At 57.3% G+C, this 115,343-nt stretch carries 96 protein-coding genes, 3 tRNA genes, 4 pseudogenes and 2 riboswitches (2 of these 105 cut by a window edge); of the genes and pseudogenes, 41 read left to right on the forward strand and 62 right to left on the reverse strand.

Going from position 1 to position 115,343, the window contains the following annotated elements:
* On the forward strand, positions 1-234 hold the 3' portion of the coding sequence (locus tag G6L01_RS15600) for a cyclic nucleotide-binding domain-containing protein (RefSeq protein WP_070166325.1). The gene continues 222 nt to the left of window position 1, outside the view; the window shows 234 of its 456 coding nt (coding positions 223-456); its start codon lies off the left edge, out of view; the stop codon is at positions 232-234.
* A 400-nt stretch (positions 235-634) separates the two neighbouring features.
* Here the strand turns inward: G6L01_RS15600 and G6L01_RS15605 are convergent, their stop codons facing one another.
* The 8 genes from G6L01_RS15605 to tesB all read right to left on the reverse strand — a co-directional run bounded on the left by G6L01_RS15605 (position 635) and on the right by tesB (position 11,795).
* On the reverse strand, positions 635-1,543 hold the full coding sequence (locus tag G6L01_RS15605; protein ID WP_070166324.1) for a HEPN domain-containing protein: 909 nt from the start codon (positions 1,541-1,543) through the stop codon (positions 635-637).
* Between the two features lie 28 nt (positions 1,544-1,571).
* Positions 1,572-2,375: an exodeoxyribonuclease III gene (locus G6L01_RS15610; RefSeq protein ID WP_070166323.1), complete on the reverse strand. Its 804-nt coding sequence runs from the start codon at positions 2,373-2,375 to the stop codon at positions 1,572-1,574.
* A gap of 214 nt (positions 2,376-2,589) precedes the next feature.
* On the reverse strand, positions 2,590-4,875 hold the full coding sequence (locus G6L01_RS15615) for a glycoside hydrolase family 3 protein (RefSeq protein ID WP_070166322.1): 2,286 nt from the start codon (positions 4,873-4,875) through the stop codon (positions 2,590-2,592).
* A gap of 374 nt (positions 4,876-5,249) precedes the next feature.
* Positions 5,250-5,912 (reverse strand): outer membrane lipoprotein carrier protein LolA, encoded by a 663-nt coding sequence (locus G6L01_RS15620; protein ID WP_070166321.1) that lies wholly within the window; start codon positions 5,910-5,912, stop codon positions 5,250-5,252.
* A 120-nt stretch (positions 5,913-6,032) separates the two neighbouring features.
* Complete coding sequence (locus G6L01_RS15625; protein ID WP_070166320.1) at positions 6,033-8,660, reverse strand: DNA translocase FtsK; 2,628 nt, start codon at positions 8,658-8,660, stop codon at positions 6,033-6,035.
* A 294-nt stretch (positions 8,661-8,954) separates the two neighbouring features.
* Positions 8,955-10,313 carry an ammonium transporter gene (locus tag G6L01_RS15630; protein WP_070166319.1) on the reverse strand — a complete coding sequence of 453 codons (1,359 nt, stop codon included), beginning with the start codon at positions 10,311-10,313 and terminating at the stop codon, positions 8,955-8,957.
* A 28-nt stretch (positions 10,314-10,341) separates the two neighbouring features.
* Complete coding sequence (locus tag G6L01_RS15635; RefSeq protein WP_015917480.1) at positions 10,342-10,692, reverse strand: P-II family nitrogen regulator; 351 nt, start codon at positions 10,690-10,692, stop codon at positions 10,342-10,344.
* A 218-nt stretch (positions 10,693-10,910) separates the two neighbouring features.
* Positions 10,911-11,795, reverse strand: coding sequence for an acyl-CoA thioesterase II (tesB, locus tag G6L01_RS15640; protein WP_070166318.1), 885 nt, complete (start codon positions 11,793-11,795; stop codon positions 10,911-10,913).
* 86 nt (positions 11,796-11,881) lie between these two features.
* Between tesB and G6L01_RS15645 the strand changes: the two genes are divergently transcribed.
* Complete coding sequence (locus G6L01_RS15645) at positions 11,882-13,096, forward strand: ubiquinone biosynthesis hydroxylase (RefSeq protein WP_070166347.1); 1,215 nt, start codon at positions 11,882-11,884, stop codon at positions 13,094-13,096.
* A 49-nt stretch (positions 13,097-13,145) separates the two neighbouring features.
* Here the strand turns inward: G6L01_RS15645 and G6L01_RS15650 are convergent, their stop codons facing one another.
* The 4 genes from G6L01_RS15650 to G6L01_RS15665 form a co-directional block, all read right to left on the reverse strand.
* Complete coding sequence (locus tag G6L01_RS15650; RefSeq protein WP_015917483.1) at positions 13,146-13,334, reverse strand: Trm112 family protein; 189 nt, start codon at positions 13,332-13,334, stop codon at positions 13,146-13,148.
* Positions 13,335-13,367: 33 nt separating this feature from the next.
* Positions 13,368-14,042 carry an LON peptidase substrate-binding domain-containing protein gene (locus G6L01_RS15655; protein ID WP_070166317.1) on the reverse strand — a complete coding sequence of 225 codons (675 nt, stop codon included), beginning with the start codon at positions 14,040-14,042 and terminating at the stop codon, positions 13,368-13,370.
* Positions 14,043-14,219: 177 nt separating this feature from the next.
* The gene (gene trxA, locus G6L01_RS15660; protein WP_070166346.1) at positions 14,220-15,218 is read right to left on the reverse strand and encodes a thioredoxin; all 999 of its coding nucleotides are present in this window, start codon (positions 15,216-15,218) and stop codon (positions 14,220-14,222) included.
* Between the two features lie 197 nt (positions 15,219-15,415).
* Complete coding sequence (locus tag G6L01_RS15665; RefSeq protein WP_081344146.1) at positions 15,416-15,925, reverse strand: prolyl-tRNA synthetase associated domain-containing protein; 510 nt, start codon at positions 15,923-15,925, stop codon at positions 15,416-15,418.
* A 306-nt stretch (positions 15,926-16,231) separates the two neighbouring features.
* Here G6L01_RS15665 and G6L01_RS15670 point away from each other — a divergent pair.
* Positions 16,232-16,306: transfer RNA gene (locus G6L01_RS15670), tRNA-Gly, on the forward strand.
* A gap of 192 nt (positions 16,307-16,498) precedes the next feature.
* Here G6L01_RS15670 and G6L01_RS15675 read toward each other — a convergent pair.
* From G6L01_RS15675 to G6L01_RS15700, 6 genes are all read right to left on the reverse strand, one after another.
* On the reverse strand, positions 16,499-17,779 hold the full coding sequence (locus tag G6L01_RS15675) for an MFS transporter (protein WP_071206139.1): 1,281 nt from the start codon (positions 17,777-17,779) through the stop codon (positions 16,499-16,501).
* A 154-nt stretch (positions 17,780-17,933) separates the two neighbouring features.
* On the reverse strand, positions 17,934-18,944 hold the full coding sequence (locus G6L01_RS15680; protein WP_070166343.1) for an aldose epimerase family protein: 1,011 nt from the start codon (positions 18,942-18,944) through the stop codon (positions 17,934-17,936).
* A 177-nt stretch (positions 18,945-19,121) separates the two neighbouring features.
* Complete coding sequence (locus G6L01_RS15685; protein ID WP_070166316.1) at positions 19,122-20,309, reverse strand: vWA domain-containing protein; 1,188 nt, start codon at positions 20,307-20,309, stop codon at positions 19,122-19,124.
* 6 nt (positions 20,310-20,315) lie between these two features.
* Entirely contained in the window at positions 20,316-20,768 is a 453-nt protein-coding gene (locus tag G6L01_RS15690; RefSeq protein ID WP_070166315.1) for a GNAT family N-acetyltransferase, read from the reverse strand.
* A complete protein-coding gene (metA, locus tag G6L01_RS15695; protein WP_070166314.1) occupies positions 20,765-21,694 on the reverse strand; it encodes a homoserine O-acetyltransferase MetA in 930 nt (309 codons plus the stop codon). The genes G6L01_RS15690 and metA overlap by 4 nt, the downstream gene beginning before the upstream one ends.
* A 69-nt stretch (positions 21,695-21,763) precedes the next feature.
* Positions 21,764-21,841: riboswitch (SAM riboswitch) on the reverse strand.
* Between the two features lie 60 nt (positions 21,842-21,901).
* Positions 21,902-22,768 carry an AAA family ATPase gene (locus G6L01_RS15700; RefSeq protein ID WP_174089278.1) on the reverse strand — a complete coding sequence of 289 codons (867 nt, stop codon included), beginning with the start codon at positions 22,766-22,768 and terminating at the stop codon, positions 21,902-21,904.
* A 481-nt stretch (positions 22,769-23,249) separates the two neighbouring features.
* On the opposite strand from G6L01_RS15700, the gene G6L01_RS15705 reads away from it, so the two are divergent.
* From G6L01_RS15705 to G6L01_RS15720, 4 genes are all read left to right on the forward strand, one after another.
* Positions 23,250-23,519 carry a hypothetical protein gene (locus tag G6L01_RS15705; protein WP_015917493.1) on the forward strand — a complete coding sequence of 90 codons (270 nt, stop codon included), beginning with the start codon at positions 23,250-23,252 and terminating at the stop codon, positions 23,517-23,519.
* A 35-nt stretch (positions 23,520-23,554) separates the two neighbouring features.
* Positions 23,555-23,803, forward strand: a complete 249-nt coding sequence (rpsU, locus tag G6L01_RS15710; protein ID WP_015917494.1) for a 30S ribosomal protein S21 — start codon at positions 23,555-23,557, stop codon at positions 23,801-23,803.
* 185 nt (positions 23,804-23,988) lie between these two features.
* A complete protein-coding gene (locus G6L01_RS15715; protein ID WP_070166342.1) occupies positions 23,989-24,642 on the forward strand; it encodes a thiamine diphosphokinase in 654 nt (217 codons plus the stop codon).
* Between the two features lie 3 nt (positions 24,643-24,645).
* Positions 24,646-26,475: an ABC-F family ATP-binding cassette domain-containing protein gene (locus G6L01_RS15720; RefSeq protein ID WP_070166312.1), complete on the forward strand. Its 1,830-nt coding sequence runs from the start codon at positions 24,646-24,648 to the stop codon at positions 26,473-26,475.
* 269 nt (positions 26,476-26,744) lie between these two features.
* Here the strand turns inward: G6L01_RS15720 and G6L01_RS15725 are convergent, their stop codons facing one another.
* From G6L01_RS15725 to G6L01_RS15735, 3 genes are all read right to left on the reverse strand, one after another.
* Positions 26,745-27,032, reverse strand: a complete 288-nt coding sequence (locus G6L01_RS15725) for a hypothetical protein (RefSeq protein ID WP_060718743.1) — start codon at positions 27,030-27,032, stop codon at positions 26,745-26,747.
* 422 nt (positions 27,033-27,454) lie between these two features.
* Positions 27,455-29,227 (reverse strand): ABC transporter ATP-binding protein/permease, encoded by a 1,773-nt coding sequence (locus G6L01_RS15730; RefSeq protein ID WP_081344145.1) that lies wholly within the window; start codon positions 29,225-29,227, stop codon positions 27,455-27,457.
* 160 nt (positions 29,228-29,387) lie between these two features.
* A complete protein-coding gene (locus G6L01_RS15735; protein ID WP_071203091.1) occupies positions 29,388-30,128 on the reverse strand; it encodes a hypothetical protein in 741 nt (246 codons plus the stop codon).
* A 246-nt stretch (positions 30,129-30,374) separates the two neighbouring features.
* Positions 30,375-30,483, forward strand: a riboswitch (TPP riboswitch).
* 69 nt (positions 30,484-30,552) lie between these two features.
* On the opposite strand from G6L01_RS15735, the gene thiB reads away from it, so the two are divergent.
* The 4 genes from thiB to G6L01_RS15755 all read left to right on the forward strand — a co-directional run bounded on the left by thiB (position 30,553) and on the right by G6L01_RS15755 (position 35,824).
* Positions 30,553-31,563, forward strand: a complete 1,011-nt coding sequence (thiB, locus tag G6L01_RS15740) for a thiamine ABC transporter substrate binding subunit (RefSeq protein ID WP_070166340.1) — start codon at positions 30,553-30,555, stop codon at positions 31,561-31,563.
* Positions 31,564-31,622: 59 nt separating this feature from the next.
* The gene (gene thiP, locus G6L01_RS15745) at positions 31,623-33,302 is read left to right on the forward strand and encodes a thiamine/thiamine pyrophosphate ABC transporter permease ThiP (protein WP_234902130.1); all 1,680 of its coding nucleotides are present in this window, start codon (positions 31,623-31,625) and stop codon (positions 33,300-33,302) included.
* A complete protein-coding gene (locus G6L01_RS15750) occupies positions 33,299-34,048 on the forward strand; it encodes a thiamine ABC transporter ATP-binding protein (protein ID WP_070166310.1) in 750 nt (249 codons plus the stop codon). Before thiP ends, G6L01_RS15750 begins: the two co-directional genes overlap by 4 nt.
* A 294-nt stretch (positions 34,049-34,342) precedes the next feature.
* Positions 34,343-35,824 (forward strand): M48 family metalloprotease, encoded by a 1,482-nt coding sequence (locus G6L01_RS15755; protein WP_081344150.1) that lies wholly within the window; start codon positions 34,343-34,345, stop codon positions 35,822-35,824.
* 135 nt (positions 35,825-35,959) lie between these two features.
* On the opposite strand, the gene G6L01_RS15760 is transcribed toward G6L01_RS15755, so the two are convergent.
* Positions 35,960-36,817, reverse strand: coding sequence for an RNA polymerase factor sigma-32 (locus tag G6L01_RS15760; RefSeq protein ID WP_015917504.1), 858 nt, complete (start codon positions 36,815-36,817; stop codon positions 35,960-35,962).
* 485 nt (positions 36,818-37,302) lie between these two features.
* Here G6L01_RS15760 and htpG point away from each other — a divergent pair, with 485 nt between their 5' ends.
* The gene (htpG, locus tag G6L01_RS15765) at positions 37,303-39,234 is read left to right on the forward strand and encodes a molecular chaperone HtpG (protein WP_070166309.1); all 1,932 of its coding nucleotides are present in this window, start codon (positions 37,303-37,305) and stop codon (positions 39,232-39,234) included.
* 192 nt (positions 39,235-39,426) lie between these two features.
* On the opposite strand, the gene bfr is transcribed toward htpG, so the two are convergent.
* The 8 genes from bfr to obgE all read right to left on the reverse strand — a co-directional run bounded on the left by bfr (position 39,427) and on the right by obgE (position 45,993).
* Complete coding sequence (gene bfr / locus G6L01_RS15770) at positions 39,427-39,912, reverse strand: bacterioferritin (protein ID WP_060718748.1); 486 nt, start codon at positions 39,910-39,912, stop codon at positions 39,427-39,429.
* 302 nt (positions 39,913-40,214) lie between these two features.
* Positions 40,215-40,526 carry a (2Fe-2S)-binding protein gene (locus tag G6L01_RS15775; protein ID WP_060718749.1) on the reverse strand — a complete coding sequence of 104 codons (312 nt, stop codon included), beginning with the start codon at positions 40,524-40,526 and terminating at the stop codon, positions 40,215-40,217.
* Between the two features lie 138 nt (positions 40,527-40,664).
* On the reverse strand, positions 40,665-41,147 hold the full coding sequence (gene rlmH / locus G6L01_RS15780) for a 23S rRNA (pseudouridine(1915)-N(3))-methyltransferase RlmH (protein ID WP_070166308.1): 483 nt from the start codon (positions 41,145-41,147) through the stop codon (positions 40,665-40,667).
* A 163-nt stretch (positions 41,148-41,310) separates the two neighbouring features.
* Entirely contained in the window at positions 41,311-41,775 is a 465-nt protein-coding gene (rsfS, locus tag G6L01_RS15785; RefSeq protein WP_060718751.1) for a ribosome silencing factor, read from the reverse strand.
* Positions 41,776-41,810: 35 nt separating this feature from the next.
* On the reverse strand, positions 41,811-42,467 hold the full coding sequence (locus G6L01_RS15790) for a nicotinate-nucleotide adenylyltransferase (protein ID WP_070166307.1): 657 nt from the start codon (positions 42,465-42,467) through the stop codon (positions 41,811-41,813).
* Positions 42,442-43,725, reverse strand: coding sequence for a glutamate-5-semialdehyde dehydrogenase (locus G6L01_RS15795; RefSeq protein WP_070166306.1), 1,284 nt, complete (start codon positions 43,723-43,725; stop codon positions 42,442-42,444). Before G6L01_RS15795 ends, G6L01_RS15790 begins: the two co-directional genes overlap by 26 nt.
* A complete protein-coding gene (gene proB / locus G6L01_RS15800) occupies positions 43,718-44,896 on the reverse strand; it encodes a glutamate 5-kinase (RefSeq protein WP_070166305.1) in 1,179 nt (392 codons plus the stop codon). The genes G6L01_RS15795 and proB overlap by 8 nt, the downstream gene beginning before the upstream one ends.
* Positions 44,893-45,993 (reverse strand): GTPase ObgE, encoded by a 1,101-nt coding sequence (obgE, locus tag G6L01_RS15805; RefSeq protein ID WP_070166304.1) that lies wholly within the window; start codon positions 45,991-45,993, stop codon positions 44,893-44,895. Before obgE ends, proB begins: the two co-directional genes overlap by 4 nt.
* Positions 45,994-46,080: 87 nt before the next feature.
* Here obgE and G6L01_RS15810 point away from each other — a divergent pair, with 87 nt between their 5' ends.
* The gene (locus G6L01_RS15810) at positions 46,081-46,941 is read left to right on the forward strand and encodes an endonuclease/exonuclease/phosphatase family protein (protein WP_070166303.1); all 861 of its coding nucleotides are present in this window, start codon (positions 46,081-46,083) and stop codon (positions 46,939-46,941) included.
* Positions 46,942-46,977: 36 nt separating this feature from the next.
* On the opposite strand, the gene G6L01_RS15815 is transcribed toward G6L01_RS15810, so the two are convergent.
* From G6L01_RS15815 to rplU, 4 genes are all read right to left on the reverse strand, one after another.
* Positions 46,978-47,565, reverse strand: a complete 588-nt coding sequence (locus tag G6L01_RS15815; protein ID WP_070166302.1) for a GNAT family N-acetyltransferase — start codon at positions 47,563-47,565, stop codon at positions 46,978-46,980.
* Entirely contained in the window at positions 47,565-48,197 is a 633-nt protein-coding gene (locus G6L01_RS15820; RefSeq protein WP_060718758.1) for a GNAT family N-acetyltransferase, read from the reverse strand. The genes G6L01_RS15815 and G6L01_RS15820 overlap by 1 nt, the downstream gene beginning before the upstream one ends.
* A 126-nt stretch (positions 48,198-48,323) precedes the next feature.
* Positions 48,324-48,596, reverse strand: a complete 273-nt coding sequence (rpmA, locus tag G6L01_RS15825; RefSeq protein ID WP_015917517.1) for a 50S ribosomal protein L27 — start codon at positions 48,594-48,596, stop codon at positions 48,324-48,326.
* 38 nt (positions 48,597-48,634) lie between these two features.
* The gene (gene rplU, locus G6L01_RS15830; protein WP_015917518.1) at positions 48,635-48,949 is read right to left on the reverse strand and encodes a 50S ribosomal protein L21; all 315 of its coding nucleotides are present in this window, start codon (positions 48,947-48,949) and stop codon (positions 48,635-48,637) included.
* Positions 48,950-49,379: 430 nt separating this feature from the next.
* On the opposite strand from rplU, the gene G6L01_RS15835 reads away from it, so the two are divergent.
* A tRNA-Ser gene (locus tag G6L01_RS15835) sits at positions 49,380-49,469 on the forward strand.
* Positions 49,470-49,839: 370 nt separating this feature from the next.
* On the opposite strand, the gene G6L01_RS15840 is transcribed toward G6L01_RS15835, so the two are convergent.
* A complete protein-coding gene (locus G6L01_RS15840; RefSeq protein WP_139190185.1) occupies positions 49,840-50,298 on the reverse strand; it encodes a hypothetical protein in 459 nt (152 codons plus the stop codon).
* 612 nt (positions 50,299-50,910) lie between these two features.
* On the opposite strand from G6L01_RS15840, the gene G6L01_RS15845 reads away from it, so the two are divergent.
* From G6L01_RS15845 to G6L01_RS15855, 3 genes are read left to right on the forward strand one after another with little or no spacing between them, the layout of a single operon-like run.
* On the forward strand, positions 50,911-52,590 hold the full coding sequence (locus G6L01_RS15845; RefSeq protein WP_081344144.1) for a DUF6119 family protein: 1,680 nt from the start codon (positions 50,911-50,913) through the stop codon (positions 52,588-52,590).
* Positions 52,583-53,299, forward strand: coding sequence for an HNH endonuclease (locus G6L01_RS15850; RefSeq protein WP_070166300.1), 717 nt, complete (start codon positions 52,583-52,585; stop codon positions 53,297-53,299). The genes G6L01_RS15845 and G6L01_RS15850 overlap by 8 nt, the downstream gene beginning before the upstream one ends.
* A 60-nt stretch (positions 53,300-53,359) precedes the next feature.
* Positions 53,360-54,352, forward strand: a complete 993-nt coding sequence (locus G6L01_RS15855) for a site-specific integrase (protein WP_070166299.1) — start codon at positions 53,360-53,362, stop codon at positions 54,350-54,352.
* Between the two features lie 800 nt (positions 54,353-55,152).
* Here the strand turns inward: G6L01_RS15855 and G6L01_RS15860 are convergent.
* Positions 55,153-56,247 carry a hypothetical protein gene (locus G6L01_RS15860; RefSeq protein ID WP_070166298.1) on the reverse strand — a complete coding sequence of 365 codons (1,095 nt, stop codon included), beginning with the start codon at positions 56,245-56,247 and terminating at the stop codon, positions 55,153-55,155.
* Between the two features lie 786 nt (positions 56,248-57,033).
* On the opposite strand from G6L01_RS15860, the gene G6L01_RS15865 reads away from it, so the two are divergent.
* A complete protein-coding gene (locus G6L01_RS15865; protein ID WP_070166297.1) occupies positions 57,034-57,567 on the forward strand; it encodes a hypothetical protein in 534 nt (177 codons plus the stop codon).
* A 107-nt stretch (positions 57,568-57,674) separates the two neighbouring features.
* On the opposite strand, the gene G6L01_RS15870 is transcribed toward G6L01_RS15865, so the two are convergent.
* Positions 57,675-57,935 (reverse strand): hypothetical protein, encoded by a 261-nt coding sequence (locus tag G6L01_RS15870; RefSeq protein ID WP_070166296.1) that lies wholly within the window; start codon positions 57,933-57,935, stop codon positions 57,675-57,677.
* A 203-nt stretch (positions 57,936-58,138) separates the two neighbouring features.
* Here G6L01_RS15870 and G6L01_RS15875 point away from each other — a divergent pair, with 203 nt between their 5' ends.
* The 4 genes from G6L01_RS15875 (at position 58,139) to G6L01_RS15890 (ending at position 64,042) form a co-directional block, all read left to right on the forward strand.
* Positions 58,139-58,717 carry a recombinase family protein gene (locus G6L01_RS15875; RefSeq protein WP_070166295.1) on the forward strand — a complete coding sequence of 193 codons (579 nt, stop codon included), beginning with the start codon at positions 58,139-58,141 and terminating at the stop codon, positions 58,715-58,717.
* 649 nt (positions 58,718-59,366) lie between these two features.
* The gene (locus tag G6L01_RS15880; RefSeq protein WP_070166294.1) at positions 59,367-62,510 is read left to right on the forward strand and encodes an SIR2 family NAD-dependent protein deacylase; all 3,144 of its coding nucleotides are present in this window, start codon (positions 59,367-59,369) and stop codon (positions 62,508-62,510) included.
* Between the two features lie 399 nt (positions 62,511-62,909).
* Complete coding sequence (locus tag G6L01_RS15885; RefSeq protein WP_070166292.1) at positions 62,910-63,851, forward strand: DUF4357 domain-containing protein; 942 nt, start codon at positions 62,910-62,912, stop codon at positions 63,849-63,851.
* Positions 63,852-63,952: 101 nt separating this feature from the next.
* A tRNA-Ser gene (locus tag G6L01_RS15890) sits at positions 63,953-64,042 on the forward strand.
* 110 nt (positions 64,043-64,152) lie between these two features.
* Here G6L01_RS15890 and rtcR read toward each other — a convergent pair.
* Positions 64,153-65,760 carry an RNA repair transcriptional activator RtcR gene (gene rtcR, locus G6L01_RS15895; RefSeq protein WP_070166291.1) on the reverse strand — a complete coding sequence of 536 codons (1,608 nt, stop codon included), beginning with the start codon at positions 65,758-65,760 and terminating at the stop codon, positions 64,153-64,155.
* 210 nt (positions 65,761-65,970) lie between these two features.
* On the opposite strand from rtcR, the gene G6L01_RS15900 reads away from it, so the two are divergent.
* Together G6L01_RS15900 and G6L01_RS15905 are read left to right on the forward strand one after the other, a co-directional pair.
* The gene (locus G6L01_RS15900) at positions 65,971-67,524 is read left to right on the forward strand and encodes an RNA-binding protein (RefSeq protein ID WP_070166290.1); all 1,554 of its coding nucleotides are present in this window, start codon (positions 65,971-65,973) and stop codon (positions 67,522-67,524) included.
* 752 nt (positions 67,525-68,276) lie between these two features.
* Positions 68,277-69,695 (forward strand): RtcB family protein, encoded by a 1,419-nt coding sequence (locus tag G6L01_RS15905; RefSeq protein WP_070166289.1) that lies wholly within the window; start codon positions 68,277-68,279, stop codon positions 69,693-69,695.
* Positions 69,696-69,748: 53 nt separating this feature from the next.
* Here the strand turns inward: G6L01_RS15905 and G6L01_RS15910 are convergent, their stop codons facing one another.
* Together G6L01_RS15910 and G6L01_RS15915 are read right to left on the reverse strand one after the other, a co-directional pair.
* Positions 69,749-70,438 carry a cobaltochelatase CobT-related protein gene (locus G6L01_RS15910; protein WP_070166288.1) on the reverse strand — a complete coding sequence of 230 codons (690 nt, stop codon included), beginning with the start codon at positions 70,436-70,438 and terminating at the stop codon, positions 69,749-69,751.
* Positions 70,439-70,498: 60 nt separating this feature from the next.
* Entirely contained in the window at positions 70,499-70,672 is a 174-nt protein-coding gene (locus tag G6L01_RS15915; RefSeq protein ID WP_156584320.1) for a hypothetical protein, read from the reverse strand.
* A gap of 406 nt (positions 70,673-71,078) precedes the next feature.
* On the opposite strand from G6L01_RS15915, the gene G6L01_RS15920 reads away from it, so the two are divergent.
* From G6L01_RS15920 to G6L01_RS15930, 3 genes and pseudogenes are all read left to right on the forward strand, one after another.
* Positions 71,079-71,441, forward strand: coding sequence for a hypothetical protein (locus tag G6L01_RS15920; protein WP_070166287.1), 363 nt, complete (start codon positions 71,079-71,081; stop codon positions 71,439-71,441).
* A gap of 471 nt (positions 71,442-71,912) precedes the next feature.
* Positions 71,913-73,103, forward strand: a complete 1,191-nt coding sequence (gene fdhA, locus G6L01_RS15925) for a formaldehyde dehydrogenase, glutathione-independent (protein WP_070166286.1) — start codon at positions 71,913-71,915, stop codon at positions 73,101-73,103.
* 216 nt (positions 73,104-73,319) lie between these two features.
* A pseudogene (locus tag G6L01_RS15930) lies at positions 73,320-73,712 on the forward strand (site-specific integrase); the annotation flags it as partial.
* A 366-nt stretch (positions 73,713-74,078) separates the two neighbouring features.
* Here the strand turns inward: G6L01_RS15930 and G6L01_RS15935 are convergent.
* Positions 74,079-75,377, reverse strand: coding sequence for a capsule biosynthesis protein (locus tag G6L01_RS15935; RefSeq protein WP_070166285.1), 1,299 nt, complete (start codon positions 75,375-75,377; stop codon positions 74,079-74,081).
* Positions 75,378-75,512: 135 nt separating this feature from the next.
* Here G6L01_RS15935 and G6L01_RS15940 point away from each other — a divergent pair, with 135 nt between their 5' ends.
* Positions 75,513-76,865, forward strand: coding sequence for a capsule biosynthesis protein (locus G6L01_RS15940; RefSeq protein WP_070166284.1), 1,353 nt, complete (start codon positions 75,513-75,515; stop codon positions 76,863-76,865).
* Between the two features lie 76 nt (positions 76,866-76,941).
* Here the strand turns inward: G6L01_RS15940 and purH are convergent, their stop codons facing one another.
* The 4 genes and pseudogenes from purH to G6L01_RS15960 all read right to left on the reverse strand — a co-directional run.
* Positions 76,942-78,558 carry a bifunctional phosphoribosylaminoimidazolecarboxamide formyltransferase/IMP cyclohydrolase gene (purH, locus tag G6L01_RS15945; protein ID WP_070166283.1) on the reverse strand — a complete coding sequence of 539 codons (1,617 nt, stop codon included), beginning with the start codon at positions 78,556-78,558 and terminating at the stop codon, positions 76,942-76,944.
* 152 nt (positions 78,559-78,710) lie between these two features.
* Positions 78,711-80,387 carry a heparinase II/III family protein gene (locus tag G6L01_RS15950; protein ID WP_071206107.1) on the reverse strand — a complete coding sequence of 559 codons (1,677 nt, stop codon included), beginning with the start codon at positions 80,385-80,387 and terminating at the stop codon, positions 78,711-78,713.
* 114 nt (positions 80,388-80,501) lie between these two features.
* Complete coding sequence (locus G6L01_RS15955) at positions 80,502-82,001, reverse strand: RsmB/NOP family class I SAM-dependent RNA methyltransferase (protein WP_070166281.1); 1,500 nt, start codon at positions 81,999-82,001, stop codon at positions 80,502-80,504.
* Positions 81,992-82,555 (reverse strand): annotated as a pseudogene (locus G6L01_RS15960) (M48 family metalloprotease); the annotation flags it as partial. The pseudogene G6L01_RS15960 and the gene G6L01_RS15955, both read right to left, overlap by 10 nt.
* A 74-nt stretch (positions 82,556-82,629) precedes the next feature.
* Here G6L01_RS15960 and G6L01_RS15965 point away from each other — a divergent pair.
* Positions 82,630-83,393 (forward strand): IS5-like element IS869 family transposase gene (locus G6L01_RS15965; protein ID WP_139190091.1). Its coding sequence is split into 2 segments (ribosomal slippage): positions 82,630-82,945 and positions 82,945-83,393, totalling 765 coding nucleotides; the frame shifts between segments, so codons are not numbered across the junction.
* 7 nt (positions 83,394-83,400) lie between these two features.
* Here the strand turns inward: G6L01_RS15965 and G6L01_RS15970 are convergent.
* Positions 83,401-83,871: pseudogene (locus G6L01_RS15970) on the reverse strand (M48 family metalloprotease); the annotation flags it as partial.
* A gap of 109 nt (positions 83,872-83,980) precedes the next feature.
* Between G6L01_RS15970 and G6L01_RS15975 the strand changes: the two are divergent.
* The 6 genes from G6L01_RS15975 to G6L01_RS16000 all read left to right on the forward strand — a co-directional run bounded on the left by G6L01_RS15975 (position 83,981) and on the right by G6L01_RS16000 (position 89,744).
* On the forward strand, positions 83,981-84,211 hold the full coding sequence (locus tag G6L01_RS15975; RefSeq protein WP_070166264.1) for a DUF1674 domain-containing protein: 231 nt from the start codon (positions 83,981-83,983) through the stop codon (positions 84,209-84,211).
* A gap of 184 nt (positions 84,212-84,395) precedes the next feature.
* On the forward strand, positions 84,396-84,623 hold the full coding sequence (locus G6L01_RS15980) for a hypothetical protein (RefSeq protein ID WP_070166263.1): 228 nt from the start codon (positions 84,396-84,398) through the stop codon (positions 84,621-84,623).
* Positions 84,624-84,984: 361 nt separating this feature from the next.
* Positions 84,985-86,382, forward strand: coding sequence for a murein hydrolase activator EnvC family protein (locus G6L01_RS15985; RefSeq protein ID WP_156584661.1), 1,398 nt, complete (start codon positions 84,985-84,987; stop codon positions 86,380-86,382).
* Complete coding sequence (locus tag G6L01_RS15990) at positions 86,372-87,706, forward strand: S41 family peptidase (protein WP_070166261.1); 1,335 nt, start codon at positions 86,372-86,374, stop codon at positions 87,704-87,706. The genes G6L01_RS15985 and G6L01_RS15990 overlap by 11 nt, the downstream gene beginning before the upstream one ends.
* Before the next feature lie 272 nt (positions 87,707-87,978).
* Positions 87,979-89,169 carry a divergent polysaccharide deacetylase family protein gene (locus tag G6L01_RS15995; RefSeq protein WP_420359875.1) on the forward strand — a complete coding sequence of 397 codons (1,191 nt, stop codon included), beginning with the start codon at positions 87,979-87,981 and terminating at the stop codon, positions 89,167-89,169.
* A 47-nt stretch (positions 89,170-89,216) separates the two neighbouring features.
* Complete coding sequence (locus tag G6L01_RS16000; protein ID WP_070166280.1) at positions 89,217-89,744, forward strand: RNA pyrophosphohydrolase; 528 nt, start codon at positions 89,217-89,219, stop codon at positions 89,742-89,744.
* Between the two features lie 6 nt (positions 89,745-89,750).
* Here the strand turns inward: G6L01_RS16000 and G6L01_RS16005 are convergent, their stop codons facing one another.
* Complete coding sequence (locus G6L01_RS16005) at positions 89,751-90,509, reverse strand: ParA family protein (RefSeq protein WP_070166279.1); 759 nt, start codon at positions 90,507-90,509, stop codon at positions 89,751-89,753.
* A gap of 279 nt (positions 90,510-90,788) precedes the next feature.
* Here G6L01_RS16005 and G6L01_RS16010 point away from each other — a divergent pair, with 279 nt between their 5' ends.
* The 4 genes from G6L01_RS16010 (at position 90,789) to G6L01_RS16025 (ending at position 93,383) form a co-directional block, all read left to right on the forward strand.
* Positions 90,789-91,115 (forward strand): PadR family transcriptional regulator, encoded by a 327-nt coding sequence (locus G6L01_RS16010; RefSeq protein WP_060718769.1) that lies wholly within the window; start codon positions 90,789-90,791, stop codon positions 91,113-91,115.
* The gene (locus tag G6L01_RS16015; RefSeq protein ID WP_070166259.1) at positions 91,112-91,684 is read left to right on the forward strand and encodes a DUF1700 domain-containing protein; all 573 of its coding nucleotides are present in this window, start codon (positions 91,112-91,114) and stop codon (positions 91,682-91,684) included. Before G6L01_RS16010 ends, G6L01_RS16015 begins: the two co-directional genes overlap by 4 nt.
* 33 nt (positions 91,685-91,717) lie before the next feature.
* On the forward strand, positions 91,718-92,425 hold the full coding sequence (locus G6L01_RS16020) for a GIN domain-containing protein (protein ID WP_070166258.1): 708 nt from the start codon (positions 91,718-91,720) through the stop codon (positions 92,423-92,425).
* Between the two features lie 454 nt (positions 92,426-92,879).
* The gene (locus G6L01_RS16025) at positions 92,880-93,383 is read left to right on the forward strand and encodes a hypothetical protein (protein WP_174096413.1); all 504 of its coding nucleotides are present in this window, start codon (positions 92,880-92,882) and stop codon (positions 93,381-93,383) included.
* A 103-nt stretch (positions 93,384-93,486) separates the two neighbouring features.
* Here the strand turns inward: G6L01_RS16025 and G6L01_RS16030 are convergent, their stop codons facing one another.
* The 14 genes and pseudogenes from G6L01_RS16030 to putA form a co-directional block, all read right to left on the reverse strand.
* Positions 93,487-94,581, reverse strand: a complete 1,095-nt coding sequence (locus tag G6L01_RS16030; protein WP_070166256.1) for a protein-glutamate methylesterase/protein-glutamine glutaminase — start codon at positions 94,579-94,581, stop codon at positions 93,487-93,489.
* A gap of 7 nt (positions 94,582-94,588) precedes the next feature.
* Positions 94,589-95,470, reverse strand: coding sequence for a CheR family methyltransferase (locus G6L01_RS16035; protein ID WP_420359874.1), 882 nt, complete (start codon positions 95,468-95,470; stop codon positions 94,589-94,591).
* Entirely contained in the window at positions 95,467-95,961 is a 495-nt protein-coding gene (locus G6L01_RS16040; RefSeq protein WP_070166254.1) for a chemotaxis protein CheW, read from the reverse strand. The genes G6L01_RS16035 and G6L01_RS16040 overlap by 4 nt, the downstream gene beginning before the upstream one ends.
* 1 nt (position 95,962) lies before the next feature.
* A complete protein-coding gene (locus tag G6L01_RS16045) occupies positions 95,963-98,008 on the reverse strand; it encodes a HAMP domain-containing methyl-accepting chemotaxis protein (RefSeq protein ID WP_070166253.1) in 2,046 nt (681 codons plus the stop codon).
* Between the two features lie 141 nt (positions 98,009-98,149).
* Positions 98,150-99,976: a methyl-accepting chemotaxis protein gene (locus G6L01_RS16050; RefSeq protein ID WP_070166252.1), complete on the reverse strand. Its 1,827-nt coding sequence runs from the start codon at positions 99,974-99,976 to the stop codon at positions 98,150-98,152.
* 288 nt (positions 99,977-100,264) lie between these two features.
* A pseudogene (locus tag G6L01_RS16055) lies at positions 100,265-101,990 on the reverse strand (methyl-accepting chemotaxis protein); the annotation flags it as partial.
* Positions 101,991-102,143: 153 nt separating this feature from the next.
* Positions 102,144-103,838 (reverse strand): methyl-accepting chemotaxis protein, encoded by a 1,695-nt coding sequence (locus G6L01_RS16060; RefSeq protein WP_070166250.1) that lies wholly within the window; start codon positions 103,836-103,838, stop codon positions 102,144-102,146.
* 8 nt (positions 103,839-103,846) lie between these two features.
* Positions 103,847-104,374 carry a chemotaxis protein CheW gene (locus G6L01_RS16065; protein WP_015917542.1) on the reverse strand — a complete coding sequence of 176 codons (528 nt, stop codon included), beginning with the start codon at positions 104,372-104,374 and terminating at the stop codon, positions 103,847-103,849.
* Entirely contained in the window at positions 104,371-106,428 is a 2,058-nt protein-coding gene (locus tag G6L01_RS16070) for a chemotaxis protein CheA (protein WP_070166249.1), read from the reverse strand. The genes G6L01_RS16065 and G6L01_RS16070 overlap by 4 nt, the downstream gene beginning before the upstream one ends.
* Complete coding sequence (locus tag G6L01_RS16075) at positions 106,425-106,793, reverse strand: response regulator (protein WP_015917544.1); 369 nt, start codon at positions 106,791-106,793, stop codon at positions 106,425-106,427. The genes G6L01_RS16070 and G6L01_RS16075 overlap by 4 nt, the downstream gene beginning before the upstream one ends.
* Before the next feature lie 4 nt (positions 106,794-106,797).
* Positions 106,798-107,124, reverse strand: coding sequence for an STAS domain-containing protein (locus G6L01_RS16080; protein ID WP_081344139.1), 327 nt, complete (start codon positions 107,122-107,124; stop codon positions 106,798-106,800).
* Positions 107,121-108,269, reverse strand: a complete 1,149-nt coding sequence (locus tag G6L01_RS16085) for an HD-GYP domain-containing protein (protein ID WP_070166277.1) — start codon at positions 108,267-108,269, stop codon at positions 107,121-107,123. Before G6L01_RS16085 ends, G6L01_RS16080 begins: the two co-directional genes overlap by 4 nt.
* Positions 108,270-108,699: 430 nt before the next feature.
* Complete coding sequence (locus G6L01_RS16090; RefSeq protein ID WP_070166248.1) at positions 108,700-109,920, reverse strand: TIGR03862 family flavoprotein; 1,221 nt, start codon at positions 109,918-109,920, stop codon at positions 108,700-108,702.
* Positions 109,921-109,987: 67 nt separating this feature from the next.
* Positions 109,988-113,695 (reverse strand): trifunctional transcriptional regulator/proline dehydrogenase/L-glutamate gamma-semialdehyde dehydrogenase, encoded by a 3,708-nt coding sequence (putA, locus tag G6L01_RS16095; protein WP_070166247.1) that lies wholly within the window; start codon positions 113,693-113,695, stop codon positions 109,988-109,990.
* Positions 113,696-113,828: 133 nt separating this feature from the next.
* On the opposite strand from putA, the gene G6L01_RS16100 reads away from it, so the two are divergent.
* Positions 113,829-114,299 (forward strand): Lrp/AsnC family transcriptional regulator, encoded by a 471-nt coding sequence (locus tag G6L01_RS16100; RefSeq protein ID WP_070166276.1) that lies wholly within the window; start codon positions 113,829-113,831, stop codon positions 114,297-114,299.
* 28 nt (positions 114,300-114,327) lie between these two features.
* Here G6L01_RS16100 and G6L01_RS16105 read toward each other — a convergent pair whose 3' ends face one another.
* The gene (locus G6L01_RS16105; RefSeq protein ID WP_085946601.1) at positions 114,328-114,492 is read right to left on the reverse strand and encodes a hypothetical protein; all 165 of its coding nucleotides are present in this window, start codon (positions 114,490-114,492) and stop codon (positions 114,328-114,330) included.
* Positions 114,493-114,789: 297 nt separating this feature from the next.
* Between G6L01_RS16105 and G6L01_RS16110 the strand changes: the two genes are divergently transcribed.
* A protein-coding gene (locus G6L01_RS16110; protein ID WP_070166246.1) for an IMPACT family protein crosses the window boundary here: on the forward strand, positions 114,790-115,343 show its 5' portion. 46 nt of this gene lie beyond the right edge of the window; the window shows 554 of its 600 coding nt (coding positions 1-554); the start codon lies at positions 114,790-114,792; the stop codon falls past the right edge of the window.

The following is a 115,343-nucleotide window of genomic DNA, read 5'->3' on the forward strand; positions in this document are numbered from 1 at the left end:
GCCGTTGCCGGTCCCGGCACCATGCTGTCGGAACTGGCACTGGCCACTATGGTGGAGCGCAAATACACCGCCATCGCCCTGGAGGATTCCGAAGTGCTGCGCATTCCCCGCCCGCTGTTCCACCGGCTGCTGGAGGAATATCCGCAGCTCGGCTTGGTCATGCAGGAGCGCATCCGGCAAAATCTCATGGCACTGGCGACCGGTGCAAAGGGGATGGAAGAGCGTTTTCGGTAATACGCGACGGCTCACCATGTCGCATTCTCTGGTGGGGCAGCAGGACTGCATCATCGTTTTACCGTGAGGTTCACCCCCCTCTGCCTTGCCAGGCTTGGCCCTTCGCATGGCTCCGGGCGTTCGTCAGTACAATCGATCCACTGGATCGATTGTTCGGCTACGCCGACCCTTCCTCACCCCACCTCAAGGGGGGAGATCGAACCGGAGTTGGCCGTTCGCTTCAAGCCATCTGAACAAACCGTCGGAAATCGCCAATGTTTCCGAAGAATGAGCGGCCACGTCTATCCGATCTCCCTCCTTGAGGGGGAGATGTCCGGCAGGACAGAGGGGGTAAACGTCATATCGAAGCGACAATATTTATGTACTGTCGCCAATCAATAACAGCGGTTTACTGACACTGCTATAGATCGTGGTTCTCCAGCCACTCCTTGCAGACCAGTTCGACAGCGCCCTGCAACTGTTTGATATGCTCCACCAGCCACGCCAATTCCTCGGCGGTAATCTCATATTTTGATGAATAACGGGCTTCGACATAGGCGCGGTGCAGGCGATCGAAACAACGGCGGGCAAGGCGGTTTTTCCTCGGCCACGCATCAATCAGACGGGTATCCAAATTTTCGGCCAGCGGTCGCAATTTTCGCAAATTGTGCAGCCGGGGGCTATAGAGCGTCAGCACCAGCAGAACGCAGTGGTAAAGCCGTTCAACCGTTTGATGAAGCTGGAAGGCGGCTTCATTAAAATTACCACGCTCAATCAAAAATCCGGCTGCGGCCTGAAAGGCCTCGGCACTCGAAAACCAATCCTCAAAATAAGTCTTCGCCTGCGCCTGCCTCTCCTCTGGAGCCAGCGGCTGGGCCGTAGCGAGCGGAAAGCCCGGCGCTTCATAAAGCGGGATGCCGTCACGGGCGATATCGATGAAGAAAGGCAGGCCACGAGCCAGTCGATTGTTCATATCATCAAGGGAGTGAACAATGAAATTGACAGGGGTTTTCAAGCGCTTGGTGGCGATTTCCTCCCGTATCAGATAGTCCTGCGCACCGCGCCAGAACTCATCCTCATCGGCAAAAACCTCGGTATTGACCACCACCAGCAGGTCATAATCGGAATAATAGCCGCTGGCATGATCCTCGACCCAATCGCCACGCGCATAGGAGCCGAACAGGATCAGCTTGAGGATACGACCGCCCTTGTTTTTATCGGACAGCCTGCCCTTTTGCGCGGCCTCAAATTCATCGAAGAGAATGCGGACCACCCGCTGCAGCTCGCGCTGCTTGCGGGCGGGCAGATGATTGAGCCGGTCCTGATCCATCCACCCCTCCGTTGCACTCAAATTGACATCAAAGCGCGAACTGCGCTGTCACCGGTACGTGGTCGGACGGCTTTTCCCAGCCACGCGCTTCGCGCAAGATCTCGATGGTTTTCAGCGACGGCAACAGATCCGGCGATGACCAGATATGGTCGAGACGGCGGCCCTTGTCGGCGCTGTCCCAGTCCTTGGCCCGGTAACTCCACCATGTATAGAGTTTTTGCGATGGATCGACCAGTTCCCGCATCAGGTCTACCCAGCCACCCCGGTCGATCACGTCAAGCAGGCCTGCGGTTTCCACCGGGGTATGGGACACGATCTTCAGCAGCTGCTTGTGCGACCAGACATCATGCTCCAGCGGCGCGATATTCAGGTCGCCGACCAGGATAGCGGAGGTATTCGGCTCGGCACTGGCCGACAGCACCTTCATTTCCTCGACGAAATCCAGCTTATGGCCGAATTTTGGATTGATCTCCCGGTTGGGCTCATCACCGCCCGCTGGCACATAGAAATTATGCAGGCGAATACGCCGCCCGTTCCACTCGAAAATCGCCGAAATATGGCGGCTGTCACCGACGCCGCAGAAATCTTGCCGGTGATCTTCGGTCAACGGAAATTTCGAGACGGTGGCAACGCCATGATAACCCTTCTGGCCATGCAGAATGGCATAGGGATAACCCAGCGCCTGAAACGCCTCCAACGGAAACTCATGGTTCTGGCATTTGATTTCCTGAAGGCAGAGAATATCCGGCCGGCGCAGTTTGAGAAAATGCTCGACGATGGGCATACGCAGCCGCACCGAATTGATATTCCAGGTGGTCAGGGAAAAAGTCATGCCGGGTTCCTTCAGCGCCGGACCTTGCCCGGCATCGCCGTCTTCCGTCTACAGCATCGAACCGGAAAATGGAAAGGCTTGAAATTGACGATCTCGGAATACATTCGCAAGATGCGGCATCTTTGCAGGCTCGATCAAAGCATGACGCTGCCGGAAAAACCAAGACACTCTTGACCGAGACTCGGGCAGAAACCAAGCCTCGGTCAGCGATGGGTCAATCCGTCAAACCAAACCCAAACGGATACAATTCGCCACCCTCCAGCGCTGATCCGTCTGGCCTGGTGGTTTCCTTGAAGCCGGGCATATCGGATCGATTGTAGGTGACGGCGTCCTTCGTTCTTGGCAAAGCAAACGGCATCTTGCCCTGCGGCTTGACCTTGCCGGAGACCAGATCCATCATCGCAACATCCGTGACACCGAAGGTCGCCGTGATTGCGCCGGCATTTTTCAGTCCGCTGGCCTCGTCCAACACATAGGGCGCCCGAAAATAGATGCTTAGAACCACTTTCTTCGGGTCACCAATCTCGGCCATCACCGCCTTGATGTCCGCGAGGGACGGAGACATGCTGCGAGAGGTCTGGTTGGCCATGCCGGTGAAGCTGATGTCATCGACCTCCCACGGCAAGGCACCGCCAAAGATCAGCGCCGGTGTATCGGAGCACGTCGCATTGATTGCCGGATAGAGACGGCAAGGGTCCTGGCTTCCCCATGTCTCCCCCGCACCGGGCAATCCCGCGGGAATTCTATGGGCCGGATTATTGCCGCTGGCGTCACTTTTGCTGTCATAGGCTGCACCGCTATCCTTGACCAGAACCCGGATGACCGCATAGTCAGCACCCGCAGCGCTTGGCCGGGTCTGGCCCTTGCTGGCATCATAATTTCCGTCGGTCACCTTATAACCAAACGTCTCGACATCCGCCTTGCCCATGCCCATCGTATAGACCTTGGCACCAGCCTTTAACGGCAAAAGCTTTCGGCCATCGGCCCCTGTCTGGTTTTGCAACAGGACAATCGACTTCCTCTGGATGTCCAACCCCTTGGCACGGCTGTCCTGCGCGCCAATCACGGTATTGGCCTTGCCCGCGTCGATATAGGGATTTTCAAACAGACCGAGCTGGAACTGTTCTTGCAGCAAGCGTCTAACCGCCTCATCAACACGGGCTTCACTCACCAGGCCCGAATCAACCAGATCAGTGATCGTCTTGTTGGTGTGGAACCCAGAGAGAATATCAGTGCCGCCGTTGATGGCTGTCGCCACACGTTCCGGTATCGTCTTGCCTTCCAGCCCCCAGGCCCTGGTATCGACAATACCCGTATCGGAATTGACATAGCCCTTGAAACCGAGCTTTCCACGCAGGAGATCGGTGACGATCTGCTTGTTGAACGCAAAACCAATCTGGTCGTAGGTCACGCCCTCGTAGGTCAGGTTGATCGGCACACCGTAATACGGCATGATCGACGACACCCCGCTCTCGATTGCCGCCCTGAACGGCTTCAGGTGGTACGCGAATTTATCGTCCGGATAGATCTGGTTCTTTCCGAAGGAATAGTGCGGGTCCAGGCCCAGTTCCTGCGGGCCGCCGCCCGGGAAATGTTTCAGGGTCATTGCCACCGCAGTCTTTGGATTGACCGGCCCACCTTGCAGGCCATTGACCAGCGTCTTTACGACATTCGCGGTCAAATCGGCGTTTTCGCTGAAGGTTTCATGAACCCGATACCAACGCGGTTCAGTGGCCAGATCGGCCATGTAACCATATAGGCCGCGAAGGCCGACGGCATTGTATTCCGCTCCCATCACCTCGGCAAAGGTTTTGATATCAGCCATGTCGCCAGTCGTTGGGGCCTTACCGGTCTTCCGCGATTCCTCGCCCAATGCGGCGGCGGCCAGACCGGCTTCCTTCGGGAACTGCGTGAAAGCACCAGAGCCTGCCGAAATGCCGAAGCGTGGATCGGCTTCAACGTGATTGCGCGCATTGTCCTTGAACACGGCCGGAATGCCCAGGCGGCTGCCCTCTTCCATCTCCTGGATGATATTCGAGAAAGCGGCCAGTTGCTGCGGTGTAACAACGTAGCCACCGCGACTATTGGCTGGCGGACCATCGCAGGATTCTGCCTTTGCAGCGGCAACGGAGCGCAGGATGAAGCGCGTCATCTTCTGGCTGACAATATAGTCCACGGCCTTCGCATCAATTGCGCCGCCGCAGCCAGCATTTAGCGTGTCGATCATCAACATGCCGGCTTTTTCCTGCCGGGTCATCTGTGACAAGAGGTCGGCTGCCCGCTGCTCGGCACGCAAGCGCCAGTCCTCGTAAGGATCAAGCCTGCCATTGGCATTCAGATCCTTGAACTGTTTCCCTTCAATGGTGATGATGCTCTTCGCACGCGCACTCAGTGCCGGTTGACTGCTTGTGGCCATGGTCTTGCCATATGCGCCAAACGCAACCGTGACGCCAGCCACAGCGCATAGCGCCAATATGGGCGCACGCGTTCTATTGTTCATGGGGGCCTCCTCCAAAGCCAAATTCTTTACGTCACGCGCAATATTCCGATCCGGAGGTTTGCAATGAATTGTCATCCGGACATGGACGGAAAATCCTCGGAAATTCCACTCGATTCTGATCGCACTCCTCCCAGGCGCGATTAGAAAAAAGCCACGGCAGTAAAGCATCTTGCGCATGATGAACAGCAAGATGCGCAAATGTGATCCGTTATATGATAACCGTAGCGTTCAAAAAATCGAAACGCAACTCTATATCTATCTCTGAAATGCGCGAGAGCCTGTCAGGTTCAGATTGAACCAGACGGTCTCACGCTTCTCTTGTTTTCGTTGGTCTTTTCGGGAAAATCGAGTTCCAGTTTATCCAAAGGCAACATCTAACCGCGATTGCGGATATCGTCATAGGGAACTTCGAAGACTTTTTCATCGAAATTGACGCCCTGCTGGACGTTAAAGATCATCACCGACGTGTCCTTGCCCTGCGCATCGGTCACCGTCCACTGCCGCAGCTCGAAGGTCTTCGGGTCGAACATCAGGGTAATCGTCTGGTCGCCAAAAATCGACTTATCGCCCAGCACGATGGTGGTCAGATCCTGCTCTTCCTTGACCTGCCGCACCATCTGATGGCCGAGATCGATGCGGTCGGACAGAAGCAGGCTCAGCGGCGTTTTCGACAGCGGATAGACATCCCAGGTCTTCATTTTCAGGTTGCCGATTGCCACGTTGCGGCCATCGGAAATCACCCGCATCGGCGACGGCTGCTCATAGTTGAAGCGCAGCTTGCCGGGCCGTTCGATATAGAATTTTCCGGCTGTCTGTTCACCGCGTGGGCCAAACTGCACGAACTCGCCCATCATGGTTTTCACCGAGGCAAAATGATCGGCGATCCTCTGGGCGGCGCTGGCCTGGGCCTGAGCATATGCGGGTGAGACTGTGGCGCCCGTGGCCGCAACAGCGATCCCCGCAGCCGCCAAGCCGATAAATCCCCGGCGGCCAATCATCCCTGTCATGCCTGCCGGGGCAAACGTCTTCTTCTGCATTCTTTTCTCCTTTTGCCCCTGATTCCTATAGCGCAAACCGGGCGCCATGGTGACAAACACCGGATCGTGAACGCCGAAACGCCTTTCAGCGCCTGGACGTTCCACACCAGCCTGTCGCCATCACCGCTCGATGTCAGCTTCCGTCGGAACGAGGATTTCGCGTTTGCCCGCGTGGTTGGCCGGTCCGATAATGCCTTCCTGCTCCATGCGCTCAATCAGCGATGCGGCGCGGTTATAGCCGATGCCCAGCCGACGTTGAACGTAAGAGGTTGAGGCTTTCCCATCCCGAAGCACGACGGCGACGGCCTGGTCGTAAGGATCATCCGATTCGGCCAGATTGCCGGTTCCTGCCGGTCCGCCGCCTTCATCGTCGTCCTCATCAATGGTGACCGCATCAAGATAATCCGGCGCGCCCTGGGTTTTCAGATAGGCAACGATGTCCTCCACCTCATTATCCGAGACGAAAGGTCCGTGAACACGCTGGATGCGTCCGCCGCCAGCCATGTAGAGCATATCGCCCATACCCAGCAGCTGTTCGGCGCCCTGCTCTCCCAGAATAGTACGGCTGTCGATCTTCGAGGTGACCTGGAAGGAAATCCGGGTCGGGAAGTTTGCCTTGATCGTGCCGGTGATCACGTCCACGGATGGACGCTGCGTTGCCATGATGACGTGGATACCCGCCGCGCGCGCCATCTGCGCCAGGCGCTGCACCGCGCCTTCGATATCCTTGCCCGCCACCATCATCAAGTCGGCCATCTCGTCGATGATAACAACGATATAGGGCATGGGCTGCAAGTCGAAGGTCTCGGTCTCGTACATGGCCTCGCCGGTCTGCCGGTCAAAGCCGGTCTGCACGGTGCGGGTCAGCACTTCGCCCTTTTCAATGGCCTGCTCGACGCGGCTGTTGAAGCCGTCGATATTGCGCACGCCGATCTTCGACATCTTCTTGTAGCGCTCTTCCATCTCGCGCACCGTCCACTTCAAGGCGACGACGGCCTTTTTCGGATCGGTAACGACAGGCGAGAGCAGATGCGGAATGCCGTCATAGATCGACAGTTCCAGCATTTTCGGATCGATCATGATCAACCGGCATTTTTCCGGCGGCAACCGGTAAACCAGCGACAGGATCATGGTGTTGATCGCCACCGACTTGCCCGACCCGGTCGTACCGGCCACCAGCAGATGCGGCATCTTGGCGAGGTCGGCAATCACAGGTTCACCGCCAATGGTCTTGCCCAGCGCCATCGGCAGCTTGGCTGTCGAACCGTTGAAGTCGCGGCTACCGATCATTTCCCGCAGATAGACCGTTTCGCGGGTTCTGTTCGGCAATTCGATGCCAATGGCGTTGCGGCCAGGCACGACGGCGACACGGGCGGCAATGGCGCTCATCGAGCGGGCAATATCATCGGCAAGGCCGATAACGCGGGATGATTTGATCCCTGGCGCTGGTTCCAGCTCGTAAAGTGTGACGACCGGGCCAGGACGCACTTCGATAATGTCGCCCTTGACGCCGAAATCCTCAAGCACGCCTTCCAGCGTCCGGGCATTGTGTTCAAGCTGGTCAGCCGACAGGCTGGCATCCTTGGCGACCGCACGTGGTTCGGCCAGAAGCTGAACCGAGGGCAGTTGAAAACCGCGCGCACCTCTTGGACCAGCAACCGGAGCAGGGCGAGGACGCTCAGCAGGAGCCGCCGCGCGGCGTGCAGAAGGCTTTGCAGCCCGGTCTTCGTCTTCATCGTCGAATAGGATGTCATCAGCCGAGCGACCACGGGTGCGCAGGTCGAAAGGTGGCTCGTCATGCACGTCGTCCGGCGACACCGGCGGCGGCGCGATACGGCGGCGGCCCGCACTCCGCTCACCCGGTTCAAAGGACGGATCGGCGCGGTGGTCCGGGCGTCCAGCCTGAACCGGCATGACCTCATCATCGTTGAAATCATAGGGCTGGTCGAAATTAGACCGCTCGCGCCTTTGTGGCTTCAGACCGGCGAGACGCCGCATCCGAGCCTGACCGGTATACCAGACATGGGCGAGCGCACCGGCAGCCAGCGCGAAAGGCCCGGTACGGTCATCATCGTCTTCATCCTCATCGACGATAGGCACGGCCTTGCTCTTGCGGGACCCCGCCTGTGAGCTTGCGCGGGCAGCCAGAATTTCCGCTTCGAAATCATCCTCTTCATTGCCGATGATACCAGCGGCAAACAACATCAGCCACAGCATCGGGGCGATGAAGATCACGCCCAGCACCATGGCAAAGGTTCCGGTCGGATAGGCTCCGACAAACAGTGCGGGAAAGCGCAGGATCATGTCGCCGATCACTCCGCCGATCCCGTTGGGAATGGGCCAGGTGCCGGGCGGCGGAAAACAGCCGAACACGGCAGCGCCCGCAACCGCCCCGGTGCCCCAGGCGGCAAGCCGACGAGGCAGGCGGGTGATCTTGCGACCGGAAATCAGCGAAAGCGACCAGGCCAGCACAGGCAACAGCGCCGCGACCGAGGCAAGCCCGAAAAACTGCATGGAAAGATCAGCGAACACAGCGCCGGGATAACCGAGAATATTGGTGGGCGCCCTACTGGTCGCATAGGAAAAACTGGGATCGGCAACATTCCAGGTGGCCAGCGCGGCGATGGCTGCCACCAACCCAAGGAACAGGGCAAATCCAAGCAGAGCCAGGAATTGCCGCATGATGAAACCCATCACGATCATCCGAGGCGACCGCTCTTCCAATATTGCCAGCGTGCTTCTGCTCATAGGTGTTCGCCTGCCAGTGCAATTTCAACAAAACTTGGAAACCGGATGCGCCGGGCAGGACCCGAACCGGCTTGCGAAAGGTGAGATTACCAGAACACGGGTTAACGCTCCTTTAACCATGGATAACCCATCCGGTCGAAAGCCCGCCTTGCCAACCTGGCGCAACCAGCCTTTTGCTGTGATTGTATATAGAGCGCGATTGTCCAGAATCAAAAAACCCGGGCACGAGGCCCGGGTTGGTTTTCTGGTAACGAAGCACCTTGATCGGCCCCCCTGATTGGGGAGCGACAGAGATCAGGAGTGATAGGCCGCTTCACCGTGAGAGGCGAGGTCGAGACCTTCGCGCTCGGCTTCAACCGGAACACGCAGACCAACGATGACATCGACGATCTTGTAGAGGATCAAGGAACCGATACCGGTCCACAGGACGGTGATAACCACGGCCTGAAGCTGGACCATGACCTGGCCACCCATCGTCTGTTCGCCGACATAGCCGACGCCACCCAGCGAAGCGCTGGCGAAAATGCCGGTGGAAATAGCGCCGAACATGCCGCCAATGCCATGCACGCCGAACACGTCAGCCGTATCGTCATAGCCGAACTTGTTCTTCACGACAGAGACGAAGAAGTAGCAGAGCGGCGAAACGATCACGCCCATGACGATCGCGCCCATCGGGCCGACGATACCAGCGGCAGGCGTGATGGCAACGAGGCCAGCAATCATGCCGGAGGCAGCGCCCAGCATCGAAGCCTTGCCGCGGGTGAAGGATTCAACCACACACCATGACAGGATGGCCGCAGCCGTAGCAATGAAGGTGTTGACGGTGGCGAGCATCGCACCGCCGGAGGCTTCGAGGTTGGAGCCGGCATTGAAGCCGAACCAGCCGACCCAGAGCATGGCGGCACCGACATAGGTGAGCGTCATGGAATGCGGGGCCATCATGTCCTTGCCATAACCGGTACGCTTGCCGACCAGGATCGCACCAACAAGACCGGCAACGCCAGCATTGATGTGAACGACTGTGCCGCCAGCGAAATCAAGGGCGCCGAGACCGAAGAGATAGCCCTTGGCATCCCAGACCATATGGGCGACCGGGAAATAGACGAAGGTGACCCAAAGCAGGCAGAACAGGATCGCAGCCGAGAACTTGATGCGTTCCGCAAAGGCACCGATGATCAGAGCAGGCGTGATCGCTGCGAAGGTCATCTGGAACAGCATGAAGATATATTCAGGAATGACGACGCCCTTGCTGAAGGTAGCAGCCGTTGTCGTGGTGTCGACGCCAGCCAGGAACATCTTGGCAAAGCCGCCGAAGAACGGGCTTTCGCCGCCGCCGAAGGCGAAGGAATAGCCATAGATGACCCAGACGATCATCACCATCGCGGCGATGACGGTGCACTGCATCAGCACGGACAGCATGTTCTTGGCGCGCACCAGGCCGCCATAGAACAAGCCGAGACCCGGAACCGCCATGAACAGAACCAGGATGGTGGACAGGAACATGAAGGCGGTATCGCCCTTATCGGGAACAGGAGCAGCTGCCGCCGCAACGGCTGGCGCTGCATCCTGCGCAAAGGCGATCGCTGGCGCCATCAAGGCCGCCGATGCAGCCCCGAGGCGCATAGCTTGAGATTTGAATGTGGAAAACGACATCTATATGAACTCCCCTTGACGGCCGGTCTTACAAGGCTTCGGTATTGGTTTCACCGGTGCGGATACGCACCGCCTGATCGATCCCGTAGACGAAAATCTTTCCATCGCCGATCTGACCGGTCTTGGCAGCAGAGGCGATCGCTTCTACCGCCTTGTCGGCAACATCCGTCGCCACGGCGACCTCGATCTTCAGCTTGGGCAGGAAGCTCACGGCATATTCCGTGCCGCGATAGATTTCCGTGTGCCCCTTCTGCCGCCCATATCCTTTGACCTCCGTGACGGTCAGGCCTTGGATACCGACAGCCGTCAGTGCTTCGCGCACTTCATCCAGCTTGAACGGCTTGATAATGGCCATCACAATCTTCATCTGGTTTCCCATCCTCTGGTTTATCCTCGGCGAAAAACGCCGTCTCTCCTCGACGCCGACCTACGACAGGGGGCAGCGACTATCATCCTACATTCAAACCGTGTGCCAAGTTTCAGACGCAAGATAAGATATTGAAATACAAGGATTATAATGGAGGGCGCCAAAAAAAAGGCACAGAAACAGACGAAAACACGGCTTTTTTTGTGCAAATTCAAAAAACAGCACAAAATTTAATCATTTGCCTTTTTCCGAATCAAGCCCTCCTGGGCAACGGAAACAACCAACTGGCCCGTCCGCGTATAAATTGAGCCTCTGGTCATTCCCCGGCCACCCGACGCGCTGGGGCTGTCCTGGGAATAGAGCAGCCAGTCATCGAGCTTGTCGGGCTGGTGAAACCACATCGCATGGTCAAGGCTGGCAGCCTGGATGCGCTGGTCGAAAACCGAAGCGCCGTGGGCATAGAGCGCGACATCCAGGAGCGTCATGTCGGAGAGATAGGCCAGCACGGCTGCCTGCAAACGGCGGTCGTCCGGCACCGCACCGGTCATGCGCACCCAGATATCGGCCTTTGGTTCCAGCTTGTCCTTTGTCAGATAATGCAGGAAGGAGGTGGGGCGAAATTCCACCGGCCGCTCTCTTGCCCAATAGGCCCGGATATGGGCGGGGGCTTGCGACAGAAACATTTCGCGAAATTCCCGTTCGCCCATCAACCCTTCCGGTGGCGTCACATTGGGCATGACGAGCTGGTGGGAAAAGCCTTCTTCTTCTTGTTGAAAAGAGGCCGACATCGAAAATATCATCTGGCCGTGCTGGATGGCAACGACCCGACGGGTCGAAAAGCTGGCGCCGTCACGGGTGCGCTCGACCTGATAAAGAATTGGCACCGCCGGATCGCCGGGACGCAGGAAATAGGCGTGCAAGGAGTGAACATAACGCTCGCCATCGACACAGCGCTGGGCTGCCATCAACGCCTGGGCGATGACCTGGCCGCCGAATACCCTTTGCCACCCGACCTGCGGGCTGGTGCCTCGGAACAAATTGACTTCCAATGCCTCCAGGTTCAGCGTTTCGATCAGTTTTTCCATCGGTGTGGCGGAATTTTCTGTCTGCGGCATTTTGGAAAAGCTCCGGCGGTAGGAAGTCGGGTCCAAGTGATCTATATAAGACCAGAAGCACGATACAAGCTGTAAGGGAGTAGATGATGGCGGATCTGGTTGTAGTCGGAGGCGGATATGTCGGTCTCTCGGCGGCGCTCGCCGTCAAGCGCGCCGCGCCGCATCTGGATGTGACGGTAATCGAAGCAGCCCCCGAAGGCCAGTGGCGCAAGGACCCCCGGGCCTCGGCGGTGATTGCGGCAGCCACCAAAATGCTGGAGGTTTTCGGCGTCTGGAGCACGATCGAGCCGCAATCCCAGCCGATCAACCGGATGATCGTCACCGATTCGCGCACCAGCGATCCGGTCCGGCCCGTCTACCTGACCTTTGACGGCGAAGTCGAGGAGGGCAAGCCCTTCGCCTATATGGTTCCCAATGTTGCCATGGTCGGCGCGCTTCTCGACGCTGCCGGTGAGGCGGGAATTTCCATCCGCCATGGCGTGAAAGCCTCAGGCTTTTCCGTGAACGGCCATAAGGCCGAAGTAGCACTTTCGGACGGCACAACCCTCAGCTGCCGCCTGGTTGTCGCCTGTGACGGCGTGCGCTCACGCGTCAGGGACATGGCGGGGATCAAGACCGTCACCTGGGCCTATGGCCAGTCCGGGATTGTCACAACGGTCGAGCATGAGCGTCCACATCAAGGCGTGGCAGAGGAGCATTTCCTGCCCGCTGGCCCGTTTGCCATCCTGCCCTTGACCGGCAATCGCTCGTCGCTGGTCTGGACCGAGCGCAGCGAGGATGCGGACCGTCTGGTGGCCGAGGACGACCTGATGTTCGAAACCGAACTGGAGCGCCGTTTCGGCCACAAACTCGGCGCTATCCGCGCCACCGGCGACCGCCGTGCTTTTCCATTGGGACTGACGCTTGCCCGCTCTTTCATCGGGCCACGGCTGGCGCTTGCAGGGGATGCCGCCCATGGTATTCATCCGATTTCCGGCCAGGGCCTCAATCTTGGCTTCAAGGATGTGGCGGCGCTGGCGGAAACAATCGTTGATGCCGATCGGCTCGGCCTCGATATCGGCGACATCACGGTTCTGGAACGCTACCAGACCTGGCGCCGCTTCGACACATTCCGCATGGGCGTTACCACCGACGTGCTGAACCGGCTGTTTTCCAACGATATTACGCCGGTTAGAATCGCCCGGGATTTCGGGCTGGGCCTGGTGGAACGGCTGCCAAAACTGAAACGCTATTTTATTTCCGAGGCGGCAGGAACAGCGGTGAAGGGCAGTCCGAAACTTCTGACCGGTCAGGCGATCTGACACAGACTGTGACTGGCGACTGGCCGGGCCAGACCTCCAGACAGCGCCTTCAATCTTCGATCTTGCGGGCTTCCGAGACCAGCATGATCGGAATGCCATCGCGGATGGGATAGGCAAGCCTTGCCTTTTCCGAGACCAGCTCGTTGTTTTCCCGGTTAAGGGTCAAGCGGCCATTGGTCAGCGGGCAGACCAGCAATTCCAGCATTTTCGGATCGACACCGTTCATCCGCTGATCCATGGCTGCACTCCCTCATTCTCTGTCCATTCACCGTTATTGTAAAACCGGCTCCACGTCGCCGAAACCGCGTGCCAGATAAATTTCAGTAATAGCAATCAGCGTTTCCGTGCGGCTATGCAGATCGGTAGCCTCCAGCAAGGCCTGTTTTTCAGCAGGTGTGAAAGGCGACATCATCGACAAAGAATTGACCAGGGTCAGATTGCTGGCGCGCTGGACGCTTTCCCAATCCGCCTCCAGCTTGTTGGCATCGAGATAGGCCCGGAACACCGCGAGCAACCGCTCCCGATCCACGCTGTTTTCCTGGCCTTCAGCCGCGAGATCGGCCATGAAGGGCGAAATTCGCACCGTGCGGAATGGATGAGTGGTTTTCAGCTCGTCACTCATCCGGAAACGGCAGATGCCGCCCAGCGACAGAATATAGCGGCCATCGCCCGTCTCGGCGAAAGAGGTGATCCGACCGATACATCCCATGCTGCACAGGGCCGGAATGCCGGTGGCGATCTCATAGGGCTCGGTCAATGCCGGCTGAATCATGCCAATCAGCCGATTGCTGCGCAATGCGGCATCAAACATTTCCAGATAGCGCGGCTCGAATATATTCAGTGGCAATTGACCACCGGGCAGCAGAAGAGCTCCTGCCAGCGGAAAAACCGGCAATGTTTCCGGAAAATCAGCCGCCGTCAGATATCGCGCATTGCCGACCTGCATTCCACCCTCCTGAAAGAGCACCGAGCCAATGCCCTGCCGCTCTTTAATTCCTTATAATGTGGCATGCGCCCGGCAAATCTCAAGGTGCGCCTGCCACAGAACACAACTTCTGCCCGCCTGAGCATATAGGGATCAGCCCTTGACCAGGGCTCGTCCCATTCTCTGCCTTCGAGCCCGTTACGAAAACAGGATCGAAGACAGCTTACGTCGAGCCTGAATAGTGGCTGGGTCCTTCGGACCCCAGACCTCGAAAAATTCAACCAGTTGGCGGCGAGCGCCATCGTCGTCGAAGGTCCGGTCTTTTTTCATGATCAACAGCAGATGATCAGCTGCGTCCTCGCGCTTGCCCTCGACATTGCGGATCTTGGCGAGCTTCAGCCGCGCCTCGTGATCGTCAGGGTTAAGCGACAGCTGCTGCTCCAGCGCTACCGGATCACCCAGTTTGCGGGCCTCTTCGATTTGCTCCAGCTTTTTGGCCACGGCCTGGATTTCTGCGGCCTTGGCCAATTCTTCAGGCAAGCCATCGACAATCTGGCGCACCCGTTCATGCTGGTTGAGGGCCAGCATGCATTCGGCAATGCCGGCAACCGCCTTGGCATTTTCCGGATCGGCCTGCATGACCGCCGCATAGAGCTGGGCCGCACCGTCGAAATCGCCGCCATCATAAAGACCCTTGGCCTCTTCCAGCACAGCTTCGATTTCCGCCGCCTGATCGGCACCGCCGTCCGGGCCACCGAGCTTGTCGATGAACTGCTTGACCTGACTTTCCGGCAGCGCACCCATGAACCCATCGGCAGGACGGCCATCGACAAAGGCGACGACGGCAGGAATGGACTGGATACCTAGCTGACCGGCAATAGCCGGATGGTCGTCGATATTCATCTTGACCAGCTTGACCTTGCCCTTGGCCTCATTGACCGCCTTTTCAATGATCGGCGTCAACTGACGGCAAGGGCCGCACCAGGGCGCCCAGAAATCCACCAGGACCGGCTGGCGGCGGGACTCTTCAAGCACATCCTTGGCAAAGCCCTGGGTGGTCGTATCCTTGATCAGACCACCTACGGGCGCTGCTCCTGCAGACGCCGGTGCTGCCGCAGCAGGCGTCGTGCCGAATTGCGCATTCGCCGTCATCTGCCCGCCATAAGAGCCGCCGTAAGGGTTACCAGAATTGCTCATCACCATCTCCCGCCTGTTCCTGACAGCCCGGGCGCTTTGCAAACGCATTCCAGGTGCCGCCTTATTTCCACCGTCCGCAAGTTCCGTTTCATACCGCAACAGAGATCGAGCACGATATCTCAGCCCTTGTCCCGGCCACATGATCTTTGCAGGGTTCCTTGAATTTCAATGAACCGTGCAAGCGTTTAAATCGTGCCTCACGCCGTGACTTTCAAGACGAGTGCCTCATGTCCCGTCGCAGCCATAAAGCGCAACAGGTCATCACGCCCGATCGAGGTTGTAGCGTCATTCGACAGCGGATGGCAATTGATGATGTCATGCTGCATCAGGTCCGCGTCCAGAACGAATGTCACCTTGTTGCCTGTATCGTTAATTGCGCCGAACGCCGTCACCGAGCCGGGGACGACACCCAGATACTCCATCAGCTTTTCCGGCTTGCCAAACGATACCTTGCTGGCCGCACCAATCAGCGTATGGACGGTCTTCAGATCGACAATAGCGTTTTCCTCGACCACCAGCAGGAAGAACTGATCCTTCTTGTCCTTGACGAACAGGTTCTTGGTATGGCCGCCAGGGATCTCATCGCGTAGGGACACCGATTCGGCCACGGTAAAGACTGGCGGATGTGACACTGTCCGGTGCTCGATGCCGAGGCTATCGAGAAAGGCAAACAGGTCTGCGGGCGATTTCGGCACAATCTCTGTCATGTTGGTCCTGCTTCAGAAGATAGTCTCGGCGGCACCCCGCGGTTAAACGATATCAAGCGATCTCCTTCAACTGTTTTATGCGCCAATCGTCTATTCAAAAAGTCCGTGACCACCCCTCATTTCCAGCCCTTACGAAACGTTCAAAATTCTCATTGCCACAGAATAACTTAAGCTTCGATTGGAAAAAATCTTGGAGCCGCCGTCATTTCCCTGTTGCAATCGAAAAGCAGTTGGGCCATATACCGCCCGTCGCCGCAACACAGCGACCCACGGTTCAGCTTACTACCCCGGACCGATGGACAATGAGCGGGTGTAGCTCAGGGGTAGAGCACAACCTTGCCAAGGTTGGGGTCGAGGGTTCGAATCCCTTCGCCCGCTCCAATTTTTCAAAGATAAATTCAGCTGTACGATTTCCCGAAAGGGAGGCAGCGCTTTTCCGTATTCGGTTTCGCAGTTTGGACTGCAAAACTGACAACGTTAAAACCCTTCCCTGATAAGCTATCAAAACTTGCCTTTTGGAAAAGCGGCGTGGCCAAACGCGATCCGAATGGCGACACCGGAATGCGAAGTGCGTCAGGACGCCCGTATCGGCTTATGTCCCATTACCCTGCCAATAATGATGACCAGCACGCCAGCAATGGCGAGGCAAGCCGCCAGGAAGAACATCGGAGCAATCGTGCTGCCTGTCTGGTCGCGGATCAGTGGCACGACATTCTGGGCCACGAAACCACCGAGATTGCCGACCGAGTTGATGGCCGCCAGACCGGCTGCGGCACCGGCCCCTTTCAGGAAGCGCGATGGCAGGCTCCAGAACACAGGCTGGCCTGCGAAGATCCCCGCGGCGGCAAGGCATAGAAACGCAAATTGCAGCACCTGGTCTGTCAGTATAGCCGACATCACAAGACTGACGGCACCGACAAAGGCCGGGATGACGATATAGGGCGTCTTGTTTTCCGTCCGGTCAGCCGCCGATGGCACAACATAGAGCGCAATGGCAACAGCAACCCAAGGGATGATGTTGATCAGACCATTCACCGTATTGGACACGCCAAACCCCTTGACGATGGTCGGCAGCCAATAGCTCAAACCATAGGCGGCCAGCGGAAAGCCGACATAGCAGAGCGACATCAGCAGCACGCGCGGATTGATCAGCGCCTTGAAGCCATTGTCGGCATTGCTATCCATTCCGGTATTTTCGGCATCGAGCCGTGCCTGAAGCCAGGCTTTTTCAGCATCCGTCAGAAAATTTGCCTTGGCTGGCGTATCGGCAAGATAGAACCAGGTGACGATACCGGCCAGAACCGCGGGAATACCGGTCGCCAGAAACACCCACTCCCAACCCTGATAGCCGAGAAAGCCGTCGAGATCGAGCAATACACCACCCAGGGGCGCGCCAATGGCATTGGCAAGGGCGCTGAAAATCATGAACAGCCCGACCATCCGGCCCCGATAGTCTCTTGGAAACCACAGGGTCAGCAGATAGAGCACGCCCGGAAAGAACCCCGCCTCGCAGACGCCCAGCAGAAAGCGCAGGATGTAGAACATCATCGCGTTCTGAGTATAGGCAAGCGCAATGGTTACAGCGCCCCAGGACACTAAAATGCGGGCAAACCACCGGCTGGCGCCGAACCGTTCGAGAAAGAGATTGCTTGGCACTTCAAATAGAAAATAGCCGATGAAAAACAGTGAGGCCCCTAGCCCATAGGCATATTCACTGAGGCCCAGCGCATCGACCATTTGCAATTTGGCGTAACTGACATTCTGCCGATCAATATAGGCAATCAGGTAGAGAAGCCCCAGAAACGGCATCAGCCGCCAGGTGATTTTTGAAATCAGTGCTTTTTCGGAAACCAATGCTTTTTCAGAAGCAAAGTCTTTTTCAGAATCCAAGTCATGTCCTCCCACAACCGTCCCCTCCCCGCCGCTTCTGCGGGGGACGGGTGATATAAACATGATTACGCCTTGATTGTTCCAAGCACAACTTTAGATAAATGCACTCAGAAGAGGATCAACTCACTGAAAACACGTAGTCTGTTTCCTGCCGCAGGGTTTCACCGGGCCGCAGGACAGCACTTGAGAAACCGGCCTGGTTGATGGCATCCGGCCAGATCTGGGTTTCCAGACAGAAACCGGCATAAGCACCGTAGCGACGGCCCTCAAGACCGGAAACCGGAATATTGAGATAGACCCCCGCGTAGAATTGAACGCCGGGTTCGGTGGTGCGCACTTCCATGGAAACGCCGGATTTCAGGCTGCGGGCCATGGCGACGCTGCGCTTGGCCACCCGTGTCTGCGACAGACAGAAATTGTTGTCGAAGGGGACCTGAACACCGTCTTCTGTGCGACGCATGACGCCCATCTGCCGGAAATCAAACGGCGTGCCGATTACCGGGCGCTGCTCTCCGGTCGGAATCAGACGCTCATCGACAGGCAGATAGTGGTCGGCGGCAATCATCAACTCATGATCCAGCATGTCAGGCGAATCATCCAGGTTGAAATAGGAATGCTGGCAGAGATTGGCGAGTGTCGGCGCGTCCGTGGTCGTCTCATAGACCACCGCCAGCACACCGTCATCCTGGAGGTGATAGGTCGCCCGGATATGGGCATTGCCGGGATAACCCGCCCGGCCCGCCGGATCGGTGATCTCAAGCACCAGCCGGTCACGGTCCAGATCGGCAATCGTCCAATTGCGCCTGCCGATACCGTCGCTGCCGCCATGTAGATGGGTAAGGCCGCGCTCGTTGCATTCCAGCTGATAGTCTTCACCGTCAAGGGTGAAACGTCCGTTTGCAATGCGATTGGCCAACCGCCCGGGCGTCGCCCCGAAATAGGGAGAGTGGATGGCATAGTCTTCGAAATGCTCGAAACCCAGCACCAGTGGCGCCACATGGCCTTCCATCCTGAGATCCTGGATCACCGCACCCCAGGTGAGCACTTTGGCCTTCAGGCCACCGCCATGCAGCGTGACCTGCTCTACCGTTTCACCCTTGGTGGTCGTGCCAAATTCCAGACGCTGCATATGCTTCCTCACCCTTGCATCGACGGTGCCTGCCATGGGCGGGCGCGTCATCGTTTCTGCTGTGTCACATAGGTTTATTGCATAATTCCTCAAACCGAAATCGTTTACAGATAAAATATCCAGCAACCATAAGGCGTTACAGCAAACATCAGCGCACCATAGACGATGCGGACTGGGTTAGCGCGACAGTTCTCGTGCCGCATCCTCCAACCCGCCAAGCGTCAGGGGATGCATGCGCCCGCCCATGAGACGGGAAATCAAACCGATAGAATGGGTATAGTCCCAATGCTCCTGCTGCATCGGGTTCAGCCACAGACATTTGCGAAAATGCGCCGTGATGCGTGAAAGCCAGAGGGCACCGGGCTCGCCATTCCAATGCTCCACCGATCCGCCGATCATGGTGATCTCATAGGGGCTCATCGCCGCATCGCCGACGAAAATCACCCGGTAATCCGGCCCATAGGTACGGATAATCTCTTCCGTCGGGATGAGATCGGTCCGGCGGCGGCGATTGTCTTTCCAAACCCGCTCATAAAGGCAGTTGTGGAAATAGAAATGCTCCATATGCCGAAATTCCGACCGGGCTGCCGAAAACAACTCCTCCACGCCTTTGACGTGATCGTCCATGGAGCCGCCGATATCGAAGAACATCAGCAGCTTGACGGCATTGCGCCGTTCCGCCTGGGTCTTGATGTCAAGATAGCCATGCTCTGCCGTCGCACGGATCGTGCCACCCAAATCAAATTCGTCCAACGCGCCTTGCCGCACGAACCGCCGCAACCGGCGCAGGGCAACTTTGATATTGCGGGTGCCAAGCGCGACGGAATCGTCGAGATTGCGAAACTCTCGCTGGTCCCACACCTTGACGGCGCGCCGGTGGCGCGAGCCGTCCTGGCCGATCCTCACCCCTTCCGGATTGTAACCATAGGCCCCAAAGGGCGACGTACCCGCCGTGCCGATCCATTTCGAGCCGCCCTGATGGCGCGCCTTCTGCTCGGCCAGCCGCTGTTTCAGCGTTTCGATCAGCCTGTCGAAACCACCCATGGACTCGATCAGCGTCTTGTCTTCCTCGGACAGGTGTTTTTCGGTCAGCTTGCGCAGCCATTCCTCCGGCAGAGCGGTCTCAGACACACCCGCCTGCGGCCCACCAGTCGCTTCCAAACCCTTGAAACATTCGGCAAAGACCAGATCGAAACGGTCGATATGCCGCTCATCCTTGATCAGCGTCGTGCGCGCCAGATAGTAGAAAGCCTCAATGTCGAAATCGACAAGGCCGCGCCCCATGCCTTCCAGCAAGGCCAGATATTCCCCGAGGGAGACCGGGACTTTCTGTTGTTTGAGCTTGAGGAAGAAGGGCAGGAACATCGGCGCTCAGAGCGGTTGCTGATAGATGATGAAGGGTGTCTTGTCCGCCACCTGATCATAAAGGTGCCGGGCCGTGCTGTTAAACTCCTGGGTCATCCAATAGACCTTGCCCGCGCCTGCTTCCACCGCCGCAGCATTGACCGCTTTAATCAGCGCCCGACCGACGCCGAGCCCACGCATTTCAGGATCGACATAGAGATCCTGAAGATAGCAGACATCGGCAATATACCAGCAGGACCGATGAAAGACATAATGGCTAAGGCCCACGGCTTTACCCTCAGCCACAGCCAGAAACCCGCGAAATTCGCCAGCCCCCTGCCCCGTCAGCCGGGCAAAAGTTGTGGCATAGACATCTTCGGGCAGTTCCGTTTCATAAAAGGCGAGATAGGCGCGCCATAGTCGGCGCCAGTCTGCCTCGTCATCATCAGTCAAGGGACGGACCAGAAGATCGCCCGTCATTTGCCGCGACCCTTACCGATATCGTTCAAATCATAGCTGGTGGTCTGATACATCTCGTTGATCCAGTTTCCAAACAGCAGATGCGCGTGGCTGCGCCAGCGGTTAAGCGGCGTCAGTGTATCATCGTTGTGGGGAAAGTAATCATACGGCAGACGGATCGGGATGCCAGCACTGACGTCACGGAAATATTCATCCGCCAGCGAGGTGGAATCATATTCGACATGATTGAACATGTAGAGCCGGTTTCCCTTGTTCTCCTGCACCAGGCAGACGCCCATTTCATCGGATTCCATCAGGATGTTCAGGTCCGGCACTTTTTCGATATCGGCGCGACGTACCTCGGTCCAGCGTGAGACCGGCACCTGGAAATCATCCGAGAACCCGTTGAGATAGATGGACGAGGGTGCCAGATTGCGATGGCGGAACACGCCGAAGGCCTTTTCCTTCAGCGCCTGTTTCGGCACCTTGTGGAAGTGATAGATCGCCGCCATCGCCCCCCAGCAGACATTCATTGTCGTGTGGACATTGGTTTGCGTCCAGTCGAGAATCTGCTGCATCTCGCTCCAATAGGTGACGTCTTCAAAAGGCAGCGTTTCCACCGGCGCACCGGTAATGATCAGTCCGTCGAACTTGCGGTGCTTCACCTCTTCCCAGGTCTGGTAGAAGGACAGGAGATGCTCTTCGGGCGTGTTCTTGGCCTTATGCCCGCCGATCCGCACCAGGGTCAGTTCCACCTGCAATGGCGATGCGCCGATCAGCCGGGCAAACTGCACCTCGGTCTTGATCTTGTTGGGCATGAGATTGAGCAGGGCGATCTGCAACGGGCGAATATCCTGACGGATCGCTGCGGTTTCCGTCATCACCCGCACGCCCTCATGAACGAGGGCGTCGAAGGCGGGAAGCGTATCGGGAATCTTGATCGGCATCGGCTTTAAACTTTCCTGTCACGGCACGGTACGGCAGCTTTGCTATCGCCATCGGCCTTGGAAAGTCTTGGATAACTTGCCTCGGCCCTTTAGCAATTTATTTTACGTGGCTGCAAGCCGGCCGGCCAAATCACCACGAGACAGGCGCTTATTTACGCCTTCACCCGTTACGAATCAATGAAAACATCAGCTGCACCGCAGCAAGGATCAGCGTCCGTCCCGCGCTCCATCCCGGCGGGCCATGAAGGCAAGCCGCTCGAACAGATGCACGTCCTGCTCATTCTTCAAAAGCGCGCCATGCAGTTTCGGCAGGGCATTGGCAGCATCGTTGCGCAGATCGGCGGGATCGACCTCATCGGCCACCAGCAGGCGGATCCAGTCCAGGGCTTCCGAGGTCGACGGACGTTTTTTCAGGCCCGGCGTTTCGCGGATTTCGTAAAACCGGGTCAAGGCCGCCTGGAGCAGCCGCTGCTTGATGCCGGGATAGTGAACCTCGACGATCCGCGCCAGCGTCTCGGCATCTGGAAAGCGGATATAATGGAAGAAACACCAACGCAGGAAGGCATCTGGCAGCTCTTTCTCATTGTTGGAGGTGATGATGACGATCGGGCGCACCTGCGCCTTCACCCGCTCGCCGGTCTCATAAACGTGAAACTCCATTCGATCCAGTTCCTGCAACAGATCGTTGGGAAACTCGATATCGGCCTTGTCGATCTCATCGATCAGCAACACGGTTTTCCGGCCTGCGGCAAAGGCTTCCCAGAGCTTGCCACGCCTTATATAATTGCCGATATCGCTGACGCGCGGATCGCCCAGCTGGCTATCGCGCAGGCGCGACACAGCATCATATTCGTAAAGACCCTGCTGCGCCTTGGTGGTGGATTTGATCGTCCATTCGATCATGTCGAGACCAAGAGCCGCGGCAACCTGGCGGGCCAACTCGGTCTTGCCGGTGCCTGGCTCCCCCTTGACCAGCAGCGGCCGTTCCAGCGCAATGGCCGCATTGACGGCCACCGTCAGGTCCTTGTCGGCGATATAATCCGCGCTTCCGGTGAATTGCCCGGCAAATGGCATGATCTCTCCAATTCATCGTGAATTTCGGTGAAAGTAATCAGCCGCACAGCCAGCGACAAGCCAGTGCAGGCCAATCTCTTCACAAATAAAGCTTGTATTTTGTTTGAAATCTGCCAGTTTGGCCCCCACATCCTGCTCGACCATTCAGGATGGGGTCACCTTTTCCGGCAGGAAAGCGCTTTGGCCCCGAATGGGCATGAGTTAAACTTTCCTCTGCCTGACTGAGCTGCAAGACCGGACGTTCCGGTTTTTGTCTGTGCCGCTGAACCGGGTGCGGTTCGATGGCAGGATTGGGCAGGGACTATTCGTTTTTGCAGCGGCACGTGAGCGCCGATATCGGCGCACAGCGCTGCAAAAATCCGCACCGCGCCGTTCGCACTGTTGTCCGCATCTTTTCGCCCCGGCGAAACCAAAGCGGTTCCCCGGCGCATTTTCGTTTCGGCATTTGATCCGCGAGCAGTAGTCCTGCAAGGAGACCGGCATGACGGCGCATTTATACAAGACAGGCGACATGGTCGTGCTGAAAGACGGTCCCGTCAGGCTTTCCCGGTCGGTCGGCGTGTGCAAGGTGCTTGCCACCCTGCCGGAATCCCAAGGCGCACGCCGGTATCGGGTTCGCTTCGAAAGCGAAACGTTCGATCGGTCGATTGCCGAGGACGAGATCGATGTCAGCCGTTCGCCACGGTCAGGCACGGCCTCAAAAACACAAAAGGCCGGCGGGGCCTGGGCAACGCCAGTCAATTCGAAATAACCAGATTATCATCCTCAACCATCAAAGGAGAGACAGTGCAGGTACTCGTCAGGGATAACAATGTTGAGCAGGCATTGCGCGTGCTGAAGAAGAAAATGCAGCGCGAAGGCCTGTTTCGTGAAATGAAGGCCCGTTCGGCCTATGAAAAGCCGTCGGAAAAGAAGACCCGCGAAAAGGCCGAGGCCGTGCGCCGCACCCGCAAGCTGGCCCGCAAGAAGCTTCAGCGCGAGGGCCTTCTGCCTGCGCCGAAGAAAAAAGTTTTTGCACCACGCGCCCAAGGGTAAGGGCCGAAGGGCAAGGGACACATCGCCCTTGGCCATAAAATCGAGACCGGGCAAATCCGTGCAGGTCTCGAATCCTTTGTTCCAGGCAATTATGCCTCGGGCAATCGGACTGGAAAATGCCGCAGGCGTTCCGTTGATCACGGAACGCCTTTTGCATTTGGCCTCAGATGCGTTATGGCATGGCCATGACGGAAAGCACCTTCACCATTCTGCTCGGCGGTCCCCTCGCCATCACGCCCCGGTTGCTCGGCACTGTTGCAGGAACCCGCGCCATTGCCGCCGATGGCGGCATGCGCCATGCCGAACCGCTGGGACTGACACCTGAGCTTTGGGTGGGTGATTTCGACAGTTCCGACGATCTGCCCGCAGACCGGTTTCCGAATATCCCGCGCCTGCCCTATCCGGCCCGCAAGAACCTCACGGATGGTGAAATCGCTATTGACGAAGCCCGCAAGCGTGGTGCGAGCTCCCTTCTGCTGGCGGGCGCGCTCGGAGGAGAACGATCCGACCATGCGCTGATGCATCTGCTGCTGGCCGTGGCGCTGGCGGTCCAGGGACTTGATCTGCATCTTACATCCGGTGAGGAAGAGGCGTGGCCGCTTCTGCCGGGCAAAACCGTGACCCTGGACCTGCCGCCGGGTTCGTTGTTTTCCATTCTCGGCTTTTCCGCGCTGGCAGGCCTCACCATCGACGGTGCGCGCTATCCATTACAGGGCTTCGATCTACCATTCGGATCGTCCCGCACCATTTCCAATGTGGCCGAAGGTCCGGTAACGCTGTCGCTTGGCAGCGGCGACGCCGTGATCCTTGCCCGCCCTTATGACATGACCGGAGCGTGACCCTTGGCACCGCCAATCCTGAAACTTGACAATATTTTCCTGTCCTTCGGCGGCGCACCGCTGCTCAACGGCGCTGGCCTGCAAGTAGAACCGGGCGACCGCATCTGCCTTGTCGGCCGCAACGGGTCGGGCAAGTCCACCCTGATGAAGATCGCCGCCGGTCTGGTCGAGGCCCAATCGGGTGAAGTGTTCCGCCACCCCTCGGCCACCATCCGCTATCTCGAACAGGCCCCGGATTTCGGCAGCCACGCCACCGTGCAGGCCTATGCCGAGGCAGGGCTTGGCCCCGGCGACGACCCCTACCGGGTCACGTATCTGCTGGAACATCTGGGCCTGAGCGGCCAGGAAGATCCGAAAAGCCTGTCGGGCGGTGAAGCGCGCCGCGCAGCCCTCGCCCGCGTGCTTGCCCCGGAACCCGACATCCTGATGCTGGACGAGCCGACCAACCATCTCGACCTGCCGACCATCGAATGGCTGGAAGAAGAGTTGCGCAAGACCCGCAGCGCTCTTGTCCTCATCTCCCATGACCGTCGCTTCCTGGAGAAATGCTCGACCGCCACCGTCTGGCTGGATCGCGGCCTGTCGCGCCGTCTGGCGCGCGGCTTTGGACATTTCGAGGAATGGCGCGACAAGGTGCTGGAAGAAGAAGAGATCGAACAGCACAAGCTGGGCAAAGCCATCGAGCGCGAAGAACATTGGCTGCGTTACGGCGTGACGGCACGGCGCAAGCGCAATATGCGCCGGCTTGGCAACCTCCAGAACCTGCGCGCCGAATATCGCGGCCACAAAGGTCCGCAGGGAACAATCCTTGCCAGCGCCACCGAAGGCAAGGAAAGCGGCAAGCTGGTGATCGAGGCTGACAAGATCACCAAGGCCTATGGCGAACGGACGATTATCGCACCGTTTTCAATCCGCGTGCATCGCGGCGACTGTATCGGCCTGGTCGGCCCGAATGGCGCTGGCAAAACCACGCTGCTGAAAATGCTGACCGGCCAATTGGCACCTGACGAAGGCACGATCAAGCTCGGCACCAATCTGGAAATTGCCACGCTTGACCAAAAGCGCGAGGACCTGAACCCTGATGACACGCTGGCCAATTACCTGACCGACGGACGCGGCGAAAACCTGCTGGTCAATGGCGAGCAGAAACATGTGACCGGCTATATGAAGGAATTCCTGTTTCAGCCGGAACAGGCCCGCACCCCGATCCGCAACCTATCCGGCGGCGAGCGGGCCAGGCTGATGCTGGCCCGGATCATGGCCAAGCCTTCCAACCTGCTGATCCTCGACGAGCCGACCAACGACCTCGACATCGAGACGCTGGACCTGCTTCAGGAAATCGTCACCGGCTATTCCGGCACCGTCATTCTCGTCAGCCATGACCGTGATTTCCTCGACCGCACCGTGACCTCGACCATCGCCCCCGCCAATCCGGAGGCCCCGGATGGCCGCTGGATCGAATATGCCGGTGGCTATTCCGACATGCTGGCGCAGCGCCGGGGTGTGGAAGACGAGCGCAAGCGCGTGGAAAAAGCGGAAAAAGCCAAGACGCAGGAGGGCGGCGGCAAAAGCGCCGATACGACAGCCAAGAACAAGGGAAAACTGTCCTTCAAGCAGAAATTCGCGCTGGAAAACCTGCCGAAGGAAATGGAAAAGGCCGAGAAGGAGATCGGTCTGCGGGAGGCGAAAATGGCCGATCCCAACCTGTTCGTGAAGGACCCCGCCACCTTCAACAAACTCGCCGCCGAAATGGAAGCGCTACGTCAGTCCATCGCCCGCATGGAAGAGGAATGGCTGGAACTGGAAATGCTGCGCGAAGAACTGGAGGGGTAACCCAAGCGCTCTATAGCAGCATGCGCAAAGGTCCGGTCTAGAGCATCGGACCGATGCTCTAAGTTTTTGTTTACGCATCGGATTTATCCGAAAACCGGCTCCCACTTTTCGGTCCGATGCTCTAGCGCTTTACATGTGTGGCATGAAGCCTTGCATTCCCAATGCCTGAAGGCACAAAGACATCTCCAGGCATTGGCTGTAGCGCTTTATATCTGCTGCATAATTTTCTCTTTAAACCGATTCTGGTTTAAAGAATGATGCAGTAACCATTATTTGGTTTTGAGCAGCCACATCTTGCCAGCCATCGTAATCCGGCGGGAATCTTGCTCGGCTTCTTCTGCGGTATTGCACCGTTCCAGGAGGCCCAGGTCCGTCAGTTCCGTCACGGTCGTGGTGGTGAGAAACTTGATCTTCTGCGGCCGTTCCTTGAAACGGTCGGTCCGGGAATAGGTCACCTCTGCGTTCAGATGCGTCCATTTCTTCAACGGCTGGGGATATAGATCGCCGTCCTTGGCAAGCTTCAGTCCGCGGATCTGCGTGGGTGTCAATTCGATCATATCCAGCCTCTAGTGGGACCATTTCCAGCGCCAGGGACGCTCCAGGAAATGCTCTGTCTCTTTTGTGTTATACCAAGGCCCGAAGACGCGCATGCATCCCTGCCTTGAAAAAAAAACGACTATCTCAAGTGCCTTACAGGCTTGAGATAGTCGCAACGGAATACCGACTGCCATTGTGAACGGCTATAGGCATGATGCGGTGGCACGTGGAAAACGGCCCAATGAATTCTGATATTGCGAGCGCCCGTGCATAACGCCCCGAAGGCGATGTCATAGTCTGCTTGGCGCGCAATTTCGCTTTTTTAATCCATATCTGGTTTAAAGATTATGCAGTAAGCTTCTGCGGGCAGAGAGTCTACTGGATAATTCCTTAAATCGGACGAGATGATACCCGCTTTAAGGCGTCATGCCGTCGAGCAGGCCTATTCCGGCACCGGCACGTCCATCCGTTCCAGATGCAGGATGCGCGGCGATACCGCATCGATGAAGCCCTGGGCGCGACCGATATAGATCAGCGTCGCCTCCTCTAACTGCGTCATGACACCGGTCAGGATCGCCACCGTTTCCGGTTCCATGCCATCAAGCACATCGTTAAACACCACCCAATGGGGCTTACGCAACAGGATATGGGCAAAAGCCAGCGCCATCTGCTCATCCTTGTCCAGCACCCGGTCCCATCGCTGCCGCTCGTCCAGCGCGCTGGCAAGGCGGCTGAGCTTGACGGTTTTCAGCGCCAGCGTCATCGCCTTGTCACCATAGGTGGAGGCATCCTCGGGATAGGCCAGGATATCGCGCAACCGTCCCTCCGGCAGATAGGGGGACTGCGGCACGAACAGGATATGATCTTCCTGCGGCAGCCGGATCAGGCCTTCACCATAGGGCCAAAGCCCGGCGATGGCATTGAAGAATTGCCGCCGGTTGATGCCGGGATCGCCGTTGACCATCACATGTTCACCGGCAAGGATGATGGGATTGTCATCTTTCAGATGATAACCGCCCCAATGAGCCTCTGCTTCAACGGGCGTGCGGATATAGACATCCTCGAAAGCCAGTTCGCCCGGCTTTCCGGCCTCCACCCGGATCTGGCCTTCCACCGTCTCGGTCAGCGCCGGTTCGATCAGGGCGGCGCGCAGCACCATCACCCGCAGCAACGTCGCCTTCCAATCGGCAATCGCCCCGAAATTATCGACATACCAGCGCAGCGCCGTATAGACCTGCGTGAAAGCCGAGGCCGCCATCATCAGGCCGCCGAAGGTCATCGTCCCACCAAAATAGGCTGGCGAGGCGATCAGCACCGGCACGATCAGCGCCAGCCAGCCGAAGGCTGCCGACACCCAGGTCAGATTGGTCAGCGCCAGCGCCAGCTTGGAAATAATCGCCAGCACCCGGTCGATGGTGGCATGGATCTGGGCGCGCTCGACATCCTCGCCGCGCGCGAGCGCAATCGGCTCCAGATGCTCGTTGCTGCGCATCAAGGCCGCACGAAGCTCGGCCTCGCGGGCATAGCGGGTGGCGTTGAGACGGGTCAGCGTCGCGCCGACCAGATTGCTGGCCACCGCCGCCCCACCCGCATAGATCAGCGCCGCCCAGACCATATAACCGGGAATAGCGATCTGATGCCCGAACAGCGTCAGCGAAAAATCACCCGACAATTTCCAGAGCACACTGATGAAACTGACGAGCAGAATGGTGGATTGGACCAGGCCGACGGTGAGCGACGTCGTCGATTCCGCCAGCTTGCGCGCATCTTCATGCAGGCGCTGATCCGGATTGACACCAAGCGGGCTGGAAACCGACAGCCGATAGGCGCGCCTTCCCTTCAGCCATTGATCGACCATATCGCGGGCCAATCCCTCGCGCATGTAAAGCGCGGTCATCTGGCTGAAAAAGGTCTGCGCCACATTGATGACAAGCAGAAAGGCGGCAATGAAGAAAAAATTGCGCAACTCCTGCCAGAAGGCCGATAGATCGCGATTTTCCAAGGCGTTGTAGAACGGCTGGTTCCAGCGATTGAGTAATATCTGGCCGTAGGTCAGAAGCAGAATGACCGCGAGCAGCGAAAGCGCCAGCAGCAGAATTCGTCCTCTGACATGGCTGGACCAGAAGGATTGGCCAGCCATGCGCATCTGTTCGGCAAATGTCAGGTCCGGCGCGGCGGGTTCGTTGTCCGGAAGTATGGTCTTGGATGCGGTCATCAGTGGTGATCGGCCATGAAAAGAAGTTCTGTTTCCCATCATGCCCGCGATAACGCTATTGTGCTACTCCCAAACCATAAAAAGCCGTAGAGAAATCCTCACCCCCCGGACTTCATTCAGTGGGCTTCATTCACTGGAATGGCACCGCAATCGCACAAGATCAACGCGGAGGCGCCACCTTGGGAATAAGCACGGCTTCGGGTTTGGCCACCATCAGAAAATCCTTGGCTGGCTTATAGTTCGTGGTCTTCTTCTTGGAATAATTCGGCGTCACCATGCCAGGAAGCATTCCAGATCCGTGGATACGATCATCAATCGGAAAATAGCTTTCCTGCTTGGGATGTTGAAGATTGGCGGCCGCCTCATGCACGCATTGTGTCCGTCGATCATCCTCTGGATGCCACCGGTAGATGTTGGTCGTCCAGACCTCGACTTTCATCATAATAACGCCATTGCGATTGATTTCTTCAATAAATTGCCAGTTCACATTCAATGAGCCCGTCGCAAACTGCCAATCGTGATTTCGAAAATTGGTTTGCGGAATATCCACGATGCCGGAAGAGGCAGGGTGAGATGACGGGGACAGGATTGGCGCAGTCCTTGAATTTTCCCCCTTTGAATTTTTCAACGGCGCCCGCGCCGCATTGATTGCACCAAAGATGCGAGCACGTACCCCCGGGTCCTCTTCCATCAATGTCCGAAGCGAAAAATGGATCGGCTCACCCGAGCCCGCCAGATAGTGATTGAGGAACTGTTCTGCCCGACCGCCTTTATCCATGGTTCTTGCCTTGGCAAGCGTCATGATCTGCAGGTCAGACCATGTCTGACCATGGTCTGTGTATTTGCCGGTAAACCGCACACTGTTGCATACAAAATCAATATCACTTTTTTCCAATGGCATGCGATGTTCCTCCATCAACCAAGGCAAGCAAGCGTATACTTTTCAAAGCTTAAGAGCCGCAGTAAACCAGATGGCAGGACATGGCGTCAATAAAATATCTCATTTGCGTCAAATTCGGCGCAATATGAATGACGATACTGATCCGTGACGATTGAAATCCACTGGCCCTCCAAGATCAATGAAGGGTCACTCACCGTCCCATCCAATCACCCCTTGTCAGTTTCATTCCCCACCGCTAAACCTCCTAGAGATCTAACGGGGTGCAATGGTGTCTGCCATTGCTGAGAGGCGACGCCGCCAACCCGCGGAACCTGATCCGGCTAACACCGGCGGAGGGATTAGATGCGCGGCTGCCATACCGCCTTTTCCCATCTCGCGCTATTGACATTAAAGAGGAAAAGCCATGGCTGACCAGTCCCCACGCATGTTCTTGTCCATCCCAGCAACCGCTTTACTGACGCTTCTCGCTATAGGCACGCCCGCCGCCCAGGCCGAAGACAAGGTACTGACCATCTACACCTATGAAAGCTTCGTTTCCGAATGGGGCCCGGGGCCGAAGGTGAAAGCCACCTTTGAAAAGACCTGCGGCTGCACCGTCAAGTTTGTCGGACTGGAAGATGGCGTGGCACTGCTGAACCGCTTGAAGCTGGAAGGCGCTTCCAGCGAGGCAGATCTGGCGCTGGGGCTGGATACCAATCTCACCGAGGAAGCCAGGCAGACCGGACTTTTCGCCCCGCACGGCATTGATGCCTCGGCAGCCCAGGTGCCTGGCGGCTTTAAAGACGATATGTTCGTGCCTTACGATTACGGACATTTCGCCGTCGTCTATGACACCCAGACCATAAAAAATCCGCCCAAAAGCCTGAAGGAACTGGTGGAGGGAGACCCCGCCCAGAAGATCGTCATCGAAGACCCGCGCACCTCGACGCCGGGGCTTGGCCTGCTGCTCTGGGTTAAATCCGTCTATGGCAAGGACGCGCCCGCCGCCTGGGCAAAATTGAAAGATCGGGTGCTGACCGTCACTCCCGGCTGGTCGGAAGCCTATGGCCTGTTCACCAAGAGCGAAGTGCCGATGGTGTTTTCCTATACGACCTCGCCCGCCTACCACATGGTTTCAGAAAACACCGATCGTTATCAGGCCGCGTCCTTTTCGGAAGGGCATTACATCCAGATCGAAGTGGCGGGCCTGCTAAAGAATGCCAAGCACAAGCAACTGGCCGAGGATTTCCTGAAATTCATGCTGACGTCAGGATTCCAGGATGAGATCCCCACCAACAACTGGATGATGCCAGTCACCAAGACCTCGACCCCGCTGCCAGAGGCTTTCGACCGTCTGGTCAAGCCAGCCAAGACCTTCCTGATGAGCCCGCAGGAGGTTGCTACCAACCGCAAGAGCTGGATTGCGGAATGGCAGGCGGCAATGGCGGCAAAGTAAGGTCCGGCATGGCTCTCAAGCATTTCCAGCAAAAGTGTTTAGCGGTTTTGCGTCCGGAAATGCGCAAAAACAAAGTGCGAGCGCATTTTCGCGGTTCAACGACAAGCAAAAATGCTCTCGCACGGCAAAACCTGCTACCGATTGCCGGTGGGGTCATTGGCCTTGCCAGCCTGTTTGCGTTTATCGGATTGGCAATCACCGCCTTGCTGGTGGCAACCGGTGGCAACGTGCCGCTGGCGCTGGACAGTTACACCCTGTCCATCCTGCGCTTCACCCTGGTGCAGGCCGGGCTATCGACATTGCTGTCTCTTGTCTTTGCCCTGCCTGTGGCGCTTGCCCTGGCGCGGCAACGGCATTTCTGGGGCCGTCGCTGGCTGATCCGGCTGATGGCGCTGCCCATGGGCCTGCCGGTGCTGATTGGCGCCCTGGGCCTGATCGGCATCTGGGGTCGCAATGGGTTTGCCAATGACCTGCTGGCGCTGCTCGGCCGCCAGACACCGGTCAGCATTTACGGCCTGACCGGCATTCTCATTGCCCATGTGTTTTTCAACATGCCGCTCGCTACCCGCCTGCTGCTCGCCGGGCTGGAACGGGTGCCACCGGATTATTGGCGCATGGCCGCCAGCCTTGGCATGGGTCCGGTTGCCATTTTCCGGATGATCGAATGGCCAGCCCTCAGCCCCTTGCTTCCCGGCATCGCCGGGCTGATCTTCATGCTCTGCGCCACCAGTTTCACGCTGGTGTTAACGCTAGGCGGCGGGCCGGGCGCCACCACGCTGGAAGTGGCGATCTATCAGGCGTTGCGGTTTGATTTCGATCCGCCCTTGGCCGTATCCCTGGCCACCCTGCAACTGGCCGTCACAGCCCTGCTGCTTGGCCTTTTGGCGCTGTTTCCGGCACCGGACGACCAGGCATTACCCGATGAACGACCTGTGCTGCGGCTCGATGGCAAGGGGCTGGCAGCGCGGGCCTGGGATGGCGCCTTGCTGCTGGTCGCTCTGCTCTTCCTTGTCACGCCGCTTGCCAATATCGCTTTTGCCGGCGTCAAAGCCGATCTTTTGAAACTGCTGGGTGATCCCTCGGTCTGGCGGGCTGCCGGTCTCAGCCTTGCGATCGCCTTTCCCGCCGCCCTGCTGGCGCTGGGTCTCAGCCTCGTCTTCATCAATGCCAGAACAGCACTGGCAGGCCTGCGGCGGAAAACCCTGGCCGCAACCACTCTGTCCCGGCTGATTGGCGCAACATCCTCGCTGGTTTTGCTGGTGCCGGTCATCGTGCTGGCCACCGGCTGGTTCCTGCTGCTGCGGCAGATGGGCAATGCAGCAGGTTTTGCCGGGCCGGTGGTGGTGGCGATCAATGCGATCATGGCACTGCCCTTTACCATGCGGGTCTTGGCACCGGCCATCGCCACCCATCACCACCGCACGGCGCGCCTGTCTGCAAGCCTTGGCCTTGGCGGCCTGGCCAAGGTCCGCCATATCGACTGGCCGGGCCTGCGCCGTCCGATCTTGACGGCCCTGTCCTTTGCCATGGCGCTATCGCTTGGAGACCTTGGGGCGGTTGCCCTGTTCGGGGCTAATAATCTGGCGACGTTGCCATGGCTGATCTATAGCCGGATAGGCAGCTACCGCACCGCCGATGCCGATGGTCTGGCGCTGCTGCTCGGCCTTGTCTGCCTTGTGCTGACCGTGATTGGAACGGCGGGCGGCTCAAGTGCTGGCAAAACGGAGGATCGACCTTGAGCGAGACGGCCATTATTCCCGATGCAGCAATTGTACTCGACACCGTGCACCTGCGTCTGGGAAACCAGAGTTTTGCTTTCCACGATCAGATCGCGTCCGGAAAGATCACTGCGATTACCGGCATGTCGGGCTCCGGAAAATCCACCCTGCTGAACCTGATTGCCGGATTCGAGATCGCCGATTATGGCCGTATCCGAATTGGGTCGGAAGACATCACCGATCTGCCCCCCGCCAGGCGTCCAGTCTCGCTGGTGTTCCAGGACCATAACCTGTTTGCCCATCTCGATCTCGCCACCAATATCGGCCTTGGCATCGATCCGTCTCTACGGCTTGGCGCGGCGGATCGGCTGGCGGTGAGCGAGGCGCTGGAAAGAGTGGGGCTTGGTGGCTATGACCGACGCAAGCCCGCGACGCTTTCCGGCGGAGAAAAACAGCGCGCCGCCTTTGCCCGTGCGCTGGTGCGGCGCAAGCCGGTATTGTTGCTGGACGAACCTTTTGCCGCCCTCGATCCTGGCCTGCGCGCCAGCATGGCAGAACTGCTGCTGGATCTGCACCGCGAAACCGGCCAGAGCGTGTTGATCGTCAGCCACGATCCCCAGGATGTGCGGCGTCTGGCTGATGATGTGCTATTTCTGGATCAAGGCCGGATTTTATTGCATTGCGACGCAAAAACCTTCCTTTCCGGCGAAGGCCCAGCCGCACTCAAGACCTTTCTCGGTCCTTTTCATGATCGTGACCGGCTTTGAGGCCATGATTTCGACGCGACTGGCTGGCATGGCGTGGTACATACAAAGCACAAATCAATGCGATCATTAACATTTTCTTATCCAATTGACTGATCTTGTGCGATGCGCAGTTTTATCCATTTCAATAATATGCTGTTAAGGATTTGGATAAAAATCGTGAAACATCCCGCTTCGCAATACCGGCGAAATGGCGGGCAAGGCTTGAACAGGCAAGGGGACGAAGACGTTTCTAGGATGCGCTGCAATATGATCCTGATGGCCCCTGCACAGCGAGGCACCTGGCAGACCACGCGAATGGTGGTGGGAAAAATGCGCCCTGGATTAAAAGCGAGCCTCGGCCTTATCGCCGCCCTGTCGCTTGCCGGCTGCCAGTCGATGGTTGAGCAGTCCTACCAGCCGAACATCTCGCCCTCGTCTTCACCGCAGATCGTTCAGGAAGTCCAAAAGGACGATCCCCGGGCCCAGATGGGTGCGCGTGAGCATCCCCGTATCGTGGCAAGCTATGGCGGCGAATATCACGACGAAAAAACCGAACGCCTGGTGGCGAAAATTGCCGGTGCGTTGACGGTGGTGTCTGAAAACCCGCAGCAGTCCTACCGCATCACCATTCTGAATTCGCCTGCCATCAATGCCTTTGCCCTGCCCGGCGGCTATCTCTACGTCACCCGTGGCCTGTTGGCGCTAGCCAATGACGCGTCGGAAGTCGCCGCCGTGCTGTCGCATGAAATGGCCCATGTCACCGCCAATCATGGCATCGAGCGCCAGCGGCGCGAGGAAGCCGAGGTCATCGCCAGCCGGGTGGTTGCCGAGGTCCTGTCCAGCGATCTCGCTGGCAAGCAGGCCTTGGCCCGTGGCAAGCTGCGGCTGGCTGCCTTCTCACGCCAGCAGGAATTGCAGGCCGATACGATCGGGGTGCGCACGCTGGGCGAAGCAGGTTACGATCCCTATGCGGCGGCGCGCTTCCTGGATTCCATGGCCGCCTATCAGCACTACAGCTCATCCGACCCGAATGCCGACCAGAGCATGGACTTCCTGTCCAGTCACCCCAGCACACCGCAGCGGGTGGAATTGGCGCGCGACCATGCCCGCGCCTTCGGACCCGACGGATCGACCGGCGACAAGGGCCGCGATTACTTTTTCGATGGCATTGATGGCATGCTGTATGGCGACAGCCCACAAGAGGGCTATGTCCGTGGCCACACCTTCTTGCATGGCGGCCTCGGCATTCGCTTCGACGTGCCGGACGGTTTTCAGATCGACAATAAGGTGGAAGCGGTCATGGCCACCGGGCCGGGCGATGTCGCCATCCGCTTCGACGGCGTGGCGGATACCCAGAACCGCAGCCTGACCAATTATATTTCCAGCGGCTGGGTCACCGGCCTGTTGCCGGACAGCATTCACGAAACCAAGATCAATGGCATGGAGGCCGCGACCGCCAGGGCCTCTGCGGATCGCTGGGATTTCGACGTCACCGTGGTGCGACTGGGCAATCAGATTTTCCGCTTCCTGACCGCCGTTCCAAAAGGCAGCGACCAGCTGGTGCCGACATCCGATCTTCTGCGCCAAACCTTCCGCCGCATCACACCCGAGGAAGCCAAGACGCTGAAACCATTGCGCGTCCGGGTCGTCACCGTTGGACAAGGCGACACGCTGGCCAGCCTGTCGGCCAGGATGATGGGAACGGATCGAAAGCTGGAATTGTTCAAGGTGTTGAACGCCATTCCCGCCGGGCAAAGCCCGGCGCTCGGCAGCCGGGTCAAGATCGTCTCGGAATAACCTATGCATAATTCCTTAAATCCTAATCGATTTAAGGAATTATGTAGCAGATTTAAAACGTTACAGCGTCCTTTGTGCGTTTTATAAAACGCACAAAGGACGCTGTAGAGATTTGGCTCGATCTATCTGATCTGGTTACGCCACCATCTGCGGATTGGCCTGGACCAGCGCGACCTTCAGCTTTTCCATCGCCCGGGTCTCGATCTGGCGCACCCGCTCCTTGGAAATACCAAGCTCACAGCCCAGCTCTTCAAGCGTCGCACCATCCTCCGAAAGCCGCCGGGCGCGAATGATGCGCATTTCGCGCTCGTTCAGATGGGCCATGGCGCCGCGCAGCCAGTCCAGGCGACGCTCGGTATCGATCATATCCGTCACCTGCTCGTCCGGTGTCGGCTCATCGCTGGCCAGCATGTCCAGCCGCTCCGCCCCCTCTTCACCATTGTTGGAAATCGGTGCTTGCAGGGAGGTGTCATTGGAAGAGAGCCGAGCGTCCATCGACTGGACATCGGCAAGGCTGACACCAAGCGCGGTGGCGATTTCCTGATGAATGGCCTGATCGGTCAGGCGTTGATCGCCCTGGGCAAGCTTAGCCCGCAACCGGCGCAGGTTGAAAAACAGCGCCTTCTGGGAGGAACTGGTGCCGCCGCGCACGATGGACCAGTTGCGCAGGATATAATCCTGCATGGAGGCGCGAATCCACCAGCCGGCATAAGTCGAAAAACGCACATCTCGGGTCGGCTCAAACCTTGCCGCGGCTTCCAGCAGCCCTATATAGCCTTCTTGAATGAGATCGCCGAGCGGCAGGCCGAAGCCACGGAACTTGGAGGCCATGGCAATCACCAGCCGCATATGGGCATGGGCAATCTGGTTGCGGGCCACTTGGTCGTTGCCGTGTTTCCAGCGTACCGCCAGATCATGCTCCTCCTGGCGCTCCAGATACGGTGCGGCCATTGCAATCCTGATGAGCTTCTTATCGGCTTGCAGGGAATTCATTACGACCTCCATTCGCGCGGCACCACGAGCCGCGTCGAGAGCAATTTAAAGGTTGAAACCACGGCAATGAATGTTTCATTCTTTTACGATGGGACTTGCCAAACGGATCACTGCGCGACATATCTTTCATAGATTTAACTAATATGCTCAGTAATGAGATGGTGTTTTGCCCGTACCAACGTCGCTGTAACGCTTAAGGCTGCGGAATGTTCCAGCTATAGGGCTGGACAAATTCTGTTGCGCGCCCAACGTCCCCATGCCCGCACCTATCAATGCGTTCGCTTAGCTCAAAAAAAGCGGATGACGATCATCCCGCCACATCTCAGCTCTTGAATTTCACCTGATCTTTCGCCACCTGAAGGCGGTTGCGGGCCGCAGGTGGAACATCCTTTGCGCTGCCAGCAAAATGCTCTTTTTGCCGCATGCCGAGCGACCGGTCACAGGACCGGTCCAGGCATGCTGCCTCACGTCATACGGGAGTTACAATGTCGACAGAAACCGCCGAAAAGCTGGGCGAAACAACGCCAGAATCACATGTGTTCGAAGCCGATGTGGCACGCCTTCTGCATATGATGGTGCATTCGGTTTATTCGGACAAGGATGTGTTCCTGCGGGAACTGGTCTCCAATGCCGCCGATGCCTGCGAGAAACTGCGCTATGAGGCGATTACCACGCCGGGCCTTCTCACCAGCGATACCGATCCCCGCATCCAGCTGCGGCTCGATGCGGATAACAGGCAATTGATTCTCGAAGACAATGGCATCGGCATGAGCCGGGCTGAGTTGATCGAAGCGCTGGGGACGATTGCCCGGTCCGGCACCCGTGCCTTCATGGAACGGATTGAGGCCAGCAAGGCGGAAGCCGGCAAGACCGGCGAGGATGCCCAGCTGATCGGCCAGTTTGGTGTCGGCTTCTATTCCTGCTTCATGGTGGCGGACAGGGTGGATGTGGCAACGCGCCGTGCTGGTGAGGCGCAAGCCTGGGCCTGGTCTTCCGACGGCAAGGGCAGCTATTCCATCAGCGAGATCGAGGCCGACGACGCGCCAGCCCGTGGCACCCGGATCACCCTGCATCTGATGGAGGATGCCAAGGACTATGCCACCCGCGCTCGGGTGGAACGGATCGTCAAGCAGCAGTCAGGCCATGTCCCGGTGGCGATCACTCTGGTTGAAAAGCCCGGCGAGGAACCAACACGAATCACCGAAGGTACAGCGCTCTGGACCCGCTCGAAGTCCGAGATCAGCAGCGAGGAATACGCCGATTTCTACCGCGGCATTTCCGGACAATATGACGAACCGGCCTTGACGGTGCATTTCCGCGCTGAAGGCCGCCACGAATATACCGCCCTTGCCTTTGTGCCCGGCACGCCCCCTTTCGACCTGTTTGATCCCGACCGCAAGGGCCGTATCAAGCTCTATGTGAAGCGGGTGTTCATCACCGATGATGCCGAACTTCTGCCGCGTTACCTGCGCTTCGTGCGTGGGCTGGTCGATACTGCCGACCTGCCGCTGAACGTGTCGCGTGAAATGATCCAGGAAAGCCCGATCCTGTCTGCCATTCGCAAGGGCGTGACCAATCGCATCCTGACCTCCGTGGAAAAATTGGCCCAGAACGAGCCGGAAACCTACAAGACGCTCTGGGAAAATTTTGGCGCTGTGCTGAAGGAAGGGCTCTATGAGGATTTCGAACGGCGCAACCAATTGCTGGGACTTACCCGTTTTCGCACCACGACATCAGGCGACGACCAGCGTAGCCTTGCCGACTATATCAAGGACCTCAAGCCGGAACAGGACAGCATTTATTACCTGGCCGGGAGCAACCTCGAACAGCTGAAGGCCTCGCCGCAGCTGGAAGGTTTTCGCGCCCGTGGCATTGAGGTTCTGCTGCTCTCCGACCAGATCGACAGTTTCTGGGTGATGAATGCGCCGGAATTCGAGGGCAAGACTTTCAAATCCGTCAGCCAGGGTGCAGCCGACCTTGCCAAATTCGCCAAGGCCGACGCCGGGGCTGATAGCGACCAGGATAGCAACGAGCAGGCAAAAGCCGATATTGCCGGTTTCCTGGCGCTCGCCAAGGAGCAGTTGAAAGATCTGGTTGCCGATGTCCGCGCCTCAGACCGGCTGACGGAAAGCCCCGTCTGCCTTGTGGCGCCGGAAAGCGGTTATGACCGTCAGCTGGAGAAAATATTGGCCGGAGCGGGCCAGCTTGCCTCGACCTCCAAGCCGGTGCTGGAGCTGAATGCCGATCACGCGCTGGTCAAGGCGATGGCGGGCGCCCAGCATACGCCGGCTCTGCAAAATGATGCGATCCACCTGCTCTACGATCAGGCCCGCATTCTCGATGGCGAAAAACCAGCCGACGCCCGGGCTTTTGCGGAGCGCATGGGACGGCTGTTCGAAAAGGCGCTTCGCGCCTGATAAGTGCACAATACGAAGGTTCATTGAAAATGACTCTTCGTATTCCTTTTGAAAATATCTCAAGCCTTTGATGCATTTGAGATATTTTCAATGCCTTCAAGTCGAGGATGCGTCAGCATGTCAGAGACTTGGTATAACAACGAAAAGGCCCGGTTCGCATCTGCAAACCGGGCCTTTTTCATGGAAAGAACGTTATTCCGAAGCGTCGGCGGAATCGGCGTTGAGCTGGCCGTATTTTTCGGCGCCAAGCTTGGAAAACAGCTCCAGCTGAGTTTCGAGGAAGTCGATATGGCCTTCCTCATCCATCAGCAGCTGTTCGAACAGCTTCATGGTGACGTAGTCACCAGCCTGATAACAGATATCGCGGGATTCCTTATAGGACGTCCGGGCTTCGTATTCGCCAGCCAGATCGGCCTCAAGAACTTCCTTGACCGTCTGGCCGATGCGCAAAGGCGCCAGAGTCTGAAGGTTGGGGTGACCTTCCAGGAAAATGATCCGCTCGACCAGTTTGTCGGCATGCTGCATTTCTTCGATGGATTCCGCCCGTTCCTTCTTGGCAAGCTTGGTATAGCCCCAATCTTCCAGAAGACGGTAGTGCAGCCAATACTGATTGACAGCACCCAGTTCCAGAAACAATGCCTGGTTCAAACGTTCAATAACTTTTGCATCGCCCTTCATCGCAGGACCCCTATCTAAACGGTTACCGGCACGGATAATTGCTTCGATTGCCTGCAACCGACAGAATTATGAGTGCACTCCAATGTTTTACAACGCTTCGCATCACATGCGCAGCGATATGCGCGATAAAAGCAGGATTGAATTGCCAAGTCGAGCATTAATTTTAGAATGATTCCAAAAAGACGAAAAAGATAGGAGAGTGGCGCGGGAACTTCGTGACACCCATGCAGGCTGCTAGAACGAAAAAACCCCGCATGAAGCGGGGTTGTGGGTGGCTTTGAGTATCTCAACGCAGGAGGTGATCAGGCGGTCCGGCTGACACGATTGCGGCGTTCGATGAGTTCGTTTTTCTGCTCTTCCTGGAAACGCTTCAGGCGCTCCATGAAATTCACGAGGTTTTCGCCATCGCTATTTCGCTGAGCGTGGAAGGCCTGGGTCGTCGAGACGATGATATCCACGACATTCGGGAAGCACCCACAACAGCGACCACGCTTTTCCATGGCGTGATAGACCTTTGCAGGCACGATCAACTGCCAACAGTCCTGCTCAAGAAATTCCGTGATCGTGTCACGGATTTCTTTCTCGGTGATGAAATTGCAACTGCACACCAGCATCGGCTTCAGCCCGTCAAACAAACATGACATCTATTCTCTCGTTTTATGGCTAAACAAGAGGCTGCCTGTCAAGAAAAAACATGACGATCTACAAAACCTGGCGATCACAAGGATGTTGTATTGTACGCATGAAATGCGTCAGGACCGATGATAGGGATGGCCAGAGAGGATGGTAACGGCGCGGTAGAGCTGTTCGGCCAGCATGATGCGCACCAGCTGATGCGGCCAGGTCATCTTTCCTAGATTCAGCACCAGATCGGCCCGGTCGCGAAAATCCGGGTCCAACCCGTCGGCCCCGCCGATAACGATGACCATGTCACGACGACCACGATCCTTATGGTCGCCGACATAGGCTGCGAATTCCTGGCTGTCCCAACTCTTGCCGCGCTCATCCAGCGCCACGACAAGAGGGTTGTCCGGCAGGGATTTTTCGATCTGCGTCGCCTCTTCCCGCTTGCGGGTGGCGGAATTGGAGGCTCTGCTTTCCGGCAGCTCGCTGACCCGGGAAAATTCCAGCCCGCTTGCCGGACCGGCCTTGGCAAAACGGTCCAGATAGCGTGACACAAGATCTTTCTCTGGCCCGGCTTTCAACCGGCCAACGGCAACAATGCCTATCCGCATCCCATCCTCTTGAGGGTTCGATCCGCAAAACCAGAGGCAACCGAGCGGATATCCGCTCGCTTTCTTGGCAGACAAGGATCATCCCGTCGAAAACACGCGACGATCATTGCCTTATCGGGCTCGATACCATCTCCAGGCCAGCAAATATACGGCCAGCGAGAGGTTAGTGCAGTCGGCTTTCCTCGATATCCGGTGCGGCCCACATCTTTTCGATGTTATAGAACTCGCGGATTTCAGGGCGGAAGACATGCACGATAATGTCTCCGGCGTCGATCAGTACCCAATCGCCGGTCTCAAGACCTTCGACGCGCGGTGCGCCAAAGCCCTCGTCCTTCAGATCGGAAACGAGATGTTCGCAGATCGCCACGACGTGACGGGACGAGCGACCGGACACGACCACCATGTAGTCGCCCAGCGCCGATTTTCCGGCAATGTCGATAGAGACGATATCTTCTGCTTTCGAGTCCTCAAGGCTTGTGAGGACCAGCTCAAGCGCGCGGGCTGCGGCATCGACGCCACGTTCCGGGCTTTGCGGGATCGCGACAGTGGCGCGGCCCTTGGTGTGTACTGTTGTCAGAGTTTGTCCTTTCCGTCGGTAACAGCACGAAAACGACTCAGAGGCACCCATTGCCAATGAGCCAAGAATAAGGTGGCACTGAATAGTTAATCTTTCAAGACAGGCCCTGTGCGAAGCGCTGTAGAACTCAGCATCGAACGCGGTCCGTGAATGAAGGTCCAGGCGGGCGCCTGCCTGCGCCACAGCACACCGGCATCGCTTTCATCGACCCGGGCAAAATCGAAGCGCTGCGCCATTTTCGATGACAGATAAGACAGAGTCGCACCGGGCCTGTCGATAACAGCGATTGGAAAGGTCATGGCGATCTTCTGCCAATCCTGCCAATGGTGAAACGAGCGAAGATTATCCGCCCCCATGATCCAGATGAAATGCACATGCGGGTTCAACCGCTTCACATGGTCCAGCGTGCGGGCGGTGTAGCTCGTGCCCAGCTCTGCCTCAAACGCAGTGATCTTCAGCCGGGGGTCCTGCGCCAGGCCCTCGCAGAGCGACAGCCGCTCGGCCAAAGGCGCCAGCTGGCTGTGGTTTTTCAGCGGGTTTCCGGGCGTCACCATCCACCACAACTGATCCAGGCCCAACCGGCGAAGGGCAATCTCGGCCACCAGCACATGGCCTTGATGCGGCGGATTGAACGATCCGCCGAACAGGCCGACCACCATGCCGCGCTCGGTATGCGGCATGCGCAGATAGTGTGCAGCGACCCCGGGATGGCTCACGTCAGGGCCGGATCTGGCCGGTGCCATGCACCCGGTACTTGAACGAGGTCAATTGCTCAACGCCAACCGGCCCGCGCGCATGCATTTTGCCGGTGGCAATGCCGATTTCGCCGCCCATGCCAAATTCGCCACCATCGGCAAATTGCGTCGAGGCATTGTGCAGCAGGATAGCCGAATCCACTTCATTGAAGAACCGCTCGACCACAGCAGGATCTTCGGCAATGACCGCCTCGGTATGGTTGGAAGAATAGCGGGCGATATGGTCGATGGCCCCACCGATGCCATCGACAACGGCAACGGAAATGATCGCATCGAGATATTCGGTGCGCCAATCCTCCTCCACAGCAGGCTTCAGGCCGGGAAAGACTTTCAGCACCGTCGCCGAGGCACGGATCTCGCAACCCGCCTCGGTGAGGGCTTCGAGAAGCGGCATCAAATGGCTGCCGATGGCAGCGCTATCGACCAACAGGGTTTCCGCCGAGCCGCAAATTCCGGTCCGACGCATCTTGGCATTGACCACGATGCTTTTCGCCATCTCGAGATCAGCGGAGCCATCAACATAGACGTGGCAGAGACCTTCCAGATGGGCAAAGACCGGCACCCGCGCATCCGATTGCACCCGCGCCACCAGGCTCTTGCCGCCTCGCGGCACGATCACGTCAATCGTGCCGTTCAGCCCGGTCAGCATCGCGCCAACCGCAGCGCGATCCGTGACCGGCACCAGCTGGATGGCATGGTCCGGCAGACCGGCAGCCACAAGCCCGGCCACCAGGCAGGCATGAATGGCGCGCGAGGAATTGACCGAATCCGAGCCGCCGCGCAGGATCACGGCATTGCCGGATTTCAGGCAAAGCGCCCCCGCATCCGCTGTCACATTCGGACGGCTTTCATAAATCACCCCGATCACGCCAAGAGGGGTGCGGACCCGTTCGATCTTCAAACCATTAGGACGCTCCCAGGCCGCGATGACTTCCCCGACCGGGTCCTTCAACTCGGCCACCTCGCGCAGGCCCTTGGCCATCGCGGTGATCCGCTCTTCATTCAGCGTGAGCCGGTCGATGAAGGAAGCCGCCAGCCCTGCCGTTTGCGCAGCCTTGAGATCGATGGCATTGGCGGCGATGATCTGGCTTTTTCCAGCCAGGATCGCCTCACTCATCGCCATCAGCGCGGCATTTTTCTGGTCAGCCGAGGCAATGGCCAACGGTCGCGCAGCGGCCTTGGCCTTGGCGCCGATGTCTAGCATCAGCGCGTCGATACCATCCGCCTTGGCGACTGTGTCAAGCATGGGCCTCGTCCTTTTTCTTTGTACTCTTGCCGGTTTTCCTGCCGGTCTGTTCCGTCATCACCAGATCGTCGCGGTGGATCATCGCCGAGCGTCCGGCATAGCCGAGCAGCGCTTCGATCTCTGCCGATTTATGCCCGGCAATACGGCGCGCCTCATCGGCATCGTAACCCGCCAGGCCACGGGCAATTTCGCGCCCCTCAAGCCCAACAACCGAAATCGTGTCGCCACGATGAAATTGCCCTGATACCTCGCGCACGCCTGCGGGCAACAGGCTCTTGCCAGCCCGAAGGGCTGTTTCAGCGCCCGCATCGACGCTCAGAATACCAGCAGGCTGCAATTGTCCAGCAATCCAGGTCTTGCGGGCCGTCACTGGCATGGCAGACGGCGCAAACCAGGAATGGGCCGCCCCCTCATCAATGCCGCGCAGCGGATTGAGCAGCTTGCCCGACGTGATAATCATCGCACAGCCCGCACTCGTGGCAATCTTGCCCGCATCGATCTTGGTGCGCATGCCGCCACGCGAAAATTCCGAGGCCGCTCCGCCCGCCATCGCCTCGATTTCAGGGGTGATTTCGGCAATAACAGGCAGAAGTTTCGCGTCAGGATCGAGATGCGGCGGCGCGGTATAGAGCCCGTCGATATCGGAGAGCAGGATCAGCAGATCGGCACCGGTCATCGTCGCCACCCTGGCCGCCAGACGATCATTGTCGCCATAGCGGATTTCGGTGGTCGCCACCGTGTCGTTTTCGTTGATGATCGGCACCGCCCCTAGCTTCAACAGCTGATTGATGGTGGCGCGCGCATTGAGATAGCGGCGGCGCTCCTCCGTATCTCCCAGCGTCAGCAGGATCTGCCCGGCAACGATTGATGACCGCGACAGGCTTTCCGACCAATGCCGCGCCAGAGCAATTTGCCCCACGGCTGCCGCCGCCTGGCTTTCTTCCAGCTTCAAGGCACCGGCTGGCAGGTTCAGCACCGTGCGGCCAAGCGCGATGGCACCAGACGACACGACCAGCACCTCGACACCTTTGGCGCGCAGAGCAGCGATATCGTCACAGACGGCATCGAGCCAGGCATGTTTCAGGCCGGAACCCCGGTCCACCAACAGGGCCGAGCCGATTTTGATGACGATCCGCTTATAGTGCGAGAGAGAGGCAAGCGGTGCGCTCATTCCTCGCCCTCCTCACTCTCCTCTGGTCCATCTTCGTGTTGGGGCCGATCTTCCAGCTTGTGGCGATGTTTCTTTGGCCGCTGCGAAATCGTCTCGTCGTCATAGCTGCGATTTTCAACGATCACGTCGCGCAACGCCCGCAGAACTTCGAGCATTCCCTTGCCGGTAATGGCGGAAATCATCATGGGCTTCTTGCCGCAGGCCTTTTGCAGGGCCTTGAGCTTCTTTTTCAGCTCATCCTCGTCCAGCACGTCGATCTGCGACAGGGCGACGATCTCAGGCTTGTCTTCCAGACCACCATCATAGGCTTCCAGCTCATGAGCAACCGTGGTGTAGGCATTGGCGACATCCTCTTCCTGGGCAGACACCAGATGCAGCAGCACCCGCGTGCGCTCGACATGGCCGAGGAAGCGGTCGCCAATGCCAACCCCTTCGTGAGCCCCTTCGATCAGACCCGGAATATCGGCCAGGATGAACTCACGCTCATCCACGGTCGCCACACCCAGATTGGGATGCAGCGTGGTGAACGGATAATTGGCGATTTTCGGACGCGCCCGTGTCACCGCCGCCAGGAAGGTGGATTTTCCGGCATTGGGCAAGCCGACCAGACCGGCATCGGCAATCAGTTTCAGCCTCAGCCAGATGGTTTTTTCTTCGCCTTCCAGACCGGGATTGGCCCAATCGGGGGCCTGGTTGGTGGCCGATTTGAAATGCGCATTGCCAAAGCCGCCATTGCCGCCCGCCGCCAGCCGGAAGCGCTGACCTTCTGTGACCATATCGACAATCAGCGTTTCGGCATCTTCTTCGAAGATCTGGGTCCCGACAGGCACTTTCAGCGTCACATGCTCGCCATTGGCGCCGGTGCGGTTGCGCCCCATGCCATGGGTGCCGACTGTGGCCTTGAAATGCTGCTGAAAACGAAAATCGATCAGGGTGTTCAGACCATTGACGGCCTCCACCCAAACATCGCCACCGCGCCCGCCATCGCCACCATCCGGCCCGCCGAACTCGATGAACTTCTCGCGGCGGAACGAGACGGCACCTGCGCCGCCGTCACCTGATCGAATATAGACCTTTGCCTCGTCGAGAAATTTCATGTCGCTGCCATACTTCCTGTGTCAGGATACTCATATCATATATGCGGCCATCGTTATCGCCGCTTGACGCGGAGGTCAAAGAGTATCGTGCGTTTCGTCAGTTACAATATTCAATACGGGATCGGCCTGGACGGCAAATTCGACCCCATCAGGATTGCCAAAAACCTCGAGGGCGCCGATGTCATCGCCCTCCAGGAAGTCACCCGTGGCTATCCCGCCAATGGCGGGGCCGACCTGCCGGAAATTTTCGCCAACCATTTTCCCGAATATCATTGGGTCTATGGACCGGCCTGCGACCTGCACGCCTCCTCGGCGCTGATCAAGGGCCGCCGGGTCGACAAGCGCTTCCAGTTTGGCAATATGGTGCTGTCGCGCTGGCCGATCCTCGCCAACCGGATGCTGCTTTTGCCGCGCACCCGCACGTTCGAAAAGCTCAACAATCAACGCGCCGCGACCGAAGCAGTCATCGATGCGCCCGGCGGGGCGCTCCGGGTCTATTCCGTCCATCTCGACCATGTCGCACCGGACGAGCGCATCGCCCAGATCCAGTTCCTCAAGGACCGCGCCATCAACTTCATCCAGGAAGGCGGCGCGATGACCGGTGGACAGGAATTTGCCCTGCCGCAACCGCCGCTGCCGGAGGATTTCCTGCTGATGGGCGATTTCAACATGCAGCCGGAATCGCCTGAATATCGCGAGATGGTCGGAACCATCGATGCTTACTACGGTCGCACCGCCCGCGCCGACGCCCCCCTGGACGCACTGGCCCGGCTCGGCAAACTCAATGCCGAAAGTTACAGATGGGAAGAGGTCGGCAAGCCGGATATGCGCATGCATCTCGATTATTGCTTCCTGAGCGGTTCGCTGGCCCATCGCCTGAAAGCGGCAAGCGTCGATACCGATGCGGTCGGCTCAGACCATTTTCCGGTCTGGGTGGAATTGGATTGAGGTTGCGGCGGCCACGTCCGGCCGCCGCAACTGTCTTTAAAACGCTTTCGCTCTCTGAAACCCGTCTTGCGTCAGGCGGGTTTCGATATGCGGTGCCATGGCATTGCGCGACAGGCTGTAGAGATCGGCGCAGCGGGTCAGGGTGAAGCCCAGCTTGTCCTGGATCTTCAGCGATGCGGCATTATCGGCAAAGGCGCCGGAATGCAGCACCGCCTCCGGCATACGCCGGAAGAACCGTTCCACCGCAGCCCGGGCTGCCTCGCTCATCAGCCCCCGCCCCCAGTAGAAACGATTGAGCCAATAACCGAGATGCCAAAGCCCATGGCGCAGTTCCAGGCCGACCATGCCGATATGAACGTCATCGCCCGACGTAATAGCCAAGTGCCAATCCGGCATGACACCGGCGCTGGTGCGGTTCAGCCAGTCGCAAGCATCCTGCCGGTCGTAGGGCATCGGCACCCGGCTTAACATCCGCGTCACCTGCCAATCGTTCAGCGAGGCGGCAATGGCATCCGCATCGGAAAGCCGATGCGGACGCAGCACCAATCGTTGCGTTTCAATCACCGGGCAAGGCCCAAGCGAGGGAAGCCGCGTTTGCAGCCGGGGCTTTTCAAGCGCAGCCATCACCGCATCTCCCCCCAGCTCTTCAGTGACATCCAGGTCTTGCGATCCAGCCGGTACCATTCCACCGGCACCATGCCACGGGCAGCCAGATGGCCAACCATGCCGGAGCCCTGGAACTGGAAGCCGCATTTCTGGATGACCCGCCGTGCCGCCACATTGGTAACCCGGCAACGGGCATCGATGAAGGCGATATCGCGAGTGCGGAAGGCCATGTCGATCAAGGCATGGGCGGCTTCGGTGGCGTAGCCGTTGTTCCAATAGGGCTCACCCAGCCAATAGCCGATTTCCAGTGTCTCCAGGTCGGTATGCGGCTCAAGCGCGCAGCACCCGAGAAATTCGCCATTTTCGCCCTTCGTAATCGCATAGACGCATTTACCGATCTCGCCGAGATTGGAACGTCGCACAAAATCGGCGGCATCGGCTGCCGTGTAAGGATGTGGCATACGCGACACCATGGTCGCAACGGCGGCGTTATTGGCGAGATGGGTAAGGGCGTCAATGTCTTCTACATGCGGAGCGCGCATAACCAGCCGCTGCGATAAGAGGACGGGGCAACTTTGCCTTAACCGATCCGGCCTCAGCCGATCGTCGGGTGACCGGAATTGGTCATCCCTCAGTAATAAGCGTTCCATGGCTCAGTCTCCTTTGGAGGTAAGAAAAAAGGGAAGAGAGGTGGCGCCTCATCTTCCCTTTTTTCTGACTGAACCTGTACGCTCAGCCGGGTCGATGAGACGCCGGCTGTTGGTAAGCGACCGGCTTTATTCTGCGGCTTCCGCCGTTTTCGGCATGACGGACACGAATACGCGGCCGTTGGACTTCGTACGGTAGGTGACATTGCCGGTGGTGAGTGCAAAGATCGTATGGTCCTTGCCCATGCCGACGTTTGCGCCCGGATGCCACTGCGTGCCGCGCTGACGAACAATAATATTGCCTGGAATGACGACTTCGCCGCCGAACTTCTTCACGCCAAGGCGCTTGGACTCGGAATCGCGACCGTTGCGCGACGAACCGCCAGCTTTTTTATGTGCCATTGGAGTTCTCCTTTAAAACCTGGTTTCCCGTTGACCGATTACGCAGCGACGATGTCGGTGATGCGAACGACTGTGTGGTGCTGGCGATGGCCGCGCGACCGCTTGGAATTCTGGCGACGGCGCTTCTTGAACGCGATGACCTTCTTGCCACGGTTATGCTCGACAACTTCAGCCTTAACGGTTGCACCAGCAACAAAAGGCGCACCGATCGTCGCATCGGCACCAACGCCAACAACGAGAATTTCGGTGAATTCAACGATAGCACCAGCTTCGGCTTCCAGCTTTTCGATGGTCAGCACGTCGTTGGCGGCTACGCGGTACTGCTTACCGCCGGTCTTGATGACTGCGAACATATTTTATCCTTCCATGTTCGTTACCGGTTCTGACCGGCAGGTGCCGGACGACCGTCTTTTTGTCAGTCGGATAGCAGATCTTGAGATCTGCCGGTGGAAACCTCTCGGCAAAGCGAGAAGCGATTATAGACTTGAGAACCCACACAGAGGGATCACCCATATCTAAAGTCGCACGTCGCATACGTGAGAAGCCCCAAGCTGTCAAGGCGAAAGCCCCTAAACACAAAGAGAATTCCTGACGATAAACCATCCGCGCATCACATCACCCTCGCCCTTTGTCTTTCCTGCAACAGACAGGCGACAGGCCCGCGCTGCGATCCATCGAGGCGATCCAGTACACGACAGAGAATTATGCCTTTTTCGCTCTTGCCAGCCCCCTCAATCGCCGCTATGAGACAGCCCGCGCGACACAAGCGCCGACCAGACCCGCGGAGAGGTGGCTGAGTGGTCGAAAGCACCGCACTCGAAATGCGGCATACGGGCAACCGTATCGTGGGTTCGAATCCCACCCTCTCCGCCAAGCTGAACCTCTGGCCATAAGGGACCCAGAGCTAAAAGCTGATTTTTCTCGATCTTACGTTCTAGTTCCGGAAGCGGTCAGTGCCACATCTAAGGCACAGTTGATCAGGATGAAGCGCCTGATTCTCTATCAATTCGAATAGACGAGCCGCCCGCTAAAACAATCTGGCCAGCGACGACACGAGCACCATCGCCTACAATAGCGCCAGGTGCAACGATAGCTCCAGTAGCAATGTGAGCCGTAGAGGAAACATGAGCGCGTTTGGATACCTCACCACCCAGACTTCCGTCTGGATTGCGATGGCGCGTCCAATCCCCACTTGAATTCCAGTATGGTTTCATACCTAGGACCCTCTGCCTGATCAGGCTGACTAAAATGCCGACGTTATCACGCTTATCATACGCCGCGAAAACGATAACATTTCGCTAAAACACAAAATCACAACGAATGAGCCAAACAAAATAGGGAACCCGACTTCAAGAGCAATGCTTAGCCGGGCAGCAAAAAGATAAACCCGATGACTGCGGGTTCCCTGCTCCGCCTCGCCCATTCCCAACGAGCGACCGTCAGCAAAGATTGTAACAGGACCTGAGCGGTCTTTATTGATTTGCCGACTTATATCCTTTGTTGTTTCCACCGCTACACAAATCATTAGATAAAGCGCCAACGCAGCAAGGATACCAACGACAACAGCGCGATCCTCGAACTCTATGTTAACGTCAGACACTGTGACCGCTTTCAGCGGAATTACTTTTAGACATAATGCTATACCAGCGAAGGTTGTTACCCTTCCTGACAGATCATAAAAGCGATCTGAAAAGGTTACCATCCGAACCTTTTAATTTTACCGTTGACCCGATGTATTATCAGCACGCGTCCGCTAACAGAACCATCATCTCTTATCCTGTGACATTGGATTTTTAAGTTTCGACCACCAAAAAAACCACTCCAGGCTCGAGCAATAACAAGAATATTCTCTTGTTTACTGTGATGCTTCCATCTGAAAGTTTTTACTTCGCCGACAGGGAGGTAAACCTCATCTCCAAGAAGGTCTAGCGCCACTTTCAAGAGATTCTCGTCTCTTTCCTCACTGAAACCTCTGACAACGCCAGTGTCATTTCTCGAAGGACAAACTACTGGAGTGTGGATGTCGACCATAGGTCCCTATAGTTTTTGAATATACAAATTTAGCAAAGCTAAATTGATTTGTTCTTTTCTGCAACCCCGCGCGTTACACTTTCGGAATAATCCTTGGCTCCCCCTCGGGGCGTCCTACGCATCGAACGCGCAATCACAAATGATCACAGAGCCACTTTATCGGCTCAACCTCCTACGAAAATGACTTACTGTCGATAAAATTGGAATCTTGGATGTATTCGACCGGTAGTTGACTGGCCACCAGGAATTGACCAAACTCTCCCTCGGGTAGGGGAGATTTTGCATGGCGATAGAGCCGCGAACGGGAGCAGTGACGCTAAACGTGAGGCTTTTGAAGCCTGGTGTTCATATTGAAGATGCATTCAGAGACACCGCCGATCCCGATGAGGTTGCGACTGAAACTCCACAAGGAAGTCGCCTGTTCGTCGATACGTCGCGCAGTCGTCCTAGTTGGATGCCGCTCCTTGCGGATTTGACAACCCACGAGCCAGATTTTTGGACCCAATCATCGTCTGCAGCCCTCTCAGTCCCCGTTGAAGATCAGGAAGGAAATACGCGACTTTTTGTGTTGTGTTTCGGCGGTGGGCACTTCCTCATAGATCCAGCCAAGTTGGAGCGGAACTTCGGGCTGAAAGTTGTGCTCAACACGGTATCCAGAGGTAATCTTCGAAGCCTCGACAGCGCTACGCTCGACGCAACCGTGTTCCAACGACGGACGCAGGCTAGCCGAAATTCTGACTTGGCTGGCTTCGGGATAGATGTGCAGCGTGATTTATTGCGAGTTGCGGCTGGCACCCCCACCGACAAGTCCTTCGCGAAGTTTGTTGCTGGCCGAGATAGCTTGACGATCACATGCGCGGTCCAGCCTGGACAGATTAAGGCGAAGCTTAGCCGATGCCTCGAGGTGTTCGAGGACAACCAATATCGCCGGGATTATGAATGGATCGACAACGTTCAAATTGTTACTGACGCGGAAGATGCCCGACAACTTGACGAATTGCTCAGCCAGCAGATTGCTGCACTCAGAGCGGGCGAGCAAAGCGATTTGCACATGTGCCCGCCAGAGATCGTCGACTACATCGAGGGCCAGGATATTGCCTATTATGGTAGGGGTTTTTCTCGTGAGAAGAACTGGTATTCCGAGTTAGATATTGATGATTACGTAGCCGAATTGAATGCCATAAATTTTGCTGAACCATTTGATGCCATTAAAACCCACCATTTCGTTCACATGCACGAAGATGAAGAGACAAGAGCAAAACGGAAATGGAAGGTTTATGACTGCTTCGTTTTCGAGTGCGAGCTCAATCAGCAGACATATGTTATCTTTGGCGGCACCTGGTATCGTATCAGCCACGCTTACAAAGCTCGAATTGAGAACTTTGTCCAATCTCTAATCAAGCCATCCTTCATTGCTCAGAGCACGGCAAGGAATGAGCAAGAACTTATAGCAGAGCTGAATCAACGGCCAGACTTGTTAATGATGGACCGGACGAAAGTGAATCCTCGCGGCGTTAACAACGGCAATATCGAGGTATGCGATTTCTTCTCAAGGCAGCGCCAGTTTATACATTTGAAAGACGGCCATTCATCCTCCTCGATAAGCCATCTCTGGATGCAGGCGGTTACAAGCTGTGACTCCTTGATGTCAGACGCGACGTTTCGTAACGGCGTTAGGCGGCAAGCACGTCGGCGTCAGGGCGAGATGCCTGTTAAAGCAGGCTTTGAGCAGCTTTTGCCCGCTGGGCGGCAAGGTCGTGTCGATACCGCGTCGTATACGGTCGTCTACGGTATTCTGCGGCGAAGGAATCGCAGGTCGAACATAATGGACTTGCCATTCTTCAGTAAAGTCAGTCTGCAAGCGCCAGCGTCGCTGCTGGCAAAATACGGCTATGGTGTAGAGATGCATCTTATCGAAAAAATAGATCCCGTCGTTCCGGGCGCTGGTGAAGCGAATGGCTAGAACTCAAGGACATGGAAATCCAAATTGGACACGCGACGAGACGATTCTCGCTCTGAATTTATTCCAGAAACTCAACGGCGATGTCCCCTCGCCGAAGTCCATGGAGATAAAAGAGCTGTCCGATCTTCTCCGATCGCTTCCTTATCACGCTGAGGCAGCCAAGCAGCCGACATTCCGAAATCCTGACGGCGTCGGCTTCAAGCTAAGTAACATTCGCCAGGTCGCAACTGGCAAGGGCCTGGGCAACGTTTCCAATATGGACCGCTTGATCTGGAAGGAATACGGCGATCGGATAGATGAAGTGCACCAGATCGCTGCAGCGATAAAATCTGGGATTCTGATCGCAGGCTCAGAACCATTACCGGATGTCGAGCAGGAGCTTCCAGAAGGGCGACTTCTCACAGCGCTACATGTTCGTCGAGAGCGAAATCCGAAAGTCAGAAAGCTCCTACTAGATGACCGACGTCCGACTGGTCTGCGATGCGAGATATGTGATTTATCTCGGCCCGATCTCGACGTATCCATGCAGGAAGCAATGTTCGAAGCCCATCATTTGATTCCATTGGCTGACGCGGGAGAACGAAAGACACGGCTCGCCGATCTCGCGCTCCTTTGTGCTTGCTGCCATCGACTAATTCACCGGGCAATGGTGATGCGATCAGGGTGGGTCAGCGTGGCTGATGTTCGCGCGATCATCGTGCCGGGATAAACCTTGGCACCCCTCCAGGGGCGTCCTACGCAAGATCTTCAACATCTATTGGAGATCACCATGGCAACCATCCGGAAACTCAGAGGGCGCTGGCAAGCTCAGGTGCGTCGGCGCGGCATGAAGCCCCGCTGCAAAAGCTTCGACACCAAGTCCGAAGCTGAAAAGTGGGCGCGAGAGCTTGAGGCTCAGGTTGATCGCTTCGGTGCCGCACCCGACACCCGTATTCTTGAAAGCACGACGCTGGGCGAGCTTCTGGAGCGCTACCAGCGCGAAATCTCGCCAACGAAGCGGGGATCAGTCCAAGAGATCCAGCGGATCGATGTGCTGCGGCGTCACGAGCTTTCTTACCGGACTATGATTGGCCTCAGCCAACAAGATATTGCCGCGTTCCGCGATGAGCGCCTTCGAAGCGTAGCACCATCTACAACGGTGCGGGAGCTGGCAATCTTGAGCCACGTCCTCGAAGTTGCAATTCGTGACTGGGGTCTACCGCTGGCAAAGAACGTGGTGAAGCTGGTGCGCCGTCCCGTCATCCGCAATGAGCGCAGCAGACGGCTGACGGGCACCGAGGAGCAACGGCTTCTGGACGGTTGCGATGGTGGACAGCTTCCTTACTTCAAGACGCTGTTGATTGTCGCCCTGGAGACAGGGATGCGTCGTGGCGAGATTCTTGGGCTGCAATGGAGCGATATCTCGCACAATCGCCGGGTGATTTCGCTGGCTCTGACGAAAAACGGCTCCAGTCGTGAGGTGCCACTATCACAGCGTGCTTTCGACGCACTGACAGATTGGAAGTCTCGCGCCGATGTGGAGCAGGCTGTGGTATTTCCTATGACGGCCGGAGCCTTGGAGCAGGCCTGGCGCAGGCTGCTGATCCGGACTGGCATCACCGGACTGCGATTTCACGATTTGCGTCACGAAGGCGTCAGCCGTCTGTTTGAGAGAGGGTTGAACGTGATTGAAGTTTCAACTATTAGTGGTCACAGAGAACTACGTATGTTGCGACGATACTCGCATCTCAACGCCGAGGATCTGGTAGCTCGGCTTGGCTAGAAAAATCAACGCCGGGCCCCTGACAGAACCCTGCCCAGCCTTTACAGTGCCTTGCCTATGCGCAAGTTTTGTCAAGTTTGAGAGAAAAATCAACGCAAAATACATACTTTAGATTGCACAAAACCTTGCATCCAAAACCGAAATCGTTGCGGAAATGAGCTCAAACTTGCGTTTTCTTTCCCTTAAGTTTACAAAACTGCCTCGAAAAGGCTTTTTTGTCTTATTTATAAAGGCTGCTGAACTCGTTTTGGTTGTGATTGCCCGCTTTCTCAGTGCTGCACCGCCAGAGTTGAGCGTAAAGAATGCACTCAGCAGCCCATATCATTGACGAAGGCCACCGTCATAGAGCCGGAAAGCCTTGATCCCCAGTGGAGAAAACATATCCGGATAGAACTCGTTTGGATTTCCGGTTGATCTATTTACACATCGCGCCAGTGCTCAGCAGTCGAGCATAAGTGACCTTGATATCGGTTGATGACTGATCAAGCTGGATCGTTTGGCGTGAATGCATGATAGGAAAACTGACAGCACCACCGTTTTGTTCTCCGACATCCGGTGCCGCCCGACCTCCTCATCCAGATCCAACCTCATGCCATGCGCACACAGAAGTTCAGTGTGCTGGAAGTCGAAGTCCTAGGAAAAAGCAAGCTGCGTGATGGGGATGCTTTCAGTGCCCCCGACTAGTGTGCATCCTATCCTCCCGTGCCCAGGGACTATAGAGCGTTGGCCGTAGCGTGAGGCCCGCCGAGGAACGTCGGCGAGCGGTCTTTCCACTACGGCTATTAAGCCAGCCAGCTTTCTCAGAACGATCCAAACTTAACCGAAACAGTTCCGGCTTCCGAGTCTGCCGCTTCGGTCGTCGCCGTCTTTTCGGCAACCGGGGCATTGGTCGAGTGGATCGATGCAGGCTCCATGCCTTCGATGGCCCTCAAAATCCTTTCTGAACCGGCGATAGCCACGGAGAGTTCGGACCGGAACTCTTCGAACTTGTCGCGACCAAGGGAAATAAGCAACCAGTTCGCGACACGCTTGGCATCATGCTCCTTGCGCACGTTTTCAGCCTGCAATTCGCAACGCCGCCTCTGCTCTTCTTCCTCGCGCTTCTGCTTCGCGTTTTCGTTAGCCCTGAGCTTTGCCTCCTCCGCGGCGTCCCACTTCTTCCGCTCCATCAGGACTTCGTCATCGGGCTTCCCGGCTTCAGCAAGTTCCTTTGCACGCAACTGCCATGCATCGTCTTCCTCCCGCTTCCGGCGGTCTGCTTCCATCTGCTCACGTTCTGCCTGCTTACGCGTCCGCTCCTCGTTCGCCGCGAGGTTGCGCGCTACCGCGATACGGCGCTCTACCTCATCTTTCAACAGAGTTGCTCCGGACTCAATTTCGGCGACAACCTTATTACGAACAGCTACCGGAGTAGTCTTCGCGGCAAGCTTATAGACGGTGCCGGGCGGCAAGACTTCAACTACCTTCGGCGCACTGCCGAACTGCAGGGCTGCGTTGATGTAGTTCCACGCCGTAGCCTTCGACATATCGAACTCAACCTTCAGCCACCTGTCGAACTGGCCGGAAATGCTATTCTTAATTGCGATAAGATCATTGCCCGTTTCGATGATCCCGATACGTGCGATCCTATCGCGTTCCTTGATCCTAGCCGCGACGGCCTGAAGCTTTTCAGCCTGGGTCTTATCCATCGGCCTATAGAATGCCTCGAGTTCAGTCGGCGGCGTCGTCAAGACGGCAGGTCCCACAGGCAGGGGAGATATATGAGTAGAAGATGCAGCGGATGCCGGAGCAAGGGGAGCGGATGAAGTCGTGCCGCTAAGATCGAGGTCAGCTAAAGCCTCATCGAGAGCGGCGAGATCTGCCGCCGAAGGCTTGCGGAATGAAGATGCTGCCATGTTTGTCTCCTTGACGTGTCTAACGGTTGGACAGGGACAAGGCGGTGATCGGAGCATTGTCCCCGCGATTCAGGGGACTTCCTATTAGTCACATATTTCGTTGGTTTTCCATAGGTGAATGAAGGAATAAAAACCCAAATAAGATAGGCGTTTATTCCTTTTGTGCTTTTTTTCGAGACGTCGACGATTCCGGGAGGCTAGGTTCTGGCTCGAGCACAATGACACCTCCACCAAATCGAGTATCTGTCGCCGTTGGCATTTCAGCTCTTCGTGAAAAACAATATAGAAGCTCACAGGCGAGCGCCAGCAGGGCGACGTCGCAATGATGCACTTTACTCGACGAAGCGCGCCAGCGCGAATCCTCGAGTCAATGAGGAATGCCTGCGTGCGCCTCGTCTGTATTCGTGCACCCCGATCAGTTCTGCAATTGACGCGGCGGCCAAACGGAGCGCTCGTATCTCCAGCACGTTCGATGCGACAGCACCAAGCTCGCCTCCAAGCGAAAGGCCTCGAGTTTACTCCGATGTAGATCTTATCCACCGGAAGCCTTTGTCCCTCCCGGAAGCATCAGAAGATGACAAGCGCCGGGAGCGTGAACTTTTGACCGGAGTATATAAGACTCTAATTATATATAAGTTATTATGTATAATAAGAGGTAGATAAATACGGCCAAAAGTTCACGCTCCGGGCGTCTAAACGCTCCATCTCCCGCTCACAACTTGAAGCGGTTGCTCCGGTCATCCGCTATAAGTCTCCGTGAAGACAAACAGCAGAGGAGCCTCCGGCATGGAAAATCCAAGTGATGATGATACGTATGTGCTCGAGCGTGCGGCGATTAAGCTCACTGCCTATGACCGTCGGTTGAAAGAGCTTCGTGACTTGCAGGAGAAGCGTAGCGCGCTTTTGACTCATCCGGATAGCCAGCGTCGAATCGCGCAACTGGATCTCTTGATTGAGCATGCACAGAAGCGATTTGACACGGAAAGCAAGCGGAGCACCGACGACGCGTGGCGTCGCCGTCGTGACATTGATGACTGGCGCTCGCGAGACGGCAGGGAACTGCGCAATGCCAGCCGACGCAAGGTTCGTAGCACGCCGAATGAAGACTTGTCGCATCTAACGCCCGAAGAGAAAGTGCAGCGCAAGCGTGGCCAGCGAGCCGACGCAAATTTCATCAAGCGTAAGGAGCAAGAAGGTATGCCCCAGGCCGATATTCAGGCCGCGCTTTTACTGCGTCAGCAGGAGCGGGCCGTTAAGCGAATGGCGTCAAAGGAAATGGACCATGACCCGGCAACAAATCCGGCTTACGGAATGTTCTGAACTTGAGACGGCCCGATTGCAAGTCGTCGACATGCTGCTGACTACTTTCGTAGCGAGCCGATCCCGAGAGTGCAACTGAACATGAGCTTGACCACAGCTCCACAACATCAACCGAGCCAGGGACGCTCCGGGTCTTTCGGATTGGCTGCGAACTCGCTGTTTCCTTGTGGCCTTTGCGATCGACCACGGTCAGCCTGCGATGACTTCGTAGCGGGCGATAGCGCTGCAATTACAATCAAGGCGATGAAGCTGAAGAAGAAGCCCAAGGCAAACCAGCCAAGCGGGTCGCGGTTCTTGTTGGTTGCTAAAATTGCACAAGCGCCACCGAACACGCAGCCGGATACGAAAATGATCAAAGAAAAGTCCATACGCTCCTCGCTGAACGTCGAGCCGATACATGACCGACAGAGCGAAAGGGAACCTTTGTCCGATAGACGTTGCGTATAAACGCAGACCGGATCGCCTCCAGTGATTTCAGTGACTTCCGGATTTGCTCCATTTTAACCCCGACAGAGCGAAATCGTTCCATTATGTCAATGGCTTGGTTGCGTTATGGAAGGTTCATCTTATCATGAAACTAATCGGATACGCTCGCGTCTCGACGGTCGAGCAGAACCTCGATTTGCAGGTTTCAGCACTGCAGATAGCAGGGTGCTCAGAAATTTTCACCGATCAGGGGCTTTCCGGTGCAGACTTTCAACGACCGGGCCTGAGGAAAGCACTGCGAAATTTAAAAGATGCTGATATGCTTGTCGTCTGGAGGCTTGATCGGCTCGGACGCTCCTTGATAGATCTCATCGAGACTGTAGATCGGCTTGCAAAGCGGGGTTGCGAGTTTCGATCACTGACCGAAAATATTGATACCTCATCATCGGGCGGGCGGTTGGTTTTTCATATGATGGCAGCGATGGCCGAATTTGAGAGGGCAATCATTAGCGAGCGCACCAAAGCTGGAATGGAAGCTGCCAGAGCTCGAGGTTCTCGCTTAGGACGCCGCCCTTCCATGACCGACGCTCAGACATGTGCTGCTCGGCATGCCATCGAAATAGATCAACGGCCAATTTCTGAGGTGGCCGCAAAATACAACATTCATCCCAAAACGTTGGCTCGTATTCTGCGGACGTCCGGAATGTCTTACACAAGCAGCTAAATAGACAGGGATACTCGCTGCCGAGTTTGGCATATAGAGAGCTGCGAAGCAGCGTCTAGAAGCACAAAGCCAGCCTACAACCTTCCTTGTGTCGAAAGCGTGCGTTGCTAGTTACGCAGCCATCCACCCTACGCCTCCGTGCAGATTAAACGGTAACGTCGAGTGGAGAGACACGCGCCACGACAGAAATCTTGGGTCGGGGGCCGATTCTCCTGATCATCGCTGCTAGGACGGGAATGTTCGTCACATTCTGGTGCCACTAACTTACCAAACCGGTAACCGGAATTCACCGGACTCTAGCCCCGCATCCCAAATCCTGGTGTATGCTCTCCGTAGACTTTTGGTCATTGCTGAGCATTGTTAGGTCATATGCAATCTGCAAAAAGGCATGAGTGGTAATCGTGGTTTGATCGTCAAAGATGTGAACGCAACGGGGTCCTCGCCCTTTAGAAGGCCCTCATGTTTCGTGGCCTGAGATTTGTAGTTCTGCGCCCCCGGTGTAATTGTTCAGCGCCTAACGTCCCTACAAGGCAGCTGTTGTCCTCATGGCTATGCGTTCAACGGAAATTTGAAATAAACCTTCCTTTGAAGCTTGCATGGGTGACCTACTCAGGATTAAGTGAGTAAAAAGTAATAAAGTGGGGGCTTTATGGACAACTTAACTTCAGCAGAAATTCAATTGCCTACCCCGCTCATTGAAGCGGTGCGCAACCGCCGCGCCATACCATTTCTTGGCGCAGGTTCGTCGAAGGAGGCTCGAAACAGTGCCGATGCAACTCCCCCTGATGCCGACCAGCTTCGTGATATTTTGGCAGAGCGGTTTTTCGGGAAAGCAATGAAAAATCGCGACGTCATGGCGGTTGCAGAGATGGCAATTCAAACCGTGGGTGGACAGTCTCAGGTTTTCGAACAGGTAAGGCAGGCACTGGATAGCTTTGAGCCGGGCAAAGCTCATGATTTGATGACCGAATTTAGTTGGAGGATGATTGCGACCACGAATTATGATCTGATCGTCGAGAGGGCTTACGGTAGGGCAGCTAATTCTCGGCAAAAACTTGTCCGATTCGTTAAGGACGATGAACCAGTCGAGGAAAAGCTTCAATCTGTCGTAAATGGGGTTCTATATGCAAAACTCCATGGCTGCCTCGATCATATTCACGACACAGATATACCACTTGTTTTGTCGCGGGAACAATTCGCCGCATATAGCAAAAATAGAGCAAGATTGTTTGGACGCCTTCGAGACAAAGCGCGTGAATCAACGCTTATATTTGTTGGATATAGGCTAGATGACGCCCATATTCGCTCGCTAATATATGATCTTTCGTCCGATAAGCGCCCGCGCTGGTATATTGTTACGCCCGACGCGGAGGATTACGATATTGATTTTTGGGCCTCGCAAAACGTAGGCGTAATCAAAAGCCGTTTCGGTGATTTCATGGCCGCATTAGACAGGGCAATTCCGCCATTACAGCGCGCCTTGTCACCAACAAACGATGTGGCGGACCTTCCCATAAGGAAGTTCTACACAAGTCCGTCCAGAGAGTCGGCTGGTTTGCTCGCGGCATTGGAGAAAGATATCACCTTCTTGCACGCAGGTATCGCCGTGCAGGTTCAAGATCCTAAGAAATTCTATGAGGGATATGATACCGGATGGGCCGCTATCACCCGTCGTCTGGACGTTAGGCGCAAGGTAGAGGACGATCTACTTTATAAGGCCGTCCTTGAGAACGAGAAGCCTTCCGGCCCAGTGTTGCTTATGTTGCGCGGGGCAGCCGGAGCCGGCAAGACGATCGCACTAAAACGTTCGGCTTACGAGGCAGCGACAGCTTCAAACGTCCTAGTGCTTTGGCACGAAGAAGATGGTGCCCTCCATCCCGAAGTATTTGTAGAGCTATATGAGCTCTCGAAGGCACCTATTTACCTTTTTGTTGATCAGGTGGCATTGAACGTAGACAAGGTCCATCACCTGCTAAAGGTGATGGCATCGCGATCTGTGCCACTCTTAATTGTTGGTGCTGAACGGGACTCTGACTGGAACACTTATTGTTCGTCGCTGGAGTCTGATTTCAGTCCACAGTTCATTCGAGTAGGAAATTTGTCTCGCGCTGAAGTGGAAGGACTTCTCGATCTTCTTGAACGCCACAGTTGTTTGGGGGCCCTGGCAAGGTTAGGAAGGCACGAGCAAATTGAGGCATTCATGGAGAAGGAGCGTGCAGACAGGCAACTTCTCGTCGCGCTACACGAATTGACACAAGGAAAGCCGTTTGAAGAAATAATCTTAAATGAACATCAACGGATTCACCCTCCACAAGCACGTCAACTTTATCTCGACATTGCAACCATGCACCAATTCGCGGTCAAAGTTCGAGCTGGCACAATATCCCGGATATCCGGCATTGAATTCGACGACTACGAAAGGCACTTTTTCTCCCCTCTACAAGATATCGTTAAAGTTGTGGAAGGCAGCTACACGCAAGATCACTATTATCAAACTAGACACGCGCGAGTAGCTGCAATTGTTTTTCGGCAAGTTTGCCCAGACGATTCTACTAAGTCAGCGCAGTTCAATCGACTAATCAATGGACTCGATGTCGGTTATGAGACTGACAGACATGCCCTTATTGAAATAACAAGAGGGCGCCATCTTTCTGAAACTTTCGTGGGCGTCTCCGAGGCCAGAAAAATCTATCAGGCCGCCGTTGATGCAGCCCCAACGCTTGCATTCCTATATCACCAATGGGCTGTTTTTGAGCTCAATCATAAGCACGGTTCACTCAATGAAGCCGAGCGGCTTTCGGCGATTGCGAGAGAAATGGACCCAAAGAGCAAGTCGATCATACATACACAAGCTGAAACCGATCGAAAACGGGCCTGCCACGAGTCATCTCCAATACTAAAAGATTCCCTCCGCAAGCGTGCGCGTGTTCGCCTCAATGAAATGCCAATCCACGATAGGTTCGCGGCCTCCAGCAGGTGCAAACTGCTCGTTGATGAATTGGAGGAGCTAAATGCAGCTTTAGGGGATGACCCAAAGCAGCATGAAGCCTTATTTTTCGCTGAAAAGGTCAAAGACACTGAAACTGCGCTTTTGCGTGCTCAACAAGCGTTTCCCGATGACGCAGACATGATTCAAATCGAGGCACGCTTCAGGGAGGAAATTGACCAGGAAGATCGCGCGTTACGTGCGCTCGAACGCGCGTGGTTGGCTGGCACAAGAGGTTCTGGCACCGCTATACGAATTGCAAAAATGTATGATACCCGGAACCGGCCCGGTGATGCCATTAAGGTGTTAAAGGAGGCTCTAGCACGTAATCCTGATGAGAAGACGGCGCACAATGCCTTAGCCTTTCACTACCTTGCCCAAGAACCATATGACGGTGCCCTAGTTGAGAGCCATCTGAGGCTAAGTTTCTCACTGGCAGACCAAAACTTTGAAAATCGATATAATTTGGCTCAATTTCTTTTCATGGAAAATAAAGTCTCCGATGCTGTCACACTTTTTGCAACAATAGACCAAATGGCCCCGGACGGGTTTCGTCGACATGCGCCTGCCACAGACAATGCGATTACTGCCATGTTAGGCAGATATATGGGTGTAGTAGAAGAAGTTAGAGATCGCTTTATTCTCATTCGCACCCCGAATTACCCGAAGAAAATATTCAGCCATCGGCTAGCGTCTGATCCCGACGTGTTTGACGAGCTGAGTGTCGGAAGCCAAATCAACTTTCGACTGCGTTTTAATAGAGAAGGTCCGGTTGCTGTTGAAATAAAGACGGGACGGTTGCGATAGCAATAAAAGCTCGTGATGCATGGCTCACGAGCTTTTGATTACGCCAACAGCAATTGGTAGGCGCTACGTTTACGGCTCTAATTCAACCTATAAGCTCCTTGCTGGAGGATCCCCAAATCCGACAAGCGCATGAGTGTTTCCTGCCTCGTTCTCCTCCGAATTCTGAACGTCGTCTAAGCTACGCATAGTCCCCGGCGAATAATTTCGCTCGACCTCGTAGAGCGTATCGCCAATCCCGCCCGCCCAGAAGGCATTCCAGACCTGATCGACTTTTGAGCGAATTTCACCTGTGAGCATGCATAGATTTCCATGTTACTGACGAATCGAATTGACACTATTCCTTTGCGCTATACTACTGAAGAGACATCTTTAAGTTGACGTTTACGTGGATAGAATTTTATGAGTGGTGATGAACCTGTTGGCCGCGTTGTCAAGATTTTCATAACAGGTCAGGATCCACGAAGCCTGCGCACGGTAGAGCTGGACAATTGGACCGGGGTCGCCATCACCGGGCAACCTGAATTCTTCAAGAAGGCGCTCGAGGCTGAGGTGCTGGCAAGATCATGCGTCTATCTGCTGACACGCGCTAGTGCCGACGATGACCTGCCGGAAATCTATATCGGTGAAAGCGACGACTTTTCCCAGCGTTACACGAGCGGCAAGTTTCCCATTGAGTTCGACACCTTCCTGATTTTTACCAGCAAGGATGACGCACTCACACGAGCGCATGTGAAATGGCTTGAGCTCGAACTGTGGACTATCCTTAAAGGTAACAGCGGCAAAGCAATTGTCGCCAACAGCAACAAACCAACGGGCTCCAATCTCCCGCGCGCTGATATTGCGACAATGCGCACCTACCTCAACAACATGATCTATGTGCTCGAGGCATTGGGTTATGATCTATTTTCTGTTGAGGAGCGAACTTCTGCAACGGCTCCTGCAAGCGAGCCACAAGCAGCCCCCGACGAACTCTTCCTTGATCTGTATGCCACGACCCTTCCAAGCCGCACCGATGCAAGGGCATATCTGCGATATAAGGATGCTGCATATACCCTGCTGGCAGGTTCTAAAATTAATCCGGTCGCGACGGACAGCCTACCTTCCAACATTAGAAAGCTCCGTGAGGCGTTACTTAAAGAAGGTCTCCTAGTGCAACGTGACGGCTACCTTGAGCTGCTACGTGATATTCCTTTCTCCAAACCGTCTCCAGCATCCGCTTTGGTGAAAGGCCGGAGCTCAACAGGCTACCGCGATTGGTTACGTAAGGATGACGATAGGCCCCTCGGTAATATTTTGAGCCCAGCCGTTCAGCAGCCAACATCAGATATAGCGTTGCAATAGGCACATCACGGCCACATCCCGGTGCCGCAGTGTCAAAATTGCCAGCCCCTACAAACGCCGCTATGAGACAGCCCGCGCAGCTAAGCGCCGACCAGTTACGCGGAGAGGTGGCTGAGTGGTCGAAAGCACCGCACTCGAAATGCGGCATACGGGCAACCGTATCGTGGGTTCGAATCCCACCCTCTCCGCCATTTTGAACCTTGACCATAAGGCTTTCCCACTGTTTCTGTTGATTCCATAGTGCCTGCACCAGGGTGTAGAAATGCGCCGGACCACAAACCAAGGCACTGCGGATGTAGATTTAACGTGCCGCCCTTACGTCTTCGAACTTGAGGCCAAATCGGGCTAGGTATTTGATGAGGCGATCGGCGTCGTTACTGCTCTTCTTTTCCAATCGCGACTGTGCGAACAAAACCCTGCCCGCGGAGCTTGAGGTTGCATGTTCCCTGCAGATGCGGATAACGGCAGAGAGCTGGATGGCGTCGAAGCGGTCAAGGCGCGCGGCGACGTCGAAGCCCAATAGTTCTTCGAGTAGTGTATCGGCTTCGTGGCGGTCGGACGATGAGCGCCAAAAGTTATTCAATCTCTGGATCTCATCGTCGACGACATCTGTTGTAATGCGTCCATGAGGTGCCAAGGTCGCCATGCGGGTGATAGAGGCGGAGAGGTCGCGGAAGTTTGCACTCCAGATGCCTTGCGGGCCGGTCGCAAAGGCAAGGTATCGGTCGCGGGCTTCCTTGTTGAACGTGACGTTTTCGCCCTCCCGCTCCAGAAAACGTCTGAGTTCGAATTCGAGATTGGGTTCGATATCCTCCTTGCGGTCTCGCAGGGCCGGAAGCTGGAAAGTCCAGAGATTGAGCCGGGCATAGAGATCTTCGCGGAACCTCCCTTTGCGGACATCTTCGCCGAGGTCGCGATTGGTGCCGGCAAGCAGTTGAAAGTCTGCCGATGTCTCTCGGTCAGACCCTACGGGCAAAAATCGCTTTTCCTCGATCGCGCGTAAGCACATCGCCTGTTCGTCAGGGCCGAGTTCGCCAATTTCGTCCAGGAAGAGCACGCCTTTGTCAGCCGATTTAAGCAAGCCGGCACGCTCACCCGCAGCGCCGGTGAATGCACCCTTCACGTGGCCAAACAGGGTGGACATGGCCTGATCGCCGCGCAGGGTGGCACAATTGACTTCTATGAACAGGCCAACAAGCTTGCGCTGGTTTTTCTTGAGCTCATAAATCCTGCGGGCGAGCTGGGATTTTCCGGCCCCTGTCGGACCGGTCAGGAGAACGGGCGCCGTCGAGCGGATGACTACTCTCTCGATTTCGTCGATCATTCGGTTGAACGCCGCGTTGCGGGTCGAAATGCCTGATTTCAAAAAGGATGCCGCGTCTTCTCGCTCCGAGGCAAAACGCTTGGCGATCTCATCGTAGCGGGAGAGGTCAAGGTCGATAATCCTGTGCGTGCCAGCAAAATCCTGTGTCAGTTCCCGGTCGCGTGGTGGCGAAAGTTGCAGCAAGCGACCCGGAATAATCCGGGCCTCGGTCAACAGGAACCAGCAGATCTGCGCAACGTGTGTGCCCGTGGTAATGTTAACAAGATAATCCTCAGTATCCGGGTCGAAGGCATAATTGCGGGCAAAATCTCGCAGATGCGTATAGACCTCGGAAAAGTCCCAAGGATCCTTGAAATTGATCAGATTGCTGCGCACCTCGGTCGCCGGAGACACGATTGCGATATCACTGGTGACCCGGCTGGCCAGTGCGCTCGCATGATTATCGTGAATGAGCTCTAGTCGATCGATGAACAGTCCACTCTGTTGGCAAAGCCCGACATTAGGCCGCCACCGCGTCCAGCGATTCTCCCATTTTCCTGCATCAAGGGTAGTTCCCAAAATACTAAGAGCCACTCGACGCTTCATGGATTATCCAATTTTATAAACTTCAATATTTTTAGATAGAATATTGGATGTGCCGTGATTAGGCAAACTCTGAATCTTTTTTAAGAGACGAGAAATTATTGAAGTTATTACAAATACATAAAATTATTTTTTGCGCATTACAGGCCGTTTTCTTCCAACTGGCACGCCTCTTGAATTGTATCTGGCACGAACCAAACAACAGGTGCTGTCATGGTCAACAAGGCGATCTTCAAAACCTATCTCGGAAAACTGCTTCCGTTCGCAGAGACGACAAACCATGAAGGTGCTCCGGCTTATCGACTGACGCCGCGCGAGGCGTTGGCACAGTATGCCGTAACCGGCACTTTCAATGGGACATTCTACGCGGATGGTGCCGAGCAGTTGGAAGCGGTGAAGACGCTGGCGCTTCAGGTCGAGCCGGAGTTTCTGGCCAAGGTAGCGATTCATGCCGCAGAGAGTGGCCACATGAAAGACATGCCGGTGACCTTGCTGGCGGTGCTTTCCGGCCTTCAGAGTGAGGCCTTTGCACGGGCATTTCCGCGCGTGGTCCGGAGTGGCAAGATGCTGCGCGGATTCGTCCAGGTGATGCGCTCAGGCGCGACAGGACGCAAGTCACTGGGCACGCGGCCGAAGAAGCTGGTGCAGGCATGGCTGGAACGGGCGAGCACGGAGCAGATCCTACGGGCGATGGTCGGCAACGACCCCTCGCTTGCCGACGTGATCCGCATGGTGCACCCGAAGCCTGCCTCGGAAGAAAAAAAAGCGCTCTATGCATGGGTGATCGGCAAGCCGCACGACTATGCGGCGCTACCGGAACTCGTCAAGGCGCTGCACGCCTTCCGGCAGGACCAGACGTTGCCGATACCGGATGTGCCGTTCCAAATGCTGACCTCACTGCCGCTGACACGGGAGCATTGGGTCGAGATCGCCGAAAAAGGCAGCTGGCAGATGGTGCGTCAGAACCTTAACACTTTTGCCCGCAAGGGCGTGTTTGAGGTCGAGGGCGTCGCGATGATGCTGGCTGCGCGGCTTGCCGATCCAGATGAGATCCGAAATGCCAAGGTCTTCCCCTATCAGTTGATGATGACGTGGAAGATGGTTGGCGGCCAGGTTCCGGACGTGGTGCACGATGCCTTGCAGGATGCGATGGATATTGCGATCGCCAATGTGCCGTCGTTGCCCGGCAATGTCGTGCTCTGCCCCGACGTTTCCGGCTCCATGGGTTCTCCCGTGACCGGTTACCGCAAGGGCGCAACGTCCGCAGTGCGCTGCATTGACGTGGCAGGCCTGATGACGGCGGCGTTTCTGCGGCGGAACCCGAAGGCGCGCGTGCTACCGTTCGAGAAAGACGTGGTCGACGTTAAGCTCAACCGCCAGGATTCGGTGATGACGAATGCTGGCAAGCTGGCAGCGGTCGGTGGCGGCGGAACAAACTGCTCCGCGCCGTTGAGGAAGCTCGCAGACGACAAGGCCAAGGTTGATCTCGTCGTGTTCATCTCGGACAACCAATCCTGGGTGGATGCGCGCGGCAGCGGTCAGCCAACCGCTGTGATGACGGAATGGGCGAGGATCAAGCGGGTCAACCCGGCTGCAAAGCTGGTCTGCCTCGACATCCAGCCCCACGCCACCTCGCAGGCACCAACACGCGACGACGTGCTCAATATCGGCGGCTTCTCGGACGCCGTTTATGGAGTAATCTCCGAGTTCGCTGCCAATAAAAGGGCAGACGGCTGGGTGAAAACCATCGAGGCGATTGAGCTCTGACGTAGAGGCAATACCCCCGCGCCGCCGTGAACGGCGCGGGAACCGTGACGAATGCCGGATGAAACTACAGGCTGTTAACCTCCAGGTCGCGGGTTCGAATCCCGCCGGGTTCTCGATTTTCTGAACCCGTAGCTCAGCGGATAGAGCAGGACGTTTCTCCAACCTCGTCGTCACGGATGAATAACATGGCGAATGCAAAGGAAACTACATAGCCGCGGCAGGTTCAAACCCTGCAAGGGATGTCACACTCCCATTCTGGTAGCGGAGTTTCCTTGTCACTGGTCGCCATGACAAAGAAGCAGAAGGCCGGAAACGAAACTGGTGCTCCGCAAATGGAGTTGTGGGTTCGAAGCCTGCCCCGTCGTCGCCTGCCATTGTGTAGGACCGGCGGGAAGTGTCCGGTCTATTGCCATAACTAGATTTGCAGCGGCGAATGCCGGACGGAACTACAGCCTCCACACTTGGATGGTCTGGCAAGGTTCGACTCCTTCCCTTGGCGGCGCTCTCTGGCACGAGCGGGGCCATCCGGTTTCGTCCACCCTTGTCGCCGCTGCAAATAATACTCGGCGAATGCCGGCAGGACTACAGGTAGAGCACACCAACGGCTTGCGTTGGGGAGGTCGGATGTTCAAGCCATCCCGCATTTCCAAAATGGAATGCGTAGCTCAGTTCACTGTCTTGCCTTACCTCGTCGCCGGGGCCTGATGAAAGACCTGACGAAACGAAGAAGGACTGCAATCGCAGAAAAGAAGATGATCGAGATATTGAGCGGGCAGGATTTGATCGATGCGGGGATGAGCCAGGGCAAGTGGTTTCGCCCGGCACTCGACGCCGCCAACAAGAGATTGAGCGAGGGCGGTTCTGTCGCGGATGCTCTGGAAGCGGCAAAAGCCTTTCAGCCGGGGCCGACGCTTGCCTTGCGGACAGACAATGATATCGAGATCTATTGCAACATCCGCGCCGAGAACGCCTTCGAGCAGGATAATATCGAGAAGGTCAACGCGACCATGCGGGCGCTGGTGCGCACGCCGGTGGTTCGTTCCGCCGCGATCATGCCAGATGCCTGCCCCGCGGGGCCGATCGGGACGATCCCGGTCGGCGGGGTGGTGGCGTCTGAAGCGATCCATCCCGGCATGCATTCGGCCGATATCTGCTGCTCGATGGCGATCTCGATTTTTCCGGGCATCGATCCGAAATCACTTCTTGATGCCGTCCATGCGGTAACGCATTTCGGTCCCGGCGGGCGTCCGCATGACGCGCAGATCAAGCCGTCCGAGGCAACGCTTTCCGCCTTCCAGCAGAATCCCTATCTGCGGGAAGGTCCGCTTAAAGCTGCCGTCGAACATTTTGGGACGCAGGGGGATGGCAATCACTTTGCCTATGTCGGCACGATGAAATCAACCGGCGAGACCGCACTGGTGACTCACCATGGATCGCGAGCACCGGGCGCGCGGCTTTACGACAAAGGCATGGTGGTTGCCAACAAATTCCGGGAACTTCTCTCGCCGGAAACGCATCGCGAGAATGCCTGGATTCCGGCGGAGACCGAGGAGGGCGAGTTCTACTGGTCCGCGCTTCAGATCATTCGCCAGTGGACGAAGGAAAACCATTATGTGCTGCACGACATGGCCGCAGAAAGGCTCTCCGCCAAGGTGGCCGATCGCTTCTGGAACGAGCATAACTTCATCTTCCGCAAGTCGGATGGGCTATTCTACCACGGCAAGGGCGCGACACCAGCCTTCGACAATTGGGCAGCGGACGCGACCGATCTGACCATCATTCCGCTCAATATGGCAGAACCGGTGCTGATCGTTCGTGGCTCGAATGCCGCGCATGGCCTCGGCTTTTCACCGCATGGCGCGGGGCGTAATGTCTCGCGCAGCGCACATATGCGCCAGCTGGCTGCTGAATACGGAGCGGATTCGCGTGGCCTTAGTCCGAACAACATCGCTGCGGTCCTCGAAAAGGAAACGAACGGTCTCGATGCGCGGTTCTTCTCAGGTTTTGCCGACGTGTCGGAGTTGCCGAGCGCCTACAAAAGCGCTGCAAAGGTGCGGGCGCAGATCGAGCATTACGGCCTGGTCGAAGTGGTCGACGAGGTGATGCCGTTCGGCAGCATCATGGCCGGAGACTGGCAGAGGGACGCGCCTTGGCGCAAGAAACGACGCTAACCAAAAGAGAGGGCGGTATTTGCCGCCCTCTCGAGCGCTGTGTCTGTTCCCCATCAATTCAGCGCGAGCTTTTTCTCTATTGCTTCCCTCAGCATATCGATGACTTCAGGACCCAGATTTGCAGGCATGTCGAGGCGCCGGCTCGTCTTATAGAAATCCGCCGCTTGATGACCGAGGTTGACGGCCATAACCGAAAGGCGCTCATCGGACTCAAGACCTAATATTACCTGTTGAAGATGTTGCGTCAGAAAATCGGCACCGTTTGCCGCGAACGTCGAGTCATCCATCGGAACTCCATCAGACAGGACGAGCAGAAATTTATGGCGCTCTGGTGCACGAAGCAGGCGTTCGCTTGCCCATTGAAGAGCTTCACCATCGATATTCTCTTTGAGAAGATCCGGGCGAAGCATGTTCTTCAGCCGATGCCCGAGTGATGAAACGCGCATGTCATCGGCTGAGCGATAAATAATATTGAGCAGATCGCAAAGACGACCCGGTCTCCGGGGCGATCCAGCATTCTGCCAACGCTTGCGGGAATTTCCACCCTTCCAGCTGGCAATCGTATACCCGAGAACCTCCACCTTGCATCCGAGATTTCGAAGAAAGTCCTGAGCTGCATCTGCGGCGGCGGCGGCCATCAAAATCGACTGGCCCCGCATCGATCCGGAATGATCGATAAGAAGCGAGACAACGATATCTTCTCGGCGGCACGTCGGCAGATGGGCCGCGAGGTGTGATCCCATCCTTATGCCCGCTATTGTCCATTCTGCTCGCAATGCTGTCAAAGACAGCTCGAAGGTCTGCTAGGCGTGATCGAGAATCGCGGCATCGTCCTGAGCAAGAGGCCCCAGGACTTGATCGAGGTCTTCGCTCTTTACGATGTGATCGAAATCGGTGGTGAATGCGTGGTAGTCCTTCTTGTCGATCAACATCGGATTGATCGCTCGGCGAGCAAAGATCTTCTCGAAAAAACTCATTGTCAGGTCCGATGTATCGGAAAACAGCGTCCATTCAGTCCGGTAATCTCGGATTTGGATAGTTAAGTCTTCGTGTTTAGCAACGACATTTCACCACCAAATATAAGGCGAATGAAACAAAGAGCCATACCTTCAGAACCAGATTGCCAATTTCTGGGTGGTGCATATCAAAATTGCATTTCGTCGATCACCGACAAGGTCATTACTGCATCGGGATAGTCCTCCCCTCCTGGGGCATCCTATGCGCGATCTCCAACAACGATTTGAGGTCACAATGGCAACGATCCGGAAGCTCGCCACGGCGTTGCGTGGCGTGGTTCATATCAGCCTTGCCTCTCACAGCAGAAACGCTACACTTGTGGTGCTAGTGGACGGAAAGCTTTGGGAGGAGCGTTACGTGAAACGGATGTGGCCAGACGAATTTGCCTTTATACTGGACGATGCGGAAGAAGTTGATCTTCAAATTCCGTCGGTTGCACACAGCGATGGTTCAACCGAAAAGGCGATTACGAGAAGAGCTTTGAAAGCTCGTATCAGCCAGCAGAATTTCGAAAAGATCTGGCACCTCTCTGAAGCTCGCTATCGGCTTAGCGGACGCTTTTCGGGTAAAGCCATCACGTTGATCACCAACAACCCGCATTACCGTAACTGGCATCCGTCCGAGGGTGGCAGCGTTGAGAGTGTTTCCGATAGCGGTCAGCACTATACGACACGTTATGTGATTGTGCATTTTCTTCTGGATGATGTCCGAGAGACTGTCGAGGTTTAAACCGACACTGTCCGTTCTGGCCATGCGGTGAGTCAGCGATGCCGTCGAGTATCCAGTGCCAGGATAATTCCTGGCGCCCTTCCAACCGCATCCTACGCATGAGCTTCAATATGTATTGGAGATCACGTGGCAATGATCTGGAAACTCAGAGGACGCTGGCAAGCTTAGGTGCGTCGACGTGGATGAGCCCGCGAGTTTCGAGAGCAAAGTTGATGCGAGAAGTGGTCGCGACAGCCGAAGCATAGTTCGATGCCATCGCAAATCGACGCTCGTCGCCATTTCGCCTCCGCATGTCGTTGTCGCGGCAGTCGAATAGCGATGTTGATGTTCTGCTGATGGGGTTAAGGTGCATTGTCTAGCTGACATGATCTTTTCGAGGAGGAAAAGGTTTTGAATACGGCAGAACTGCCGTGTTCAAAGAACTGCCAGGCGAGCAGCAGCTTCAAATCTAAACCCAGAGGAGGAATGGGAATGAGCAGGAACAGAGGTGTCGTGTATTTGCGGCCGGGCAAGGTCGAGGTGAGAGATATCGACGACCCCAAGCTCGAGGCACCGGACGGTCGTCGGATCGAGCATGGCGTCATCCTAAAGGTCATTTCTACCAATATCTGCGGGTCCGACCAGCATATGGTGCGTGGTCGCACTACGGCCTTGCCAGGCCTCGTGCTGGGCCATGAAATTACTGGTGAGGTCATCGAAAAGGGCGTCGATGTCGAAATGCTGGAAATCGGAGATATCGTCTCAGTGCCCTTCAACGTCGCCTGTGGCCGCTGCCGCTGCTGCAAGTCGCAGGATACTGGCGTCTGCCTGACCGTCAATCCATCACGCGCGGGCGGGGCCTATGGGTATGTTGACATGGGCGGCTGGATCGGCGGCCAGGCCCGTTACGTTACCGTCCCCTACGCGGATTTCAATCTCTTGAAATTTCCGGATCGCGACAGGGCTCTATCGAAGATCCGTGATCTTACGATGTTGTCCGATATCCTGCCGACGGGTTTTCACGGGGCAGTGAAGGCGGGGGTCGGTGTCGGATCGACGGTCTATGTAGCAGGCGCCGGTCCGGTCGGTCTCGCAGCAGCAGCATCAGCGCGCATTCTTGGTGCAGCGGTCGTGATGATCGGTGATTTCAACAAGGATCGCCTTGCCCATGCCGCCAAGGTCGGATTCGAGCCGATCGATCTATCGAAGAGCGACCGGCTCGGGGACATGATTGCCCAGGTCATTGGGATTGATGAAGTCGATAGCGCTATCGATGCCGTCGGATTCGAAGCCCGCGGACATTCGGGCAGCGAGCAGCCGGCCATAGTTCTGAACCAAATGATGGAGATCACCCGCGCGGCAGGCTCGATCGGCATTCCAGGCCTCTATGTCACGGACGACCCCGGTGCCGTAGATGACGCCGCCAGAAAGGGCAGTTTGTCCCTTCGACTGGGTCTTGGCTGGGCGAAGGCCCAGTCCTTCCACACCGGCCAGACGCCCGTGCTGAAATACAATCGTCAGCTCATGCAAGCCATCCTTCACGACCGGCTACCGATCGCCGACATCGTCAACGCAAAGATCATTTCGCTTGATGACGCCGCGCAGGGCTATGAAAGCTTTGATCAGGGGGCAGCGGTAAAATACGTGCTGGACCCTCATGGAGACCTGACGAAGGCCGCCTAATCTGCTCTGGCAGCATTGCGGCTCGCTGTCCTTGCTCCGTGTCCCACTAGCGAGGCCGGACAAGGGCAGCCGGTTCGGCTGCGCTATCATCCCCAACGATCTGGCAAATCCTTATCATAGCCGCGCTTTAGATCTTCCCGTGGCAGTGTCGGAATCATCCTTGGCCCCCTCAACGGGGCATCCTACGCATCGTCTCGATCGCAAACGGAGATTGAGATGGCAACGATCAGAAAACTGAGAGTACGCTGGCAAGCCCAGGTGCGCCGTCGTGGAATGAAGCCGCAGGCTAAGAGCTTTGACAGCAAAATTGAAGCGGAGAAGTGAGCGCGCGACCTAGAAGCCCAGGTTGATCGCTTCGGTGCCGCCCCTGACACGAAAATACTCAAAAGCACAACGCTCGGGCAGCTTCTCGAACGCTATCAGCACGAAATATCACCCACCAAACGCGGTTGCATCCAGCAGATCCAACGGATCGATGTGCTACGCCGCCATGATCTCGCCTATCGGACGCTGATCGGCCTAAGCCAACAAGACATTGCCTCGTTCCGTGACGAGCGCCTTCACTCTGTAGCTCTATCTACCACGGTTCGTGAACTCGCGATCCTCAGCTGTCAATCAGCTGCGAACATAGTCGCGGCATGCCTCTTATGCAACACGACACGACATAAAGCGAAGCATCCCGTAGACGCGGCCACACACGCTGCCGTCGTGCGTTCCAGGCTGGAGAAGGGCAGGTAGCACTCGCCGCAGGTTACTCCCGCTTTTAGCGAACAAGCGACCCCACCGATCTGACGCAAAGGGCTCGGAAGCACGCAATCGTCAAGTCAAAAATGGAGGGAAAAATACGCGTCAAAATGTTTCGCGCCATGTATCGCTCCAAGTATCGTAATCGGGATTATCTGTCAGTGTATTGGTGGAAACCCTTGATTTTTCTGTAATTATGGAAGAGTCCCACCCTCTCTACCATTTATTACCTCACTCCCCTGCTTCCAAGTCTAAAAGCTCACTCTCATAACGGAAACGGCTGCGCTCCGGTGAAGGCTCACGGGCAAGTGGTTTTGTTTCGGCCAGCAGTCTGTTGGCCATTGCCGTGACACCGTCGGTGATGGCCTGCTTACCGATGAAGCCGCCGGGGAGTTGGATGGTGGCGGTCATAGCGCGGATCAGGTGATTGAGCAGGGTGGCGTCAGGCAATTCGGGTGCCTTCCAGAAGCTGGCGAGACTTTGCTGATGGGTGAGGCCGGGTACGTCGTAGATTGCTGGCGCAAGCGCCATGACCGGGACGGCATGTTGCAACGCTGTCAGGCCGACTGTGGAATTGACCGTCACCAGGCCTCGGCTCGCCCTTATCAGGGCGGTCAGGTCACCGCCGTCGATCACATCGATCTGATGGGCAATGCCGCAGCGCGCAGCCATGCGGGCAATGTCTGATGACCAGTCACGCAGACCGTTGTCGATTGGATGGGTCTTGAACAGCAACCTGCTGCCGGATGGCGCGTGGCGGGCAAAGGAACGGATCACGGCTTGCAGGATGCGAAACAAGTCGCCCATCGGCGCATGGCGGCGGATCTGGTAATCCCCCGGCAATTGGAGCGGAAAAAGATAGAAGTCGAATTCTCTGTCCGTCGCCAGATAGCGTTGTTGCAGGCGCAATGCTTGCGCCTTTCGGCGGCGTGCGGTTAGGCCTTTGCTGATCCATCCGCTATATTCCACGACGGGATGGACAGGGCCATGCGCCTTGTAATGCGGATGCAGCAGCCAGCCGAGCGCGACATTCGGAATATGATAGATCAAGTCGTAAAGCGCATAGGTGAGAAAGCTGGAGGGATAGGGACTGCGCGGCTGAGGAGCCTCGACGCCCTGCGCCAATGCCACGATTGCCTGCGGATCGACGGGAAAACGCGACTGGCTGGACATGCCGAACGGCTCCACCGTCAACCAGTCGGGCCGCAGATAGCCATGTTCGAAAATATGGGCGCGCAGGCCAAGCCTGATGCATAGCGTAACGGCGGCAGCATGTTTGGGGCGGCCATCGCCCAGCATCAGCACATCGGTAATGCCGTGACGCAGAATGAGCCGTTCAAGAAAGCCGGGCCAGGCATCATCCCGGCCACGAAAAAAATCAAAAGGCCATTTTTTCCAGAAAATGACATCACCTGAACAAAAATTGACCTTACGCACGGCTACGTCGCGCGTTTCCAATGCTCTTGCGAGCGCTGGGAGAAACGGCGAGGCCGGGCCTTGGAGAAACAGAAATGTGCGTCGCTTTGTCACTCGATATAAACGATTCTCTAACGAATCCCTGCCTTCTGTGGTGTTTAAGTCATACGACAAAATTATAACATGGCCTATAAGAGCCGTTGAATTGAAAACCTTGCGTGGAAATTGAGACGAGGGGTCCCGTCCGCAATGACATCATCTGAGCCGACAAAGGCCGTATTGTTCCTTCAGGGGCCTCCCTCCATTCTCTGGACGGAATTTGCAAGAGCTTTTGAACAAGCGGGCGTAAAAACCCATCATGTGAATTTTACGTTGGGCGATTTTCTGTTCTGGCGCAAACGCGGCGCTAAAAATTACCGCGGTTCCTTTTCCAAATGGCCAGCCTTTCTGCGGCGGCTGATTGCCGAAAAGGGCATTACCGATATCGTCTATTATGCGGACCGCCTGCCCTATCACGCCAAAGCGGCTGAAATCGGCGCTGAAATTGGGGTGCGCTGTCATGCGGTCGAATGGGGCTATCTGCGGCCGGACTGGCTGACCTTCGAGCGCGACGGCATGGGCCGCTTCTCGCATTTTCCCAATGATCCGAAGGCTATTCGCGCCATTGCCGCCAAGGTGGAAGAACCTGATATCGCGGTGAAATATCCGCATACGTTCGGACAGGAAGCCTTCAACGAAGTGATCTACAACCTGCTGAATTTCTTCGGCAGGCCCTTCTATCCGCTCTATAACGCCGACAAATATTATTCTGCCCTGGTGGACTATCTGCCCTGGCTGCTGAAAGCGGGCGTCAAGCCTGCCCGACTGCCGGAGGGATTTCTGGAGGACGGCCAGCCGCCTTTCTATCTCGTCGCCCTGCAATTGCAGAGCGATTACCAGATCCGCGCCAATTCACCCTACCGGCATCTGCGCGACATGATGCGGCAGGTAATCGCCTCCTTCGTCAAGAATGCGCCAGCGGGTAGCAAGCTGCTGTTCAAGCAGCATCCGCTCGACAATGGTCTGGAGCGTTGGCACAAGGTGCTTCGCCATATCGCCCGCGAGTTCAAGATCGAGGATCGCGTCGTCTTTATCGAGGAAGGCGACCTGCACGATATTCTGCAAAAGACGGCGGGTGTTGTCATCGTCAATTCCACGGTTGGCCTTCACAGCCTGCGCGCCCAAAAGCCAACCATCGTGCTGGGCTGCGCGGTGTTTGACGTGCCGGGGCTGACCCATCAGGGCCGGCTGGATGATTTCTGGAAGCGGCCGGAGCCGGTCGATCCAGAATTGATGCGCGATCTCGTCAAGGCCCTGGCCGCGACCATTCAGATCAAGGGCGATTTCTTCAACAAGGCAGGCCGTCAGGCAGCCATTGGCGCCATGGTGCAGCGGGTTATCGAGGGAACGGTCAATATGCCCGATGCCTTCATCGATCCGCCACCGCGGCTTACCTCGCCCAAGGGCATCCTAACCGTTCTGGGAAGACCCGTCGAACTCGATTGGGAAGAAGACGCGGCGGTGCCTGATATGACCTATGCGCGGTCCGGCCCAACCCGCTGAATTCGCCAGTCAGGACTTCATAAAAAAGGGCGCGGAGTGAAAAACTCCGCGCCCTTTTTTGACGAATAATAGCCAATCAATGCCGGAAATGGCGCACGCCGGTAAAGACCATGGCGACACCGTGCTCGTCGGCGGCGGCAATCACCTCGGCATCGCGCATGGAACCGCCCGGCTGGATCACCGCCGTCGCACCGGCGGCAATTGCAGCCAGCAATCCATCGGCAAAGGGATAGAAGGCTTCGGAGGCAACGGCAGAGCCACGGGTCAGCGGCTCGGCAAGCCCCATGGCCTTGGCCGCGTCCTCGGCTTTCATCGCCGCGATGCGGGCGGAATCCACCCGGCTCATCTGGCCCGCGCCAATGCCGACGGCCTGGCCGTCCTTGGCATAAATGACAGCGTTGGATTTCACATGCTTGGCAATCTTGAAGGCCAGCTTCATGTCTTCCAGCTCGGCTGCGGTCGGCGCGCGCTTGGTAACCACCTTCAGATCCAGATCTTCCACCACCAGATTGTCGCGGCTTTGTACCAGCAGGCCACCCGATACCGTTTTGGCGGTCAGGCCCGGCGCGCGTGGGTCGGCCAGACCGCCGGTGGTCAACAGCCGCAGATTGGCCTTGCGGGCAATAATGGCCTTTGCCTCTTCCGTGACGTCAGGGGCGATGATCACTTCGGTAAACAGCTTGACGATTTCTTCGGCAGTTTCAGCGTCCAGAGTCTGGTTCAGCGCGATAATGCCGCCGAAAGCCGAAACGCTGTCGCAGGCCAGCGCCCGGCGATAGGCATCGGCCAGCGTCTTGCCGACCGCGACACCGCATGGATTGGCATGTTTGATGATGGCGCAGGCCGGGCCGTTTTCGGGCAGGAATTCCGAAACCAGCTCGAAAGCGGCATCCGTATCGTTGATATTGTTATAGGAAAGCTGCTTGCCCTGCAAAAGCGTGGCAGTTGCGACACCCGGACGCTGATCGCCATTGACGTAGAAACCGGCTTTCTGGTGCGGGTTCTCGCCATAGCGCATTTCCTCGCGCAGGCTGCCACCAATCACCCGGTTGCGAGGCGTCTCAATGGCAAGCGCCTCGGCAAACCAGTTGGAAATCGTTGCGTCATAAGCGGCGGTGCGGGCATAGGCGCGGGCAGCAAATTGCTGGCGCAGCGCATAAGGCGTGTGACAATCATCCGCTTTCAGCGCTTCCAGAAGCTGGGCATAGTCGGCGGGGTCGGTCACCACGGTGACATAGGCGTGGTTCTTGGCAGAGGCGCGGATCATCGCCGGGCCACCGATATCGATATTTTCGACCGTGGTCGGATAATCGCCGCCCGCCGCCAGAACGGCCTCGAACGGGTAAAGGTTGATGACGGCGAGATCGATGGCCTCGATCTTGTGCGCCTGCATGGCCTTCACATGGTCTTCATCGTCGCGGATGGCAAGCAGACCGCCATGCACGGCAGGATGCAGGGTCTTGACCCGGCCATCCATGATTTCCGGAAAGCCGGTCACGTCTGACACGTCGGTTGCGGGCAGGCCTGCCTCGATCAGCGCCTTGTAGGTGCCGCCGGTTGATAGCAGCCGCACACCCATATCGTTCAAGGCCCGGGCAAGATCGACAATGCCGCTCTTGTCGAACACCGACAGCAGGGCGGTGCGAATTTGCACTCTGTCCGGAACAGGGATTTTCTTCGAGACAACAGCCATGGCCTTCACTCCGAAAGAGCAATTCCTGGATGGACTTCAAAAGCATCCCAGCGGTGGAATTGCGTGAACAAAAATAGCCGATACAGCCCGCAGACCGGCGGCAAGCATGATGCCTGCCCGCCTAGCACAGCCCGTTCATGGAGGAAACAGCCTTATCCCTGCTTTGAAAAAAACCACCAGATTTCCGGCGTTTCCAGGACAAGCTCGATCTGCTCGGAAGCCTGAATGCCTGAAAGGCCCGCGAAAAACACGTCCTCGGCAATGACAGGAAAGCCGGTCGGAGAGGAAAACATCCAGGTCTCGCTACCGCCATTGGCGGTCAGCCGGATGTTATGGTCATCCTCCTGGGTGAGGCGCACCGAGGGGTGAATGTGAAAACGGATGATGACCCCGCCCTTCGGCATATCGGCCAGCGGCTGTTCCTTGTCCGAGAGCAGCCGGTCATGGCCCACCAGTTTGGTACCTGCCGCATTGAGGCGCAGATCCCGCTCGTGAAGAATGCCGAAACCCCTGAGGTAACCGTCATGGCGGGCCGTCAGATGGTCGCTGCCATCGTCACCGGCGCGGCGCATCACCTCCACCGAAGAGACGCCGCCGACAATGATCGGTCCCAAAAACCGCGAGGTCGAGATACGGAAGGAGGATTGATCGGCGATGACAAGGGTCGAATGGGCCGCCGTTGCCCGCGCCATCTGCCGGTATCGCTCTCCGGCAAAACGCGGTGTGCCGGAATTGACCACCAACCGATGGCGCCCGCAAGACAGTTCGAACGACAGGCAACCCGCATGGGCGGTGCGGCTGACATCGCCTTTCGCAGGCACGCCGGTATCGACGAGAACGACGGCACCGCCCGCCGCCAGCCGTTGGTAATGGCTGTGCGGCAAAGCCCGGAATGGCTGGCCGCCGCTTTCGTCATAGCGCAGCACCGACATCAGATCATTGGCAAGCGTTGCCGTGGCGCCATTGAACAGTGCCAGATCGCCATTGCTGTGGCGAAAGAACCTTATTGCGGGGAACATCCGGTCGATGGTGGAAATCAGCTTGATCGGCACATCATGACCGAGATTGACATAGGTCTGCCGCAGCGGCAGCAAATCGAACAGGATGTCGAGTGCTGCCTGCGGATTGCGGGAGATATGCCCGCCATCGGCCAATACCTGCCGCTCCAGTTCCAGGTCGAGGAAATGGGCTGCCTTGCGGATCTGGCGCGCCGAGGCCGACATGGCAATCGAGGCCATCGCCAAAGCGATACGCAGTCTCAGCCGGTCCACTCCATCGGGGGCAAGGTCGGCGCTCAGTCCGGCATAAGCCACCTGACGGCTGAGGCTTTTCAGGAAACGCCGGTAAAAGCTGCTCTCGCAATCCTGAAGGACGACCGGCGAATGGGACAGCCAGGCAATGATCCTCTGACCCAGTACCCCAGCCTCCCAGCCGATCCCGACCCGCTTGCCGTTCAACTTGATCCAGCTATCGACAATGGCGCGCGCATGGGCCGATGCCTCCGGCGTCTTGTTGGCGCGGATATGCCGAAGCCAGGAAAAGGAATGGAGCCTGGCGGCAAAGACCTGCGACGGCAGTTCCAGGGTGAAGGGCGAGGCGCGTCCGCATTCCAGCAAGCGTCCCGCGAGTGGAAAGCGTCCCTCGAAAATCTCTGTCGCCACATGGGAATCCACCACCCGCAGATCGGTCGGCGCCACCAGAAGGCGAACCTGCCGACGATGCAGCCGCGAAAAAGCAGCACGTACGGGCAACCAGCCGCGCCGCTTCCATCGCCGCCAGCCTTCGCGGACGTAGAGCACCGGCAAACTCTGGCCCTGTCTCTGTGGCATTCGACATTCCGTTGCGCGCAATCCCGCTTTGGCCTTGCGCGATAAAAGTGTGAGGCTGACAAACCAAAATCGAAGGATGTCAGTTTATCAGCCGCCAATTATGTAAAGATTTATTTAAACCCGGCGTAAACGGCAGGCATAAAAGCCATCCAGCCCGCCCGCATGGCTATCGCCGCCCGGTAACATGGCCTGCCCTGGTAACATAGCAGGCGTGGTGCGAAATTCGCCAAGCGGCGTGATCGCATCTTCCAGCCCCGGCCAGTCGGCAACCTGCATCGCAACCCGCTCCAGTTCCGGATGATCGGCCAGAACCCGAGCCACAACATCCTCGCCCTCCTGCGGATCGAGCGAGCAATTGGAAAACACGATAGAGCCACCCGGCGCCAGCAACGTCACGGCGTGGCGCAGCAACCGTTCCTGCACGCCCGCCAGCTTGACGATATCCTGCGGCCCCTTGGTGTAAAACACGTCCGGGTGCCGGCGCGTCGTACCGGTCGAAGAGCAGGGCGCATCCAGCAGCACGGCGTCAAAGCCCGGATGGTCGTCGCCCCCCGCACTGTCGTCTCCCAGAGTGAACTCCATCAGGTCCTGATGAACCAGTTGCGCTGAAAAGCCCAGCCGTTGCAGGTTGCCATCCAGGCGCTTCAGCCGGTTGGCCGATTGTTCGACCGCCGTCACCACCGCACCCGCGGCAGCCAATTGCGCCGTCTTGCCTCCGGGTGCGGCACAGAGATCCACGGCCCGCTTGCCTTCGATGGCCCCGAACATCCGCACGGGAAGGGCCGCCGCCGCATCCTGAACCCACCAGGCACCCTCTTCAAAGCCGGGAAGCGCTGAAACCGCACCAGCAAAGCTTGCCAGCCGGATACTGCCAGTCGGCAACACCACGCCATTGAGCTTTTCGGCCCAAATGGCAGGATCGGCCTTGACGGTCAGGTCGATAGCAGCCGGGGTCAATTGGGCCTGCGCGATCCGCCGCGCTTCCTCCTCCCCATAGACTGCGATCAACCGTTCGAAGAACCAGTCTGGCATGCAGATGACATCTTCGACATCCGCCAAGAGTGCCTGTTTTTCACGGCCAAGCCTGCGCAAAACGGCATTGACCAGCTTGGCGAACCGGCGGCTGCGCGGATCCCGATTGGCCTGCTCGACGGCAAGATCGACGGCGGAATGATCGGGGACATCAAGGTAGACCATTTGCGCGGCGGCAACGATCAGCGAATGATAAAGCGCGCGCGCACCGTCGGGCAAAGGCGCGTCCAGCAGCCGGGCCAGCATGGCCTCGATGCGGGGCAGAAAGCGTAAGGAGGTGTTGAGAATAGCGCGTACCAGGCCACGATCGGCCTCCGACAGGGCGGCATAAGCGGGATTGCCATGGTCGCCGTCCATCATGCCATCCAGCGAGGTCTTGCGGTCGATCACCGCCGCCAACAGGCGGCTCGCGGCCATGCGCGCTTCCAGCCCCGGCTTGTCGTCATACGCTGGCCTGCGGGGTCTGTCGGACTTGTGCCTGGATTGGCCATCCTGTTTGCCAGGGGTCCCAAGGCTGGACTCCCGATGGCCGGAGGATGGTTTGCCGGTTGGAGATTTGCCGCGTCTTTCGTTCAATTCCATGGTCCCTTCGGGGCGTCATTATCCTTGCCGCGCCGCCCGATTTTGGGAACGGAGCGCGTGCTTGCCCCTCCCTTAACACCCCAGGGATCATCCGTCGATCTTTCCGCGCTGCCGCCCCACGGGCCTGAAGCCGCCGCCCTGTTTTGCTGCGGGCGATAGACATTTTCCTGACGCGCACCCATCTCCTGCGCCAGGGCTTGCAGCGCCGCGATCCGGTTGCCAGTATCTGGATGGGTGGAAAACAGGCTGTCCATTTTCTGGCCCGACAAGGGATTGATGATGAACATATGCGCTGTGGCCGGATTGCGCTCGGCCTGATAATTGGGCTGGTGAGCGCCGGCGATTTTTGCCAGTGCCGAAGCCAGCCATAGCGGATTGCCACAGATTTCCGCGCCACGCCGGTCGGCAGCATATTCGCGGGTTCGGCTGATGGCCATCTGCACCAGCATGGCGGCAAAGGGCGCGACAATCATCGCTACAAGCGGACCGATAATGCCACCGCCATTGCCGTTTTCGTCGCGGCGACCACCGAAGAAGAAGGCAAAATTGCCTAGGCCGCACACTCATAAACCGGGTTTGCAAATCGGCCTGATTTTGATTCACTGAGGCCTTGATTTGGAGGCCTCTCATGACCCGTCGCCGGTTTGATCTCACCGATTTCGAATGGACTGTCATCCAGCCCTTGTTGCCCAACAAGCCGCGTGGGGTGCCACGTGTTGACGACCGGCGGGTGATCAACGGCATCTTGTGGCGGTTTCGGACAGGTTCACCCTGGGCAGACGTTCCTGATCGATATGGTCCATATACAACCTGCTACAACCGGTTCGTGCGATGGCGAAAGGCGGGTGTCTGGGATCATGTTCTGGGCGAGATTTCCAAGGCTTTCGACGGCGATATCGTTATGATCGACAGCTCCTGTGTCCGTGTTCATCAACATGCGGCCACGGGAAAAAGGGGGATCAACACGATGGCTGCATGGGACGTTCCCGTGGCGGCTTGACCACCAAAATCCACGCCGTTGTCGATGCCGATGGCCGACCGATCCGTCTCGCACTCACAGCCGGTCAAACCCATGATGGTCGCATGGCAGAACCATTGTTACAGACAATCTCCAAGGGTGCGATCCTGCTGGCGGACAAGGCCTACGATACCAACGCGATCAGAGCATTTGCAAAGCAAAGGCAGGCATGGGCCAATATTCCTGCCAAGAGCAATCGGAAGGGAAGCTTCCCTTTCAGCCAATGGGTTTACCGACAGCGCAATCTCGTTGAGCGTTTCTTCAGCAAACTCAAACAGTTCAGAGGCATCGCAACCCGTTACGACAAAGACCCATTGAACTTTCTCGCCGCTGTCAAATTGGCAGCAGCAAGAATTTGGATCAGATCGTTATGAGTCTACGGCCTAGCATCGAAATCGCCCCGGCCAGCGTCGCGGTAATCGTCATGGTCAAGGTGTCGCGGTGCTCGACATGGGCAAGCTCATGGGCCATCACGCCTGCCACTTCTTCCGGCGTCAAGGCCTGCAACAGACCCGTCGAGGCGGCAACGGCAGCGTTTTGCGGATTGCGGCCCGTGGCAAAGGCGTTGGGCTGCGGATTGTCGAAAATATAGACCTTGGGCATCGGCAGACCGGCATTTTGGGTGAGACCACGGACGATCTCATAAAATTCCGGCGCATTGCGCGGATCGACCTCCTGGGCGTGATAGGCTGACAGCACCATCCGGTCGGAATTCCAGTAGGAAAACAGGTTCATCGCACCGGCGATGACCAGCGCGACCATCATCCCGCCCTTACCGCCGATCAGGAAGCCGACGCCCATGAACAGGGCGGTCATGAAAGCCAGAAGCATGGCGGTGCGCATGATATTCATCGGGTGCTCCAAAAGGGTCCGGCAGCGGAGAGGGTTTTCCAGCTCGCTGCGATGTCCTACATATGTAAAGACCATCGATCATTTTCAATTGCTATAGGATGGATGCCGAATGGACGAGCACCAGAACACCCAACAAGATTCCGGCACCGCCAACAGTGCTGGCACCGAAGCCGCACTGAAAACGCTGCCGCCTGCCGCAGCCCGTGCGCTGGCCGAAGCCGAGCAGCGTCGCAAGGCCGAGCAGGCCCAAAAACCGGCGCCGGAAGTCGGTGGACGCGGCGGTGCGGACCCGGCCCGGTTCGGTGATTGGGAAATCAACGGCCGCGCCATCGATTTCTAGTGTCTCTCACGTTCGGATTGAACCAGCCAGACGACAGACCCGACTGGGCAACGAAAGCCCCTGCCCTCCAATGGCCGTTTTCCTCTCGTAATCACGTCTCGGTGAAAGCTTGTTTTACCGTGAAACCTTTTGCCCTGTGCGACGTTCATGCCAGCGGAACTCAGGAAATGTTCAGAGGAACTCCATGAAGAAAATTTTTCTTGCTTCGGTTTTTGCTGTTGCGGCGATGGCCGGCAGTATCATTCCGGCTTACGCGCAATCGGGTATGATGCCTCCACCGGACGAGCGCCGTGACCCGCCGCCGCGCCATATGCAACGCCCACCACCGCCGCCGCCGCATTGCAAGGTTCGCAAAGTGGTGCGCTGGCACCATGGCGAAAAAATCGTCAAGCGGGTACGGGTCTGCCGTTAATGGCATGACGCATGCCAATGCTGTATAATTGCCGCAATCAACAGTGATTGTTCAAGCTGAGGCCCGCACGTGGATAGCACGTGCGGGCCTCAGTTTTATTGAGAAGCCTACACTTTTCTCTGCTGTACTGTTCGCTTCGATGCAAATCGGTTAGATTGGCGTGATCGTCTGGGTTTCGCGACGTCTATCGGGAAAAGCTGAAACGGATTTCCTCGTCCGGATATAAAGCCGGGATAGACCGCAAAGAGCCAGGCAAAGAGACAGAGGCACGATCAAGACAGCGATGATATCCCACTCCTTCGCACGCAGGCGTCTAGCCACTCGAACACTGTCGTGCGGGACAATCGCAGTCCTTTTTGCCATGGCCCTGTCCTCTGCGAAGGCCCAGCAAGTGCCGGCCCCGGATAGTCCAGCCTCGACGCAGCCCCAGACACTCCCGCAAGGCCCCAGCAACATCGCCCCGGCTGCAAGTCCCGAAGCTTCGAGCCAGACGAGCCCTGACGATCCCGCCGGTGCTTTGCGGGCCAAGCGTGAGGACGTTTCGCGTCAATTGCAGGATCTGTCCCAATCCATGCAGCTTTCCTCGGAAAAGTCCGAGGAGCTACGCAAAAGCATTGATGCGCTGGACAAGAGCAGCACCAGCCTGCGCCAGGCGCTGATCGATTCTGCCGCACGCCGCAAGGATCTGGAGCAAAAGATCGCCGATGGCGAAAAGAAGCTGGCGGACTACGGTGTCCGGCAAGACGTCATCCACAAATCCTTCCGGGCGCGCCGCGCCGTGCTGGCCGAGGTGCTGGGCGCTCTGGAGCGCATGGGCCGCAATCCGCCGCCAGCTCTGCTGGTCACGCCGGAAGATGCCTTGGGGGCGGTGCGCACCGCCATTCTGCTTGGCGCTGTCGTGCCTGGGATGCGCAAGGAAACCGAAAAGCTTGCCGATGACTTGCAGGAACTGACCAACCTGCGCAAGGCCAGCATCGATGAGCGCGAAAAAACGGTTGCCAGCCTGAAAAGCCGCCAGGAAGAAGAAGCCCGCATGGATATGCTTCTGGGGGAAAACGCCCGGCTGAGCCAGCAAAACAACGCCCAACTGCAAGAAGAACTGGCGCGCTCACAGGAGCTTGCGCAGAAATCCTCATCGCTCCAGGGCCTGATCGGCAGCCTGGAAAACGAAATCGCCTCTGTGCGCCAAGCCACCGACCAGGCAAAGCTGGAAGAGGAAAAGCGCCGCCAGATGACCGATGCGCAACGGGATCAGGCGCGCCTTGAGGCCCAGACTACGCCGCCCGATAAAAACCGCATTGCCCCGGCATTTTCCTTTGAAGAGTTGAAGGCGAAGCTGGAACTTCCGGCTGTTGGCGATGTATTGCGGCAATTCGGCGATCCCGACGGCACCGGTCACGAGGCCAAGGGGATTGTTCTTGCCACAGCGCCCGCAGCCGTGGTGATTGCGCCCGCCGACGGCACGGTGGTGTATGCGGGACAGTTCCGCAGTTACGGGAAAATGGCCATCCTCAACACAGGCAACGGATATCACATAGTTTTGTCCGGCATGGACCGTGTCAACGTGCATGCCGGACAATTCGTGCTGTCCGGCGAGCCGATTGGTGCTATGGGTGAAAAGAGAGTCGTCAGCGCAGCTGCTTTCGCGCTGGAAACAGATCGCCCAACCCTTTACATAGAATTCAGAAAAGACGGTAACTCGGTTGATTCCCGACCATGGTGGGCGAAGGACGCCGGAAAGGTTCGCAATGATACGTAGGGCTTCTATAATGCTGGTTGGCGCGCTGATGGGCGCGACGGCGATGAGCGTTGTTTATTCGGCTGGCGTTCCTGCCGAGGCGGCAGGCAATTCCACTTACAAGGAACTGGCGATTTTTGGAGACGTGTTCGAGCGTGTCCGCGCTCAGTATGTCACGCCTCCCGACGAGAAAAAGCTGGTCGAAGCCGCCATCAATGGCATGTTGAGCTCTCTCGATCCCCATTCCAGCTACATGAACGCCCAGGAAGCGGCGGATATGCAGACCCAGACCAAGGGTGAATTCGGTGGCATCGGCATCGAAGTGACGATGGAAAACGACCTGGTCAAGGTCATTACACCCATCGACGACACACCCGGCGCCAAGGCCGGCATTCTGGCGGGCGACATGATCTCCGAGATCAATGGCACCCCCGTGCGCGGCATGCAGCTCAATGACGCCGTTGAAAAGATGCGTGGCGCGGTCAATACCCCGATCAAGCTGACCATTTTGCGCAAGGGCGCCGACAAGCCGATCGAGCTCAGCGTCATGCGCGAAATCATCCCAATCCGCGCCGTCAAGTCTCGCGTCGATGGCGATGTGGGCTATGTCAGGGTGATCTCGTTTACCGAAAAGACCTATGACGATCTGGAAGCCGCGATCAACAAGATCAAGAAGGAAGTCCCGGCCGATAAGCTGAAGGGCTTTGTTCTCGACCTGCGCCTCAATCCGGGCGGTCTGCTCGATCAGGCGATTTACGTCTCCGACGCCTTCCTGCAGAAGGGCGAAATCGTCTCCACCCGCTCACGCGATCCGGAAGACACCCGCCGCTTTAATGCCACCGCTGGCGATCTGACCGATGGCAAGCCGTTGATCGTGCTGGTCAATGGTGGTTCGGCCTCGGCATCTGAAATTGTCGCTGGCGCGCTTCAGGACCTGAAGCGGGCAACCGTGGTCGGCACCCGCAGCTTCGGCAAGGGTTCCGTGCAGACCATCATCCCGATGGGCGACAAGGGCGCGCTGCGCTTGACGACGGCGCTCTATTACACGCCATCCGGCAAGTCGATCCAGGGGACTGGCATCCATCCTGATATCAAGGTGGAAGAGCCGCTGCCCGCCGATCTGCAAGGCAAGCTGCGCACCGAAGGCGAATCCTCGCTGCCGGGCCATATCCAGGGCCAGAGCGAGACGGAAGAAGGCTCCGGCTCGGTTGCCTATGTGCCGCCGGACCCGAAGGATGACGTGCAGCTCAACTACGCACTCGACCTGCTGCGCGGCGCCAAGACAGACCCGTCCTTCCCGCCGGACCCAAGCAAGGCCGTGCTGGAAAGCGCCAAGAAGAAGTAAGGATAAGATTGTAGGTCCTCGAAATGCCGGCCTTGGGGCCGGCATTTTTCGTTTACAGCGCCCTTCCCGTTGCACGCAGGCAAAGCTTGAACCGCATGAGATGGAAAGGCATGGTCATCGAAATGGCGAAGTGATTCGCGGCATGGAACGGACAGTCCAATCCAAAGATCGAAGGGCCAATGCATCAAAGGCCAACGCTCTAGAGCATTAACGCATTTCCGGACGCAAAACCGCTACGCACTTTTGCTGGAAATGCTCCGAAGGACATGACATTGAGCGCTGATCTGCACGCAGCTTTGGGCCAGAACCGCAAGAAGCGCCGCACGGGCGGTCCGAAAATGTCTCTCTTCGCGGCGCTGACAACAGCAAGCTCGGTCGCTCTTCTCGGCCTGTCCGTTTACACAACACTCACGCCGCTTCCGCTGCACAATCCGGTACCGCTCACCACGACCCAGCCGGTTGCGGCTGCCGTCCCTGCCGAGGAGCCAGCCACGAAAGCCCCCGGCCCGTCCCGCAGCATGGAAGCCCGTGCACCGACCTCTGGCGCTACAGTCGAGCGCTCGACCCTGCCGGACGGTTCGGTTGTCACCAAATATTCACCCGCCAGCCGCGACGGCTCCGGCCCGGCCCTGGTCGCCACCCCGCATGTGGGCCAGGACGTCCGCGTCGCAGCAATGCCCAATCCAGACCTGCTGGAAAACAGTCCAGAGGGGCAAATCCCGGTCACGGGCCGCGACGGGTTGCGACCCGTCGAGCAATATGCGCGGCCCTGGTCAGGCGCGCATGGAACACGGGTGGCCATCGTCGTCAGCGGCCTCGGCCTCAGCCAGACCGGCACCCAAAGAGCAATCAAGCACCTGCCGGAACAAGTGACACTTGGTTTTGCCGCCAGCGGCAACAGCCTGTCGCGCTGGATGCAGGAGGCACGGCGCGGTGGTCATGAGATCCTGTTGCAGGTGCCGCTGGAGCCGGTTGGTTACCCGGCAAACGACCCAGGCCGAGGCACGTTGCAGGTTGGGCGGCCCACCACTGAAAACCTGCGAGACCTGCATAAGGCCATGGCCAGCATGACCAATTATACCGGATTGATGAATTACATGGGCGGGCGCTTCCTGTCCGACAGCGGCGCGATGGACCCTGTCATGCGCGATATTGCGGCACGTGGCCTGCTGTTTCTCGATGACGGCTCCTCGGCAAGATCCCTGACAGCCACCTTTGCCAAGGCGATGAACATGCCGTTTTCCGTTGCCGATCTGCAATTGGACGACCAGATACAGGAACAGGCCATCCTGAAACGGCTGGACGAGCTGGAGCGGATTGCCCGGCGCAATGGCTCTGCCATCGGCGTTGCCTCGGCGTTTGATGAAAGCGTCAATGCCATTGCCAAATGGGCGGAAGGCGCCAAGGCACGCGGCATCGAAATCGTCGGCGTTTCTGCCCTTGCCATGGAAGCGCAACAGTGATTTTTACAGGCGGCCCGATGCCCGATGACCGCTCCAGTGAGGACACCATGACCCAGACCACCGTCAAAGCCGAGGATCTGCCCTATCGCCCGTGCGTCGGCATCATGGTGCTGAATGCGCAGGGTCTGGTCTGGGCCGGTCGCCGCATTCCGCTGCTCAATTCCGAATACGATGGCTCGCCGCAGCTCTGGCAGATGCCGCAGGGCGGGATCGATCCGGGTGAAGACCCGAAAGAGGCAGCCTATCGCGAGCTTTACGAAGAAACCGGCATGAAAACCGTGACCCTGTTGGCCGAAGCGCCGAACTGGATCAATTACGACCTGCCGCCAGCCCTTATTGGCATCGGTCTTCGCGGCAAGTTTCGCGGCCAGACACAACGCTGGTTTGCCTTTCGCTTCGACGGCGACGAAAGCGAAATCCAGATCAATCCGCCGCCGACCAGCCAGCATGCCGAATTCGATGAATGGCAGTGGAAGCCAATGGCAGAACTGCCGGACCTGATCGTGTCGTTCAAACGCGGCGTCTACGAACAGGTGGTCGCCGCCTTCCGGCATCTGTCCCCTGCCAATGCCTGACGTTTATCAGTAGGCAGCACGCAACAACGGCATTTCCATAAAGCCGCGATTGCCGTTATCGGCCCGGCTATTCGTCAGGTTATCGGCAACCGGCATGCGGATGGCAGGCACCAGCATTTCTACCTCGTCGCAATAGCGCTCGGCATTGGCGATAGCCTTATCCAGATTGCTGACCCGCTCCGGGTCGAGGCGGTGCAGGCTGGTGCGATATTCAAACATATCGCGATAGGCGGCGCGCTCGATGATCGGCGTCGCCAGAACCCGCACCGAGCGTTCGGCCAGAAGCAGTTTGACGGCACGAAGCGCGCGGGTGGTGACCAGCGAATTAACCCGTGACAGAACGACGGAATGAGGAATGCGGATATTGCCCTTGCTGTAGAGATATTGCAGCAGTTCGATCACCTGCGCGCCGCCCTGGGCATCCATGGCACTGCCCTGGATGGGGATCAGCACATGATCGGAAAGGCCAAGCGCCGTCGCCAGCAAGGGTGATTGCGCACCGGGCAGATCGACGATCACATAATCGGAGCTGCCACGATAAGCCTCAATGGTGCGGGCCAAGGCATTGACGGAGATATAGGTGGCGACACGCAGGTTGCTGGCATAACCGTCCGCGCCCTCGAACCAGCGGGAAATCCAGCGCTGCGGATCGGTGTCGATTACCGAAACTGTGTAGCCCCGGCGCACCAGTTCCGTCGCAAGCAACAGAACCGCCGTGGTCTTTCCGGCACCGCCCTTGGTATTGGCGAAGGTAATGATGGGCATGAAGCAACCTCGGTCAGCCATAACGGAGCCATGCATCGCTCTCCAAGGCCCAAACATATCGGGCAACCCATTCACATCGGGCAGATCCATAGTGACGCGACATGGTTAACCGGAGGTTATCTGTTGGACAAAATACGACAATTCCCCTGGGCTTTCCAGGTTCGTTCACAACCACAAGCCCGACACCCCTCAATCACTCGTCTCCTTCCAAAAAACTCAAACCACTACCTTGCATAAACAGATAGCTTGTTATATTCAAAATACAAAGCTGAGGTACCCATGACTGACTCGATCCAGGTTCAATTGCGGAAAGGTGCCCTCGACCTCTGCGTCCTGGCCGTGCTTTCTCACGGCGAAAGCTATGGCTACGAAATCGCCAGTACATTGGTCAGCGCCGTCGGCATGGGAGAAGGCACGATCTATCCGCTGATGCGTCGAATGCAGAATGACGGATTGGTGGCCACCCGCATTGTTGAGTCCAGCAATGGGCCACCGCGCAAATATTATCGGCTCACGGAACAGGGCCGAACAATTTTCGAAGCTCATCGCCGCGACTGGCGCTCCTTTGCAAGCGCCGTCGATAAACTTCTTGAGGATTTGCCATGACCAAGGATGCCTTCTTACGCATGCTGAGACTGGGGCTGGCCGGTTTGCCTGCTCAAGAAGTGGACGACATCGTCGCCGATTATCAGGCTCACTTTGCTGAATCAGCCGCCTCCGGTCGCAGTGAACAGGAGGTTGCGGCGGCCTTGGGCAATCCGGCCAGAATTGCCAGAGAACTCAGAGCCGAAATGGGGCTGCGCCGTTTCGAATCCCATTGGAGCCTGTCGAACATGCTGGCGGCGATGATGGCGCTGGCGGGGCTCGCCATCGTTGACATCCTGTTTTTACTGCCGCTGCTTACCGTGACGTTCTTTATCGTGTTCGGCCTTGGCGTTGCACTCACGGCCATCGGAGCGGCGGGCGTGAAAATCATCATTACCACGATGCTGTTTCCCCTTGATGGACCAACAACAGAAACACTGTCGCAACTGCTGATCGGCGCGGGCCTTGTCAGCGGGTTCCTGGGCGGTGGCGCATTGTTGTTGATGGGGCTGGGCACCGGTATCCGCATACTCGGCCACTATGCACGGCTGCATTTTCGCCTGGCTCAATTAAGCCCGGATCACGCTTGAGCTTTCCCTGACACCTCATTGAAGGAACGGACAATGACGAGAAAATTGGCATTCGTTGCAACGACGGGACTGATTGGTGCAGTCGTTTTTCTAACATTGGGTATCGGAATTTCAGGCGAAAATTGGGGTGGAGCCCGGCAATTGTGGGCAACGACATCCTCCACCTGCGGATCGGGCCAATCCACCCGCCAGCAGGTCACCCTGCCCTTTACCGCCAGCGACAGCCTGATCATCGATTTGCCGGCTTCGGTCCGCTATCAGCCCGGTGATAAGGCGGAAGTCATCGTCAGGGGTGATCCTGCCCTGGTCGAACATGTGCGAATGGATGGCCATCGGCTGAGCCTGGATTGCCATCTGGGCTGGTCGCAATCAAAACTCGATATCAGCGTGTCGGGACCTGCGATAACAGACTGGAAACTGCTTGGAAGCGGCGACCTCTCCCTATCCCACATCAACCAACCTCAATTGCGATTGAGCATAAAGGGGAGCGGCAGCGTTTCCGCCACAGGAGCCGCCGAGACGGTCGATGTAGACATTTCAGGGTCGGGTGCCGCCCAGCTCAAGAGGCTGACGGCTCAGTCCGCACGGATCGTGATCCTTGGCAGCGGGAACGCAGATATGACCGCGCTGAAAGATGCGGATGTGTCGATTTCCGGGAGCGGCAATGTTGATCTCGCCGGTCACCCGACATTGCGGCGTTCGAAAATCAATGGCAGCGGTCGCATTGTACAAGTTCCTTAACCTCGACGAGCCCTTTAAACCCGACTGAATTGTTTTACGTCCGCCCCCCAAAATTCCCTGTTCCCCTCCCGTCAACAATACCCTATGGTTGCATCAGGATTGGTCGGAACGGGGCCAGTCCCGGAGCCTAGAAAACTCCTCTACAAACGGCCGGTGTCGGCCGTTAAATGACACCCCTCAGCCATAGGTTTGTGGCTGAGGCGGTGGGCCATGTTTATATGGTCCGCTCCCACCATTCTTTATGGTCGGGGAGGCCTCGACGCATGTCCAGAGCTTCGGCTTAAAGGTCGGGGCGGTCGTTTTGTAGCGATTTTTCTAGCTCCCCGGCCACCAGAGGCTCACGCCTCCGGTGGTCGATCGGTTTCCAGGTGCGGGAGGATGGACAATGACCGATTACAATCTCTGGGCTGATCTTTTCGATACATGGCAATCCTCATCCAATTGGATCAAGGCTTTGCTGATTATCACTCCGCCTGCATTCGGATTGGGCGTGTTAGGGCTGTTGCTGCGCCACCGGGCGCAGTTGCAAACAGAGCCACCATTGTCGGGCCATTATCAGTGGATGAAGGAGCAGCCGACTGGAGACATCATCGCCGCTGAAACAGTCGACATGCTTCTGCTGAATTCGCTGATGGATTTGCAAGCCCGGCTGGAGGAGGCAAAGCAAGCACTCCAGCACCCGGATCTGAAGCATTTCCAGGACAAGTGCGAAGCGATTTTGCGTTCGGAAATGCCTGAAAACAAAGAGATGGAGAATTTTGGCGGCCCAATGAATAGCGGACAGGCTCTCATCCCCTCGTCGCCTCCCACAGACAGAGAGAATGAAGAGATCCGCAACCAAATTCACCAGATCATTGTCGAAAAATACCGCAACAACCGCCCCCCGGAAGAAGCGCTGCTTCGTGTGCGGCAGGCTTTCCTGGATCAGGATACCGAGCGGAACATCCCGGCACCGTGAGCTGTGGCATCGCGCAGAAAAACCGAACAAGTCCGACGTCTATAGCTTTCTGTTTTCGTTTGTGTTTTCCGGAAACCAGTCGCCAATTTTCCTAAGACCAACTCTAGCGCCTGCGGTCCTCCGCCAGAATTTCCGGGGCAATCTGGTGGAGCGGCACGGTCCTGTCGACGCCGCCATGGGCGATGGCTTCCTTGGGCATGCCGAAGACAATGCAGGTTGCCTCGTCCTGCGCGACGGTAAAGGCTCCGGCCTGATGCATTTCCAGCATGCCCCGCGCGCCGTCATCTCCCATGCCGGTCATGATCACCCCCATGGCATTGGCGCCTGCCGCGCGGGCCGCCGAGCGAAACAGCACATCCACGGACGGACGATGGCGCGACACCAGCGGGCCTGATTTGACCGACACATGATACCGCGCCCCTTGGCGCTCCAGCATCATATGGCGGTCGCCAGGTGCAATCAGCACATGGCCGCGCAGCACCGGATCGCCGTTTTCGGCTTCCTTGATTTCCATTTCGCACAGGCCGTTCAAGCGCTTGGCAAAAGCCGCCGTGAACTTTTCCGGCATATGCTGCACAATGACGATGCCTGGGGCGTTGGCGGGCATTTTTTCCAGGAATTCCCGAAGCGCCTCGGTGCCGCCGGTCGACGCGCCCACACAAACCACCATTTCGGTGGTCTTGGCCATGGCGCGACCTGTCGGTGGTGGCAGCATGGCATCCGCGGTCAATTTCTTAGCCGGCTCACCGCTGGCGGAAGCACGATCCATCAGACTGGATTTTCGCGTACCGAGCCGCGCCTGGGCCGCACTTTTCACCACCTGGCAAATCCGTTCGGCCTGCTCAGCCAAGTGATCCGCAGCAGCAATCTTCGGCTTGAGAATGATATCGACCGCGCCCGCTTCCATGGCCTGCATCAGGGTTTCGCTGCCCGCCTCCGTCAGCGAGGAGCACATCACCACAGGAATGGGGCGCTGCGACATCAGCTTGCGCAGAAAGGTGATGCCATCCATGCGCGGCATTTCCACGTCCAGCGTGATCACATCCGGAATTTCCTCGGCAATGCGCCGGGCGGCGACGAAGGGGTCGGAAGCGGCTCCAATCACCTCAATGTCCGGATCGGATTCCAGGACATTTGTCAGGATTTGCCGGACACTGGCTGAATCGTCGACAATAAGGACGCGAATTTTCTTCGGCATCTGACAATCATACCTTTCTGAACACCGTATTGGCCAATTGCTTGAGCGGAAGATCCAGCCCCGTAATTGATTCGGAATGGCCTATGAACATATAGCCACCTTTGCCAAGGCAATTGCACAGGCGCTGCAGCACGTTGAACTGCGTCTTTTTATCAAAATAGATCAGTACGTTACGGCAGAAGATAATATCCATCGGCTCCCCCACCTGATAGCTGTCGTCCATCAGGTTGAGCCGGGCAAAGCCGACATGGGTGCGAAGTGCAGGCGCGATCCGGACCTCGTTACGCTGCTTATCACGCGCATGCATCACATAGCGCGCCGCCATGGTACGCGGCACCGGCTCCAGCATTTCGGCAGGGTAGACACCCCGGCGGGCCTTCTGCAGCACGTCGGTCGACAGATCTGTTGCCAGGATATGATAGTCCATCCCGCTGCGGCGTTCCAAATATTCCGCCATCACCATGGCAATCGTATAGGGCTCCGCACCGATCGAACAGGCCGAACTCCAGATGCGAACTCGACGCACGCCCCTGGCCTCCAGATCCGGCAAGGCCTTTTGCGTCAAATAGTCAAAATGGTTGGGCTCGCGGAAAAAGTCCGTCTTGTTGGTGGTCACCGCGTCGATCAGATGGACGGATTCGGTCGCAAGGCCGTCCTCTTCGAAAATATAATGGCAATAGCTGTCGAAATCCGTAAAGCCAGTGGCGCGCAAACGCCTGCGCAACCGGCCTTCCAGCATCGTCGTCTTGGTCTCCGGCATCTTGATGCCACTATATTCAAAAATGTAGTTCGACAGACGCCTGAAATTTTTCGGGCTGATTCTGTGGTCTCCAACAACTGCTTCTGCCAATGCATTCACGCTGGCGGCCTCCCTGTAATGGTTTTTCACGCGACGGCAAAAGCCGGTGCAGAAGAAGAGGCAAGGGCGGTTTCATCGCCCGAAAACAACCGCGCCAGATCAATGATCACCACAAAGCCCGCCTCACGCCGCACCACGCCCTGGATATAATCCGAGCGCCAGCGGATTCCGATATCGGGCGCCTGCTCGATATCGGCATGCCGGAAGGGAATGACCTCGAAGACCTTGTCGGCCACCACCCCGACCGCAAGACTGCGGTCGGAAAGTGGCACATCCATCACGAGAATCCGGGTATGCGGCGTCTTCACCGTGCGCGACATGCCGAGCCGCAGACGAAGATCGATGACCGGCACGCCCTGGCCCCGGACATCCCGCAGGCCGAGAAGATAGTCCGGTCCATGCGGGATCTTGAACGGTTCCTCGTGGTCGAGAATTTCCCGGACCACGGTAACGGGCACGGCAAACACCTCTTCACCAAGGCTGAAGGTGACAAACTGCGATTCTGACGATTGTCCACTCATGTTACGCGCTTTCCTGAAAGAGGCGATCCTCATCATCCGGCCCGCCCATGGAGAGGTCGAGGGCATAGCCCTTGGCTCTCGCCTGCTGGGCGGCAACCGTTTGAGACGAAGCGGGGTTGCGGGGTTTAGCCAAGGCTGAGGTCTGAGCCGATGCAACGCGCGTGGCACTGACCTTGGCCTGAGATGCTGGTTTTTTTACTCCAATGCCATCAATCTTGAAGAAGGCGATGGAAGCCTGGAGTTCCTCGGCCTGAGCAGCCAGTTCTTCCGAGGTTGCCGACATTTCTTCCGAGGCACCCGCATTCTGCTGCGTCACCTTGTCGAGCTGCTGGATCGCCTCGTTGATCTGGCTGGCGCCGATATCCTGCTCACGGCACGCCGCCGAGATTTCGGAAATCAGGTCCGCCGTCTTGCGGATGTCAGGAACCAACCGGCCGAGCATTTCACCGGCTTCCGTTGCCACCTGTACCGTCTGGCCCGACAGCGTGCTGATTTCAGCCGCAGCCGCCTGGCTGCGTTCGGCAAGCTTGCGCACTTCAGAGGCAACCACGGCAAAGCCCTTGCCATGTTCACCGGCACGGGCGGCTTCAACTGCCGCATTCAAGGCCAAAAGGTCGGTCTGACGAGCGATTTCCTGAACGATGGAGATCTTTTCGGCAATCGTGCGCATCGCACCAACGGCCCGGTTTACCGCTTCGCCTGAGGCCTCCGCATCCTTGGAGGACTGGCGGGCGATCTTTTCGGTCTGGGCGGCATTGTCAGCGTTCTGCTTGATATTGGCTGCCATCTCTTCCATGGAAGCGGAGGCTTCTTCAGCAGACGACGCCTGTTCCGTCGCGCCCTGGCTGACCTGCTCGGAGGCAGACGACAGCTGCTGGCTACCCGAAGACACATTGTCGGACGCAGACAGCGCATCGCCAACCACGCCGCGAAGACGCTCCACCATGCTTTCAAGGGCCGTGCCAAGAGTATCATTGCTCGACAATGGCTTTGGTTTGACAGTCAGATCGCCATTGGCAATCAGGTCGGCGATTTGAGAAGTATTGCGCAGATTTGTTGTCATGCGCTGCATGGCGATACCCAGGGTATCCTTGTCTGACAATGGCTTGACATCGCCCGAAAGGTCGCCGGAAGCGATCATATCCGCAACGTCAGCTGTCGTCCTCAAGTTGGTGACCATGCTCTGCATGGACAGACCCAGCACATCCTTATCCGACAAGGGTTTGACAGCGATCGACAAGTCGCCTGCCGCTATGCGGTCAGCCACCGCAGCCGTGTCGCGCAGATTGCTTGTCATGACATTGATCGTGTCGACAAGATCCTTGATTTCATCTTTGGTTTTAATTTCAATCGTCTGGTTAAGGTCACCGATGGCAACACCATTGACCACGGTTGCGATCTTACGCAGACCCGAGCTGATACCAAATGCGATCCAGACGGCTGCCAGGATGGCGATCAGCGTCGCACCGCCTGCGACGGAAAGCAGCATAAACCTAGTGTTGCCGTAGAGAACATCTGTATCTGAATCGGCTTTGGCCATGCCCTGCTGTTGGATGTCAACGAGCTTCGTGATCGCTTCGGCCATCTTAGCGGAGAGGTTGCGCAATTCACCGTTCGAAAGCGTAATCGCCTCGTCCAACTTTCCAGCCGCCTGAAGAGCAGGTAAGCGTGTTGCCGCCTCTTTAAAGTCTGTGGCATTATTGACCACGGCTTCCCAATAAGGTTTGCCCTGTGGGCTGGCAATCACCAAACCCGCCTGCGCCACGTCGATCATATTTTTGATATTGGAATCGGACGACTGATAATAGGATCTGGCACCTGCATCATCTTTCGACAGCAGGGCATTTTTCTGAGCACGAATGGCCTCAGACATTTTTCCAGATGCCGTCAGAGCAAATTCCAGCCGTTTCGCTGGCCCCGCGATCACGTCAGACGAGGCCTGATTGAGCGTAGCCAGACTGGAAATACCATAGAAGGCCATGGCAACCAGCATGGCGATCATCAGCCCGAAAGCCAGAGCAAGTTTGAATTTTATAGTAAAGCGCATCGACACATTCCCCGCAAAAGAAACAATTCAAAACAACCCTGACCTGACCGACTTCATTCATCATTAGGGCTCGATAAGGCCTGCGCATTCTCACATTGCAAACCGGTGATGCCGTGCGGCATCGTTTTGGTTGAACTATCGTTATGCGCTCTCCTGAAAGAGACGGTCCTCATCATCCGGCCCGCCCATGGAGAGATCGAGGGCAAAGCCCTTGGCTCTCGCCTGCTGGGCAGCAACCGTCTGAGACGACGTCGGTGTGCGGGGTTTTGCCGGTGCAGCCGTTCGCGCTGGCGCTGCGCGAGCGGCAACAGTCCGGGTCTGAGAGGCTGGTTTTCTTGCGCCAGCACCAGTGCCATCGACCTTGAAGAAGGCGATGGAGGCCTGGAGTTCCTCGGCCTGAGCGGCCAGTTCTTCCGAGGTTGCCGACATTTCTTCCGAGGCACCCGCATTCTGCTGCGTCACCTTGTCGAGCTGCTGGATCGCCTCGTTGATCTGGCTCGCGCCGATATCCTGCTCACGGCAAGCCGCCGAGATCTCGGAAATCAGGTCCGCCGTCTTGCGGATATCAGGAACAAGCCGCGTCAGCATTTCACCGGCTTCCGTGGCCACCTGTACCGTCTGGCCCGACAGCGTGCTGATTTCAGCCGCAGCCGCCTGGCTGCGTTCGGCAAGCTTGCGCACTTCGGAGGCAACAACGGCAAAGCCCTTGCCATGTTCACCGGCACGGGCAGCTTCAACCGCCGCATTCAAGGCCAGAAGGTCGGTCTGGCGAGCGATTTCCTGGACGATCGAGATCTTCTCGGCAATCGTGCGCATCGCACCGACAGCCCGGTTTACCGCTTCGCCAGAGGCTTCCGCATCCTTGGAGGACTGGCGGGCGATCTTTTCGGTCTGGGCCGCATTGTCGGCATTCTGCTTGATATTGGCTGCCATCTCTTCCATCGAGGCGGAGGCTTCTTCAGCAGACGACGCCTGTTCCGTTGCGCCCTGGCTGACCTGCTCGGAGGCAGACGACAGCTGCTGGCTACCCGAAGACACATTGTCGGACGCAGACAGCGCATCACCAACCACGCCGCGAAGACGCTCCACCATCAACTGAAGAGACTGGCCAAGCGTGTCCTTGTCGGACAGGGATTTCGGCGTCACCGTCAAATTACCATCGGCGATCTGATTGGCAACAGCTGCCGTTTCCCTGAGGTTCCCGGTCATCACCTTGACGCTTTCAACGACATCGCGGATTTCATCATTGGTCTTGATGTCGATATCCCGACCGAGATCGCCGATGGCAACGGCATCTGCAACTGCCTTGATCTTCTTCAGGCCGGAATTGATTCCCATGGCAATCCACGCAGCAATAGCAACCGACAGAACCAGCAAGGTACCCAAGCCGGCAATCAGACTATTGCGGGAGAAGTCATATTGTTCGTTGGTGGCTTCATCGGTCTGCTTGAGATCCGCGGAAATCTGTCCGTTTAGGGCACCCAGACTTTGCAACAGGCTTGCTGTCAGCTTGGCACCATCGCCCATGGAAATTTCACCCGCCTGCTTGTTGCTGGCATCCGTATTCTCGATGGCAAGCTTGAGGATGGAGTCCTGCATGGTGATCCAACCGGGCAAGTGGGTCCGGAATTGCGCGACTTTTTCCTTGATCAACGGATTGGTGTCCGCATCCAGTTTCACCAGGAGATCATTGATAAGCGCACGGCGCTCTTTCACGCCGCCGACATATTCATCAATCTTGTTTGGGTCCACATTGATGATGGCGTTTTTCTCATCGCGGATCGAAGACAAGACAGCATCCGACAAATCGCTCGAATTACGCAAATTCGCCGCTGGACCAGCGATGATGTCAGTGATCGCACTATTGAGTGACGAAAGGTTGATGATCGCCATCGTTGCCATTGCGCCTGACATCAGGATGATAAGGCCAAAGGCAAGGGCCAGTTTCAGTTTGATCGTGAATCGCATGTTAGTCCCCCAGGTATTTCCGCGTATTTAAGCGTGGTAGGACGGCCAATTTCTTGCCTGTCCCGGTCTTTGTTGTGAGCCGGTTTCACGCCTGCTGGCGGAAATCGTGATCTTCGTCATCCGGTCCGCCCATGGAAAGGTCGAGAGCAAAGCCCTTGGCCCTCGCCTGCTGAGCGGAAACGGTCTGTCCTGCTGACGGCCTGCGCACAACAGCCCCCGCTGTCGTGATTTTGGCCGGTTTTGCAGGCTGCGACGTATAGTTTTGGGCCGCCTTCTTCTGCGCCTTCAGTCCATCAACCTTGAAGAAGGCGATGGAAGCCTGGAGTTCCTCGGCCTGAGCGGCGAGTTCTTCCGAGGTTGCCGACATTTCTTCCGAGGCACCCGCATTCTGCTGCGTCACCTTGTCGAGCTGTTGGATCGCGTCGTTGATCTGGCTGGCGCCGATATCCTGCTCACGGCACGCCGCCGAGATCTCGGAAATCAGGTCCGCCGTCTTTCTGATGTCAGGAACCAACCGGCCGAGCATTTCACCGGCTTCCGTTGCCACCTGTACCGTCTGGCCCGACAGCGTGCTGATTTCAGCTGCTGCCGCCTGGCTGCGTTCGGCAAGCTTGCGCACTTCAGAGGCAACAACGGCAAAGCCCTTGCCATGTTCACCGGCGCGGGCAGCTTCAACCGCCGCATTCAAGGCCAGAAGGTCGGTCTGACGAGCGATTTCCTGGACAATCGAGATCTTTTCGGCAATCGTGCGCATCGCACCAACGGCCCGGTTTACCGCTTCGCCTGAGGCCTCCGCATCCTTGGAGGACTGGCGGGCGATCTTTTCGGTCTGGGCGGCATTGTCAGCGTTCTGCTTGATATTGGCTGCCATCTCTTCCATGGAAGCGGAGGCTTCTTCGGCAGACGACGCCTGTTCCGTCGCGCCCTGTGACAGTTGCTCGGAACTTGAGGACAGTTCCTGACTGCCTGAAGAGACGTTGTCGGACGCCGACAAGGCATCGGCGACGACACCCCGAAGACGCTCCACCATGCTTTGCAAGGCAAGGCCCAGCGTGTCGACATTGGAGCGCGGCGTCGGTGTCACCGTCAAATCGCCATTGGCAATCTTATCGGCTACACCTGTCGTTTCACGCAGATTGAGGGTCATGGATCGCATAGCGATGCCCAATGAATCCTTGCTCGAGAGGGGCGTGATATCCTGAGACAAATCACCTTCGGAGATGCGGTTTGCCAAAGCGGCAGTTGCTCGCAGGTTTTCGGTCATGCCGTTAATCGTCGTAACAAGATCCTTGATCTCGTCGTTGGTTTTCACCTCAACGGTCTGGTCAAGATCACCGATGGAAACGGCATTGGCAACAGTTTCGATCTTGCGAAGCCCGGCGCTGATGCCAAAGGCAATCCATAAGGCCGCCCCAATCGCGAGAACCGTAGCGATCCCCGCGACAACGAGAACCATGGTCTTCGTTTCGGCATAGAGATTGTCTGTATCCTCGTCCGCTTTGGACATGCCCTGCTTTTGAATTTCGACCAGTTTTGTAATGGCTTCCGCCATACTGGTCGCCATAGTGCGCAGGTCGCCATTTGAGAGCGCTATGGCATCATTCAGTTTGCCGGACGCCTGGATATCAGGCAAACGAGCCGCAGACTCTCTGAAGTCCAGAGCATTCTTGATCACGGATTCCCAATAGGGTCTGCCCTGCGGACTTGCGATCGTAAGACCTGCCTGTCCCAAGCCGATCATGTCTTTGATGTTGGTGTCGGAGGTCAGATAATATGCCTTGGCTTCCGCATCATCCTTGGAAAGCAGAGCATTTTTCTGGGCGCGAATGGCTTCTGACATTTTGCCGGAAGCCGACAATGCATATTCTAGCCGTTTAGCAGGTCCGGTAATAATATCAGAAGCAGCCTGGTTGATCGTCCCGATGCTGGAGATGCCATACAATGCGACCGCAATCAGCATGGCGATCATAAGCCCGAAAGCCAGTGCAAGTTTGAGTTTTATTGTGAAACGCATGTGCGTCATCCCTAAATTAATATGAGAAGGAAGCCCAGGGCGAACGACATCATTCGTTCGAAGCGGGTAAGGACCGGCTCGGCGCACATACATGCCTGTCGGGTGCCACCGGGCCGCTCATCGGCCCGATGCGAAATCGAATAAGAGCCTGCGTCAGGCCGACTGGCGAAAATCCAAATCCTCATCATCAGGTCCGCCCATGGAGAGATTGAGGGCAAAGCCCTTGGCTCTCGCCTGCTGGGCAGCAACCGTCTGAGACGACGTCGGTGTGCGGGGTTTTGCCGGTGCAGCCGTCCGGGCTGGCGCAGCGCGAGAGGCCGTTGGCCGGGCCGGAGAGGCTGGTTTTTTTCCGCCAGCGCCATCAACCTTGAAGAAGGCGATGGAGGTTTGCAGCTCCTCGGCCTGAGCGGCCAGTTCTTCAGAGGTTGCCGACATTTCTTCCGAGGCACCCGCATTCTGCTGCGTCACCTTGTCGAGCTGCTGGATCGCCTCGTTGATCTGGCTCGCGCCGATATCCTGCTCACGGCACGCCGCCGAGATCTCGGAAATCAATTCCGCCGTCTTGCGGATATCAGGAACAAGCCGCGTCAGCATTTCACCGGCTTCCGTGGCCACCTGTACCGTCTGGCCCGACAGCGTGCTGATTTCAGCTGCTGCCGCCTGGCTGCGTTCGGCAAGCTTGCGCACTTCAGAGGCAACAACGGCAAAGCCCTTGCCATGTTCACCGGCGCGGGCAGCTTCAACCGCCGCATTCAAGGCCAGAAGGTCGGTCTGACGAGCGATTTCCTGGACAATCGAGATCTTTTCGGCAATCGTGCGCATCGCACCAACGGCCCGGTTTACCGCTTCGCCTGAGGCCTCCGCATCCTTGGAGGACTGGCGGGCGATCTTTTCGGTCTGGGCGGCATTGTCAGCGTTCTGCTTGATATTGGCTGCCATCTCTTCCATGGAAGCGGAGGCTTCTTCGGCAGACGACGCCTGTTCCGTCGCGCCCTGGCTGACCTGCTCGGAGGCAGACGACAGCTGCTGGCTACCCGAAGACACATTGTCGGACGCAGACAGCGCATCACCAACCACGCCGCGAAGACGCTCGATCATCGTGTTGACATATTGCAGCATGTCGCCGATTTCATCGCGTGAGCGGATTTGGGCAAACTCCGTCAGGTCGCCATCGGCAACCTTTCGCACAGCCACAACCGCACGATTGATACCGCCGGTGACGTTGATGACAATCCAGACCGCTGCCATAACGGCAATAACGGAGGCGGCGATCGACAGGGACAAAAGCATCAACCGGGTGCTGGCGTATTCGGCATCGCCGGCAGCGTCAGCATCGCGCAGGCGGGACTGCTCCAGGCTGACGACTTGCGACAGGAGATCGTCGATTTCATTGACAGACTTGCGGTTTTCACCCGTCGAGACTTTCAGTGCGCCCGCAGTGTCGCCAGCGATTGTCAAAGCCTTGATCTGGTCGTCGGTCTTTCGGAATTCGGCTTCAACGACAGCAAGCTTGTTCCAGAATACCTTGCCTTCTTCCGTTGCCTTGGCCATCACGGCTGCAAAAGCCTGGTCGAATTCGGCACGCGACGCATTGGCCTTGACGATACTGGATTTTATTTCGTCCTCGGATTGCGCCAGCTGAACATTCTTTTGCTGACGCAATTGCTGAAGTTGCTCCATCTGGAGCTGTTGAGCCAAGCGCAACCGTTCCACAGGACCTTCAAGCGTATTGCCCATGGCATCGTTCATTGAGCCCAGACTTTGAATTCCCAGAACCGAACTGGCAATCAGCAACGCGACGACGATGCCGAAAGCCAACCCCAGCTTCATTTTGATTGTAAACCGCATAACAGACCTCAATTTGTTGCCAGACCAGCCGCTGAAGCGGCGATCCGGTCACTGGTGCTGGAGAAAATTGCCTGGAGATTGGGGAGAATGATGAACTCTCCATCCCGTTTGACCAGGCATTCAATGAAGTCGGGACGCCATCGCATGCCGACACTGGGGGGCGGTTCGCTGGCGGAGTGCGCCAAGGTCGTGACTTCGAACACCCGGTCCGTGCGAATGCCGGTCAGGGTGGTTTCACCATCGAGATCAAGCTCGATGACGATGATACGGCTGTCGATGGTCGGCTCCGTCGCTTCCATGCCAAAGGCCAGCCGGATATCGGCCAGTGGAATGACCTTGCCGCGGAAATTGATGACGCTGGAGACGAAAGGCTTTGCGCCGGGCACCTTGGTTTCCGGCAGGAGATCGATAATCTCCTGCACGGTGATGGCCTCAATCGCGAACGTCTCACCGTTCAGATTGAACGTCAGCACGGCGACTTCGTCGCGGTCCGCCCAGAAATGCTGGAAATCATGTTTGCCGGGTACGATGCTCATCCTGCTACACGCAATTGCGCCTCCTGCTGTTGGCCTGCGTTGACCAGATGCGTCACATCCAGGATCAGCGCGACACTGCCGTCACCCAGAATGGTCGCACCCGAAAAAGTCACGACGTCGTGGTGAAGCTTGGACATGGATTTGATGACGGTCTGGTGATCCCCAATGATCTGGTCGACCACCAGGCCGACGCGCTCGTCGCCGGTCGAGATCACCACGACCTTCTGGAAAGGATCAGGCTGCGTTCCGGTGCGGAACAGATCCCTGAGCCTGAGGAAAGGAACAAGACTATCGCGCAGCGAGATGAAACTGCGGCCCCTGGAGCGCAGATCGTCCTCGATCGACAGTTCCAGGCATTCCTCGACCGCCGACAGCGGAATGACGTAGCACCCGGTACCGACGCGCACCAAAAGACCGTCAATGATCGCCAGCGTCAGCGGAATGCGCAGGGATACTTCCGAGCCCTTGCCGTTTTCACTGCGGATGTCGATCACCCCGCGCAGGGCCTCGACGGTTTTCTTCACCACATCCATGCCGACGCCACGTCCGGAAAGATTGGTGATCGTCTGGGCGGTGGAAAAGCCCGGCTGGAAGATCAGCTGCAACAATTCCTGGTCCATCAGCTGCTGGCCCGGCTGGATCAGCCCCGAGGATTCCGCCTTGGCCCGGACCCGGTCACGGTTGATGCCACGGCCATCGTCCTTGATGGTGATGATCACTTCGCCGCCGGATTGGTGGGCTGACAGCACCACCTTGCCGGCTTTGTTCTTGCCAGCCGCCAGGCGTTCTTCCGGCGGTTCGAGCCCGTGGTCGATGGAATTGCGCACCAGATGCACCAGTGGATCGGCCAGCCGCTCGATAACGGTCTTGTCCACTTCCGTGGTTTCGCCTTCCGTCTCCAGTTCGATGACCTTGCCGGTCTCGCGGGCGAGATCGTGGACAAGGCGGCGGAAGCGGGTGAAAAGGCTACCGACGGGCACCATACGCAGCACCATCATCGTGTCGCGCAGCTCACCGGAGAGCCGCTCGACATCTTCAGAAACGGATCGCAGCATGATGTCGGCGCTGGTATTGGCCAGCTGCGACAGGCGGGACTGGGCAATCACCAGTTCGCCGACCCTGTCCATCAATTCGTCAAGCCGCTCGGCCGGAACGCGGACATTTTCGGCGGCACGGCCATGCTTGGCGTCATTGGAACCCGTCTGAGCAGCGGCAGGTGTCGCTGACTGAGCCTGGCTTGGCGACTGCTTGTTGTCAGGTGTCACCGGCGCGGCAACGGCCTGTTCGACTGGATCATCGGCGGCAATGGTCTCGGAAGAGACAGCGGTCGCATCCTCAGTCAGTTCAAGATCCATGTCATCCATGACGAAGATGAAGACATCCTCGATATCCGACTTTGGCTTTTCGGTAACAAGCTCCACGCTCCAGCCGATATAAAGATCGGCAGGTGAGATCTCCTCAAGGCCAGGGATAGCGCTCAAATCCGCTTTAACGATGCATTTTCCAAGGTCGCGAAGCTCATTCAGAAGGCCGAGTGGATTGGTGCCATTGACCATGGAATTGGCCGGCAGGCGGAATTTCATCCGCCATGTCGTCGTCGCCGACCGGGCTGCCGGCTGCGGCTTGGCGGCTCCGCCATTGCCGGGCTTTGCAGCCTGCACCGCATGCGTATTGCCGCCATGGTCGCCGACCGCATCCTGCAACTTGGCCAGCAACCGCTCTCCAGCGGCTTCATGATCGCCATTGGGTGTGGCAACCAGCGCCTTCATATGGTCCTGAGCATCGAGAACGGCTGCGACAAGCTCGGCGGTTGCCGGTACTTCACCCTTGCGGACCCGGTCGAAAGCGGTTTCGCAATGGTGGGTGAAAGCGGCCAGAGCCTCGAAGCCAAACATGGCTCCGGATCCCTTCAGGGTATGAAGACCGCGGAATACCGAATCGATCTGATCTTGATTGGACAGGTCATGCAACAGGTCGAGCAGGCCGTTTTCGATCTGCTCGAACAGCTCTGCTGCTTCTGTCCTGAAAACCTGAATGGGATCCAGATTGGTCATTTGCCGAGAACCTTTCTAGCAATTTTCACCAGTTGTTCGGCATCGAACGGCTTGGTGATCCAGCCGGTCGCACCAGCGGCCTTGGCCCTGTTCTTCATGTCGGCGTCGGATTCTGTTGTTAGGAAGATGATCGGAATACCGGTATGGGCCGGAGACCGGCGCAAAGCCTCGATCATCGCCAAACCGTTCATGTTGGGCATGTTGAGATCGGTAACAATCAGATCGAACTGCGATGACTTGGCCTTGTTCAGACCATCCAAACCATCGACGGCTTCGGTCACCTTGTAGCCGGCATTGGTCAGGGCAATCTTCGTTGTCATGCGGATGCTGGCGGAATCGTCAACGGTGAGAATATGAGCACTCATGGCATTACCTTTCATGTAACCAGAAAAATCGAGCCGACGGATCCATGTCGGTCAAGAAGCCGCTGCGCTCCAGCGTGGACAGAACACCACCCACCGCAGCGCTTTGCAGCGTGAGGTCCTGGCCATTCGTTTGCGCAGACATGCGCGCCGCTTCAATCAATTGAATAAAACTCAGATCAACCTCCGCGTCCGCGGGGATGTCGATAACGACGGTCTGAGCAGCCGAAAGGCCTGTCAGAAGCTGGTCCCTGGTGGTCTGCACAGTGCGAATGGTCAGCGCCTGTGGCAAGGCAATGGTCTCATGCGGCAATGTTTGCGTTGTCATCGTCATTCCCGTCCTGCTGGCTGGGGTGTTGATCGGTATTTCGTCTGCTTCTGGAGGCAAAGGGCGTTTTCAGGATGAGCGACATCCAGCGGCGGCGCCCCTTTCATGTGGATCCTCATATCTGTCTCACGCGCTCCCATGACCGAGGCAATTTTTGACCACTGCCGCTCAAAAGCTTCGACGCAGTCCGGATCGAAATGACGACCCTTTTCGCGCCTGATGTGGTCCAGCGCGTCTTGCAGCGACCAGGCTGGCTTGTAAGCACGGGGCGAGCACAAAGCGTCGAACACGTCCGCGAGCGCGACAATGCGCGCTTCCAGCGGAATTTCCCGTCCAGACAATCCCTTGGGATAGCCCGTTCCATCCCATTTCTCGTGATGACCGCCAGCGATCCGCTCGGCGACCCGCAACAGATCGGAGGTCCCGTTCTCCAGAATCTTGACGCCGATATCGACATGCCTGCGCATCATGTCCCGTTCGCTGTCGGTCAATCGGCCGGGCTTGGACAGAACACCATCGGGAATGCCGATCTTGCCGACATCATGCAGTGGGGCCGCCAGATAGATCTTGCGCTGCCGGTCCTCGTCGAGTCCAAGATCCTGCGCCAGCAGCCTGGATATCTGCGCCACACGCGAGACATGATCGCCCGTTTCCCCGTCGCGATATTCCATGGCTCGGGCCAGACGCCAGATCAGCTCTTCTTCGCTGGCCACAAGTGCCGCGGATTTCGCCGTCACGGCAGCAGCAAGACCATCGGCCCGCAACGACAGTTCCACCTGGGCACGCCGCAGGCTCAAAAGATTACGCGCACGGGCCTTCAACTCGACCGGATCGGCGGATTTACGCAGAAAATCCGTCGCCCCTGCTTCCAGCGCATTCAAGCAGACCGCCGTTTCGGTTTCCGAAGTGATCATCAAAATCGGCACCAGCTCATAGGTCGGCATGGCACGCAAAGCGGTAATCACCTCGATACCCGAGCGCTTTGGCATATTGTAATCCACCAGCACCAGGTCGAATTGCCGGGTCTCACAAACGCGAATGGCTTCCTCGGGATCCGCGAAGATTTCCACCTCCAGACCCGTAATTTCAAGGAGTTCCAGACGCAGTGCCAGCAATGTGGATCGGCTGTCGTCTATCACAACGGCACGCAAGGGAAGCTCCATTCCGCCATGACGGCTTGGACAGGCATGGTGACATGCGCATGTTCCCATGCGATGCGACAAGCCATCTCAAGCACTGTTAATATCTGTGAATTTTTTGGGACCATTCCGCATCATGCGGGGAGCGAATTCCGGAACATTGTGGCAAAGCCATAAATATTTCCAGATTTCTGAATCGAATTCTCACGTTAGTAAGTTAAGATAGAACTAACACTGTTAGGCCACAACTATATTTAATTGACAGCTCTAATAAGCCATGGGATTTTGGGGTTTATTAACATGTTGTTTTTGTTGATTCATCCAATATTTTTTTGACAAAAAACAACCAAGGGGCGTAAAAAACTTCCTGACGTGGACGCAGGATATGTTCCGGAAACCAACAGGATCAGGCCCGACAATTGTGGCATCCCGATATTTAACTTCAAGCACCTGCATCATCGGTGAGCCAGCGAATCACGCCAACCGCCGCCGCCCGCCCGGTGGCAAGGCAGGCGGTCAACAAATAGCCGCCGGTTGGCGCTTCCCAATCCAGCATTTCGCCAGCGACGAACAGGCCTGGTCGGTCCTCCAGCATGTAACTGCTGTCAATCCCGCTCCAGCCGATGCCGCCTGCCGAGGAAATCGCTTCCGCCAGCGGGCGCGGTCGCAGCAACGGTAGCGGCAAGGCCTTGATGAGACCCGCGAGCGATGCGATATCAAGGTTGGCAATGTCGGGCACCACCTCCCGCAAAAGTGCCGCCTTGACGCCATCCAGAGAGGCTGCCTTGCGAAGCCTTGTCGAGAGACTGGCCTTTGCGGGCTGGCGCGCAAGATCGTCCACCAGTTTTTCAAGCCGCTTGCCGGGTGCAAGATCGAGCAGAAGCTCCGCCCTCCCATGAAGGCGAAGATCATCGCGCAGGGCTGCCGCATGGGCGTAGATCAGGCTGCCCTCGATACCATGCCGGGAAATGACAAATTCTCCTTGGACCTGCCCCGCCGCTGATGTGGCGACAACCGATTTGACCGGCTCGCCAGCGAACCGATCACGAAACATATCGCTCCAGGCAACGTCGAAGCCGCAATTGGCGGGCCTGAAATCCGTGACGGCAACGCCGATATCGCGCAGCCAAGGCACCCAGGCAGCATCCGAGCCCAAACGCGGCCAACTCGCCCCACCCAGCGCCAAAACGACGGCATCTGCCACAACGGTGACATCGTCATCCGGCGTTGCAAACCGATAGCCATGTCCGGCAAATCCGGTCCAGCGGTGCCGGGTGCGAATCATCACGCCTTGCTCCTGCAATGTCTTGATCCAGGCCCGAAGCAGCGGCGAGGCTTTCATTGCCTTTGGAAAGACCCGGCCTGAGGAGCCGATGAAGGTCTCCGTTCCAAGATCTGCTGCCCAGGCGCGCACATCATCCGACGTAAAATCATCAAGGGCTGCCTTCAAATGGTGCCCGGCCTCGCCGAAACGGCTCGAAAACCGCGCATATTCTTCGGAATGGGTGATATTCAGCCCGGATTTGCCCGCCAGGAGAAATTTCCGGGCCAGAGTCGGCATGGCCTCATAGATCGTCACGGTCAAACCAGCCCGCGACAGGCTATCCGCCGCCATCAGGCCCGCAGGCCCCCCGCCGATGATCGCAACTGTCTTGCCTGTCATGCCCGTCCCTTGCTTTCGAATATCAGGCGTTTTTGGGCAAAGCACAGGTTAAAAGCAAGCGGAACCCTCAGCCGATGGCCATCAGGCTGGCATTGCCACCGGCAGCAGCCGTATTGGTGGACACTGAAACCTCCTCGACCAGCCAGTTCAGGCAATAGGCATCATCAACACCAAGCTCGTCACTGGAAGCCGCCTGAAGCAAGACCAGCGGACCGGGCAGGGCGGCAATGGATTTTGCCCGCTCGATAATCTGCTCCCCCTCGCCTTCCAGCAATGCGCCTGCGAACGGACCGGCCTCAGCCCAGCCTGACGTTTCAACAAAGCTGATACGGGCAAGCAGACCATCCGGCAGGCCCGCCAGCGCTTCGTGGAGACCAGCACTTGTATCGATGACGATGCTGTTGCCTGTCGCGAGCGCGCTGGCCATTTGCCGGTAAAGCCCTTGGCTGGTGCGGGGCAGCAGCAGAATGGTGCCACGCGGATGCAGCGCGTACAGATTGCGCTCGCCGACCGGCCCCAGCAGATCCTGAACCAACCCGACGGCGGAAAGGCTGCCGAGGTTGCGCGTTGCCTCCGCCGCTGCCGTTTCACCCTGCTCGTCAAGCCATTTGGCAAAATCCAGCAGGCCCGGATCGACATGAACCGAACTATGGTGCGGCGGCACCGGCGGCTTTTCAACCAGACGGCCCAGATAGAGCGGGCCACCAGCCTTCGGCCCGGTGCCGGACAGGCCACGACCACCGAACGGCTGTACGCCCACCACTGCACCAATCACATTGCGGTTGATGTAGAGATTGCCCGCCTTCACTCTGGATGTCACATGGGCAATGGTCTCATCCAGCCGTGTATGCAGGCCGAAGGTCAGGCCATAGCCGGTGGCATTGATCTGGTCGATCAGGCGATCGAGATCGTTGCGCCGGTAGCGCAGCACATGCAGGACCGGGCCAAATACTTCCCGCTTAAGATCGGACAATGCGCCGATCTCGATGATGGTCGGCGTAACAAAGGTGCCATGCTCCGTCCCCTCGCCCGCACCGATCTGCTCCAACGCCTTGCCCTTGGCGCGCATGGCGTCAATATGCGCCTCGATCACGCCCTTGGCCTCGGCGGTAATCACCGGGCCGATATCCGTGGACAGCCGGTCGGTGCGGCCCAAGGTCAGTTCATGCAGTGCGCCTTTCAGCATGGCAAGAATGCGATCCGCCACCTCCTCCTGAAGGCACAGAACCCGGAGCGCCGAACACCGCTGACCGGCGCTGTCGAAGGCAGACGCAATCACATCCGCAACCACCTGTTCGGCAAGCGCCGAGGAATCGACAATCATCGCGTTCTGGCCACCGGTCTCGGCAATCAGCGGGATCGGCCTGCCATTGGCCAGCAGACGCCCGGCAAGTTCCTTCTGGATCAGTTTGGCGACCTCAGTCGAGCCGGTAAACATCACGCCCGCCACCTGCGGCGAGGCCACCAGCGCCGCGCCGATCCGCCCGTCACCGGGCAGAAGCTGAAGGGCAGCAGCCGGAACGCCTGCCTGATGCAGCAGGCGTATGGCCTCAGCGGCAATCAGCGGTGTTTCCTCAGCGGGCTTGGCCAGAACCGGATTGCCTGCCACCAGCGCTGCCGCCACCTGTCCGGTGAAAATCGCCAACGGAAAATTCCAGGGGCTGATGCAGACGATCGGACCCAATGGCGCATATACCGGCCCCAGGGTCCGGCGCGCCTGCTCGGCATAGTAGCGCAGAAAGTCGATGGCCTCGCGCACCTCGGCAATCGCATTGGCCGCCGATTTGCCCGCCTCGCGCATGATCAGCCCCAGCAGCATCGGCAAGCGCGCCTGCATCAGGTCGGCGGCCTCGTCCAGCATCCGCGCCCGCTCTAAAGGCACCGTCTGCGCCCAGGTCTGCGCATGAAGCGCGGCATCGGCCACGGCCTGGCGAGCCTCTTCCTCGGTGGCTTCCCTGATAGCGCCGACCACATCACGGTGGTCGCCGGGATTGACGACAGGACGGACAGGCCCGGCACTTGTCCCCGCGATCAAAGCGGGCACCGCATCCCAAGACCCGAGTACGGTCTGGCGTAGGGTCTCCCCAAGCACCTGCAACACCGCTTCATTGCTAAGATCAAGGCCTGCGGAATTTTTGCGGCCTTCGAAAAGATCGGCGGGCAAGGCAATCCTGTCATGCTTTGCTCCCGGCTGCGCCATGGCGAGCACGGTTTCGGTCGGATCGGCAATCAACGCATCCACTGAGACAGTCGGATCGGCGATGCGGTTGACGAAGGAAGAATTGGCGCCATTTTCCAACAGGCGGCGCACCAGATAGGCCAGCAGCGTCTCATGCGTGCCCACAGGCGCGTAGATCCGGCAGGGGCGATCTAGCTTCGCCTTGCCCACGACTTCGTCATAGAGCGGCTCTCCCATGCCATGCAGGCACTGAAACTCGTAGGAGCCGGTTTTGAAATCCGGACCGGCCAGATGGTAGATCGCCGCCAGCGTCTGGGCATTGTGGGTGGCAAATTGCGGAAAGATCACATCCCGCGCCGCCAGCAGCTTTTTGGCACAGGCGATATAGGAGACGTCGGTGTGAACCTTGCGGGTATAGACCGGAAAATCCGCCAGCCCATCGACCTGCGCCCGCTTGATCTCGGCATCCCAATAGGCCCCCTTGACCAGCCGCACCATGATCCGGCGTTCTGCGCGGTGCGCAAGATCGATGATGAAATCCAGCACGAAGGGGCAGCGCTTGCCATAGGCCTGCACCACAAACCCCATGCCATCCCAACCCGACAAGGCCGGATCGAGGCAAAGGTCTTCCAGCAGATCCAGCGACAGTTCCAGCCGGTCGGCCTCTTCGGCATCGATATTGAGGCCAATATCATAGTGCTTGGCCAGCAGCGCCAGCGCCTTGACCTGTGGCAGCAATTCGCGCATCACCCGCTCGGCCTTGGTGCGGCTGTAGCGCGGATGCAGGGCTGACAGCTTGATGGAAATGCCGGGACCATCATAAATGCCGCGTCCCGCCGAAGCCTTGCCGATGGCATGGATGGCCTGCTGGTAATCCCGGAAATACCGCGCCGCATCGCCAGCCGTGGTCGCCGCCTCACCCAGCATGTCGTAGGAATAGCGAAAGCCCCTGGCTTCCAGCGGGCGGGCGCGTTTCAGCGCCTCCTCAATGGTTTCGCCGGTGACGAATTGCTCCCCCATCATCCGCATGGCCATATCGACACCCCGGCGAATGACCGGCTCACCACACCGGGCAATCAGCCGGGTCAGGGCTGCCGAAAGACCGCGATCATTGACGGTCGAGGTCAGCTTGCCAGTCACCACCAGTCCCCAGGTGGCCGCATTGACGAACAGCGACCGGCCACCGCCGAGATGGGCTTTCCAATCCCCCTCGGCAATCTTGTCGCGGATCAGCGCATCACGGGTGGCGTGGTCGGGAATGCGCAGCAGCGCTTCAGCGAGGCACATCAGCGCCACGCCCTCCTGGCTGGACAGCGAATATTCATGCACCAGCCCTTCAACGCCGCTGCCCCTGTGCTTGGCGCGCAGGGCTTCGATCAGTGTGCGGGCAGTACCCTCGACGGCGCGGCGCATGGCATCCGGCAAGCGTGCCGCCGCCAGCAGCGGTGACAGGCATTCCGGTTCTGGCCGGCGATAGGCAGCCGTGATCGCCTGGCGCAAAGGGCTTGGCTGACGTACCGGCGGCGCGAAAGCGGCAAAGATTGGCTCTGGAGAGGATGAAACGGCCTGCGATGCGACGGAAACGGTCTGGTTCATCACTGTTATCCTGGCTCGACGGAAATTTTGGCGATGACCGGATCATATCATGGGGCCAACAAAATCAGTGAACTTGAATTCATGGCCAATCTAGGTAAATTCTCTAAAATATCACGGATTTTCAGGAGATATGATGGTAAAAATGGAATTGGACAGTGGGATCGACCAATTCGATATGAAAATTGTCGAGGCGCTGTCGCAGGATGGCCGCATGTCGATTACCGACCTGTCCGAGCGGGTGGGACTGTCGAAAACACCCTGCCAGGTGCGCCTGAAACGGCTGATGGATGACGGCTATATTCTCGGCTTCCGCGCCGTGCTGGATGCCCGCAAATTCGGCCTCGACCACATCGCCTTCGCCGAGGTGAAACTGTCCGACACCCGTGAAACGGCATTGACGGAATTCAACACGGCGGTCCGCAAAATCCGGGAAGTGGAGGAGTGCCATATGATCGCCGGCGCCTTCGACTATCTGTTGAAGGTGCGCACCGGCGATATCCGTCGCTATCGGCAGGTTCTGGGTGAGAAGATCTCCAGCTTGCCGCATGTGGCGAGCACATCGACCTTCGTCGTCATGCAGGCGGTCAAGGAATATGGGCGGTAGAGCGCTTACGGCTTCCCGACCTTACTTATCAATGCACGGTGCCGGGCTGCGGATGGCTGTCGTCGAGAATGCGATAGACTTCGTAAAGGGCCTTGACGAGGACATCGGTGAGCGAATCGATTTCCTGGCTCAGAACCAGAGCCGCCAGGTTGGAGGTTTCGATGGTCGCTTCCGGTTCAAAATCGTCAGACATAGGCCTATCCTGTTTCCCCGGGATCATCCCGGCTTTCCGTTGGCGGCGACCAACGTCATCATGACGCGAAAAGACGCCGCAACACTGTCATTTTCTGCGGAGTTCGACCGGGTCAGCCATGACAGGCAGTCAAACTGCCGGATCAAAGCCGAAGACCGAGCCGGATCTCCAGGCTCTCCCGAAGGAACCTAAAAGCCGTCGCTTGCGTGGGACTGGATCGTCTCCTTTTTTCTGATCAGCCGCTGTCGCGGCACCCATCGGCCTTTTCTTGCGACTCAAATCACGTCACAAAAGGCGATGTTTACCCTTCCCGGCCTACACAGCTATGAACAGGAGATCAAGAAGAGCCGGTTTCGCGCCACCGCTTTTCCGATCTCCCATGAAAATGACATCCGTCCCCTTCTGGACCGCCAGTCCGATGCCACCGCCAACCACAATTGTTGGGCATGGCGGCTGGGGCAAACCTATCGCTTCAATGACGATGGCGAACCCTCCGGCACTGCGGGAAAACCGATCCTGCAAGCCATCGACGGCCAGACGCTGGATGGCGTGCTGGTCATCGTTACCCGCTGGTTCGGTGGCATTCTTCTGGGGAGTGGCGGCCTGATCCGGGCCTATGGCGGCACGGCGGCGCAATGCCTGCGGCAAGCCGAAAAGGTGGAAATCATTAACAGGACCACAAAGACCATCCGAATCGGCTTTGCCGATCTTGCGCTGGTCAAGGCCCGGCTTACCGCTATCGACGATCTGCTTGTCATCAAGGAGAGTTTTACCGATACCGGCGCCGAGTTGACCCTCGCCATCCCGGAGGAACGGCTGGACGCAACCCTCGGCATGATCGTTGACGTCAG

Origin of the sequence: Agrobacterium vitis, assembly GCF_013337045.2 — a bacterium.
Lineage (GTDB): Bacteria > Pseudomonadota > Alphaproteobacteria > Rhizobiales > Rhizobiaceae > Allorhizobium > Allorhizobium vitis_B.

Coding starts and splice junctions, on each gene's coding strand:
- G6L01_RS15605 (WP_070166324.1), bottom strand. CDS start 1,543: ATGGATCAGGACCGGCTCAATCATCTGCCCGCCCGCAAGCAGCGCGAG.
- G6L01_RS15610 (WP_070166323.1), bottom strand. CDS start 2,375: ATGACTTTTTCCCTGACCACCTGGAATATCAATTCGGTGCGGCTGCGT.
- G6L01_RS15615 (WP_070166322.1), bottom strand. CDS start 4,875: ATGAACAATAGAACGCGTGCGCCCATATTGGCGCTATGCGCTGTGGCT.
- G6L01_RS15620 (WP_070166321.1), bottom strand. CDS start 5,912: ATGCAGAAGAAGACGTTTGCCCCGGCAGGCATGACAGGGATGATTGGC.
- G6L01_RS15625 (WP_070166320.1), bottom strand. CDS start 8,660: ATGAGCAGAAGCACGCTGGCAATATTGGAAGAGCGGTCGCCTCGGATG.
- G6L01_RS15630 (WP_070166319.1), bottom strand. CDS start 10,313: ATGTCGTTTTCCACATTCAAATCTCAAGCTATGCGCCTCGGGGCTGCA.
- G6L01_RS15635 (WP_015917480.1), bottom strand. CDS start 10,692: ATGGGAAACCAGATGAAGATTGTGATGGCCATTATCAAGCCGTTCAAG.
- tesB (WP_070166318.1), bottom strand. CDS start 11,795: ATGCCGCAGACAGAAAATTCCGCCACACCGATGGAAAAACTGATCGAA.
- G6L01_RS15645 (WP_070166347.1), top strand. CDS start 11,882: ATGGCGGATCTGGTTGTAGTCGGAGGCGGATATGTCGGTCTCTCGGCG.
- G6L01_RS15650 (WP_015917483.1), bottom strand. CDS start 13,334: ATGGATCAGCGGATGAACGGTGTCGATCCGAAAATGCTGGAATTGCTG.
- G6L01_RS15655 (WP_070166317.1), bottom strand. CDS start 14,042: ATGCAGGTCGGCAATGCGCGATATCTGACGGCGGCTGATTTTCCGGAA.
- trxA (WP_070166346.1), bottom strand. CDS start 15,218: ATGAGCAATTCTGGTAACCCTTACGGCGGCTCTTATGGCGGGCAGATG.
- G6L01_RS15665 (WP_081344146.1), bottom strand. CDS start 15,925: ATGACAGAGATTGTGCCGAAATCGCCCGCAGACCTGTTTGCCTTTCTC.
- G6L01_RS15680 (WP_070166343.1), bottom strand. CDS start 18,944: ATGCAGCGTCTGGAATTTGGCACGACCACCAAGGGTGAAACGGTAGAG.
- G6L01_RS15685 (WP_070166316.1), bottom strand. CDS start 20,309: ATGTTCCTGCCCTTCTTCCTCAAGCTCAAACAACAGAAAGTCCCGGTC.
- G6L01_RS15690 (WP_070166315.1), bottom strand. CDS start 20,768: ATGACGGGCGATCTTCTGGTCCGTCCCTTGACTGATGATGACGAGGCA.
- metA (WP_070166314.1), bottom strand. CDS start 21,694: ATGCCGATCAAGATTCCCGATACGCTTCCCGCCTTCGACGCCCTCGTT.
- G6L01_RS15700 (WP_174089278.1), bottom strand. CDS start 22,768: ATGCCATTTGCCGGGCAATTCACCGGAAGCGCGGATTATATCGCCGAC.
- G6L01_RS15705 (WP_015917493.1), top strand. CDS start 23,250: ATGACGGCGCATTTATACAAGACAGGCGACATGGTCGTGCTGAAAGAC.
- G6L01_RS15715 (WP_070166342.1), top strand. CDS start 23,989: ATGACGGAAAGCACCTTCACCATTCTGCTCGGCGGTCCCCTCGCCATC.
- G6L01_RS15725 (WP_060718743.1), bottom strand. CDS start 27,032: ATGATCGAATTGACACCCACGCAGATCCGCGGACTGAAGCTTGCCAAG.
- G6L01_RS15730 (WP_081344145.1), bottom strand. CDS start 29,227: ATGACCGCATCCAAGACCATACTTCCGGACAACGAACCCGCCGCGCCG.
- G6L01_RS15735 (WP_071203091.1), bottom strand. CDS start 30,128: ATGCCATTGGAAAAAAGTGATATTGATTTTGTATGCAACAGTGTGCGG.
- thiB (WP_070166340.1), top strand. CDS start 30,553: ATGTTCTTGTCCATCCCAGCAACCGCTTTACTGACGCTTCTCGCTATA.
- thiP (WP_234902130.1), top strand. CDS start 31,623: ATGCGCAAAAACAAAGTGCGAGCGCATTTTCGCGGTTCAACGACAAGC.
- G6L01_RS15755 (WP_081344150.1), top strand. CDS start 34,343: ATGGTGGTGGGAAAAATGCGCCCTGGATTAAAAGCGAGCCTCGGCCTT.
- G6L01_RS15760 (WP_015917504.1), bottom strand. CDS start 36,817: ATGAATTCCCTGCAAGCCGATAAGAAGCTCATCAGGATTGCAATGGCC.
- htpG (WP_070166309.1), top strand. CDS start 37,303: ATGTCGACAGAAACCGCCGAAAAGCTGGGCGAAACAACGCCAGAATCA.
- bfr (WP_060718748.1), bottom strand. CDS start 39,912: ATGAAGGGCGATGCAAAAGTTATTGAACGTTTGAACCAGGCATTGTTT.
- G6L01_RS15775 (WP_060718749.1), bottom strand. CDS start 40,526: ATGCTGGTGTGCAGTTGCAATTTCATCACCGAGAAAGAAATCCGTGAC.
- rlmH (WP_070166308.1), bottom strand. CDS start 41,147: ATGCGGATAGGCATTGTTGCCGTTGGCCGGTTGAAAGCCGGGCCAGAG.
- rsfS (WP_060718751.1), bottom strand. CDS start 41,775: ATGGGTGCCTCTGAGTCGTTTTCGTGCTGTTACCGACGGAAAGGACAA.
- G6L01_RS15790 (WP_070166307.1), bottom strand. CDS start 42,467: ATGGCACCGGCCAGATCCGGCCCTGACGTGAGCCATCCCGGGGTCGCT.
- G6L01_RS15795 (WP_070166306.1), bottom strand. CDS start 43,725: ATGCTTGACACAGTCGCCAAGGCGGATGGTATCGACGCGCTGATGCTA.
- proB (WP_070166305.1), bottom strand. CDS start 44,896: ATGAGCGCACCGCTTGCCTCTCTCTCGCACTATAAGCGGATCGTCATC.
- obgE (WP_070166304.1), bottom strand. CDS start 45,993: ATGAAATTTCTCGACGAGGCAAAGGTCTATATTCGATCAGGTGACGGC.
- G6L01_RS15815 (WP_070166302.1), bottom strand. CDS start 47,565: ATGGCTGCGCTTGAAAAGCCCCGGCTGCAAACGCGGCTTCCCTCGCTT.
- G6L01_RS15820 (WP_060718758.1), bottom strand. CDS start 48,197: ATGGAACGCTTATTACTGAGGGATGACCAATTCCGGTCACCCGACGAT.
- rpmA (WP_015917517.1), bottom strand. CDS start 48,596: ATGGCACATAAAAAAGCTGGCGGTTCGTCGCGCAACGGTCGCGATTCC.
- rplU (WP_015917518.1), bottom strand. CDS start 48,949: ATGTTCGCAGTCATCAAGACCGGCGGTAAGCAGTACCGCGTAGCCGCC.
- G6L01_RS15840 (WP_139190185.1), bottom strand. CDS start 50,298: ATGGTAACCTTTTCAGATCGCTTTTATGATCTGTCAGGAAGGGTAACA.
- G6L01_RS15845 (WP_081344144.1), top strand. CDS start 50,911: ATGGCGATAGAGCCGCGAACGGGAGCAGTGACGCTAAACGTGAGGCTT.
- G6L01_RS15850 (WP_070166300.1), top strand. CDS start 52,583: ATGGCTAGAACTCAAGGACATGGAAATCCAAATTGGACACGCGACGAG.
- G6L01_RS15855 (WP_070166299.1), top strand. CDS start 53,360: ATGGCAACCATCCGGAAACTCAGAGGGCGCTGGCAAGCTCAGGTGCGT.
- G6L01_RS15860 (WP_070166298.1), bottom strand. CDS start 56,247: ATGGCAGCATCTTCATTCCGCAAGCCTTCGGCGGCAGATCTCGCCGCT.
- G6L01_RS15865 (WP_070166297.1), top strand. CDS start 57,034: ATGGAAAATCCAAGTGATGATGATACGTATGTGCTCGAGCGTGCGGCG.
- G6L01_RS15870 (WP_070166296.1), bottom strand. CDS start 57,935: ATGGACTTTTCTTTGATCATTTTCGTATCCGGCTGCGTGTTCGGTGGC.
- G6L01_RS15875 (WP_070166295.1), top strand. CDS start 58,139: ATGAAACTAATCGGATACGCTCGCGTCTCGACGGTCGAGCAGAACCTC.
- G6L01_RS15880 (WP_070166294.1), top strand. CDS start 59,367: ATGGACAACTTAACTTCAGCAGAAATTCAATTGCCTACCCCGCTCATT.
- G6L01_RS15885 (WP_070166292.1), top strand. CDS start 62,910: ATGAGTGGTGATGAACCTGTTGGCCGCGTTGTCAAGATTTTCATAACA.
- rtcR (WP_070166291.1), bottom strand. CDS start 65,760: ATGAAGCGTCGAGTGGCTCTTAGTATTTTGGGAACTACCCTTGATGCA.
- G6L01_RS15900 (WP_070166290.1), top strand. CDS start 65,971: ATGGTCAACAAGGCGATCTTCAAAACCTATCTCGGAAAACTGCTTCCG.
- G6L01_RS15905 (WP_070166289.1), top strand. CDS start 68,277: ATGATCGAGATATTGAGCGGGCAGGATTTGATCGATGCGGGGATGAGC.
- G6L01_RS15910 (WP_070166288.1), bottom strand. CDS start 70,438: ATGGGATCACACCTCGCGGCCCATCTGCCGACGTGCCGCCGAGAAGAT.
- G6L01_RS15915 (WP_156584320.1), bottom strand. CDS start 70,672: ATGAGTTTTTTCGAGAAGATCTTTGCTCGCCGAGCGATCAATCCGATG.
- G6L01_RS15920 (WP_070166287.1), top strand. CDS start 71,079: ATGTGGCCAGACGAATTTGCCTTTATACTGGACGATGCGGAAGAAGTT.
- fdhA (WP_070166286.1), top strand. CDS start 71,913: ATGAGCAGGAACAGAGGTGTCGTGTATTTGCGGCCGGGCAAGGTCGAG.
- G6L01_RS15940 (WP_070166284.1), top strand. CDS start 75,513: ATGACATCATCTGAGCCGACAAAGGCCGTATTGTTCCTTCAGGGGCCT.
- purH (WP_070166283.1), bottom strand. CDS start 78,558: ATGGCTGTTGTCTCGAAGAAAATCCCTGTTCCGGACAGAGTGCAAATT.
- G6L01_RS15950 (WP_071206107.1), bottom strand. CDS start 80,387: ATGCCACAGAGACAGGGCCAGAGTTTGCCGGTGCTCTACGTCCGCGAA.
- G6L01_RS15955 (WP_070166281.1), bottom strand. CDS start 82,001: ATGGAATTGAACGAAAGACGCGGCAAATCTCCAACCGGCAAACCATCC.
- G6L01_RS15975 (WP_070166264.1), top strand. CDS start 83,981: ATGGACGAGCACCAGAACACCCAACAAGATTCCGGCACCGCCAACAGT.
- G6L01_RS15980 (WP_070166263.1), top strand. CDS start 84,396: ATGAAGAAAATTTTTCTTGCTTCGGTTTTTGCTGTTGCGGCGATGGCC.
- G6L01_RS15985 (WP_156584661.1), top strand. CDS start 84,985: ATGGCCCTGTCCTCTGCGAAGGCCCAGCAAGTGCCGGCCCCGGATAGT.
- G6L01_RS15990 (WP_070166261.1), top strand. CDS start 86,372: ATGATACGTAGGGCTTCTATAATGCTGGTTGGCGCGCTGATGGGCGCG.
- G6L01_RS16000 (WP_070166280.1), top strand. CDS start 89,217: ATGACCCAGACCACCGTCAAAGCCGAGGATCTGCCCTATCGCCCGTGC.
- G6L01_RS16005 (WP_070166279.1), bottom strand. CDS start 90,509: ATGCCCATCATTACCTTCGCCAATACCAAGGGCGGTGCCGGAAAGACC.
- G6L01_RS16010 (WP_060718769.1), top strand. CDS start 90,789: ATGACTGACTCGATCCAGGTTCAATTGCGGAAAGGTGCCCTCGACCTC.
- G6L01_RS16015 (WP_070166259.1), top strand. CDS start 91,112: ATGACCAAGGATGCCTTCTTACGCATGCTGAGACTGGGGCTGGCCGGT.
- G6L01_RS16020 (WP_070166258.1), top strand. CDS start 91,718: ATGACGAGAAAATTGGCATTCGTTGCAACGACGGGACTGATTGGTGCA.
- G6L01_RS16030 (WP_070166256.1), bottom strand. CDS start 94,581: ATGCCGAAGAAAATTCGCGTCCTTATTGTCGACGATTCAGCCAGTGTC.
- G6L01_RS16040 (WP_070166254.1), bottom strand. CDS start 95,961: ATGAGTGGACAATCGTCAGAATCGCAGTTTGTCACCTTCAGCCTTGGT.
- G6L01_RS16045 (WP_070166253.1), bottom strand. CDS start 98,008: ATGCGCTTTACTATAAAATTCAAACTTGCTCTGGCTTTCGGGCTGATG.
- G6L01_RS16050 (WP_070166252.1), bottom strand. CDS start 99,976: ATGCGATTCACGATCAAACTGAAACTGGCCCTTGCCTTTGGCCTTATC.
- G6L01_RS16060 (WP_070166250.1), bottom strand. CDS start 103,838: ATGCGGTTTACAATCAAAATGAAGCTGGGGTTGGCTTTCGGCATCGTC.
- G6L01_RS16065 (WP_015917542.1), bottom strand. CDS start 104,374: ATGAGCATCGTACCCGGCAAACATGATTTCCAGCATTTCTGGGCGGAC.
- G6L01_RS16070 (WP_070166249.1), bottom strand. CDS start 106,428: ATGACCAATCTGGATCCCATTCAGGTTTTCAGGACAGAAGCAGCAGAG.
- G6L01_RS16075 (WP_015917544.1), bottom strand. CDS start 106,793: ATGAGTGCTCATATTCTCACCGTTGACGATTCCGCCAGCATCCGCATG.
- G6L01_RS16080 (WP_081344139.1), bottom strand. CDS start 107,124: ATGACGATGACAACGCAAACATTGCCGCATGAGACCATTGCCTTGCCA.
- G6L01_RS16090 (WP_070166248.1), bottom strand. CDS start 109,920: ATGACAGGCAAGACAGTTGCGATCATCGGCGGGGGGCCTGCGGGCCTG.
- putA (WP_070166247.1), bottom strand. CDS start 113,695: ATGAACCAGACCGTTTCCGTCGCATCGCAGGCCGTTTCATCCTCTCCA.
- G6L01_RS16100 (WP_070166276.1), top strand. CDS start 113,829: ATGGTAAAAATGGAATTGGACAGTGGGATCGACCAATTCGATATGAAA.
- G6L01_RS16105 (WP_085946601.1), bottom strand. CDS start 114,492: ATGTCTGACGATTTTGAACCGGAAGCGACCATCGAAACCTCCAACCTG.